We start from the raw sequence: 115,343 nt of genomic DNA on the forward strand, positions 1-115,343 counted from the left end.
CCAATTCAAGGCGCAGGATCCCAGGGTATCATTACAAAAAGAATGGCCGGTGATCGAGGTAGAAACCAGCTCTCTGGAAACGAGTAGATCCCCGCACAGTGGCGGGGATGACGGAAGTGGTTTGAAACTGCGCCTTTCGGAGGATCCTTGCCCTTCCCTGACCGATATCCGGTGACGGCTGAGCACAAACAAAAAACCGCCCCGAGTTTCCCCGGAGCGGTTTTTTGTTCTTTAGATTTCCAAGGCAAAAGCCTCGTAAAAATCACACCCGGCGTTCGACCAGCATTTTCTTGATCTCGGCGATTGCCTTGGCCGGGTTAAGGCCTTTCGGACAGGCTTGCGAGCAATTCATGATGGTGTGGCAGCGGTAGAGGCGGAACGGATCTTCCAGATCGTCCAGACGCTCGCCAGTTGCCTCGTCCCGGCTGTCGATCAGCCAGCGGTAAGCCTGAAGCAAGATGGCCGGGCCGAGGTAACGGTCGCCGTTCCACCAGTAGCTCGGGCAGGAAGTGGAGCAGCAGGCACACAGAATGCACTCGTAGAGGCCGTCTAGTTTCTGGCGGTCTTCATGGGACTGGCGCCATTCCTTTTCCGGGGCCGGTGACACGGTTTTAAGCCACGGCTCAATGGAGCGGTGCTGGGCATAAAAACGGGTCATGTCCGGCACGAGGTCTTTAACCACTGGCATATGCGGCAGCGGATAGATCTTGACCACATCACCAGCGACCTCATCCGTACCTTTTGTACAGGCGAGCGTGTTGGTGCCATCAATGTTCATGGCGCAGGAACCGCAGATGCCTTCGCGGCAGGAGCGGCGGAAGGTCAGTGTCGGGTCGATCTTGTTCTTGATGTAGATAAGACCGTCCAGCACCATCGGGCCGCAATCGTCCTTGTCGACAAAATACGTGTCGACACGCGGGTTGCGGCCGTCATCCGGATTCCAGCGGTAAATCCGGTATTCGGTGAGGTTGGTTGCGCCCTCCGGCTTGTCCCACACCTTGCCTTCCGTCACCTGAGAGTTCCGGGGAAGCGTCAGCTGAACCATTTCTCAATGCTCCGCGTTGGGCCCAAGTTCGCGTCCGGGCCAAAAAGTCTAAGCCTCACGCCGTGAGTTCAAAGACCATGTTATCATTCGTCTGGCCGGTGACCTTGTAGGCCCGGTTTGCCAATTCAGACAGGCAATCCTCGGTCCAATAGGGCCGGCAATTTGTTTCAAGCAGGATCACGCGGGGCCACAAGGAGCGCTCCGCGTGCCGGAGGAAGGGCAAAAGCACCCGGTCCTCGAACCCTTCGACATCCACTTTCAGAACATCGATCCGGGTCAGCATTTCGTCGTCGGTGATCGCCGTCAGCGGTTTGACATCGACAAAGGTCGGCGACCAATTGCCCGCCCATTCGCCGGTGGTCAGATCCTTGACGAGGGTAGCAAAGCCGTAGTTGGACGGCTCCAGCCACAGCGGCAGCGTGTCCTCTTTCGGGCCCACTGCCGTTTCGACCACCTTGACGTTTTCAAGACCATTCGCCCGGATGTTGAACTTCAACTTGGCCGCCGTGTGCGGATTGGCTTCAACGGCCAAAACCTCAGCACCTTTTTGGGCGGCAAAGATCGAATAGGAGCCGATGTTGGCCCCGATATCGACGAACACTTTGCCATTGCCCAGATATGGTTCGAGCAGCTTGTGTTCGTCCCGCTCCGGCAACCGTCCCTTGGCGAGGATCTTGCGATCATCGTAGTTCTCACCGGGGTAGATCCGGAACTTCAGGCCTTCGGCTTCCAGGTCATACGGCCCGGAGAACACCCAAGAGACCAGAGCCCGGATGCGCCGGCGCAGGCTTTTAGACAGATCGTGACGGTCGGCCAGACGCCAGGCAGCCCGGACCAGACGCTCGGCACGATAGGTGCCGAACGGGCTTCTGGTATCCAGGATGGCCGCCATCTGATCCAACCCCGCCTCCGCTTAGTAGACGCGCGCTTTCGGCGCGATCTTCTTCGGATCGATGCCGCCGTCTTCGTGTTTGGTCAGCGGATCGGTGACGACCGGGCGGTACTCCAGCTTGACGTCACCGGTTTCGTCATCAACCCAGGACAGGGTGTGCTTGCGCCAGTCGTCGTCGTTCCGGCCACCGAGCGGACCGTCCTTGTAGTCTTCACGGGCATGGGCGCCGCGGGACTCTTTGCGCGCTTCGGCGCCATAGACGGTGGTGATCGCGTTCGCCATCAAGTTTTCCAGCTCCAGTGTTTCCACCAGATCGGAGTTCCAGATCATCGAGCGGTCGGAGACCTTGATGTCCTTCATTTCGCCCCAGATTGCGCTCATGCCTTTGCAGCCCTGCTCAAGGCTTTCCTGGGTCCGGAAGACGGCTGCGTCTGCCTGCATGGTGCGTTGCATCTTGTCGCGGAGAACTGCCGTCGTCGTGGAGCCATTGGCGTTGCGCAAACGATCGAAGCGATCCATGATCTTTTCGCAGGACGCTTCGTTCGGGGTCGGCACAGCTTCTTTCGGATCAACAACCTCACCGGCCTTAATGGCAGCGGCACGGCCGAAGACCACCAGGTCGATCAGCGAGTTGGAGCCAAGACGGTTGGCGCCGTGAACGGACGCACAGCCGGCTTCACCGACAGCCATCAGACCCGGCTGAATGCGGTCCGGATTGTTGGCGTCCGCGTTCAGCACTTCGCCCCAGTAGTTGGTCGGAATGCCGCCCATGTTGTAGTGCACGGTCGGGATCACCGGGATCGGTTCCTTGGTGACATCGACGCCTGCAAAGATCTTGGCGCTCTCCGAAATGCCCGGTAGGCGCTCGGCCAGGATCGCCGGATCCAGGTGATCCAGATGCAGGAAGATGTGATCTTTATCCTTGCCGACACCGCGGCCTTCGCGGATCTCCATGGTCATGCAGCGTGAGACGACGTCACGAGAAGCCAGGTCTTTCGCCGACGGCGCATAGCGTTCCATGAAACGCTCGCCTTCCGAGTTGACCAGATAGCCACCTTCACCGCGGGCCCCTTCCGTGATCAGGCAGCCGGAGCCGTAGATCCCGGTCGGGTGGAACTGAACAAATTCCATGTCCTGCATCGGCAGACCCGCACGGGCCACCATGCCGCCACCGTCACCAGTACAGGTGTGGGCGGACGTTGCGGAGAAATAGGCACGTCCATAACCGCCGGTCGCCAGAACAACCATCTTTGCAGAAAAGCGGTGAATGGTGCCGTCATCAAGGTTCCACGCAATCACACCCTGACAGACGCCGTCGTCAGACATGATTAGGTCGAGCGCGAAATACTCAATGTAGAACTCCGCATTGTGGCGCAGTGACTGGCCGTAAAGCGTGTGCAGGATGGCATGGCCAGTCCGGTCAGCCGCTGCACAGGTGCGCTGCACGGGAGGACCTTCACCGTAGTTCTGCATGTGACCGCCGAACGGACGCTGATAGATGCGGCCATCTTCTGTCCGGGAGAACGGGACGCCGTAGTGCTCCAGTTCATACACGGCCTTAGGCGCTTCGCGGGCAAGGTATTCCATGGCATCGGTGTCGCCGAGCCAATCAGACCCCTTGACCGTATCGTACATGTGCCATTCCCAACAGTCCGGCGTCATGTTGGTCAAAGATGCCGCGATGCCGCCCTGAGCTGCCACGGTGTGGGAGCGCGTCGGAAACACCTTGGTGATGCAAGCTGTGCGCAGGCCCTGCTCGGCCATGCCGAGCGTTGCCCGCAAGCCCGCGCCACCGGCGCCAACGACAACCACATCATAGGTGTGGTCGACAAATTCATAGGTCTTGGCCATCCGGGTTAACCTCCAAAGCCAATCTTGAGCACTGCAAAGATGCAGCCGAAACCGATAAAGACGCAGAAGAACGTGTTGGCCATGACGGTCAGGACCTTCAGGCCTTCGCCATGCACGTAGTCTTCAATGATGACCTGCATGCCGAGCTTCATGTGATAGACGCCGGAGAGGATCACCAAGAGCAGGATGATGGAGACCAGAGGGTTCTTCAGGGTCTCAACAACATCTGCGTGGGAGGAGCCTTGCATCGAGATCACCAGAATCACGAAGAAGGAAATCAGGAATACATTGGCAACAGCCGTCAGACGCTGCTTCCAGAAATGATCGGTGCCATCCTTGGCGGAGCCCAGGCCAAGAACTTTGCCGAGCGGAGTGCGCATATCGCTCATGACAGTCTCCTTAGCGAACCGCGTAGCCGATGATCCAGAGGATCAAGGTGAGGGAAACGGAACCGACAATGGTCGCCTTGGCGAGCCATTCGCGCGCTTCTTTACCGAAACCAGCGCCCATGTCCCAAATGAAGTGGCGGATGCCGCCGAGCATGTGATGCACCAGGGCCCAGGTGAAACCGAACAGAATCAACCGGCCGAGGATCGACCCATAGAGATCGTTGACGAAATCGAAGTAGGCCGGGCCCGCGGCAGCAGCAATCAGCCACCAGGCCAATAGAATGGTGCCGAAATAGAGCGCCGCTCCGGTGATGCGGTGCAAGATCGACATAACCATCGTCAGGATCGGTTTATAGATCTGAAGATGGGGCGACAGCGGGCGGTTGCCCCGCAAATCGGCGTTCGACATGGATTTCCTCTCCCGTGCGACGCAAGCTTACGTTTACGCAAACGTAAACATTTCAAGACGTTGTCTAGAGGGTTCTAGCGCCAACGCCGCGATACGTCAAAATATCCTATAGGTCTAATTCGAGAAAAACGACTTGTGAATCGGTTTAAACGCATTTGGTTAGGCGTAAAAACAGATATTCTGCGCCGGAATGCCGCGACTTGGCGCCGCAATGTGAGCAGTCATCACAAAAATAGTCCGCGAGAGGAGACAAAACGAATCTATTCCGAACGAGATTTACGTTCACGTAATCCTGCATTCCCATCAGACTTGCACGCTGCTGAGCGACAAATTTGTTAGAAACCGAACACGCGCATTTAGAACTGCGGCGCACCAAAAACGGACCAACCGGTTTTCTGGGCAAACATCTCCATGGCTTCCGTACCGAGCTTGGAGTTGCCATACTGGTTGAGGCCCGGCGACCAGACCGCTATTGATGCCCGCCCCGGCACAATTGCAAGAATTCCGCCGCCCACACCACTTTTTCCCGGCAAACCGACACGGAAGGCAAAGTCGCCAGACCCATCATAATGGCCACATGTCATCATGAGCGCATTGATCCGGCGGCGGCGCTCTTTGGACACAAGGCCCGGCATATCGTCACGCTCGACCAGAAACCGTCCGGCGAGCGCCAATTGGCGGCACGACATCTCAACAGCACACTGATGGCAATAGGTGCCCAGGACCTTGTCGACACCGGCATTCATGTTTCCGCAAGACGCGAGATAATGTGCCAGCGAAAAGTTGCGATGACCGGTTGCAATTTCAGACCGTGCCACGGCTTCATTGATATGGATACTGTCATCGTCGGCAGCTGAGCGGACGAACCGGAGCAATTCTCCAAGAGCTTCTTTAGGGCTGTATCCAGACAGATACGTATCAGTGGTCACCAGAGCGCCGGCATTGATAAACGGATTTCGCGGCACCCCGTTTTCCCGCTCCAACAACAGGATCGAGTCGAAAGAAAGCCCAGACGGTTCCCGCCCCACCCGGCGCCACAACTGATCTCCGACTTTGCCCAAAGCCAATGCAAGCGCAAACACCTTGGAGACGGACTGGATCGAGAAAGGTGTCTCAGCATCCCCTGCGGAATAAACGTTGCCTTCGGAAGTTGCTACGCAAATTCCGAATTGCTCCGGATCAGTATTGGCAAGTTCGGGAATGTAAGTCGCGACCTGGCCTTTGTCCGGGCTGTTCTTGGCAACCTCTGCAATTCTTGTCAGCAAATCCTGCATTCACCCCTCCAATGCGGGCGCATACATGGTCAGATCTGAGCATTGGAGGCAAGACGTTTATAAACATGCATCATGAAAATGGTGGCAAAGATGGGTGTCACCAAGTTGAGGATCGGCACGGCAAGCAGTCCGGCGATGACCAGTCCGCCGAGAAAGACTGTCCCGCCCCGTGCCTTACGGAAGGCCCGCGCCTCGGCCGGCGGCATAAACCGCATTGCGGCGAACTCGAAAAACTCGCGGCCGAGCAGATAACCGTTGACCAAGAAGAAAGCCACCATATTCACGCCCGGCACCAAAAGCAGCAGCAGGGCGAAGAGATTGCCCAGGATGACCACTCCGGTGAATTTGATGGTCTGAATGATCGACTGCGAGATAGGCAAAGCTGTCCCCGGCCGGTCGCCCGGATAATCCCGCCCTTCCACAATATCGGCGATTTCGTCTTGAAACAGACCAGCAAACAGCGCCGAAATTGGCGCGATCAGAAACCCAAGCGCGAAAATGGCGCCAATACCGGTCAAAATGGAGAGCGCTGTTTCCAGCCAAGGATAAGGCAGCGCGACAAAACCGGCGATGAGGCCCTGTAGCGCGATCCAGATCACCACAAGCACGGCCAAGGTAAAGCCGAGCATTTTCCAGAAAACGGCCCTGAACGGGCGCTCAAACACCTGGGACATGGCGCGGCTGGCAGCTTGGAACATATGACCTTCAACGGTTTGTGATCGACGGCCTCGACATAAGTGCGGATAGGAGAAGGTGCAAGAGGCGGTGTGAGACTGGTCAAGCCCCCTCAAAAACCGCTCTCGGCAGGATCAAGTCGATTTGCTCTTCCGTTTTCCCGGTGGTGCGGTTGAAATCGCTGCTGGTTCCAACCGCTTCAAACCCCTTTTTGGCCAGAAGCTTTTCCGAGGCAATGTTGCCCAGATAATGGGACGCGCGAATGGCGTCAGCGTCCGTCAAGCGAAAGATCTCCTCAAACGCAGCATCCAAGGCTTCGTTCATGAAGCCCTTACCGTGGAATTTGGACGCCAGGAAAAAGCCGGTGATGGGCGGTTTTTCCGTGTCCATCCAGTTTGCAAGGATCAAGCCGATTGCCTTTTGTTTGCGGTCGGATTTCTTAGACAGGATGAAGCAGCGCTCATGGGGCGGGAAAGTCAAAAACCGCTGAAATCGCTCCAGCGCAAAGCCTGTCGGACAGGGATGGGGAACATTCACCCACCGGGCCACCTCAAAGTCGTTGTAGATCGGATCGATCGCAAAAGCGTCTTCCAAGACCGGGGCTCGCAGACACAATCGGCGGGTTATGATGCTGGCGGGCGCATTCGATTTTGTATTTGGAATCATAAAGGTATGGACCTAAGGACGGCAGCTTCTGGATCATTGGGCTTCCGCCCATCATTCTATGGAAAGCCAAAGGTAATCAAGGCCTCTGAGTGCAACAAAAAGGCTCAAGGCTGGCGGTGGTGCCCCAGCAATCCGATTGACCCGATAACTGATTGCGCTAGTCTATTATGCATCTTTTAATTGCTTTCGAGGCGATTATGACCGAAGTTTCCATTCAAGAAAACAGCTCGGCATCCGGCCAAACAGACCCCCATTCCATTTTTGAAACCGACTGGCGTATCTACAGAACTCTGGTCGACTACAATCTGTTTTGTCACCGCGAAATTGCAAGCATTCTGAGCAAAGAAATCACAGACCGTTTTCCTGATGGTTTCAAATTTTTAGATCTGGCGTGCGGAGATGCCGAGGTCATCTCTCGGGCTCTGCGGCCGCTAAACGTTCATCGCTACCACGGTGTTGATCTGTCGCCCCAAGCGCTGGACCTTGCCTGGAAAAACCTCGTTGCAGCCCCTTTTGACGCCCGGCTTGAAGAAAAGGACATCCGGCGTGTCCTTCTGGAAAATCCGCAGGAGTTTGACGTCGTCTGGTGCGGCCTCAGCCTGCATCATTTTGCCAGTTGGGACGAAAAGGCAGAGGTTTTGACTGCCATCTACAGGGCATTGAACCCCGGCGGTGTGCTTTTGACATTCGAGCCCGTGTTGCCCGATGGCGTGACGCTCGATGCGTTCAATCGCAACAACCGGCAATATTTCCGCCAGCAATGGAGCCCGCCGCTCTCCGGCGCGGACTTCATGCGGATGATGGACCACATCGAAACTTGCGATTTTCCGGAAACCAAAACCGGCTGGCAGCGCGCCGGACTTGAGGCCGGCTTCCAATCCGCCGAGATCCTGTTTGCCATGCCCGGCAAGGGCTATTGCCAGTTATTCCGGTTTGAAAAGTAGGTTTTTTCGGCAAGCTGACGTTGGGAGCCTAAAACCGCGTCCGCGCTTTCAGCGCCTGGGCGAGGGTTCCCTCGTCGAGATAGTCGAGTTCACCCCCGACAGGAACGCCATGCGCCAGTTTGGTGACGTGTACATCCAAGTGGCTGAGCTGATCCATGATGTAATGGGCCGTTGTTTGCCCCTCGACCGTCGCGCTGATTGCCAGGATGACTTCACTGATTTCGGGCGCACCGCAGCGATCGATCAGGGTTGCCAGGTTGAGATCGTCCGGACCAACCCCATCAAGGGGTGACAAGGTGCCGCCGAGCACATGATAGCGGGCATTGACCGCGCCCGCCCGCTCCAGCGCCCAAAGGTCGGAAACATCCTCGACGACAACGAGAACGCTGGGGTCCCGTTTTTCATCGGAACAGATGGTGCAAGGATCAGAAGTGTCGACCGTGCCGCAGGTCGAACAAATGCCGATGTCGCGCACGGCAATGCCCATGGCCTCTGACAGCGGCACCAGAAGCTGGTCTTTTTTCTTGATCAGATGCAGTGCGGCGCGGCGGGCGGAGCGTGGACCCAAACCCGGCAGCTTGGCCAGCAACTGGATCAACCGCTCAATTTCCGGTCCCGCAACCTGCTTCTGCGCCATGTTTTCTCACTGTGCACTTGTATGTTCGATGAACGCTCTGGGGGATAGTGTGCATCGACGCTATCAGTCATATCCAACTCTGACGTCATCCCCGCCTTGAGCGGGGATCCAATCATTTGCAGAGAGACTGATAGGAAACTCTACCTCTGCAACAAGTGGGAACGCGAGTGGATCCCGGCTCAGGGCCGGGATGACATCGAGCATAAGACACCCGTTGGTCTATCCCGACCTCGAACCAGAAAACTTAAAACGGCAGTTTCATGCCGGCCGGAAGGCCGAGACCGCCCATCATTTCTTGGGTTTTTTCCTGGATCGCCTGATCGATTTTTACCCGGCCATCGGTGTGCGCGGCAATGATCAGGTCTTCAAGGATCTCGCCTTCGCCCTCTTTCATCAGCGACGGATCAATGGTGAGACTTTTCAGCTCGCCCTTGCCATTGAGGCGGACGGTAACCAGACCGGCGCCGGAGGACCCTTCTGCCTCAATGTCTTCGATCTGGCCCTGCAGAGAGCCCATCTGCTCCTGCATTTCCTTGGCCTGCTTCATCATCTTGAGGAAGTCCATTGGATCTCTCCTTGAAAGTCTGCTTCGCCACCTGCGGCGCTTCTTATCTGGGACCTGCGTTTAGAAGAACAATAGCGGAATTGCCACCCCAAAACACCAATCTGGAGCGGCTTTGGCTTGAAGCCCTTTGGATTCGGGCCATAGGCTCATTGTTTTTTAAAACACAGGTAGAAAATCCGGCCTGCGAAATACAATCCAATGAAGAAAAATGCGCAAACCAGGGAGACGACCGTCACCAGTTTCACATATTCATCCATATCCGCCTTTGAGACGAACAACATGGACAGCAGGCAAACGGCGCCAGTCACGAAAAACATGATGATGTTATTTTTGATTTTTTTATCGCTCACGGCGTCCGGCCTTTGGTTGCGGCGGTCTTAGTCGTCATCGTCATCCGTGCCCAGCGCTTCGTTGAGCAAAGGATCGTTGACCAGCGGATCGGCCATCGCAGCTTCGTCCTCTTCGGAGGCCTGTACCTTGACATCGATCACTTTGGCGCCCGGGAACTGAGCCAGCAACGCGGCCACCGTCGGGTGGGATTTGGCGTCTGACAGAAGCTGCTGCTGGTTGGCTTCCTGCTCTTCATAAATTGTCGGGCGCCCTTGCGCGCGCGAGACGACAACGAACCAACGCTGCCCGGTCCATTCGGTCAGCTTGCGGCCGAATTCCCCGGCAATGTCGGCCGGTGCATCCTCGGTCGGTTGAATCTCGATCTTGCCGGGCTCGAACTTCACCAGCCGCATCTGCCGCTGGATGGCAACCTTCATCGGAATGTCGCGCTTTTCAGACGCCAGGGCGACACAGTCATGCAGGTTTTTTAGATTGTAGGCCGATTGCTGCGGTGCCTGTTCGGCCTGTGGTGCCGATTGCTGTTGGGGGGCTGCCTGCGGAGCGCCACCCTGGATCGCCGACAACTGCGGCCGGGCAGAGGCTTGCATAACAGGCCCTCCCCGAGGGCTGCCCTGCGGCATGGAGGGGGCACCAACGGCCATCGCCTGGCCGCCGCCTCCGGCAGGACCAGCGGGCGCTCCACTAGATCCGCCTGCTGGCGCACCACCAGAAACCGGCATTTGTCCGTTTTGGATCTGCGCCATCAACTCGCCCGGATCCGGCAGATCGGCAGCGTAGGCCAAGCGCACCAGAACCATATCGGCCGCAGACAGCGGCTTGGAAGCGGCTTGCACCTCCTGAACACCTTTCAAAAGGATCTGCCAGGCGCGGGAAAGAAGCCGCACGGAAATCATTTCGGCAAACTCCTGCCCCCGGGCGCGCTCTGCCTCCGTCACCGAAGCTTCGTCGGCGGATTTCGGAGCCACCTTCATGCGGGTGACAAGGTGGGTGAAGTCGGCAAGATCCGTCAGCACGATCGCAGGATCGGCACCAATTTCATACTGAGCTTGAAGTTCGCCCAGCGCGTCTTCGATCCGCCCGGCCATGATATGCCCGAAAAGGTCGATCACCCGGGCACGGTCTGCAAGACCGAGCATCTGGCGCAGGTCATTTGCTTCAATTGCGCCCGAGCGATGAGCCATTGCCTGATCGAGCAAGGACAGCGAGTCGCGAGCCGAACCCTCGCCCGCCCGTGCGATCAGCATCAGGGCTTCATCGGAGATTTGAATGCCTTCGGCGTCAGAAATCCGGCGCAGCAAGCCGATCAGTTTCGACTGCTCGATCCGGCGCAGGTCAAAGCGCTGACAGCGCGACAGCACGGTGATCGGGACTTTGCGGATTTCAGTGGTCGCAAAGATGAACTTCACATGCTCAGGCGGCTCTTCGAGCGTCTTCAGCAACCCGTTGAAGGCCGCGTTGGAGAGCATGTGGACCTCATCGATGATGTAGACCTTGTATCGCGCCGTCGCCGGTCGGTAGCGGGCCGCATCGATGATCTCCCGGATATCGTTGATGCCGGTGTGCGAGGCCGCATCCATCTCGATGACATCGACATGGCGGCCTTCCATGATGGCCTTGCAGTGCGAGCCTTCCTGGGTCAGCTTGACCGTCGGTTTGTCTGCCTCGCCGGGCACCTCATAATTCAGGCCGCGCGCCAAAATGCGGGCTGTTGTGGTTTTGCCGACCCCACGCACCCCGGTCAGCATCCAGGCCTGTGCGATCCGTCCGGTATCAAACGCGTTCTCCAGCGTTTGCACCATCGGCTCCTGGCCAACCAGATCCTCGAACGTCTTCGGGCGGTATTTGCGGGCCAGCACCCTGTAGGCACCGCCTTCGGCCGCGCCGGGTGCCGTTCCAGTGCCGCCTGTCAACTCCAGGCCGGTCTCATTATCGTCTTGTGGAAAGCCAGTCTCATCCATGAGCCGCACCATAACGATTTTTTCGAAAAGGTGGACAGGCTTTTATCTGTTTTCTGTGAAAGGTGGACTGTGGTGTTGATCGCATCGGCCAAAAATAAAAAAGCACCGCGGAAACCGGCGGTGCCTTGCTCATCAATCCAACGAATAGGGTGGGAGGCTGGCACGGCGACCCGTGCCGAGGCTCGTTAGGGCTGCTTCCTTCCGGACCTGACCCGGTTGGCGAGTGGCTCGTCCACCACCAACCTCCCGAGCACCTTATATCAGAACATACTGGGTGCTTGGCAAGAGGTAAAAGCCGGTTTTTCTTCGCCAACGAACTGCAGCCTGGAAAACCCTGGGTATCTTTGCCAACAGCGCCCCGTATTAGTGGGACCTGCCCCTAAGGACGCAAGGTCGCCAGTTTCAGCCCAAATCCCATGAAAACCACACCGGTGATACCTTTGAGCCACCGCTGGAACGTCGGCTTTTGTGCTGCTTCCGACACCCGGGACAACAGTAGGATCATGGCGCCAAACCACAGAGCATTGATAGCCGAGTGAATGACCACGAGCAGCGTTGCCCCGGCAAGCGCGCCCTCTGCAGCCGGAATGAACTGCGGAAACGCCGCCAGATAAAACATGGAGACTTTCGGATTGAGCGCATTGGTTAGAAAGCCTTCGCCAAAGGCCTTAACTAAGGTTCTTTTGCGCCGGGCCGGGGCCACCTTAGTAGCCAGGACATTTTTGGAGAATGCGGATCGCAGCGCTTTCAGTCCGATCCAGAAAAGATAGGCTGCGCCAAGCATCTTCACGACAAAAAACGCTTCTGCCGAATGCACCAGGATGATGGAAATTCCGAGAATAGAGAGCGTACCGTGCAGAAAGAAGGCTGCGATAAAACCGGAGACATTCGCAAACGCCGCCGTCCGACCGGACGTCGGAACAGTTTTGGCGATCAATACACCGTTTGGTCCAGGCGACATCACCAACAGGGCTGCGACAAACGCAAAACTCAAAATAAGTTCATAGGACATTGACAATTTCCCATGACAACATCAGCTATCATTTAAATAGCAAAGTTGCCGTTGCCGATGAAAAGGATTTCACTTCCGCACCAATCTAGACATATGGTGATGAAAAGCAATCTGAAGCCGTACGCACGCTCAGACACCTGCCGACCCAATGACCGGTTTGAACTTATGACTTTTTTCGATCTCAACCCGCGCCTTGAAGGCGATAGCCTCCCAGTGCTGGACCTTGCCTTGTCCTCGATCCGCCTGATGAAAGACGCCAATTATCCCTGGTTACTTGTAGTGCCTCGCAAACCGGATTTGGTGGAAATCATTGACCTGGACGAAAACGATCAGCTGCAGTTGATGCGGGAAATCGCCATGGTCAGCCGAGTTCTGCGCGAAGTGACAGAATGTGAAAAGCTCAATGTCGGCGCACTCGGAAACCAAGTTTCGCAGCTGCATGTCCATATTGTGGCGCGGTTCCGTGACGATGCGGCCTGGCCCGGCCCAATTTGGGGCGTTGTGCCACCGCGGTCTTATGAAAACGACGCGGATCAACATTTGATTGACCGGCTACGTTCTTCCTTTTCAGCCCTGGCCGAATTGGAAAACTAATCCCCGCCTCGTTCCGGTCATCGCCCAATCCAAGGAATTATCAATGCGCGCTGTTGATGCCGCCCTGCCCGCCATGGAAATGAGTTTTCTCGGCAATTCGCTCGACCGCCAATCAACCCGGCGTGGCGACACAACCTATCTCGCAAGCCTTTTGGACCGACCCGATACAGAGGTTGTGTTGTCCACACCCCGGACATTGGTGTTTCCAGCCGGCTCTCCGTTGAAGGTTGGCCACTCACTTGATGCCGCCCTGGATCTTGGAGCCATTCGCGAAGAGATGGTATTCCTAGGACTTCGACCGGAAAACGGTGTGGCAGTCTTTGCGACCACACTGAAACAGCACGACGAAGACCTTGCCGGAAACCCCGACCTGCAACTTCAGGACCTACGCACATTGGCCCTGCAAAATACCTTCTCACCGGAAGACTTGGGCGCGCTGGCGCAAGCCCGCGCGTTGATCCATTGGCACCGGACCCACCGGCATTGTTCGCGTTGCGGCGAAAAAACGAAGATGGCGGAAGCTGGCTACCGGCGCGACTGCCCTGCCTGCGAGAGCCAGCACTTTCCGCGGACCGATCCTTGCGTGATCATGCTGATCACAGACGGCGACCGCGCGTTGTTGGGACGGCCAGCCCGCTTGGCCGAAGGCATCTTCACCACATTGGCCGGTTTTATGGAACCGGGCGAAACAATAGAACAAGCGGTGCGCCGGGAAACCCTGGAAGAATCCGGCATCAAAGTTGGCGATGTCCAGCTGATTTCCAACCAGCCCTGGCCCTTCCCGGCGAACCTGATGCTCGGCTGCGTCGGCACGGCGCTTTCGAGTGAGATCGCCATCGAAGATGATGAACTGGAAGCCTGCAAATGGTGTGATAGAAATGAAGTCCGTCAAATGATTGCCGGCACCCACCCGGAAGGACACATGATCCCACCGTCCATTTCGATCGCGTATGAGCTGATTACCGGCTGGCTCGAAGGAACAACTCAATGACCTGGTGCGTCTATCTCACCCATCCGGAGGTTATTATCGACAAGGACATTCCCATTCCCGAATGGAGCCTGTCGGATCTTGGCCGAGAACGGGCTGCAAAGGCTGCAGTGTTGCCGTTTGCAAAAGACATTAAACGTGTGGTTTCCAGCGGTGAAGTGAAAGCGGTCGAGACGGCGGAAGTATTTTGCGAACCGTTTGGACTGAAACCCCTTGCCCTCAAGGCGCTGCATGAAAATGACCGGTCGGCGACCGGCTTTCTGCCGCCGGAAGAATTTGAGAAAACTGCAGACTTGTTTTTTGCCCACCTGGATACGTCGATCCGGGGCTGGGAGCGCGCCATTGACGCCCAAATGCGCATTGTCACCGGAATTCAGGCAGCTTTACGCACGATAGATGACGAGGTTCCCGTCCTTTTCACCGGCCATGGTGGTGTCGGCACTCTGTTGATGTGCCATTTGATGGGAGCGCCAATCTCGCGCATTCACGACCAAAAGCGCGGCGGCAGCTGGTACCGGTTCGATAAAACCTGGCTCGCGTCACAGTCGGCACCGGATTTGGCTTGGACAGAACTGTAACGGGTGTCCGCTCGCTTTCACATTCATGGTACGCTCTCCCTGATATCGATGTGGAGACTGCCTCGTGACATTGAAACTCCTGAAGCTTGCCTTGTGTGTTCTGGGCTTTTATAGCCTCAATGATGTCCCGGCCTTCGCCGGCCAATATGATCAGGCGTTCCGGCAATTTCTGGCATCGGATGTAGTACCTGCTGCCCGGAAAGCTGGTGTCTCCCAGGCAACCCTCGACCGGCAATTGAAGGGCCTCAAACCGGATACGTCCCTGCCCGGCCTCGTTGGGCCAGGCGGCAAAGGCACGCCACCGAAAGTCAATTTCCAGGCTGAATTCCGGTCACCCCAACGCTATTTCCGCGACAGCCAATTCAATGCATTGGTGCCCGGCGGACAGCGGTTGATGAAGAAACATGCCGGCACACTCAAGAAGATTGAAGCCCGCTACGGTGTGCCCAAGCGGATTATTTTGGCCATCTGGGCGCGCGAGTCCGGTTATGGCGGCGCTAAGATCCCGCATGATGCGGTTCGGGTCCTTGCGACCCGCGCCTTCATGGGCCAACGCCCAGACCTTTTTAAGGCTGAGCTGATCGCGGCCCTGAAAATTCTTCAACGGGGCGATGTGTCCCGAAAGGTTATGAAAAGCTCCTGGGGCGGCGCTATGGGGCAGCCGCAGTTCCTGCCCTCGTCCTTTTTGAAGTATGCGGTCGACTTCGATGGCGACGGCAAACGCAATATCTGGACGTCACAAGTGGACACCATGGCGTCCATTGCCAATTACTTGGCCAAGCACGGCTGGGTGTCCGGGCGCGATTGGGGCTACGAGGTCACCCTGCCCAACACCGTCTCCTGCACGCGGGAAGGCCCGGACAACCGCCAGCCGATCTCTGCTTTTGTTCAAGAAGGTGTCCAGCGCGTCAGTGGACGCCCGTTTCCGGCGCATGAAGTCAATCAGCCGGGCAACATCCTGATGCCTGCCGGCCGCTATGGCCCGGCGTTCATTGCGACGGAGAATTTCTACGTGATCAAGGAGTACAACGAGAGCGACACCTACGCGCTGTTTGTCGGGCATCTGGCCGACCGTTACGGCTCTAACAAGGCGTTTCGCGGCAGTTGGAAGCCGATGAAAGACACAACCCGAGGCGCGGTCCGCAATCTTCAGCTGCGTTTGGAAGATCTTGGCCATGATGTCGGCGGCGCCGACGGTCTGATTGGATTCAAGACCCGCCGGTCTATCGGCAAAGATCAAGAGAAAAACGGTTTTTTTGCCACATGTTGGGTGGGGTGACTTTTTTCCGATTTTCAGGAGTAATGCCAGAAATCTCTGGGGGAATGCCTGTGACCGTTTTTGATGATCATGCTCTGAGCAAATCGCCTTTCCGCAGGCTCATTCCGAGTCTCTACCGCCGCCTCGACGGCCTGGGATTGCGCCGGCATTCCATAAAAACGCGGTATGGTCTTCAGTTTCTTTTGGACAAGACCAATCTGGTCGACCGGTCGATGAAGTACCGCTTTGGCTGGGAAGGTGAAAAGTTTGAGAAGTTCATTGCCCGGACCCAAGACTGTTTTGGCGATCAGATCGTCTTCCTAGATGTCGGTGCCCATTGGGGCCTTTACGCCATACGCGTATCGCTGTTGCCGAGTTTCGATGAAATTCATGCATTTGAGCCTGACAAACGCAATCGTGCACAGCTCTATGGAAATCTCTTTTTGAATGCGCTTGAGGACAGGATCACGGTCCACCCGTATGCAGTTTCCGACACCGCAGGCGAACTGTCTTTTCTCATGGCGCGGCCAGGCAACAGAGGTGTGTCGAGGATCGTGGAAGACGCCGCAAGCGGCCAGCAGATTGTAACGGTACAATCAGAACCGCTCGACGACCATTTTGATTATAAAAACCGTGAAATTGCCATCAAAGTTGACGTCGAAGGTGCCGAAGCCAAGGCTCTATCAGGAATGAAAGAATTGATCTCGAACAACAAAGTCATCCTGATGGTCGAAATCCATCCGGAAAACTATGCGTTGACAGTTCCGGTGCTTGAGGGGCTGGGGCTTACATTGTCGGAAGAACTCAGCGACACCAAAGGCGAGACCGACTATTTGTTCAAAAACTTCTGAGATTTGCAAATTCGATAGAATACTTTCGGTGGCCTGCCGCTCCGATGTCCGCCGTCGATCGGTGTCTCACCTGTTCCGAGCAACTGGTTTACCTGACGCTCCAACCGCTTTCGTCTCAAACGACGATGCCGACAACTTCCATGGCTCCTGAGCAGTCTACTCCGGAACCGGAAACACTTTCGCAAACTTGCCCTTGCGTCACCATCAGTGATAGCATCTCCTCAAAGCGCTACCTAAGATATTTTCAGCCCTTACTGGGCTTTGGCCTGGCAACGGCACAGGCCACTAGATCAGCGGCTGTTCAGGTGGAACCGCTTGAACAGCCGAAAGCTGATCGATTTTAGGGTGGTAGAGCATCTTATCTGCGTTCACCTGAACGCAGGATGCTCTAGGCCTTGTCTCTCCGAGCGCTGCGAGGACATGTCATGCTCACCGAAAGCGAACTTACAAAGGCGCGGCGCCTTAACCGGATATATGCAGACACCCTGATTTGGAGCGAGGGCGGCGTTCAAAAATCGGGATGGGGCAGCCGGCTCGTCGGTATCAGCAAACTCTTGGATATGACTGGTTTGCCCAACGATGAATTCGGGTTTGCGCAAGCGGTCGCCAATTGGCAGGAGAAAAACGGAATCAAGCCCATCGATGGCATCATCGGCAAGACCACTTGGGCAAAGATGGAACCGCTGACGCGGACCATGGAGCTGAAAATCGACTGGGGGCAGTCCAAACCACTCGGGAACAAACTGTTCGACAACAAGGATCCCATCATTCTTAGGAGACCCGGATCTCCCTTTGATCAATTGGAAACCCGGAGCGAATTGGCACAAACACCAATCACCGTCGCCCAATCATCCATGTTCGTGCCGGCCCGCGGTTTTTTGTTTGTCGTGTTTGAACAGCTGCCCGATGTCGGCAGAACCCATTTGATCCGGAAAGTTGCTGTCATTCCAAACAACTTTGCCTTTTCGCCCCGCAATTGGAAGGGAACACTCACCCCGGGTCAGCATGCGCTTGGCAATACACCAAACCTCAGCCAATATTTATCGGCGAGCAACCGGGCTATCGGCGCACCGTCCATTTTTCCGCGCCAAGGCATGCCAGCGACACCCGTTCTCGTCGACATTGCCAAGATCGAAGCCGCTGGGGGGAAGATCCTTTCGCCTGATGATATTGTCCGTGATCTGCGGCAGATCGCAGCGAAAAATCCAAACATGCAAAAGCGGATCAACACGCTGATTGACGCCGTCAGCAACATCGAAGGGGAAGTGCTGATCGAAGGCGGCACGCCTCCCGGCAGCGGATCCAAACTGAAAATGGCGCATAAGCCCTATATCCGCGGGGCCGAATTCCAGTGGCAGGAGATGGTGGACGGCAACATCACCCGCGATGCCATGAAAAACAATCTGGATCAGCTAGACGACAGCTTCCGCAGGGCCAGAAACCTTGGACGCGCAGGCCGGTTTGTCAGCGGTGTTGGTTTGGTGTTCACCGCCTATGATGTGACCAAAGCAACGTCCCAATCCATTGAACAACAATCTTTCAAACCGATCGGCGCAGAAACCATCCGGCAGGTTGGCGGCTGGGGGAGCGGTGTCGCCGGAATGAAAATCGGGTTTGTCACAGGTGCTGCGCTGGGAATCGAGACCGGTCCCGGCGCAATCGTGACCGGTGCGATCGGTGCAATCATCATCGGCGGTTTGGGGTATTGGGGATCTGATTGGGTTGCCGATATGATCCATAAAAACTGATACCTACTGCTTTCCGGGAACCGTTGCGTGCCAAATCTTTCGTCAATTCAACCTGAACCGCCTTGGATCAAGGTCCCGGATGTTGATGCCTCCTGGGCCGGTTGGCGCCAGGGGGCTGGCGAAGACTGGCTTTGCGAGGTCTGGCTCCCGTTCTGGCACAGCCTGGATGACAAAGGCCGAAGGGATTACCTAGAAAAATACCCGGTCCCCGATGACGACTGGCAACTGCAGCTCGATTATTTCTGGAAACCGTGACTCTTGCGGACAGCGCCGGGGCCATTGCCATCAGCATGCTTTTGAAGGGGACAGTTCAATGCCCGCCAAACTGGCCCCTCTACTGATCAAAAAAACGGTTTCCATCGCCGATGCCTCAGAACAAAGGGTTATTCGCCACTGACTGGAAAGGAAGCCGTCGGCAAATTTCATTCTTGTTATTTTTTTGATTTTAATTCTTATTGTTTTACGATAATAATCAGCCCGTTTCGGGAGAATGAAATGACAAAACGCCTATTGCCTTCTTCACTCAGTAGCTCAACACGGGCCTTTCTTTTTCTGGTTCTTGGAGCCTTTTTATCTGCGTGTGGCCACGTTCCGCTGACAACAATCGCGAAGCTCAGCCAGTTTGATATGCTGGAAACAAACCCAGATGCGTTGCGCCTCGCCGTCAAATACCCGGAGGGCATCCAAATTCCTCAGGGCGGAGCAACAATGGCCCTCAAGCTTGAGCGTAAGGAAGACGGCGTTGTCTTGATGGAAGAAGAGCTTGCCTTTGAAGAGGTCGCCTCCAAAGCTGAAAAGGCCGGACTTTCCCAAGAGCTACAGGACGGTTGGCGCTTGGAGATTTACCGGTTACCAGAGGAAAACCTGCCGTTTTTCCGGAGCTTCCAAAAGCACATGGCGTCCATGTCCAAAAGCGAACGGGAGAAGGTTGAGGGAACCTTGAACATTGGCGTTAGTGGATGTCTTCTTACCGCCGAAAAACCTTCTGAAATTCGGGTCAGCACATTTCTAAAGGCAGCTGAACTTGGTGGCTACGTGACGCTCTTGCGCAATTTCGATTTGGAAGAACAGATGACAGAGCTGGGTGGAGAAAACGGCTTGGACCGGTGCCCCGATGCGGCGTAAGCACCTCGATCCTCAGTGTCGAAAGAAACCCTTTCATCTATACGCACAATCAGACGAAGTTTTCTTTGTCTGTGCCGGTGCGCTCGACGGTAATTCCTGAGTACCCCTTTTGCCCCGGCATAGGGGCAAGGATCTCTGTTTTTCGTTTGATATGCTGAAACTCTAGAACGGTATACGGCCGCTGATAGAGCCAGGACCGGTTGATGAGCGCATCCGGATCAGGATCGGGCGGCGTGTCCCCGGGTCGTCCCAGAAAATACAGGTCGAACCCAAGATCAGAGACTTGTTCCCGGACAAGTGACTTGAGACCGAGCGCTGCTTCGCAGCGGTCAATTTCCTTTTCAATGTTATCGGTGCGCAGGGTAACCAAACCAATTTCAGCACTGCCCCCCAAGGGAAGTACGGGGTCACCGGCTGTGATTTTGGTTTCGCCCTCAAACGTATGTTGAACCAGCTCGATGATGTGGCCTTCAGGATCAGCAAAATGGCTTAAATAGCCAATATCTCGGAACTGATGCGGTTCCGAAGCGCTGATACCATGGGCCTTGAGCTGAGCATGTGCACAGTCGATGTCAGGCAGCGTCAGCCCGATTTTCCAGTACCGGTCGGTGGTGCTGTGCTGATAGGGCGCCCGGTCGTCTACCGGCTTTAAAACCAGAACCGCACCATCGTTCCCGTAGCCAACGGCAATGTATCCATCCCTCTCAAATCGCCGCATGCCGAGGATCCGGCAATAAAACTCTGCGAGTGTATCCGGGTTCGTGACGTTCAGCGTCAAGGCGGCGAGGCGATTGGACATATCTCAGTTGAGCCCGTTGAGCGAGCGCGTCCCAATGTTCACCGGGCGGCGCGTAGCCAAAAACCGCCGGGCTTCGCTGGAAAAACCCTGTTTCAGCAGGGTCCCCAAATAGGCATATTCAATCAGATCACGCTGCGCCCGGCTTCCTCCAATCCTGGCATGATCCGCCATTGTCCGGCTCAAATGGTTTTGCGCTTCCGTCCAGTTTTCTGCTCCAATGGCCGCAAAACCATTCGCGAGATATTGCACCATGTCGGCAGCCGGCCCGCGTGCTTCAACCGCGATCCGCTGCAGGTCTTCCTGATTGCCAGCCATTGCGTGTGCCAAGGCGGCATGAACATCGGCAAATGCAAGCCCCGTCTTTGGAAAGAACTGCGTTGCATATGCGCTGACCGCCTGCCAACGGTCCGGAGAAACAGGCACCCCGGCCAGTTCGGCCCTGTAGAGGATCGCGGCCGTATCGGTCAGCACATTCAAGGCTGGTCCCCAGGCCCCTCCGGGCGCCACGTCAGTATCGACGACTTGCCACATCGTCTCCTCGTCTCCGGTTTCCAGCGCCCAAAGCGCGACATGCCAGGAGATGTGGCAATGCAATATTCCGGCTTTGCTGTAGTCCTTGCGCCAGTCGTTCATATAGGCAATGCCAGCGGCCGTTTCTCCGGTTTCGTAGTGAATGTGGGCCTTGATGTGAGCGCCGTTCGCATTGCGTGGATTGCTGTTGAGCGATCGTTCGATGGTTTCAGCCGCTGGACCGATTTGTCCTGCTTCGGCCTGTGAAAATGCATGCTGCCCGAGGAACCACCAGTCATCGCCGTAATGCGGCAACAGTGCCGACGTGAACGCCAGCTGCTCCGCTTCGCGGCCGGGCTGGCCGGAAAATCCGATCAATCCAAATACACCGGTACAAGTCTGAGCCACCATCGCATCGCGTGGATACTCGGCACAATGTGCCCTGATGGCCGCATAGGCAGCAGGTACTTTGCCCCGCACCAATAGGCCCAGAGCATTCAAATGGCTTTGCTCGCGGGTCGTCTCGGGCTGCCCACACGCTTCGGCGTGCTGCACAATGGTCCGCGCCTCCTGGACATTGCCCAAAATCTGATGGCACCGGGCAAGGCCGGCATATGCAAGAGCAAAGTCCGGATCCGCTTCGATCGCCTTCTGAAAACCCTCTAGCGCGCCCTCTTCGGCAGACAGAAACCGGTCGACCGCATCAATATAGGCATCACGAGCCAATGCAGACGACGTTGAAAGGCTGTTGTCGTACCGATCCTGAAACACCCGATCCTCCCTCAACACGAACGCCTCTCGTTCGCTATTTAGAGCAATCCCCGATGGCTTGGTTAAACACTCACCACACCTTCCGGAGCAGTCTCCAGACGGAAGGCAGCCGCCATTAGGGCTTTCGTATAATCGGTTTCCGGGGAATCGAATATCTTTTCGGCCGGGCCTGATTCCACCACCTTGCCCTGGCGCATGACGACCACTTCATTGGCCAGCGCCCGAACGACCTTCAGATCGTGGGAAATGAAGAGGTAGGCAAGGCCGTGGGCCTTCTGCAGATCCCGCAGGAGATCGACCACCTGGGCTTGGACACTCATGTCGAGCGCCGATGTCGGCTCATCGAGCATGACGAATTTCGGCTCCAGAACCATCGCCCGGGCGATGGAAATGCGCTGGCGCTGGCCGCCCGAGAATTCGTGCGGATAGCGGTGCCGGGTCGATGCATCAAGGCCAACCTCTTCCAGCGCACCGGCAACCTTGCGGTCCCGTTCCTCAGCCGAAATGCCTGGAAAATGCACCTGCAGGCCTTCTCCAACGATGTCGGCGACCGACATGCGCGGTGAAAGTGCGCCATAGGGATCCTGGAAGACAATTTGCATATCGCGGCGCAAGGGACGCATTTCCTTCCAGGAGTTTTCCTGAATATCCTGACCGTTGAACGCAATCCGGCCGGTGGAAGAAATCATCCGCAGGATGGCAAGGCCAAGTGTGGTCTTTCCAGATCCACTTTCGCCGACGATGCCAAGGGTCTGACCTTTCCGGACGGTGACATCTATCCCGTCGACCGCCTTCACATGATCCACCGTCCGGCGTAGGAAACCGCGTTTGATCGGAAACCAGACTTTTAAGTCGTCTGCCTGAACAACGATCGGCTTGTCCGTATCGGTTTCCGGCGGATTGCCTTTCGGCTCGGCGGCCAGCAAATGTTTGGTGTAGTCGTGCTGCGGGTTGTCGAAAATCTCGGCAACCGGCCCCTGTTCAACAATTTTGCCACCGGTCATGACACAGACACGGTCGGCAAATTTGCGCACGATGCCGAGATCATGGGTGATAAACAGCATGGCCATGCCCTGCTGTTTCTGCAGCTCCTTCAACAACTCGAGGATCTGCGCCTGGACGGTCACATCAAGGGCAGTCGTCGGCTCGTCGGCAATCAGAAGATCCGGTTCATTCGCGAGCGCCATGGCGATCATCACGCGCTGGCGCTGACCGCCGGACAACTGATGCGGATAAGACCCTAATCGGGTTTCCGGATCGCGGATCCCCACCTGGTTCATCAGCTCCAGAACCCGTTCGCGAGCCTTGGTGTCGCTCATCCCCCGGTGGATTTTGAGGATCTCGGAAATCTGCCGTTCCACAGTGTGCAGCGGATTGAGCGAGGTCATCGGCTCCTGAAAAATCATCGAGACTTCATTGCCGCGCACTTTCCGCATCTCGCTTGCCGAGGCGTGCAGCAGGTCGACACCGTCCTTAAGGATCTTGCCCGTTGGATGGGAGGCCGCCGGATAAGGCAGAAGTTTCAGGATCGACAAAGCCGAGACCGATTTTCCTGAACCACTTTCCCCAACAAGCGCGACGGTTTCACCCTTGTTGATGTCGAAGGAAATCTGATCAACAGCGAGCGTTTCTTTGCCACCTTGGGTAAAGGCCACCGAAAGGTCCTGAATGGAGACGAGAGTTTCTTTGGTCATTGGCCTCTCCTCACGCCAGGCTCTTGCGCGGATCAAAGGCGTCGCGCACCGCTTCACCAATGAAGATCAGTAGGCTGAGCATCAGCGAGATCACCATAAAGCCGGTTATGCCAAGCCAGGGTGCTTGAAGGTTGTTCTTGCCTTGTGCCAGCAATTCACCCAGCGACGCAGAGCCCGGAGGTAGGCCAAAGCCGAGGAAATCCAAAGCGGTCAGCGTGGAGATCGAACCATTCAGGATAAATGGCATGAACGTGAGCGTCGCGACCATCGCGTTCGGCAGCAGGTGCCGCCACATGATGACACGGTTGGATACGCCCAGCGCCCGAGCTGCCGAGATATATTCAAAGTTCCGCCCGCGTAGGAATTCGGCCCGAACGACGCCAACCAGCGCCACCCAGGAGAAGGCCAAGAGGATCGTAAACAGTGTCCAAAATCCGGGGATCAAAACCGAAGAGACAATCAAAATCAGATATAGCGTCGGAATGGCGGTCCAGATCTCGATAAACCGCTGGAAGATGAGATCGACCCAACCGCCGTAATATCCCTGAACGGCACCGGCCGCGATGCCGATCACCGAGGAGGCCAAAGTCAGAGCCAGGCCAAAAAGAACGGATATCCGGAAGCCATAAACAAGACGCGCCAGCACATCGCGGCCTTGGTCGTCGGTGCCCAGCCAGTTCCAGTTGCCCATGACGCAGTTCGGGTCGTCCGCACCTAGCGGGTAGCGTTGGCAGCGCTCTTGCTTATCCATCATCCAAGACGGTGGCGCGGGCGCAGGGACTGGAATCTCGTGGTTCACGGTCCGGTAGGAATAACGGACCAGAGGCCAGAGCATCCAGCCATTGTTTGCGATTTCTTCCTGAATGAAGGGGTCGCGGTAGTCTGTGATTGCCAGAAATCCGCCGAATTTTTCTTCCGGATAATCAACAAAGACGGGCATAAGCAGCTCGCCCTGATAGGACACCAGGACCGGCTTGTCATTGGTCAGGAACTCGGCTCCCATCGCCAAAACAAACAGAACCAGAAAAATCCACAAGGACCAGTAGCCGCGGCGGTTGGCCTTGAAGTTGGCCAGACGCCGCTGATTGATCGGCGACAGGCGCATTTTTCTGGGCGGCGGGGTGTTTTCTTCAGCGACGGGTGCTTGAGCGCTATAACCAGCGTTTTCCAGATCTTTGGTAAGGCGCGTGTCCATGACTACACCTCCCTACTTTCAAAATCGATCCTGGGATCGATCCAGGTGTAGGTGAGATCGGAAATCAGGTTCACCAGAAGGCCCATGAGCGAGAAGATATAGAGCGTCGCAAAGACCACGGCATAGTCGCGGTTGATGACCGATTCAAAGCCGAGCAGTCCCAAGCCATCCAGCGAGAAGATTGTCTCGATCAGCAGAGATCCTGCGAAGAAAGACGAGATGAAGGCCCCCGGAAAACCGGCCACCACGATCAGCATGGCATTTCGGAACACATGGCCATAAAGCACTTGGCCTTCGGTGAGCCCCTTGGCGCGCGCAGTGATCACATATTGCTTGCGGATTTCATCCAGGAAGGAATTCTTGGTCAAAAGCGTTGTTGTCGCAAAAGCTGACAGGACCATGGCGGTCAGCGGCAACGCCAGATGCCAAAAGTAATCAGCAATCCGCGCCGGCCAGGAAAGCTCTTCCCAATTGTCCGAAACCAGCCCACGAAGCGGGAAAATATCCCAGAATGACCCGCCGGCAAAAAGTACGATCAAAAGAACCGCAAACAGGAAGCCTGGAATGGCATAAGCCACCACGATCACACCTGACGTCCAGACATCAAAGCGCGAGCCATCACTGACCGCCTTGCGGATGCCAAGCGGGATCGAGACCGCGTAGGAAATCAGCGTCATCCAAAGCCCGAGCGAGATCGAGACGGGCAGTTTTTCGGCAATCAGATCCAAAATGCGGATGTCGCGGAAATAACTCTCGCCGAAATCAAAGCGGGCATAGTCCCATAACATCGTCAGGAAACGTTCGAGCGGTGGTTTGTCAAAGCCAAACTGCGCTTCCAGCTCCTTGATGAATTCCGGGTCCAGTCCCTGAGCGCCCCGGTATTTGGAGGTGACACTGTCGCCCCCACCGCCACTGGATCCGGACGATTCATTGCCGATATTCCCCATATCGCTGCCACCGCCGCTGATGCGCGACGTGGCATCAACATCGGTACCGGAAATCTGCGCGATCACCCGCTCAACCGGGCCGCCAGGCGCAAACTGGATTATGAAAAAATTGATCGCCATAATCCCAACCAGGGTCGGGATCATCAGCAATAAACGGCGGAGAATATAAGCGCCCATAGGGTTCGTATCGTCCCTTTAAGTTTCGGCCAAAAACTGCAAGCCACAGGTAACTTTAAAACTTTACCCTGCTTCTTCGATGATTTTGGCTTTTTCCGGATCTATCCACCACAGATCTTCCACAGGGAAGAAGTATCGTGGCGGCTCTGGCGGATAAGCGAACATGTCCCAAATAGCGACCGAATGGGTATTCTTGTGCCACTGCGGTATCCAATAGTAACCCGCCCTCAAGACCCGGTCGAGCGCCCGGGCGGCTGTGTTCATCTCGTCTTTCGACTGCGCCGCAAGAATTTTGTCCGTCAGGGCATCAATCACCGGGTCGGCGATCCCAGACAGATTGCTGCTGCCAGGCACATCAGCTGAACGCGATGTCCAATATTCCCGGATCGGATCGGATAGGGTCGCCGAAAAAGCAAAGCGGCGGTTGGCAATATCGAAATCAAACTCGTTGAGCCGGGCCTGGTATTGCGCACCGTCCACCACTCTAAAGTTTGCCTGAATACCTAGCCTCTTGAGATTTTTGATAAATGGATTTGCAATCCGCTCGAAAGAGGTTGTGTTGTTCAGGAACTCGATGCTGAGCTGTTTGCCGTCCGGTCCAATCAGATCAGCGCCCTGGCGCGTATATCCTGCTGCTTTTAGAAGTTCGTTTGCCTTGCGCAGCAGACTCCGGTCGGCGCCCGTGCCATTGCTCACCGGCGGGGTTACGGGGTCTCCGAACACTACCTCCGGCAGTTGCTCCCGGTACGGCTCCAAAAGCGCAAGTTCTGCACCTTGAGGCACGCCCTCAGCCTTCATATCGGAATTCTCGAAATAAGACTCGGTCCGTTTATAAAGGCTATAAAACAGGTTCTTGTTCGACCATTCAAAATCGAACGCATATCCGAGTGCTTGGCGCACTCTCGGATCTTTGAATTTGTCGCGGCGTGTGTTGAGGAACCACCCTTGAGCTCCGGACGGGCGGCCGTCTGGAAACACTTTCGTCACCACACGGCCATCGACAACGGCGGGGAAGTTGTATTCCGTCGCCCAATTTTTAGACGAAAACTCTTCGCGGTAGCGGACGGTGCCCTTCTTAAAAGCTTCGAAGGCTACCTGCCTTTCCCGGAAGAATTCGACCCGGACGATGTCAAAATTCTTCTGTCCGCGGACAACCGGTAGGTCTTTGCCCCAATAATCCTTGATCTTGTGGTATTCGACAAACCGCCCGACTGCGTGTTTCCCGACCTTGTAAGGGCCAGACGACAGGGGCGGGGTCAGCGTGCTTTGCTTAAAGTCATAAGCTGTGTAGTAGCGCTTTGAAAAAATCGGATACCCAGAAGCGACGCCAAGGGGATAGTTTCGGGATTGAGTGCCATCAAATTGCAACGCCACCCGGTGCTCATCCAAAACTTCCGCACCGCTCAAAACACGCATCGGCTGGCTGATGTTTGGGTGACCGTTTTCCTTCAAAAGAAGCATCGAGAACGCGACATCTTCCGCTGTCAGCTTCGATCCATCATGGAACCGTGCTTCCGGCCTTAAATTGAAGGTAAAGCGGTTGCCGTCGTCTGACACTTCAACACTTTCGGCGACCAGTCCATAGACCGCATCCGGTTCGTCATAGGCCCGTACCATCAGTGTATCGAAACACAGCTCCATGCGCGGAGGCGCGTCCCCCTTCAGAATAAAAGAATTGAAGGTGTTGTAGGTCAGAACGTTCTGATTGAAGGACCAGTACGGGGCTTGAAAATTGAAAGTTCCCCCCTTCGGCGCATCCGGATTGACGTAGTCGAAGTGAGAAAAATCCGGGCCGTACTTCAAATCTCCAAACACCGACAACCCATGGCGCGGATCACTTCCCGGGCCGGCGGCAGCGGCCATCTCCGACAACAAAGGCCCAGCGCCTGACGTCAATGCCGCAGCACCGGACAATTTCAAGATCTGGCGCCGGCTCGGCCCCGTCATCTTCGTCATTTCAATGCTCCGGTTTTTGCAGCTTTGGCCTCATCGTACCACCAGATAGTGGGGAAACCTGTGCTGTATTCCGGCATGTTTTCAGGATGGGAGAAACGATCCCAACGCGCCGTGCGAGTCTCATCGACATAAAACTGCGGCACCACATAGTGGTTCCACAAAAGCACCCGGTCGAGCGCGTGTGTGGCGGCCACCAGTGTCTCGCGATCTTCGGCATAAATCACCTTTTCGATGAGATGATCAATCGCAGGATTCTTGATCCCGCCGTAATTGGCGGAGCTGGCGTTGTCGGCTGCTTCCGAGCCCCAATACTCCCGCTGTTCATTGCCCGGCGACAAGGATTGCCCAATTGCAAGTGTAGTTGCATCGAAGTCACGGCTACGGACCCGGTTGATGAACTGCGATGTGTCGACCAGCCGCAAAATCGCCTTGATGCCGATACTCTCCAAGTTTTTCGCATAAGGCAGCAACGAGCGCTCGCTGGCTTTATCCCGATACAAAAACTCAATGCTCAGCTGTTCGCCGGTCGCAGGATCAATCATCTTGCGCCCTTCGAGCTTGAACCCGGCGCCCCGCAACAATTTGACCGCTTCGCGCAGATTTGCCCGCACGTTTTTCGGCGAACCGCCAACCGGGTTTTTGAATTCTTCGGTAAAGACTTGCGGCGGCACCTGGTCCCGCACCTCCTCCAGAATTTCAAGTTCCTTGCCTTGCGGCAGGCCGGAAGAGGCCAAATCAGTTCCCGAATAGTAGGAGTTGACCCGTTTTAGGAGATTGGCGGAGATGATCTCGTTGGTCGTCTCAAAGTCATAAGCGTAATTGAGGGCCCGGCGAACATCCGGGTTCTGGAACTTTTTGCGGCGCAGGTTCAGGAAATACCCCTGCATGACCCCTGTGGAGCGGTCGGGAAAGATTTCCTTGACGATCCGGCCATCCTTGATCGCCGGGAAATCATACCGTTTAGCCCACTGACTGGAGCTGCGTTCAGTGTGATAGTCGTATTGGTCGCCTTTAAATCCTTCGAATTGAACGGCGTCGTCCAAAAAAGAAATATATCGGATCTCCTCGAAGTTCCCAGTGCCAATCCGGATCGGAAGGTCCTTGCCCCAATAATCGTCGACACGCTCGTAGATCACCTGGCGGTTGGCTGAAAAATCCTTGATGCGATACTGACCGGACCCGAGCGGCGGTTCCAAGGTGCTTTTGGATATATCGCGCTTTTCGCCCTTTGCATTCGTGCCTTCCCACCAGTGTTTTGGCAGAACAAACAGTTGCCCCATGATCTTGGGAAGTTCGCGATTGTTCGCAGTGTCAAACGAAAAGCGGACAACATTTCCGTCGATAACCTCAGTCTCCGTGACGTTTTTGTAGTAAAACTTGCGCTGCGGATCGAGTTCGATCGCTTTTTCAAACGACCAGATGACGTCTTCAACTGTCACCGGTTTACCGTCATGCCATTTGGCGTTGGGGTTTAGCCGATACTCGACCCAAGAGTAGTCATCCGGAAAACGCACGGCATCTGCAAGCACACCATACTGCGCACTGATGTCGTCTTCATCGAGCGATGGCTCCATCAGGTTTTCATAAATATTGAATATACCGGGTGCGGCATGACCTTTTGGCGGCAAAAAATTAAAAGAATCGAAGCCACCCCGGGCAGCCATGCGAACAACACCGGTTTTCGGCGCATCCGGATTGACATAATCAAAATGCGTAACGTCTGGGCCGTATTTCGGCGTCCCGTTCAACGCAGCTGCATGGAGCCACTCCGGTTCCTGGGCCGCCAGTGGACTTGCCATGGCCGAAACCAAAACCGTAGCCCCTGTCAGGAGTGCAGATAGGTTTAGTGATTTGCATGCATCCCAAGCGGCTCGCATCGCCTGCTCCGTCTGAATTGATTTTCAGTTAGTGTAGGGAGCGGCTGGCAAAACGCCAGCTATTTGGCATGATATGACAGAAATTTAACCTGTCTGAGGCACTCCGCTGCCAGCGGCAACTTCAGTCTTTTGCCGGTTTTTGGCCTTTTGGGCATACATGCGACTGTCAGCGACCCGCAGCAGATCATCTATGGTTCCGGCATCACTTGGAAAACTTGCGCTTCCGATACTGGCTTTAACCTCAATTCGAACGCCCGAGAATTCGAACATTTGCGAGACCCGGTCGGCCAAACGCTCCAGAAATGCATCCTTTTCCGCCCGGCGCATGTTGCCCGGTGTTAAAATGATAAATTCATCCCCACCTACCCGGGCAACTGTATCGGTTTGCCGGATTTGCTGCTGCAAACGGTGGCCGACTTCTATCAACAACTGATCGCCGACCGCATGCCCATAATTGTCGTTGACAGGTTTGAATGCATCCAGATCTACATAAAAGATCTCAAAACCATTTCCTGTCCGCTCTGACATCACGGCAAATTGGAGCATGCGATCTTCAAGGAGGCGGCGGTTGGCCAACCCGGTTAACGGGTCATGCAAAGCCATTGACCGGACTTTATAGACTTCACTGATCAACAGGAACGCCATGGCGCCGAACACCAATGAGATCAGGCTGCCAACCAGCTGCGTGATCCAGATATTTCTTTCGTTGGCCACCCAGCCATTTCTCGGATAGCCGAGCACTTCCCAATTCAGCCCACCCGGCAAATTCAGAGGCAGCCCAACACCATCCTCGGCCAAAAGGCCAAATCCACCGTAGATATGCGAATTGTCCGGATTGGCCGCACCCTTGTCGATGATCTCAATCCTGAGATCGTTGGCTGCATCAGATACACCCGCAGCCTTCATCAAACCTGCTTCGTCTACAACAAGGGTCGCAACCCCCCAATAAGACCGTTCTGCAAGTGGCTGGCCCGGGCTGACGGGTGGAAAAACCGGGATCCGAATCAAAAGAGCCCGCCCGCCCTGAACCAGCTCCAGCGGGCCAGCAATGACCACATCACGCTCAAGCATTGCCTTTCGGATCGCGGGCCATTGGCTCGTATTCATCCGGTAGTTCAGGCCGATAGCCGCCTGATTTGGCTGGTGTGGATATACGGCCCGCAATATATTGTTTGGTGCCAGGCCAATCGACCGAATGACTGGATTCCCGTCGATCAGCTCCGCCGCAACGATTTCATAATGCTCAGCTTCAAAGGGTTGATCAGCAAAATGGATAACATTGGCGCGTAAGCCCAATCCATAGGCCACTGTCCGGCTGAGTTCGCCTTCCAAGCGGGCGCGCACTTCAGACAGTCTGGCGACTGCTTCACGTTTGTTTTGAGAAACAAGCTCACTGCGCACCGTGTTTCCGACATGTGCTGTTAAGGCGACGCCGGCAAGAAAACATACGACAGCGACAAGGGACGCAACCCAGGTTCCATTTGTATATGCAAAGTACTGACGTAACCCGCTCATGCCGGCTGGACCCGATCCAAACGTCGTTTGTGACAATATAACTCAATTGCTACGTAGCGTCATAAATATTAATTTTCTACATAAACAAAAGAAGAAAGCCGGACTTTCGCCCGGCTTTCTAATAAATTTACCTATACCTTCAGGCAAACGCCTTGCGTTTTACTCACCAGGCAGCGGTTTTGGCGCATCGGATTGCTCACGCATGTACGCAATCATGTTTGCCCGGTCTTCCGGTTTACGCAGACCGGCAAAACCCATCGATGTGCCAGAGACGTAGTTTTTCGGAGACTCCAAGAAGCTGTTAAGCCCCTCATAGGTCCACTCTGGATTTTCTTCTCCGTAGGCAACCATGGAGGTGGAGTATTTTGCGCCGTCCACGCCACCTGGCTTGCGGCCAATGATATCATAGAGGTTCGGGCCGACCTTGTTGGCGCCACCTTGATCGAAGGTATGGCAAGCTGCGCATTTCTTCGCAACTTTTTCACCTGCAGATGCCGAAGCTGCCGCCATAAGTTCGCCGATCGGAACAGCATCCGGCTCAGGTGTTACTTCAGAAGTTGAATCTTCTGCTGAGGCGACGACAATTTCATAGCCCGGCTTGCCCGGAATCGTCGGCTCAAAAATAATGTCGGAAACGATTCCAACACCCATAGTCAATATCAACACCATAAGAACCGCACCTGCGGCCTTGTTCAGCGTAAAGGAATCCATTCTCTCCGGCTCCAAGCTCATACGCGTCCGGGCCCGTAACTTTATGGTCACGAACCCTATCAGCTCTTCGAATTTCGCCGGAACCTACAAATTTTTTGACCTTGCTGTCCATAGCTTTAAAAGGACAACGTGTACGACATTCGGACGCGGACCTGGAAATTGGCCATTTTTGTGCCTCCAGCCGCCCCCAAGGAGACCGGTTTGAGTTCAGCCATTGTCATTATTCCCGCCCGGCTATCTGCCACACGGCTGCCAAACAAGCCATTGGCGGACATCTGCGGAAAACCTATGATTGTGAGGGTTCTAGAGCAGGCTTTGAATGCCGATATCGGACCTGTGGCAGTGGCAACTGACGATAGCAGCATCGCTGAAGCCGTTCACGACCATGGCGGCAAAGCCATTATGACCCGCACCGATCACGAATCTGGCTCAGACAGGATCCATGAAGCCGCCGATATCGCCGATCCTGACGGAAAATTCGACACGGTGCTGAATGTGCAAGGGGATGTTCCCTTGATTGAACCAGCCGCGATTCGTGCGGCATTTGCTCCGCTTTCTGTTCCAGGCGTCGATATTGGCACCATAATGACCGAGCTCACCAATCCGGATTTCCGGGACGATCCGAACTTTGTCAAAGCAGTGACAAGTCCCAACGGCCATGGCCATCATCGGGCGCTCTATTTCACTCGCGTCACCGCTCCGGGCGGCGAAGGCCCGCTCTATCACCACATCGGCATCTATGCCTATCGGCGGGCTGCTTTGAACCAATTTGTTGCTTTACCACCTTCTCCACTTGAAAAACGCGAGAAGCTGGAACAGCTTCGAGCGCTGGAAGCGGGGATGCGGATCGATGTGTCGATCATTGGCTCCGCCCCAATGGACGTCAATACACCCGATGATCTAGAACGGGCCCGCGCGGCCTACCGAACCCTATGACCCTGCCGCACAGAAGCTGGACACACCCATGAGTAATCCGAAAAAAATCGTCTTCCAGGGGGAGACCGGCGCCAACTCACATATGGCGTGCCGCGATGTTTATCCTGACTACGAGGCCATTCCCTGCGCCACCTTTGAAGACTGTTTTTCGGCAATGGCAGAGGGGAAGTCGGATCTTGCGATGATCCCGATCGAAAACTCTGTGGCGGGCCGTGTGGCGGATATTCACCACCTTTTGCCGGGCTCAAACCTGCATATCATCGGCGAATACTTCATGCCGATCCGGTTTCAACTCATGGCACCGAAAGGCACGCAGCTTGAGAGCCTGACAACGGTCCAAAGCCATGTGCATGCGCTTGGCCAATGCCGCAATATCATACGCGAACTTGGTTTGACCGCAGTGGTTGGCGCCGACACGGCCGGCTCCGCGCGGCAGATTTCCGAGCTTGGAGACCCCACACACGCGGCTCTCGCTCCGAAGATGGCTGCCGAGATTTACGGGCTGGACATCCTGCGCCACGATGTCGAGGACGAAGCGCACAACACGACACGTTTTGTCATCTTGTCCCGGGACAAGATGGAAGCAGCTCATAATGGCCAACCGGTGATCACCACCTTCATTTTCCGGGTCCGCAACGTGCCGGCGGCGCTTTACAAGGCGCTCGGCGGTTTTGCGACGAACAACGTCAATATGACCAAGCTGGAATCCTACCAGCTGGAAGGCCAGTTTTTCGCTTCAATGTTCTATGCCGACATTGAGGGTCATCCAAACGACCCGCATGTCGCCCTGGCTCTTGAGGAACTCGCGTTCTTCTGCGCAGAGCTAAAAATTGTCGGCGTTTACCGGGCAAGTCCGTTCCGCGACAAGATCCGTGAGCCGGAAGCTAACCGAGCCTTAAGACCCAATCCGCAATCTTAAGGGCAACGCCCTAATCCCAGAGGACCCAATGACCGAGATCCGTTTTGATGCCCTGTGCATCGGGAATGCCATTTGTGATGTGTTTGCCCATGTAGAAGAGGATTTTCTTGTAAAGGAAGATCTCGTTAAAGGCTCTATGCGGCTGATCGAAACCGACGAAGCGGTCGAGCTGTTCAACAAGATGGGACAGACTGTGCGGGTTTCGGGCGGTAGTGCTGGCAACACCGCTGCCGGCATCGCATCCCTTGGCGGCAAACCAGCCTACTTCGGCAAGGTGGCTGAGGATGAGCTCGGCGACAGTTATTATCACGACATGAACGGCACCGGTGTTTACTTCAACACGCCGCGACTGCGCGAGTGGAAACCCACCGCCCGGTCGATGATCCTGATCACGCCGGATGGCGAGCGGACCATGAACACCTATCTTGGGGCCTGCACAGAGTTTAGCCCATCTGATGTTGACGAGGACGTCGTTGCCGCCTCTGCGATCACCTATATGGAAGGTTATCTGTGGGACCCGGAAGAAGCCAAGAAAGCTTTTCTGGCTGCTGCAGAGATCGCGCACAAACACAGCCGGAAGGTTGCGATAACCCTGTCGGACTCCTTCTGTGTCGACCGGTACCGCGATGAGTTCAAGGGCCTGCTGTCCGACGGTGTTGTTGATCTGATGTTTGCCAATGAGCATGAACTAAAGGCGCTTTATCAAACTGGAGATCTCGATACCGCTATTGAAGCTGCGCGCAACAGCGGCGCCATGACTGCGCTCACTCTCGGCAAAGAAGGCGCAATGATTGTCACTCGCGACGAGACCGTTAAAGTCCCCGCGCAGCAAGTAGACAATGTCACTGATCTCACAGGCGCTGGTGATCTCTTTGCCTCCGGTTTCCTCTTCGGCCTGGCCAGAGACTACTCTTTGACGACTGCAGCTGAACTTGGCTGCATTTGCGCAGCTAGCGTCATCAAACACGTCGGCGCCCGCCCGGAACGCCCGCTAAAAAACCTCGCGGCGCAAAGCGGTTTTGAAGTCTGAGCAAAAAAGGGCGGCCAACCGGCCGCCCTTTGTAATTCGGCGTCACAACTGTCAAGCAGCCAGGTCCTGCACACTCAGAACTTTTCCATCCTCGTCCAGCCGGTAGATAACCGGCGTCCCGGTTCCTAATTCCCGCTTGAGGATCTCTTCCGGGCTGAGACCTTCCAGTTCCATGATCAAAGAACGCAAGGAATTGCCATGGGCCGCCACGATCGTGCGCTTGCCAGCAAGCACGCGGGGTAGAATTTCGGCCTTGTAATACGGCAAGACGCGTTCAGCGGTCAGTTTCAGGCTTTCGCCGCCAGGAGGCGGAATGTCGTAGGACCTACGCCAAATGTGAACCTGCTCTTCACCGAATTTCTCACGCGCTTCGTCCTTGTTCATACCGGTCAGATCGCCGTAATCGCGCTCGTTTAGTGCCTGGTCCTTGATGGTTTCCAGGCCGGCCTGATCCAATTCATGCAAAATGATGCCAAGCGTTTTTTGAGCACGGGACAAAACAGACGTGAAAGCCAAATCGAATGTCAGTTTCAGGTCACGCAGTTGCTCGCCCGCTTTATGGGCTTCCGCGACGCCTTGCTCCGTCAGACCCGGATCCTTCCAGCCGGTGAACAGGTTCTTCAAGTTCCATTCGCTCTGTCCGTGGCGGACAAGCACTAGCAGGCGTTCCATTCCGATCTCCTCAGGTGGATAATCTCTAAATATTTCAGGAATCTAGACCGAGAACATCGGCCATAGAGTAGAACCCGGGTTTTTGGTCAAATCCCCATAGCGCGGCCTTTACAGCCCCGCGGGCGAACAACTGGCGGTCTTCTGCCCGATGCGTTAGCTCAATGCGTTCGCCTTCACCGGCAAGGATAACCGAGTGCTCACCAATGACAGAACCGCCGCGCAGAGTGGCAAATCCTATATCGCCCGTCCTGCGCGGATCCATAATGCCGTCTCGGCTGCGCACAGAGTGGGCCTCAAGATCGATTCCGCGCCCCTCAGCAGCAGCTTCTCCCAATAGAAGGGCGGTGCCTGAGGGCGCATCAACCTTGTGCTTGTGATGCATCTCAAGAACTTCAATGTCGAAATCCGCGTCTAAAGCAGCTGCCGCTTTTCGAACCAGACTTGCGAGTAGATTGACACCCAGGCTCATATTTCCAGATTTGATGATCCGGGCATGGCGGGCTGCAGCTTTTAGCGGAGCGTCCTCATCGGCTCCCCACCCAGTTGTCCCAATGACATGAACGATCCTGGCTTGAGCCGCCAATTCGGCAAACCAGAGACTCGCTTTTGGGGCCGTGAAATCCAGAACACCATCTGCTTTTGCAAAGGCCGTCAAAGGGTCATCGGTAATTGGTACGTCCAGCGCACCAACACCCGAGAGCTCACCAGCATCCTGACCTAGAAAGCTAGACCCTTCCTGCTCAATAGCCGCAACAACATCTGCACCATTGGCTTCGGTCACGGCGCGGATCAAAGCCCGCCCCATCCGACCACCAGCACCAACGACTACCAAGCGCATCACACCCATACCCCGTCCTCGTGTAACTCCGGCAGCGGTATAGCAGCTTCGCGACGGCTAGCAAATCTCAGAATCTCGTGGAACCAGGCAATACGAGATAGAATTTATCAGCATTATTACCAAGAGCATTACTTTCAATATGAAGTCATATTTTGCCAAATCATAGTTTCTGCTTCAGAATTACAAATTCACTTCACGATTGCTAAACTCGGCGCGCAATAAAGTTTCTTAGTATTGCTCAAGCTATGAGGAACTGGCCTAGAATGAAAAACGTCATCCACTCAGTGCTCTTCCGGCTAGCTGACAATCAGGACTGCGTGCAAACGTTATCAGCCAGCGTTGATGAATCTGGGCAGAAACTGGCCCGTCCATTTGATAACCGCGCGATCAAAACAAAACACGAATAAACTGGTAAGGTGCCGCCACAGGAGCTGGATGTGCAATCCAATTTATCCATATCGTACAACCGCCTTATTGTGGCGCTGTTTGCATTTGGACTGATTGCCACTTGCTTTGCACTCTTTTGGATTACCTTGCTCGGCAGCAGATCGATCGCGGAGCATGAAATCACCCGCACCGCGAAGTCACAAGCTGCACTTACCCGCCTTGTTGTTGATCAGTATTTTGAGCGGCTTGAGATACAAATCAGAAGCATTGCCTCTGACCCTGACATAAGGGCAGCTATCGAGCAAAAGGATTTGCCCACTGCCTTGAGGATCGCCGAACAGGCCACTCTTGGCCTAAACAATGCAGTCCTTGACCTCTTGCTCATCGATCTTCCTAGTGAACCAGATTGGCTCGATGTTAGTTTAGGTCTCGTAGATATTCGCGAACACATTCCGGCAAAAATTAGAAACTCCTTTCCACCGGATCTCTGGGTCGCCTTCACCAATCACGACATTGAACCGGAATATATGATTGCTGCTTTGTCGGTTTCTATTCTGCATCCAGAATCCGGCGAGTTAATTGGCAAAATTGTTGGCGGGATCGCTATTACAGACTCCTATATTTTGCCTGGCCTTCTAGCTGACACCCTTAGTGTATTCAGTCTCGGCCTATTTCATGAAAATGAGATGGTTGCAGGCATGGGAGACATTACCACCGGTGACCTACCGAATATCTGGCCAGAAACGCTTGGCGAGACGACATCAGCGCTTCGCGGCGATACGCTTTATATAGCCACGCCACTGAAGCAGACATTTGATGGTCACCTTTTTTCTGCGGTTATTCAGCAGCCAGTGGATACACTTCAAAAGGTGGATGACACATACCTTCGCCTGTTTCCTCCGTTTTTGCTCTATACACTGTTGTTGACCATCGGCATTGCCCTTCTGATCAATAAGATCACTTCAGGCGGGCTCAGATCGCTTTTGACTTACACTAGCGACCTGAGCCGAAGTAATGTACCGGACCCACCGCCACCTGGACTGATCCGTGAATTCAATCAGCTCGCAAAGAACTTCCACCACGCATTTGAGGTCACACTTGAACGCGATGCACAGTTCCGTGAGTTGATCGACGATTCGATCCAAGGGATGGTCATTCATGCAAACGAAAAAATCCTTTATATAAACAATGCCTTGCTCCAAATTTTGGACTATGGCGCTGATCAGCTTGTTGGTCAGTCCATCTGGAAGATCTACGCTCCTGAAGAGCATGAGCGTATGCGCAAATATAGGAAGCTCCGCTTAGAAGGCGGGGTTGTCCCATCGGTCTACGACGTGAAGGCTTTAAAAAAATCTGGCGACCCAATCTGGGTCGAACAACATGTCCGAATGACATCGTGGAATGGGTCGCCCGCTATCCACGCTACCGTCACAGATATAGAAAAACGCAAAGCGCAGGAAAAATTGATCGAGCAGTATGCAGACTATGACGTTCTGACAGGACTGCCGAACCGCAATCTCTTTTTAGACCGACTGCGCCGGAACCTCGTACAGCAAGAAAAATCGAATTCATCCGGGGCCGTATTCCTCATCAGTCTCGACCAACTGAAATCGGCCGACAATCGCTTTGACCATGAAACCAGGGATCTAATCCTGCAAGAACTCGCCAAACGGATCGAAACGGTTGTTGGTAGCCGCGATACGGTTTCACGACATGGATACGATGAATTCACCGTTCTTCTAGCCGACATAAATGACGATTGGAAACCAAAGCAGGTTGCTCAAGAAATCCTGCAGACCCTTTCAAAAGAGATTGATGTTGGAAAAGACAAAGGCATCGAACTCACGGCCAATATAGGGATTTCGGTCTATCCACTTGATAGCGCGAACGAGACAACACTGCTGAAACAAGCAGAATCCGCTAAAGACCACGCTAAGTCAGAGAGGCACAACCAATTCCGCTTTTTCTCCAAACAGATGAATGAAAAAGCAACCCGCGCATTGGTGCTGGAAACAACCTTAGGCAAAGCAATCGATAAAGGAGAACTGAACCTCCGTTTTCAACCGGTAATCAATGTCGACACAGGCAAGTTGATTGTGTGCGATGCGGCGGTTTGCTGGCAGAATAAACAACTTGGATTGGTCACCGCAGCGGAGATCACCAGTGCAGCAGAGGACGCAGGTCTTACGCAAGCTCTTGGGAGATGGACCCTTCAACAAACCTGTGCCTTTTACCGGTCCGTAGTCGATGAGGGGTACAGACTGCCAGCCATCAGCATCAGTGTCTCAAGCCATCAATGCTGTGATCCAGAGTTTTCGCAGACTTTAAAATCTGCCTTGACATCAGCGGATATAGATCCTTCTGGTCTGCGGCTGGAGCTATCTGATGGATTCACAAGCGGGCAGATACCCGATTTACAGAACACCTTCTCAAGGCTGGCCGGCCTCGGTGTGAAAGTGACTTTGGGCAACTTCGGGATCAGCGCAACATCCCTGGAAGAGCTAACAAGTCTTCCCATCGATATGCTGAAGATCGATCGCGCTCTTACTGACGATGCCATCCAAGACCTCAACCGGCAAAAGCTCGTTAAAGCGATCACCACGATGGCAAACTCAATGAACATCCAGGTCATCTGTAATGGAGCCGATACTCGCGAAGTATGTTTGCTGCTACGCAGTCTCGGCTGCTCTTTTGTTCAAGGAGACTATGTTGCCCCACCGATGGATCCAAGCTCGTTCAAGAAATACATCAGAGAAAAAAATCCAAAGGATCAAAGCATTCCGGCGATGGGATGATCTTATACACAGAAGAAGCGACACCAACTCAACATCATTAAGTATTTTTTGTATCTGTTTGGAATATTTTTGAATTTGGGCCAATGTTGCGAAACATCGCAACAAAGCTTTTAGTTGCATTGCTTGTTCTTGTGCACAAAATACGTTGCGCTTTAGGGTCAACGACTGCCAGGGAGGGAAGCCAGAAATGAAACTAGTAAATACTTTGAACGGCTATGCCTTCAAAATTACTTTTATTGCTGGTCTTGCGTTTTTTTGGCTCTTGGCAACCGGCAACTTTACCGCACATGCTCAAGGCAGCAGTTTGGATGAGTTCTGGTCATTGGCGGAATTCACAGAACTGAACGAAAGACAAAAACAAACATCAGATAATTTTGCCAAACGCGTTTCAGCCGATGCCATCAAAATCGATAGGGCGCTAAAGCCAGTCAAGATCGCTGTTATCTACCCGGGAAAACAAGCGTCTGACTATTGGCGGCGGAGTTTGAGTTCATTTGAAGCCCGTTTGGCTGAAATTGGTCTGCCGTACGAGATTGGATCCTTTTTCTCTGGTTCATCGTCATATGTCGGCAACCAAGCTCAGCTCATTACCGAATCCTTAAAAAACGACCCGGATTATCTGGTTTTCACGCTCGACGCCTTGCGCCACAAACCGATTGTCCAACGTCTGATTGCCCGTGGGCGACCCAAAGTAATCTTGCAAAACATCACGACGCCCTTGAAAGCGTGGCGTGACCGGCAGCCATTCCTATATGTCGGCTTCGATCACGTGACCGGGACGGAGCTCTTGATCGACTACTACAAAAAACGCCTTGGTACGAAAAAGAACTTCGCAATTCTGTTCGGGCCACGCGGATACGTTAGCCGGGCCCGGGGCAATACATTTCTGCAGGCTTACTCCGATCCGGACAGCATGAATCTCAAAGCCTCTTATTATGTCGGCTACGACCGGCAGAAGTCGCGAGATGCAGCGGAGCGAATCCTTGATGAAAACCCAAACCTGGACTTCATTTACGCCTGCTCCACCGATATTGCGCTTGGTGCAATCGACGCGATTGAAAGCCGCAACCGCCAAGCAAACGTCATCACCAACGGCTGGGGCGGCGGCAGTGATGAACTCGTTGCAATTCTCAAAGGTGAGCTAGAAGTAACAGTCATGCGTATGAACGATGACAACGGTGTTGCCATGGCGGAAGCCATTGTTCTGGATCAATCTGGAAAGAGCGCTGAAATCCCGATCGTATTCTCAGGAGAATTCGCTGTTGTATCGAAAGAAAACTCAGAAGAAGATATCAATGAACTAAAAGCGCGGGCGTTCCGGTATTCGAAATGAAGACTAAAGGACTGAAGTTCAGCTGGTTGATTGGAAGCCTGTTTGTTATCGGCTTGATGGCGACCGGCATTGCAATTTTCGGAATTACCTTTCTTGGCAGCCTTTCCATCGCTGAACTGGAAGCCCAGCGTTATGCCGAACGTGATCAGTCGCTGGCCAGACTCGTATTTGAATCCCATCTTAAGAGCATCGAAAATCAACTCCGGACAACGGCCGTTGATCAGGATTTGATCGACTCGGTAAATGAATACGATTCCGGAAAAGCGACGCGCATCCTGGAGTTGGCCGGACAGAATTCATCAGGCGCATTGCCGGACGTTCTAATCCTGGATCATGAAAAGCAAATGGGCTGGTTGAATGCCAGTCTCGCCCTTGTCGATGTAGGCGCAGTCTTGCCGGGGCAGACGCTGCGAACGATGCCACCGGATGTATGGCGGTTTTACAGTGATCAATCGACAGACCAGTCAACAAACCTGGCTGTTATTGCAATTCCTGTCATTAACCCCGACGACGGCCGGGTGATTGCCAGACTGATCGGCGGCAGTTTGATCAATGACTCATTTACTCTTTTGGATAGTCTTTCCAATGTCCTGAGCGTTCAGGACATTGCCATTGTTCATCGCAATCAAACGCTTGCGTCTTATGGGGTGTTCACCGACCCTGCTCATGTTCAGGATGTACTTGCACTGCTTGGAGACAAATCGAATGTGCTCTGGGAAGCCAAACTTTTTACAAAGTCCGTCCTCGAAGCAGGAGATTCTGGCAGTCCGATTTATGTGATCGCCGAAGAGCCCAGCGACACACTTAACAACATTGAAGACACCTATCTGGACATCTTCTTTCCATTTCTCCTTTACATCGGCATAGCGTCGATCGCGGCAGCTTACCTCGTCAACCAGATCACAGCATCCAGCCTTGCCTCCCTGGTTAGCTATGCCAGTGCACGCGCTGACAACAACAAATCAGAGCAGTTCGAACAAGGACGAATTGCTGAATACAATTTGCTAGGTTCACTGTTTGATAAAGCGTTTGCGTCTGTTCAAAAAACCAATGCGCAATTCCGGGAACTGATCGACGGGTCACTGCAAGGGATCGTTATTCATTCAAACTCGAAGATCCTCTATGTGAACGATGCACTACTGCAAATACTGGGGTACGACGCTGACGAAATCGATCAACTCGTCGGCCAATCTATCTGGAAAATCTATGCCCCAGAAGAGCATGAACGCATGCGCAATTACCGTAGGATTCGTGAAGTGGGTGGTGTGGCACCTACTGTTTATGAGGTCATTGCGCACAGTAAATCCTGTGACCCGATTTGGATCGAGCAACACGTTCGCATGACAACTTGGAACGATGCTCCAGCTATTCACACCACCATTACCGACATCTCAGACCGGAAAGAGCAGGAAAAACTCATTGAGCAGCATGCAAATTATGATGCCTTGACCAGCTTGCCGAACCGAAATCTCTTCCTCGACCGTTTACGTCAAAGCCTGGCTCAGCAAGAAAAAACGGACGCCACCGGGGCTGTGCTCATTATCGATATCGACCGGTTTAAAGCTGTCAACGACCTTTACGGACATGAGATGGGTGACCCTATCCTGCAAACTATCGCAAAACGGATAGAAACCATTGTCGACAGCAGCGACACGGTTTCTAGGATCGGCGGTGATGAATTTGCAGTTCTGCTGACTGATACGGAAGACGATTGGGAAATAGAACGAATTGCTCAAGATATTCTGCATAACATCTCAAGAAAAATTAATGCCGAAGCAGGCAAAGAAATTGTGTTGACCGCTAGCGCTGGGATTTCGGTCTATCCATTTGATGGAACAACCGAGACAGCTTTGCTGAAACAAGCCGAGGCCGCTAGAAACCAGGCCAAATCGGACGGCGGCGACCGGTTCCGTTTTTTCTCCAAAAAGATGAATGAACGAGCGACCCGTGCCCTGCGGCTCGAAGCAGCGCTGCGCCGCGCCATTGAGAACGACCAGCTGGAAATCCACATCCAGCCGATCATCGAGTGCGTATCGGGGACCGTGGCCGGCTGTGAGGCTCTTGCCCGATGGACCGACCCAGAACTTGGCATCGTTTCGCCCGGTGAATTTATTCCGATTGCAGAAGACACCGGGCTGATTGTCCCCTTGGGAAAACAGGTCTTGAAAAAGGCTTGCGAGTTCTACCGGGAATGCACTGAGCGCGGCTATGACCTTGGCGGGATCGGGGTCAATATCTCGCCACGCCAATGCCGGGAAGACGGGTTTATCAATTTTGTAAAAGCCACCCTTGATGAAACGGACATCTCACCGCGCAGCCTCACATTAGAGATCACCGAGAGCATGATGTTCGATGACAGTCAGATCGACCCTGTCGCGCTGTTGACGGCCATTAAGAGCCTTGGTGTAAAGATATCCCTGGACGACTTCGGGACCGGCTATTCTTCCTTGAGCTATTTAAAGCGCTTGCCGATCGACACGCTCAAGATTGACCGGTCTTTCATCAAGGACATAGAAACCGATAAGGACGACCAGGCGCTGGTCAATGCCATTGTCACCATGGCACATGCACTCTCAATTGGTGTCATTTGCGAAGGGGTCGAAACCCGCAAGCAAAACACCATTTTGATGCACATGGGATGCCGTGAGATTCAAGGTTTTTACTTCGGCAAACCGATGCCCCAGGACGAATTCTTTGAGTTCCTGGTGGAAGAACCCTTCAAGGCCGAACTGCAGCTAAAAGTCAGCTAGGGTCGGGCCTACAAGGCTCAGAGTGGCCAACAAAAAACGCAGGTGCCGCAAAGCACCTGCGTTTACTTTTTGTCTATTTTGGAAAGGCTTAGCCTTCGTCTTTCGGGATTTCCTTGCCGGTTTCCTGATCAACGACTTTCATGGACAGGCGGACTTTGCCACGCTCATCAAAGCCCATGAGCTTGACCCAGACCTTGTCACCTTCCTTGACCACATCGGTAACCTTGCCGACTTTCTTCGGAGCCAGCTGGGAGATGTGAACCAGGCCGTCTTTCGCGCCGAAGAAGTTGACGAATGCGCCGAAGTCAACGCACTTCACAACAGTACCTTCGTAGATCACGCCAACTTCCGGCTCAGCCGCGATGGAGTTGATCCAGTTGACAGCGGCTTTGATGGCCTTGCCATCGGACGAAGCGATCTTGACGGTGCCGTCGTCTTCGATGTTGACCTTTGCGCCGGTCTTTTCAACGATTTCACGGATGACCTTGCCGCCCGAACCGATGACTTCACGGATCTTGTCGACCGGAATTTTCATCATTTCGATGCGCGGTGCGTGCTCGCCAAGCTCTGCACGGGCTTCGGTAATGGCATTGGCCATTTCGCCGAGAATGTGGATCCGGCCGCCTTTGGCCTGCTCCAGTGCGACCTTCATGATCTCTTCGGTGATACCGTCGATCTTGATGTCCATCTGCAGCGAGGTGATGCCGTTCTCAGAACCAGCCACCTTGAAGTCCATGTCACCAAGGTGATCTTCGTCACCCAGGATATCAGACAGAACTGCAAAGCGCTCGCCTTCCTTGATCAAGCCCATGGCGATACCGGCAACCGGCGACTTCAGCGGCACACCCGCATCCATCAGCGCCAGAGAGGTACCGCAAACGGTTGCCATGGAGGACGAACCGTTGGATTCGGTGATCTCGGAAACAACACGCAGTGTGTACGGGAACTCGTGGTGTGCCGGCAGCATCGGGTTGATCGCACGCCAAGCCAGCTTGCCGTGACCAATTTCGCGGCGCCCCGGGGAGCCCATGCGGCCAGTTTCACCAACAGAGTATGGCGGGAAATTGTAGTGCAGCATGAAGTGGGACTTCACGGTGCCTTCCAAAAGGTCGATGAACTGCTCGTCTTCGCCGGTGCCGAGGGTCGCAACAACGAGGCCCTGTGTTTCACCGCGGGTGAAGAGAGAAGACCCGTGTGCACGCGGCAGGATGCCGACTTCAGACGAAATCTGGCGGACGGTAGACAGGTCACGGCCGTCGATACGGGTGCCGGTGTCCAGGATGCCTCCGCGAACGATTTCAGCTTCCAGCTTCTTGAACTGTTCGCCGAGAACGTTGCCTTCAACAGCTTCGCCTTCGGCAGCGTTGGTGATCAGCGCCTCGACGACTTTTGCCTTGGCAGCGTCTACAGCGTTCTTGCGGTCGGTTTTTGTCGTGATCTTGTAGGCAGCGGCCAGATCGTCAGCTGCAATACCCTTCACTTTGCCGAACAGCTCGGAATGATCTGCTGCAACGAATTCACGCGGCTCTTTTGCACCGGCTTCCGCCAGCTTGATGATCGCGTCGATGACGGTCTGGAAGCCCTTGTGACCGAACATAACGGCGCCGAGCATGATGTCTTCGTCGAGTTCCTTGGCTTCGGACTCAACCATCAGAACCGCATCATTGGTACCGGCAACAACCAGATCCAGAGCGGATTCCGGCATGTCGTCAACCATCGGGTTGAGAACATATTCGCCGTCGATGTAACCAACGCGCGCGCCGCCGATCGGGCCCATGAACGGCACACCGGAAAGCGTCAGGGCAGCAGAGGCTGCAACCATCGCCAGGATGTCCGGCGCGTTTTCCATGTCGTGCGACAGAACCGTGATAACGACCTGAGTGTCGTTCTTGTAGCCATCGGCAAACAGCGGACGGATCGGACGGTCGATCAGACGGGACGTCAGGGTTTCGTGCTCAGACGGACGGCCTTCACGCTTGAAGTAGCCACCCGGGATCTTACCAGCGGCAAACGCCTTTTCCTGGTAGTTCACAGTGAGCGGGAAAAAGTCCTGGCCGGCACGCGGCTCTTTGGCGGAAACAACAGTCGCCAGAACCTTGGTTTCGCCGTAAGTCGCCATAACAGCGCCGTCGGCTTGACGGGCAACCTTGCCCGTTTCGAGTACGAGCGGACGTCCGCCCCAGTCGACTTCTACACGATGAATATCAAACATCATCTGTCCTTAACATAGACTGCCTGCCCCGCCGCTATTCCTCAGCGGTCCATCTGGGGCAAACACATTCCCGGTCGGCCCCGGATGGGCCGGTTACCGGCGGACAGGTCATGGGCAAGACGGCAAGTATCTTTTCAATGAAATTAAAAAGACGCTGGCAATCCTGCCCCATGACATGTCACGAGGTTTCTATAGAGTGTTTGCTTCCAAAAGGGAAACACTCAAAGGCCGCAGGAACGGAAGAATACAGCCCCGTTGCCATAAAGAAAAACGCGGCGGGCAAGCCCACCGCGTTGATCAAGTCTAAAACAAGCCTTAGCGGCGAATGCCAAGACGCTCGATCAGCGACTTGTAACGCTCTTCGCTTTTGCCACGCGTGTAGTCCAGAAGGGACCGGCGGGAGGCAACCATCTTCAGAAGACCGCGGCGGGAGTGGTTGTCCTTGCCATGCTCTTTGAAGTGTTCGGTCAGGTTGTTGATACGCTCGGTGAGGATCGCAACCTGGACTTCCGGAGAACCGGTGTCGCCTTCTTTGGTGGCGAATTCTTTCATGAGCTCAGCTTTGCGCTCTGCAGTGATCGACATCGCTCTTCCTTTCAAGAGATAGGCCCGTTAACCGGGCGCGTTGAACTGCCGGAAAACCGGCCTGATCCATCAGTCGCCAGAGCCGAGATGTCGGTCAGCAAAGGTTTCTGAAGGACGAATTGAGCCTTAGTGCCCAATGGCGGCGGAATATGGCGGAAAACCGCGAAAAAGGAAAGCGGAATCTTGGATTTTGTTTCTGGAATTTTTCGCACCGCAGCAGACACGTTTCAACAGAGTGTTGGTCCGCAAGAATTGACAACCGTAGATCTGCAGATCAATGTGCCTCGTACCAGGGGTGTCCCGGCAAGGGGCTGAGATTCTGATGTGCTCATAAGAGCGGCGCAGTGACCCGTTGAACCTGATCCAGTTCATACTGGCGTAGGGATGGTCTGAAAAATGCTGCTGTCTTGTCCGTATCTTGCGGAACATCATAATCTGTTTTGCGTGCCATCGCCTGTGAGCTGGATCTCTTTTTCTAAGAGAGGAGCTCATAAACGATGTCATTTGGTCCCAAACCGGTCCCAGCCGTCACCACAAGCCCGCTACCCGCGTCCCAGAAGACCCATCAAGCCGGTGAGATCTATCCCGGTATTCGCGTGCCCATGCGCGAGATTTCGGTCCACCCGACGGCGGGTGAGCCGCCGGTAATTGTTTATGATGCCTCCGGTCCTTACACTGATCCGAACGCAGATATCTCCATTGAATGTGGCTTGCCACGGGTGCGGGAGACCTGGGTTGCCAGCCGCGGCGACACGGAAGCTTATCAAGGCCGGACGGTCAAACCGGAAGACAACGGCTTTGCGGCCGGCGACCGGCTGACGCCCGAATACCCGAAGCTGTTCCCTCCCCGCCGCGCCATTGGGGGCAAGGCGATCACCCAGATGGCTTACGCCCGCGCAGGGATCATTACTCCGGAAATGGAGTTTGTTGCCATCCGGGAAAACCTTGGCCGCCAGGCTGCGGCAGAAAAACTGGAGCGGGACGGCGAGAGTTTTGGGGCAGACATTCCGGATTTCATCACGCCGGAGTTCGTACGGGACGAAATTGCCCGCGGGCGGGCGATCATTCCGGCAAACATCAACCATCCGGAAGCTGAACCGATGATCATCGGGCGGAATTTCCTGGTCAAAATCAATGCCAACATCGGCAACTCTGCTGTCACCTCCTCCATGGCCGAGGAAGTTGAAAAAATGGTCTGGGCAATCCGCTGGGGGGCCGATACAGTGATGGACCTTTCCACTGGCCGGAACATTCACAACATCCGCGATTGGATCATTCGCAATTCGCCTGTTCCGATCGGCACCGTTCCCCTTTATCAGGCGCTGGAAAAAGTGAACGGCATTGCCGAGGACCTTTCCTGGGAGGTTTACCGCGACGCTTTGATTGAACAGGCCGAACAGGGCGTGGACTATTTCACGGTCCACGCGGGCGTGCGCCTTCACTATGTGCCTCTGACGGCCAGCCGGGTGACCGGTATTGTCTCACGCGGCGGGTCGATCATGGCCAAGTGGTGCCTGCATCACCACAAGGAGAGTTTTCTCTACGAGCACTTTGAGGAAATCTGCGATATCGCGCGGGCCTATGATGTGTCCTTTTCGCTCGGCGATGGTTTGCGTCCGGGATCCATCGCCGATGCCAATGATGCGGCTCAATTTGCAGAACTGGAGACACTGGGAGAACTGACACAGATCGCCTGGGCCAAAGACTGCCAGGTGATGATCGAGGGTCCAGGCCATGTGCCGATGCACAAGATCAAGGCCAATATGGACAAGCAGCTCGAAACCTGCGGCGAAGCCCCATTCTACACGCTTGGGCCTCTGACCACCGATATCGCACCTGGTTATGACCACATCACATCAGCGATTGGAGCGGCGCAGATCGGCTGGTATGGCACGGCGATGCTGTGTTACGTGACGCCGAAAGAACATCTCGGTCTGCCGGACCGCGACGACGTGAAAACCGGTGTAATCACCTACAAGATTGCGGCTCATGCGGCCGATCTTGCTAAAGGGCATCCAGCGGCAAAAATCCGGGATGATGCGCTGTCCCGGGCTCGCTTCGAATTCCGCTGGGAAGATCAATTCAATCTGTCACTGGATCCTGACACCGCACGCTCGTTCCATGACCAGACCTTGCCTAAGGAAGCCCACAAGGTGGCGCATTTCTGCTCCATGTGCGGGCCGAAATTCTGTTCCATGCGCATCTCGCATGACATCCGGACAGAAGCCCAGAAAGAAGGTATGGAGGCGATGGCCGCCAAATACCGCGCCGGCGGCGATCTCTATATGCCGGCAGACCCGGTTGAATAGGCAGCCCCTCTCGCGAATGCCATGCCCGAAGTTTTGGGCATGGCTGCTTCAGTCATCGGCAAGTTCGTCCTCGATCAGGTTGGCTGCCGCCAGTCCGCTCAAATAGGCGCCATGAGTGGTGCCGTGAAACTCGAACGTCGTGTGCTCGCCGGCAAATAGAATCGTGTTCTCGACGGGCTTTGCAAAGCGGTCAAAATCTTCAGGTGTATTGCCAACAGCCGAATAGGAGTAAGCACCCAAAGTATTCTGATCTACTGACCAACGGGTCGCCAGATGGCCGGTAGGGGCCGGGATATCTGTGCCAAACATGGAGCGCAGGGCGCTCATACAATCGGCAACCATCTCCAGATCAGTCATTTTTTCGGCGACAAACGGATACTCACCAACGCTGACCGCCAGAAGGATGTTTTCCGGGCTGAATGTCCGGTAATTGAGAAAATAGTTCCAGCGGCCTTTCGGGTCACTCATATAGCCGAAATACTGAACATCCGTGGGCCAGAACGGCGCATCAAATTTCAAGGCCAGTTTGGTGACACTGCCGAAACCAATTTTCTCAATGCTATTTTGGTGCGATGCCGGGAGCGGCGGGACGAAAGTAAGTGCGCCCTTTTTCAGGACACCGAGCGGTACCGTGCAAACGACATAATCGGATTCATAGGTGCCGTTGGATGTATGAACCTCTGCACCATCGCCATTTTCATATTCGATGGCCTCAACCACTGTCTCAAATCGAATGTCGAGGTCAGCGGCCAAACTTTTGGGGATCTGGTCGTAACCGTGCGGCAAAATAACATCGGCGCCCTCGAACTCGTTGTCTTCATCGAAATAATAAGCCGACAATTTGTCGATCGGGCCGCCTGTCGAGAACTCCGTATAGGCGCTCATCATCCACCGCAGCACCGGATCCTGCAGGCTATCCTTGGAAACCCGGCGGATCGCCTCAGACAGTGGCTGATCATCATCAAACGTATCATCAATCTTTTTGTAGAGGCGTATGAGCTCCACATATTTGGCATCGATTTCAGCTTTCGAGATCGGCTTACCGCCGCCAGAAAACACCTGATAACTTTCGTCCAGCGTTTTTTCTGTCGGGGCCTTGATGGCAGCGGCCAGCTCTGAAATTGGATTACCGTCGGGCCGGTGGATCCAGCCCGCGCCAACTTCAAAAGGGGCCTTAAGTGACCAATCCGTCCGGATCCGCCCGCCCACATTTGACGTTGCCTCAAGTACTACGACGGAATAGCCGAGATCTTTGAGGCGCCGCGCCGCCGCAAGGCCTGAAATTCCAGCGCCTATGACAATGACGTCAAAATCATCGTTTTGCGCTTTACCGGGCCTTGCTGCCAGAAACGGGAATACCACCGCCGCAGAAGCCGTTTTCAGGATCCTGCGCCGGGTGACATTTCCTCTTGAAAGCCCTTTTCGGGTTGTTCGTAGCCGCGCCATGATAGCCTCTCAACCAATCATCTTATTGCGAGGCTATCAGGTTTTGCTGGCATAGACGCCAGGATAGAAAGCAGTTTTTTACTTCCGGCCAAAGATCCATTGGCTGGCCCGCGTGAACGCTAGCGGGAAGGTGGTTTCATGCAGCGCGTCCGGAATGATTTCGGTCTTCAGCTCAAGCCCTGGTAGGTCACGAGATTCCAAAATCGCCGCAAAGTCCTTCAATTGGGACACCATTGGATAGTTAGAACTATCCGCCTTTGTTTCCCTGCTGCCAATCGCAAAATACACTTTTGCTTTCAGATCACGCCGCTTGGCAGCGGTTTCGCGTTCAAGGTCAAAGATAAACTTGTCTTTGAACCAAAGAGATGGACTTGTGAGAATGTAATTTGCAAACAGCTCCGGACGTTTCAGCAGCACCCAGGCACCAAATGATCCGCCGAGCGAGTGCCCGACGAGTGTCCGTTTTGCCGGATCTACCCGGTATGTACTCTCAACCAACGGAATGACTTCTTCTTCCAAAAACCGGAGATAGGCTTCACCGCCACCTGTCTGATATTTCCGCCAGCGTTTGTCTTCAACGGGCGTGAGATCCCTGACGCGGCTCGCCATGCCGTTTTCGCCTTGAGCATAGGAAATGCCCACCAGGATCGCGCGGTCAAACTTATGCGAACGGCCCATTGGCAAATGGGTCACCCCGGAGGCGACCTGAAACGTATATGGTCCATCATTCAGGTAAATGACCGGGTAGACCTTGCCTGCATTGGCCTTGTCATCATAGCCAACCGGGGTTTTCACATAAATATCGTAACTTCGCTGAAGCTGCTCAGAAGTAATCTTGTGCGTTGCTGTCGCGGGTATGGAAAACGGGTCCAGTGTCTCGGTCGCTGCGACGGGTTTCATGAGAACAACTAACATCATGCCCGCCAATAATAGCGTGCCCTTCATCCATCCAAATTTCACCTTAAATTCCTTTTGCCTTGGCCCGATATGCATGACTCCGCGGCGCAGCGCCGATCTCATCTCATTCGATTTATGATCGCGCAGCTCCCGGAATCAGTGCAATTCACCCCGGCACACCTGCAGATAAAATTGAGGCGAAAGTGTGTAAGGTTATGGTTTTACAAATGAAAAACTCGGCTTGGCTGAAAACGGCCCTTCTCGATGGAGCCGATGGCGACCGGGATGCTGGCGTGGCTTGCAAAGGCGGTTTCGCAGTTCAATGGCGCATCGCGGCCACGGAGCAGCACCGCCATGCCCTTTTTGATTTTTGCTGCATCGTCTTCCGAAATAATGACTTCGACCAACTCGTCCATGGCTTCGCGCACGGGCAGGACAAATTCTTCGACCAGGCCTTCAACACCCTCGCCTTCCTCCCGTGCCTCGGCCATCTGAAGAATTTCATCGAGTTCAATCAGATCCTCCTCGCCGAACGGGCCCACCAACAGGCGGCGCAGTTCGGTGACATGACCGCGCGTGCCCAGCCGGCGGCCGATATCACGGGCAAGCGCCCGGACATAAGTGCCTTTGCCGCACTCGGCTTCAAAGATAGCGCGGTTTACATCCGGGCATTCCACGAGGTCCAGCCGGTGCATGTCGATTGGCCGGGCTTCGAGTTCAACCTCTTCGCCGTCACGGGCGAGATCATAGGCACGTTCCCCGGCCACCTTGATAGCCGAGAACTTCGGTGGAACCTGCATGATCTCACCAACAAACTCGGGCAGAACCAAGCGAATGGCATCCGTATCCGGACGCACATCCGAAGTCGCGATGACTTCGCCTTCAGTATCGTCGGTGTTGGTTTCTGCGCCCCAGGTCACCTCGAACCGGTAAACCTTTCGGCCGTCCATCACAAAGGGCACCGTTTTCGTGGCCTCACCAAAGGCGACCGGCAGTAGACCGGAGGCCCGTGGATCAAGCGTGCCTGCATGGCCGACCTTTTGCGGCGAAAAAATCCGCTTGATCTTGCCGAGAGCTTCGTTGGAGGTGATGCCATAGGGCTTATCCAGCACCAGCCAGCCGTTGATCGTGTTCTTTTTTCTTTTGAATTGCTGTTTGCGGGCCATCTGGATTTTCTGTCAGGCAAAATTCGGACGCGGTCGTCATGCCCGGGCAGACCCCGGACAGCTAATGTCTTTGTCGTTCAAAGCCAGTCACGGCAAATGAGATTATCAGTTCTCGGTATCGGTCTCTTCATCACTCGCCAGATCCCTGGAGACTTCTGGCGAATGCAGCAGCGTTTCGATCCGGTCATCATCATCAAACCGGGTGTCGAGCACAAAACGCAAGTCCGGCATGTATTTCATTGTCAACCGACGCGACACCTGACCACGAAGGTATTTGGCGCTGCGATTGAGTGCCTTTTCGACTTTTTCCGCGTTCTCACCGCCTAGAGGCATGACAAGGCACGTCGCTAGCCGTAGATCCGGCGTCATCCGCACTTCGGGAATGGTGATGATGACACCATCCAGATCCGGGTCTGACATCCGGCCGCGGGTTAGAATGTCGGACAATTCCTTGCGCACCGTTTCTCCAACTTTGAGCTGGCGCTGCGATGGTCCGCGGCTGTCCTGTCCAGAATGTTTCGCCATTTGAATGGTCCTAACCAGAGCCGATAGGGGGCTCCAAATGCAAGGGCGCCGGCGTGACCTCTAAAGTCCCGCCGGCGCGAATGTCTTCCGATTGGTTCCGGCGTTTAGAGCGAGCGTTTGATGTGCTCGACGCGGAAACACTCGATCACGTCGCCCGGACGCATGTCCTGGTACTTGGTGAAGTTCATGCCGCATTCCTGACCGGATTCGACAGACTTGACCTCGTCCTTGAAGCGCTTGAGCGTGCCCAATTCGCCTTCGTGGATAACCACGTCGTCGCGGATGAGGCGAACCTGCGCGCCGCGCTCCACGACACCTTCGGTGACCAAACAACCAGCAACCTTGCCAACCTTGGAGATGTGGAAGATTTCCTTGATCTCCGCGTTGCCGAGGAAAGTCTCGCGGCGTTCCGGCGACAGTAGGCCAGACATGGCTGCCTTGATGTCATCGACGAGATCATAGATCACGTTGTAATAACGAACTTCGATGCCATCACGTTGAGCCGCTTCACGCGCCTGTTTGTTGGCACGAACGTTGAAGCCCAGGATCGGCGCCTTGGAGGCTGAGGCGAGAGTGATGTCGCTCTCTGTGATGCCACCAACACCTGACAATAGGATGCGCGCACCCACTTCGTCGGTGCCAAGCTCGTTCAACGCGTGAACGATCGCTTCGGCAGACCCTTGAACGTCTGCTTTGAGCACCAGCGGGAATTCCTTGCGGCCAGTTTCCTGCAGACGGTTCATCATCTGCTCAAGAGAGCCACGGGCACCAGAGGCAACCACAGAGGCTTTCTCACGGATCTGACGCTGGCGGTAATCGGTGATTTCACGAGCGCGTGCTTCGTTTTCAACCACGGCGACCATGTCGCCAGCAGCCGGTGTTCCCTGGAAGCCGAGGACTTCGACCGGTTTGGCCGGGCCTGCTTCTTTCACCTGCTTGCCGTTTTCATCCAGCATTGCGCGAACGCGGCCCCACTCAGCGCCAGCGACGAGAATGTCACCCGGCTTGAGTGTCCCTTTCTGGACGAGGACAGTTGCAACCGGACCACGGCCACGGTCGAGCTGTGCTTCAATGACGATACCTTCTGCGGTCCGGTCCGGGTTGGCCTGAAGTTCGAGAACTTCGGACTGCAACAGGATCATTTCCAGAAGCTTGTCGAGGTTCTGGCCAGACTTGGCAGACACTTCAACGTCAATGACGTCACCGCCCATGGATTCGGTCACAAGCTCTTCGCTCAGAAGCTCCGTGCGAACCCGGTTTGGATCGGCATCCGGCTTGTCCATCTTGTTGATGGCAACAATGATCGGCACATCGGCCGCTTTGGCGTGCGCAATCGCTTCTTTGGTCTGCGGCATGACACCATCGTCAGCAGCCACAACCAGGATCACGATATCAGTCGACTTGGCGCCGCGGGCACGCATCTGGCTGAACGCCGCGTGGCCCGGAGTATCGATGAAGGTGATCTTGTTGCCGTCCTGCTCGACCTGATAAGCGCCGATGTGCTGGGTGATGCCACCCGCTTCGCCGGTTGCCACCTTCGCTTTGCGGACAGCGTCGAGCAGAGATGTCTTACCATGATCAACGTGGCCCATGATGGTCACGACCGGCGGACGTGCCTGCAGGGTACCCTCGTCATCATCAGAAGAGAAGAGACCCTCTTCAACATCCGCTTCAGAGACACGCTTGACCGTATGGCCCATTTCTTCAGCGATGAGTTCAGCCGTGTCGGCATCGATCACATCGTTGATCTTGAGCATCTGGCCCTGCTTCATCAGTAGCTTGATCACGTCAACGGCCCGCTCCGACATACGGTTGGCGAGTTCCTGAATGGTGATCGCTTCTGGAAGCGTGACTTCGCGCATGACTTTTTCGCGAACGACTTGCTGCTGACCGCGTTTCGCCTTTTCCTGGCGGCGGCGCATGGACGCGAGTGACCGTGTGCGCTGACCGTCGTGGCCGCCGGTCGCAGCCGAAATCGTTAGCTTCGAACGACGCCGATCATCACCGCCCTTCGGACGGGCAGGAGCCGGAGCCGGAGCCGCTTTGGGTCGTTTAACCGCACGGAGGTTCTTGTTGCGGTCGTCAGCACCTGCTGCCGGGCGTTCTTCCGGTTTCGGGCTGGCCGGAGCCGGCGATGCTTTGCGCTTACCCATATCATTGAGGTTGCGCGGCTTGCCTTCGTCACGCCCCGGAGCCTTCCGGACTTCGCGCCGCTGAGCTGGCCGATCCTGTTGGGCCGTTTTGGGAGCAGGCTTCTCAGCCGGCTTTTCTGCAGCCTCTTGGGCTTTTGCAGCCTCATCAAGTTTGGCCTGTTCGGCAGCCGTTTTTGCTTCTTCAGCTTCGCGCTTGGCACGCTCTTCTGCTTCGGCTTTCGCGCGAACTTCTTCTTCCTGTTTGCGCTGAGCTTCTTCTGCAGCACGGCGCTTGGCGTCTTCTTCGCGGCGCGCGGCTTCTACAACCTCGCGCTCCTTGGCCATCTCGAGAGCTGCAGCGCGTGCTTTCGCTTCGCTCGGCGTCAGCGTCCTCAGAACGTTGCCGTTTCCTTTTTGGCGCTGCCCGCCTGCAGGTTTGCGGCCCTGACGGCCAGCCGGAGCTTCCGGCTTGCGTGGCGCTTCGGCTGGCTTTTCAAGACGCTGCGTGACCGGTGCCGGAGCTTCAGGTTTCGGCTCCTGGCCCGGCAACACGACACGGCGTCTCTTTTTGTTCTCCACAACGACGTTTTTCGACCGGCCATGCGAGAAGGACTGGCGAACCGTTCCTGAATCGCCACCACCACGCTTGAGGCCAAGCGTTTTGCCACGCTCAACGCTGATTGTCTTGTCGTCTGGATTCTTCGTATCGCTCATATTGCCTTCAGTCCTGCGCAACCGCCCTGCTATGCGTTGCTCTTTTCGTCGTCTGCGACGGAATAGCCGCGAAATTGCTCCAAGTCACGTACCCGTGCCAAGAAATTTTCGCTGGCCTGCCCCGCAAGCAGTGCAGCATGTATCACATTTGACCGGCCCAATGCCAAATCCAATTGGTCCGAATCGAACAAACGGACGATTTGGCACCCGTTTGCTGGTTCTGTTCTGCCTGCGGACACCGCCGCCAGCTTCCGCACCCCGTCTTCTGCAGCATCCGAGGCGTGGATCAGACCCGCGACAGTGTCCTGCCGCAAGGCTGCGTCAACTTTCGAATAGCCCGTGATCAGCTCACCGGCCTTGCGCGTCATGGAGAGCGCTTGAAGCGCTGCACGTTCCATAAGCGAATCGACTCGGTCTGCCAATCCTGGTTCAACGTGGGCTTCAGTTTTGAAGCCTCTGCCGAACACTTTCTTCCGGTCTTTTTCGGCAACAGCTACGACGTCTTTCGATGCTGTTACCCAAACGCCGCGGCCTGGAAGAACCCTTTTGAGATCCGGAACCACTTGACTGTCTGGGTCAAGTACAAACCGGATCAGCGAGCTGATGGGCTGAACCTCCCTGGTAACGGCACATTGCCGTTCGGTTGGCTCATTCTTCCTGGGCACGCCGCCACTCCTCTAGATCAACCTGCAACAAAGCCGCTTACTTTAGAATGCAGATAAGTTGATCACTTCCATATTGCGGGAGGCTATTTGCCCCTCTCCATTAGCCGTTCAGGATCACGCCTGTCGGTGTGTCCTCAACAACCTCTTCTTCGGCCTCGGCCTCTTCCAGAACTTCTTCCTCTTCTGCCATCTGGGCAGCGAGTTCTTCTTCGGTGATCCAGCCGGCCGCCAAACGGGCCGCCATCACCATGTTTTCCGCATCAGCACGGGAAACATCATAGCCGGACAGCGCACCGTCGTAGCGCTTGGTTTCGCCGTCCTTGCGCTCGGCCCAGCCAACAAGGTCGTCGGCTGCACATCCTGCAAGGTCTTCCATCGTTTTGACGTCATCCTTGCCGAGGGCCACCATCATAGCGGTTGTCAGGCCATCAATCGAGCGCAGTTCGTCGGAAACACCAAGTTCGATCCGCTCTTCGTCCAATTTGGTTTCCAACTCGGACAGGTAATCGCGGGCACGCGCTTGAATTTCGACGGCAGTGTCGTCGTCGAAGCCCTCAATCATGGAAATCTCTTCGATCTCCACATAGGCAACTTCTTCAACCGACGTGAAGCCTTCGGTTGCCAGAAGCTGACCAACCATCTCGTCCACGTTGAGGGCTTCCATAAAGAGCTGCGAACGCTCTTGGAATTCCTTGGTGCGTCGGTCGGATTCTTCCTGCTCGGTCATAATGTCGATGGCCCAGCCGGTCAGCTGGGATGCCAGGCGGACATTCTGGCCACGGCGGCCAATAGCAAGAGACAATTGGTCGTCCGGAACGACAACTTCAATACGTTCTGCATCTTCATCGAGAACGACTTTGGCAACTTCAGCCGGCTGAAGCGCATTGACGATGAAAGTCGCAGCTTCGTCGTTCCACGGAATGATATCGATCTTCTCGCCCTGAAGTTCGCCAACGACAGCCTGGACACGGCTACCGCGCATACCGACACAGGCGCCGACCGGGTCGATCGAACTGTCCTTGGAGATCACAGCAATTTTTGCGCGGGACCCCGGGTCACGGGCAACAGATTTAATCTCAATGACGCCGTCGTAAATTTCCGGAACTTCCTGCGCGAACAGCTTGGCCATGAACTGCGGATGGGTCCGGGACAGGAAGATTTGCGGCCCACGCTGCTCGCGTCGTACATCGTAGATAAAGGCGCGAATGCGGTCACCGGTGCGGAAGATCTCACGCGGGATCAGCTCATCCCGGCGGACAATGCCTTCGCCGCGTCCCAGGTCCACAATAACGTTGCCGTATTCGGCCCGTTTGACCACGCCATTGATGACCTCGCCAACACGGTCTTTGAATTCTTCATACTGACGGTCACGCTCGGCTTCGCGCACCTTCTGGACAATCACCTGCTTGGCAGACTGAGCGGCAATCCGTCCGAAATCCAGCGGCGGCAGCGGCTCGGCAATGAAATCACCAAGATTGGCCTCAGGGTTGCGCGCCTGCGCATCCTCCAGGGCAATTTCTGTTGAGACATTTTCAACGGCTTCCACGACTTGAAGCAGGCGCTGCAGACGGATATCTCCGGTTTTCGGATTGATCTCTGCGCGAACTTCGGTCTCCGAACCGTAACGGGAGCGGGCCGCCTTCTGGATCGCATCTTCCATAGCGTTGATGACGATCATCCGGTCGATCGACTTTTCCCGCGCAACTGCATCTGCAATTTGCAACAGTTCCAGCCGGTTAGCGCTGATTGCCATAGTCCACTCCTCTTGCGCCAAGGGTCGGGTCGGGCGCGTTTATCCAATTGCCAGCGAGCGCTACGCTCAGTTGGGCGAGTTATCCTGTGACAGCTCGTCTTCAGTTTCGCCGCGTGCGGCCAGTGCCGCCTTTTCGGCCTGAAGAGCTGCGGTAATCAAATCGTCGGTCAACACCAGCTTTGCTTCGCCAATGTCCTCAAGCGGCAGCAGAACCGTGTCCGGCTCATTCTCGCGCGCATCAGGTAAACGCAGCTTGGCCGCGGCGCCTTCCACGCCGAGCAAAGCTCCGCGGAAGCGCTTGCGGCCATCCTGCATGACATCCATCTCGACTTTCATCTCGTGCCCGGCCCAGCGCTCAAAGTCACCAGCGCGCACCAGCGGCCGGTCGATGCCTGGTGAGGACACTTCCAGATGATACGCCCGGTTTATCGGATCTTCCACATCCAGAGCAGGAGACACAGCACGGCTGATGGTTTCACAGTCTTCAACTGTCATGGTGCCATCCGGACGCTCTGCCATGATTTGCAGCGTGCAACCGTTTGCCGCGGTAATACGTGTGCGCACAAGACGATAGCCGAGGTCTTCAATAACCGGCTCAACAATTGCCGCAACCCGAGCATCAAGGCCCTGTTCAGTGACAATTCTCGGTTCGTATGCGCTCAACGCCTGGCTCCATATTACCGTTTATAGCGGCGATTGTTTTCAGCAGAACATTTGGTGTCTCGAGTTGTTTCGGGCAGCAGCCTGCTGATATATTCGTTGTTTCCGGTTATGTAAGCCAAAAAGAGCGGGTCCCCGGCGGGCCCACTCTCAAGAGCTCATATAAGCCGTTTGAGATGAAACTGGGGCTGTATAACTCCAAACCAGCCCAAAAGGCAAGGGTCTTGGCTACTTTGCTCCAAAAGAAGTTGAGCAGCCGCATTGCGAGAAATTTATCCGCCGTTTCCGCAGCCACTTCTGCCTATCTAATTTTCAGACGCGCAGGAACGTCAGATACCGGCCAACCCGGCCTTCGCGGATTGCTTTGGCCTCATAGCGGGTTCCTGGCCAGCCATCCCAGGGCGCTTTCCAATCAGCCGCTGTTTCAGCGGTCCATTCGAATGCAGGGTGAGCGCGGCAATGGCGCAGCGTCCAATCGATGTAGGTGTCGATGTCACTGGCAAACCGGAACTGACTGCCCGGCTTTAGCGCGCGAGCATAGCGGCCCAGGTTCTGCTCATTGATAAACCGGCGTTTCCAATGGCGCTTTTTTGGCCAGGGATCGGGATAGAGCTGATAGGCCAGATCAAGAGAGGCTTCCGGCAGCCAATCCAGAACATTGACTGCATCATCCTCATAGAGCCGGACATTCTGAAGCCCCTCATCGGTCACAGCTGCAACGGCCTTTGCCATGCTACCAACAAATGGCTCAATACCGATAAATCCGGTTTTTGGATTGGTACGGGCCCTGTGTAATAAATGCTCGCCGCCGCCAAATCCTACTTCCAGACAGACTGTTTCGACATCTGCTTTAAAGAGGTTCTTCAAGTCTGCGGGCGGTGGCGCCGTCAGGTCAAGCGACAGCTCCGGCAGCACATCTGCCATGAGCGCCTCACGGCGCGGACTGAGCGGCTTGCCTTTGCGGCGGCCAAAAAAAGAACCTTCGTAACGATCTGTCATTGCCTTGAACCAAATCGCCGGCCAAGACGGCCGGCGATTTTCATCTTGTTGGTGTCGCGTCTTTGGCGCTGCTTATCCTGCAAGCGGACGCAGTTCGTCAACCAGATCAGTTTTTTCCCAGGAGAACCCACCGTCGGCTTCCGGCTGCCGGCCGAAATGACCATAAGCAGCAGTCCGTTCGTAGATCGGATTGTTGAGTTTCAGATGCTCACGAATACCACGCGGGCTGAGACCCATGACTTCGCGCAATGTCACTTCCAGCCGGGCCTCATCGCACCGGCCGGTACCATGCAGATCAACATAGACCGACAGTGGATCGGAAACGCCAATCGCGTAGGACAGCTGGATCGTGCAGCGGTCTGCAAGATCTGCCGCAACAACGTTCTTGGCAAGATAGCGGGCCGCATAGGCCGCGGACCGGTCCACTTTAGTCGGGTCTTTTCCGGAGAAAGCTCCACCGCCGTGGGGTGCAGCGCCGCCATAGGTATCGACAATGATCTTGCGGCCAGTGAGACCGGCATCGCCATCAGGACCACCGATAACAAAGGCTCCGGTCGGGTTCACATGCCAAACGGTCTCACCTGAGATCCAGCCGTCCGGCAATGCTGTGCGGATGTAAGGTTCGACAATCGCCTGAACATCACGGGAGGTCAGCGCCGGGTCGAGATGCTGGGTCGACAAGACAATCGAGGTTACGCCAACTGGCTTGCCGTCTTCGTACCGAACGGTCACCTGGCTCTTCGCATCGGGACCCAGAACAGGTTCCTTGCCAGATTTGCGGGCATCGGCCAGCAGTTGCAGGATTTTGTGCGAATACAAGATCGGCGCCGGCATCAGCTCTTCGGTTTCGCGGCACGCATACCCGAACATGATCCCTTGGTCGCCCGCACCTTCATCTTTGTTGCCGCCAGCATCAACGCCTTGTGCGATGTGGGCAGACTGGGCATGCAGATGAACTGCGATGTCACAATTTTCCCAATGAAACCCATCCTGCTCATAGCCGATGTCTTTCACCGCCATGCGCGCTAAATGAGCGATATATTCATTGGTGATGGTTGCCGGTCCGCGGGTTTCTCCCGCAATTACAATCCGATTGGTTGTCGCCAGCGTTTCGGCAGCAACACGGGCTTCCGGCATTTCTCTAAGGTAGGCGTCCACAACCACATCGGAGATGCGGTCACAAACCTTGTCCGGATGTCCTTCAGACACGGATTCGGAGGTAAAAAGGTAATTCTGACGTGCCATTGGCGATCGTCCTTCTGGGAATGAATACAAAGAAGCGGCGATAACTACCGCCGCTTCAGTTGCCATCAATCTAAGAAGTTTGGGGCCACGTCAAGAAGATGGTTATTTTTTATTATTCATCGCCGGCAAGCGATCTAACCAGATCCACGATCCGGCGCCGGACCTTCGGGTCTTCTATGCGCACGAATGCCTTGTTTAGGGACAGACCTTCCGACGAGGAGAGGAAGTCGACGACGTAGGACGTTGGCTGAGTTTCACCAAAACCTTCCGCCTCTTCCGGAGTTCCCGGTGCATCTTCAAAGAAGAAGGAAACCGGAACTTTCAAAATGGTCGCAATGTGCTGCAACCGGCTGGCACCAATCCGGTTGGTACCTTTTTCATATTTTTGGATTTGCTGGAACGTAATGCCAAGAGCTTCGCCAAGCTTTTCCTGACTCATACCAAGCATCATACGGCGCAAGCGGACCCGGCTGCCAACATGAATGTCGATCGGATTCGGAGATTTCTTACTGGGCATCGGCGTTGTTCTTTCTAATATCCAATGGGCCGCTAACAGCCTCGTTTTATTTTTTACGTAAGCCTTCCCAGGTTCCCACAAACCCAAAAAGAAGAAAGTCCGCCCGCAACTTCTCGCTTACGCCTACGTTAGCTTTCAATCAGCTATATCACGGTTGTATCACACTTCTTTCACTCAACTCAAACAAAAAATATCAATTTAAGCGCGAAAATCGGTTGTACCTGCGAATACTGGAGAAAATTACAATAATAATCGAAATAATCAGCACCGGAGCATCCTGAAATCTCCGATAAAACGTTTCATCAATTCGTTTTGGAAGCTTGGCGTCGATCAACCCTTTGTCGAAAATCGCAAGTTTAGATAATATACGTCCATGACCATCGATCATGCCGGAGATGCCCGTGTTGGCTGCGCGAACCGTGGGCACACCCGTTTCGATCGATCGCAACCGGGCTTGCGCAAAGTGCTGGTAGGGACCCGGGGTGTGGCCAAACCAAGCATCATTGGTCACATTCAGAAAAAAGGCTGGTCTTGGTGACGCGCTTGCTGTGATTGCCGGAAATATTGCTTCGTAACAAATGAGCGGAAGAAAACTGAAATCTTTAAGGGCTGTGAGTGGCCGGCGCTGAAATCCGGCCTGAAAACCCACACCTGGGCCGGCCAAATTGCTGATCCCAACTTGGTCCAGCACCTGTTTGAAAGGAACGTATTCGCCAAACGGCACCAAGCGCACCTTGTCATAGAGCCCGCTCACGGCGCCGTCGCCAGTGATTGTATAGATACTATTGAAATAGAGCGGCCCATTTTCACCTGGCTCCACCCGAACCGCCCCAACGGCAAGTTCATTGTGTGTCCCAAGTGCCGCTGAAATCCGCCTCAAGGCCCCAGGCTCGCGGGTTAAGAGAAATGGGATTGAAGACTCGGGCCATACAACCAAACGCGGAACACCAACCCGTGCACCGCCTCCAAGCGGCGCCTCTGTCATGTCCAAATACGTTTGGAAAATCTGATCACGCAGCTCCGGCTGCCACTTGTCCTTCTGACTGACTGCAGGCTGCACGATCCTGATATCCAGATCCTCGTACTCGGTCACTGAGGCCATCAACCGATAGCCGCCATAACCCGCCATTGAGATCAAAACGGCCGTAGCGGCAGCAACCGGCAGCAACCGTTGACTCAATGGCCGGGAATCAGCCAGCATAGCTGGCATCGCGAAAACACCCCACGCCAAGAAGCTCAATCCATACAACCCAACAAGGCTGGCCGTTTGGGCAAGAACCAGGCTTTCGGAAAAAGCGTAGCCAAAGGCATTCCAGGGAAATCCAGTTAAAACCGTTCCTTTCAGCCAATCAGCAAGTGTCATGGCTGCGGCAAGCAGCAAGATCCGCCACCGCGTATCTCCCCAGAAAACACCTGCCAACGCAGCTCCAAGACCAGTAAACAAGGCAAGCCCTGCCGGCATGGCCACGATGGCAAAGGGCATCAGCCAAGCAAACCGTTCCGCCTCCACCAGGAACGCCGATCCGATCCACCAGAGGCCAGATAAGTAATAGCCAAAACCAAACAACCAGCCGAGAACAAATCCGGTGCGAACTTGTTTGAAAGCACCGCTTTTTCCGGTTTCCAATGCGCCATCGAGCAGCCAGACGAATGCTGGCAAAGTCAGAAACAGGATTGGGAACAGTCCAAAAGGGGGCAGCGCTAAGGCGGAAGCAGCTCCTAACAGCAGACACAATCCCCGGCGGGGCCACCCCCAGGCCAATAGAAATGCATTGGGTAAGAGAGAGAGCTTCTCAATAAGCAGGTGCATGCGTATCCGATTCGCTGAAAAATTGAGGGCAGGTTTGTCTGCTTGCAAGGGCGGGGTCAACCCTTACAGCCATCAACTGTTCCAGCTATTCGAGATTTAAAGCAGCCGTTAGGAGGCTATTGGTGGCTGTTCGGGCGCATCCGAGGAGACTTGTTCAGCATCCGGTGTCTCTGCGTCTGCCCTTTTCGCCCGCCGGCGCAGATCCTGCGGGCGGATTTCCCCCCGTCCTTTACGGATCTTCAGGCGTTTGATGCGGCGTGGGTCAGCATCCATGATCTCAAATTCATAGCCCGGAACATCCCGCACGACCAACAGTTCGCCGCGCACCGGAACCCGCCCGACCGCAATGTAGAGAAGTCCTCCAAGCGTATCGACATCTTCGGAAATCTCGCCACCATTCAATCGTGTGCCCAGCGCTTCATCAAGCTCTTCCAAAGGCAGACGCGGATCAGCAATCCAGATGCCCTCGCCGGCTTCTGTCAGCATGGCTTCTTCATCTTCGTCGTGTTCGTCTTCAATGTCGCCGACGACTTCTTCGACCAGATCTTCCAAGGACACCAGGCCATCGGTGCCACCATATTCGTCGATCACCAGCGCCATCTGAATTCGGCCTGCTTGCATTTTGGCCATGAGGTCCGTTGCCGGCATAGACGGCGGCACAAACAGAAGGTTGCGCAAAAGATTGGTTTCTTTGAGCGTTGCCGACAAATCGACCGATGACAAATCCAGGTTGGAAAGATTGTGACCTGGAAGCGGCGTGACATTATCTGCCTCGTTACCGTCAGAATCCTTGTCCGCGCCTTCCACATCTTCTGCGCTCAAACCAGAGCCACGCTCGGCAATATAAGCCATCAAATCCTTGATATGGACCATACCGCGTGGATCATCGAGCGTATCCTCATAAACCGGCATGCGCGAGTGGCCGCTGCTTCGGAACAACTCCATCACCCGGCTGAGGCTGGTATCCAGATCAACCGCATCAATGTCGGCGCGCGGGATCATGACATCATCGACGCGCTTTTCCCGCAGCCGCAAGATATTGCCAAGCAGCATCCGCTCTTCGGGAGAAAATGCAGTATCGCCAGAAACTTCGCGTGCGAGTTCGTCTTCAAGATTTTCACGCAGGCTCGAAGAGGCACGGCCCAATCGCAAAAAGCGTTTGAGCGTATCAAGGATCGCCGCAGGTTTCTGCGGCTTCGTCTGTTGCGGGTCTTCCCCGTCTTGTGCGGACCCTGAATTGGCGGAATGTGTTTCGCCCTCAGGACTTCGCGGTTCAGCTGCGTTCATCATCGATCAGTTTTCGATCCAAGTGCTCTAGTGTCCCCTTAATCGCCATCGGCTTCAAGGGGCCGGTCAGCATAAGGATCATCAATACCAAGTTTAGCCAAAATGGCTGTTTCAAGGCTTTCCATCAATTCGGCTTCATCATTCTCCTGATGGTCATAATCAAAAAGATGAAGCAATCCATGAACCGTGAGATGGGTAAGGTGGTTGTTAAATTCAATTCCCAGGTCTTTCGCCTCACGGGCGACTGTCTCATAAGCATAGACAATGTCCCCTAAGAGGGGCCCATAAATATCTTCCTGCGGATCGCTGCCGGGAAACGACAACACGTTGGTCGGCTTGTCTTTTTCCCGCCATTGATGATTCAGCTTTTGGATGCTGGCATCATTGGTGAAGAGCAACGAGACTTCCGTTCCGTCCAAAACTTCAAGCTCGGCTTCACGAAAAGCCGCGGCGGCAGCAGTTTGGACCAGCTTAAGAAGCTGCGCTTCCGCGGGCCAGTCTCCCGCCTCCACCGCAATATCAATCTGAAAGCCGTCTGGCAAAGCTGATGCCATCGTTCCTGCTATGCCCTCAAGATGCCGCGGCACTGCTGCGCGAACGGCGTCCGGACCGATCCGGTTCATCTCCGTCCTGGCGTGCTGCAAAGCGCCGTTCACGGGCTTCAGATTCCTCGCGTGAAGCATTGTCATAAGCTGTCACGATCCGGCCGACCAGCTCATGCCGGACAACATCGGTTTCATTGAACCGGATGTGCGCGACCGCCGGGATATCTGTTAGCAGCCCCAACGCTTCACGCAGGCCGGACTTCTGGCCGGCGGGCAAGTCGATCTGGCTTGGATCTCCCGTGACAATCATTTTTGATCCTTCACCGAGACGGGTCAAAAACATCTTCATCTGCATCGACGTAGTGTTCTGCGCTTCATCGAGCAGAACAACTGCATTTGACAGGGTCCGGCCGCGCATAAACGCCAGCGGTGCGACTTCAATCATGCCGGATTGCAGGCCGCGATCGACTTTTTCCGCCGGCATCATCTCATACAGAGCATCGTAAATCGGCCGCAGATACGGATCGACTTTGTCTTTCATCTCGCCAGGCAGAAAGCCGAGCCGCTCGCCTGCTTCCACAGCCGGACGTGACAAAATCAGCCTTGCCACATCCCCCCGCTCTAAAAGCGCGGCTGCATAGGCAACCGCTAGAAACGTCTTACCCGTTCCCGCAGGGCCTGTGCCAAAAATCAAATCGGCCCGGTCCATAGACCGGATATAGGCGTCCTGGGTGGGTGTGCGGGCCACAATCGTTTTGCGGCGGGTCGCAATCTGGGCAAAGGCCAAGCGGGATTTCGGTTCAAGGGTCGGGAGCGGAAGCTGGGCTTCACTCGCTGCCGCCATCCGCAAGGCCCCATCGACATCGCCAGGATGGATCTCCTGCCCTTGAAGCAGCCGTTGATAAAGCGCCTCCAGCGCCGTGCGCGCTTGCGCGCAGCCTGCTTCTGACCCCTTCAACGTCACCTGATTGCCTCGAGCGATGGCGTCTACGCCAAGACGCTGTTCTATCAAGGCGAGGTTCTGATCGAATTGCCCAAAGAGATCCCCGATCAAGCGGTTATCTTCAAAGGCAAGGACGATGTGGGTCATGTCAGAGGCCGAAGCCGCGGATTCGGGCAGTTTTTGGGACGAAGATTGGCTGTCGCGCGTCAAATGACGTCTCCTTAGGCCGCCGGGGCCGGTATGGCACCGGTTCCATCACCAGCATCTTGCCCCGCAATTAGCTGTCCGAACAGCGAATTGCTTCCGATGTCAACGATTTCCACCGCTTGTATGCTGCCAATCAACGTCTCTGGGGCATCCAGTGCAACCGGCTGCAGCCACGGAGATTTTCCAACCAGCTGACCTGGATTGCGGCCTTTCTTTTCCAAAAGGACATCGCAGATCATGCCCTTACGCGAAGCATTGAAGGCCTTTTGCTGCGCGCTCAACAAAGCCTGAAGCTCCTGAAGGCGGGCAGACTTAACATCTTCCGGCACCTGATCATCCATGGTCGCGCCCGGAGTGCCCGGACGCTGGCTGTATTTGAACGAGAAAGCCGAGCCATATTCGACACGGCGGATCAGGTCCATCGTGTCTTCAAAATCCTGATCCGTTTCACCCGGAAATCCGACAATGAAGTCGCCCGACAGCGCAATATCCGGTGCTGCCTGGCGAATCCGGTCGATCAGCCGGAAATACTCATCTCGTGTATGCTTCCGGTTCATGGATTTCAGGATCTTGTCCGATCCGGATTGAACCGGAAGGTGTAAATACGGCATCAGGCTCTTCAGATCCCGGTGCGCCTCAATCAGCTCATCATCCATGTCGCGTGGATGACTGGTGGTGTATCGCAGACGGTCCAGTCCGTCGATTTCAGCGAGCCGGCGCAGCAACCGTCCCAGGCTCCAAGTCGTGCCGTCAGTGGCTTCACCGTGATACGCATTCACGTTCTGGCCGAGCAGGGTCACTTCGCGGACACCGGATGCAGCCATATTTTGCGCTTCAGTAACAATCTGCTCGACAGAACGGGAAACTTCTGCGCCGCGCGTATAAGGCACCACACAGAAGGTGCAGAACTTGTCGCAGCCTTCCTGAACCGTCAGGAAAGCCGATGGCGGGCGTTTCATGACCGGCTTTTCGGCCCGTTCCGACAGGTGATCGAACTTGGCGTCGATATCGAATTCGGTCTCAACGACCTTCTTGCCCTGGCGGGCCTTATCCAACAAAGACGGCAGCTGATGGTAGCTCTGCGGACCCACGACCATGTCGACAATTGGTGCACGCCGGGAGATTTCTTCGCCTTCCGCCTGAGCGACGCAACCGGCAACACCCACCATCATGTCCTTGCCGGATTTGGCGCGCGCTTCTTTGACCTTCCGGATCCGGCCAAGTTCGGAATAAACTTTTTCTGCAGCCTTTTCGCGGATGTGACAGGTGTTGAGGATCACCAGATCGGCATCGTCCATGTCTTCGGTGGTCTGATAACCCTCAGGTGCCAGCACATCGGTCATACGCTCGCTGTCATAGACATTCATCTGGCAGCCATACGTGCGCACAAACACCTTGCGCGTATTTGCGCCATCACCGGTCTTTGCGTCCGCTTTGGCGGGGATATCCTGTTCTGCTTCCGGGCGGCTTGTCATTCGCTCCTCATGGCCCTCACCGGGCGGGCGGCATGTCATTGGGTGGTGGTGCCTAGGGGCCGGATCCTCATGATCCACACCCGTCTTCTCTCCGCTGGTCACTCTGACAGCGGGCGGCACCGAGATTCAAACGCCTGCTTTAGCGGTTTTTTCTGCGTTTGAGAAGAACTCAGACGCCTCGATTTCATCGGAATCGAACCGTTCGACCGGTTTTTGACGCAGAGCAGCCATGGTGAGCGCCCGGACTTCGCGTTCCAAGTGGCGCGTGAGGGTCTTCCGATCCGTTGCGGCTTCGACGCGAACCGGCTCGCCCCAATAAACAGCCACATCGAGCGCCCCGTGTTTAAAGATGCCCCATAGATGCCCGGCAAGCTCCATGTCGCCATACCAGGCAACATGCGGCCGGTGCACCCGGCCCATCGGCATACCGAAGAGACCCTGATAGGCGATTGACAGCGGCTGCACCCAAACCCCCGCCTCCTGGTCGCCACCGGCTGCCCGGGTTGCAGCACCCAGCAGCGCGGAGCGGAACGGCAAGACACAATTTCCATCGTTCGATGTGCCTTCGGCAAACAGCACCATCGCATCGCCTTCGGCCATCCGCACAGCGATGGTGTCGGCGACCGCAGCAGTTTCTGTTCTCCGTGTGCGGTTGACAAACACGGTCCGCTGCAGCTTGGCAAAGAGGCCAAACACCGGCCAGCCGGAAACCTCGGACTTGGCAATGAAGGACAACGGCATTAGGGAGCCGACGACCGTAATGTCCACCCAGGATGCATGATTGGCGGCGATCAGAAGCGGGCGGTCCGGAGCAGGCGCGCCCTGCTGATGGATCCGGATTCCAACCAGGCTGGTCGCGATTTTGTGCCAAATATGGGGAAGGTTTTTCTGAATAGGAAGGTTGAGCTTCACTGCAATCCACTGCAGCGGAATCAAGACAAGAGAGACGAGCGTTAAAAGCAAGATCGTCAGAATTGCCTTGATTTCAGCCATCGCTGTCCGTGTCCTTCTTGGGATCAATCGGAACCCCATAAAGTTCCAGCCGGTGATCGACCAACTTGTAGCCCAGCTTTTTTGCAATGAATTCCTGCAAGGCCTCGATCTCCTCGTTCCGGAATTCGATCACCTGCCCACTGCGCAAATCGATAAGATGATCATGATGCTCGTCTGGCACAGTTTCATAACGGGAACGGCCATCCCTGAAATCGTGACGTTCGATCATGCCGGCATCTTCGAACAGCTTGACGGTCCGGTAGACAGTGGAAATTGAGATTTTCGGGTCGATGGCAACGGACCGGCGGTAGAGTTCCTCTACGTCCGGATGCTCTTCAGAGGCTTCTTCAATCACGGAGGCGATCACGCGGCGCTGTTCTGTCATGCGCATGCCCTTTGCCACGCAAAGTTCCGCCAGCGATGTCGTCCGCTCGTCCGTCATGAAAAATAAGTGCCTTCAAGTCTCATCGATGGATACAGCGATTAGCCAAGATCAACGCGCATGACAAGCGCTGTCCCGTCTCCTCCACTGTCGCTGTAATAACCTTTGCGCTTGCCAACTTCCTTAAAGCCTAAGGACCTGTACAGCAAAATCGCAGAGTCATTTGCCGAATCCACTTCCAAAAACAAGCTCTTGCACCTGTCGCTATAGAGCCGGAACAAACCATCTTCCATCAGCTTTTTGCCAATTCCACGGCCGCGCTGACGTGGATGAACTGCGATGGTAATCACCTCGGCTTCGTCTGCAGCTGTTCTCAGGATCAGGAAACCAAGAGGGCTTCGTGTGCCATAGGGACTGGACCGCCGGGCGACCAAGATGGTGGTGCTGTCTTGCGCCTTCATACGGGCAAGTTCGTCCTCATCCCATGCGTGTTTGAAGGATACTGCGTGGATTTCGGCGATCTTCGGCAGATCCTCGTCCAGCGCCTCTTCGATAACCGGCGGCTGGGCCCAGAACCACCAAAAACTCATTGCCGTTCAATCCTTCCCTTTTTCTGCGGTGTCGCATCGGGCGGCCGCAGATAAAGCGGAGATGGTGAAGCCAACAGCGGTTCCGTAACCAACCCGAGTTCAGCCACTGCCCGGATCCCCGGATAGGCGCATCTGGAAATTACCCGGCTGGCGTCTGCCCCTGTTGCCTGCGCTACGTTGTCTGCCGCTGACCCGGCAAACCTTATGTCCTCAGGCAGGGTTCTTGCAAGTTCTGACAGGGTTTGCACCCCTGCGTCGCTCAAATGCGCGCCATCATCAGAGAATTGCTGGCAATAGACCTCTTCGCCTTTCCCTGTCAGAGCGACCAAAAGGGGCGGGCCATTGTCAAATGGCGCACAAGAGCGGGCGATTGCCGCAAGGGTCGTTATCCCAACAACCGGCTTTTCGAGCACAAGGCCAAAACCGCGGGCGACAGACAGACCAACCCGAAGGCCGGTAAAGCTCCCAGGCCCTACCGTGACAGCAACCCGGTCCAAATCGGAAAAGGCAGTGGAGCTTTCAGCCATCACTGTTCCGATCATATCCATGAGTTTTTCAGCATGGCCGCGGCCGATTTCCTCGCCGCAGGTTTCGAAGCACGCCGAAGCGGCGCCGTTGTCCAGTACCGCGGCGGCACAATTGGCCAGTGCTGTATCGATTGCCAGTACGCGCATAATACATTCGCTCTATCGCGGAGACCGCGCTGAGTCGAGCCGGGCTTTGGACCTAGATCCAATGGGGGGCTTGAAACCCACAGAGAAATTCAAAAGAAAAAATGGAAAACCCGGCACGCATGCCGGGTTCCAAAAAATTCATGTCGTTAGCTCACCTCAAATTGGGCGAACTTCCTCAACTTCCGGCACAAAATGGCGCAGAAGGTTCTGAATGCCGTGCTGCAATGTAGCCGTGGACGATGGGCAACCGGCACAGGCACCGCGCATGGAGAGATAGACAATTCCCTCCTTGAAGCCCTTAAATGTGATGTCACCGCCGTCTTGTGCGACAGCAGGCCGCACACGTGTTTCCAGCAATTCTTTGATGGTGTCGACCGTTTGTTGGTCACTTTCTTCAAAGAACTCGCCTTCTTCGATGTTTTCACTTTCGCCAGCTGCCATGACCGGCTGACCGGACATGAACTGTTCCATGATGACACCGAGGATCGCCGGTTTCATGTGCTGCCAGTCGGTGTCGTCCTTGGTGACGGTTACAAAGTCATGGCCAAAGAAAACCGCAGAGACGCCCGGAACTTCGAACAACTTTTCGGCTAGTGGCGACGCGCCCGCATCCGCCTTGGTGCGAAAATCATATGTGCCTTCCGGCAGGACAACCCGGCCCGGAAGAAACTTCAGGGTGGCCGGATTCGGCGTTGCTTCGGTTTGAATGAACATATCTTCCGTCCTTGCGCCTAGCGCGCTCTTTCAACTGTGCGCCCTAATGGGTGGTGTCATGCGCCCTCGCTATCATCGCAAAACACCGATGGGACCTTGTAACTGATCCCGATCCAGTTTGGAACCATTAAAAACTAGATAGGCGATTATCTACCAAAATCAAGAAAACACAATTGTGCCAAAGGGCCGCAAGCCCGGCCGGCTTAACTTCCGCCTGCAAACAAAGCTCTAGGCAAGCGCCGCAATCGAATCATCATCCAGATTGCCTGGTACGATCGTGACCGGAATCGGGAAAGTTCCGGCAGATTTACCTGCAATCGATGAAACAAGCGGACCAGGCCCCTCGGAATTCGTGCTGGCCGCCAGGACAAGGATCGCGATGTCTGCATCGGCTTCAATCAGCTCAATGATTTCTTCACTCATGCTGCCTTCGCGGATCACCGTTTCCGGCTCCGTCCTGGCAACTGAGCGGACCCTCTGAGCCGCCTTGGCCAATGTGGCTTCGGCTTCTTCATGTGCCTCGGCACGCATGATGTCCTCTACTCCGAGCCAATGTTGAAAATCGCCGCGTGCGATGATGAACAACAATGTCACGACACCACTGGTCCGCGCCGCGCGCTTGGCCGCATATACAATGGCACGGTCACACTCTGGCGTATCGTCGACCACCACCAGAAACTTCCGGCGATGCCCTTCTTCGTTGCTTTTTCGAATTGCTACCATTTGTGCATGCTGCCATCGGACCCGGCCGGCTGCAAGCGGCGAATTTGCCGCGTGCAGCTCTAAACCCGGCTAGAGAATAAACTTCGACAAATCGACGTTTTTCGCCAAATCGCCAATATTCTCTTTGACGAATTCCGCTGTAATTTCAACCGTATCACCAGCCCGATCCGGGGCGGTGAAAGAGATCTCGTCCAGAATCCGTTCCATGACGGTTTGCAGGCGGCGGGCCCCGATGTTTTCGACAGAACCGTTGAGATCCACCGCAACGGACGCGATTTCGTCAATGGCATCTTCCGAGAAAGACAGAGTCACCTCTTCAGTCTGCATCAAGGCAATGTACTGCTTGATGAGGCTTGCTTCCGGTTCTGTCAGGATCGCGCGGAAGTCTTCTTGCGTCAGCGCGCGGAGTTCCACCCGGATCGGCAGACGGCCTTGTAATTCCGGCAAAAGGTCCGACGGCTTGGCGACATGGAAGGCGCCGGAGGCTATGAAGAGAATATGGTCCGTGCGCACAGGCCCGTGTTTGGTGGCAACGACAGTGCCCTCGATCAAAGGCAGAAGATCGCGTTGCACACCTTCGCGGGAAACATCCCCGCCAGCACGGCCTTCACGGGCGCATATCTTGTCGATTTCGTCCAGGAATACGATGCCGGAGTTTTCAACCAGGGAAATCGCCTCTTCGACGATCTTGTCTTCATCGAGCAGCTTGTCGGATTCTTCATTGACCAGCAACTGATGGGAATCGCGCACGGTGGTGCGCTTGGTTTTTGTCTGTCCGCCAAAGGCTTTGCCGAGTATATCGGAGACATTCATCACACCAACGCTCGCTCCCGGCATGCCTGGCAGATCGAAGCTCGGCATTTGTGCCTGGGCACGGATCTCGATTTCGATTTCCTTGTCGTCCATCTCGCCGTCGCGCAATTTAGCCCGGAAACTATCACGCGTTGCCGGGCTTGCGTTGGCCCCGACCAAGGCATCAAGCACGCGCTCTTCGGCTAGAACATGCGCCTTGGCTTTCACCGCTTCGCGTTTTTCCTCACGAACGAGCGAAATCCCGGCCTCGACAAGATCCCGGACAATCTGCTCAACGTCCCGGCCGACATACCCGACTTCGGTAAATTTGGTGGCTTCCACCTTGGTGAAGGGGGCACGGGCCAGTTTTGCCAGGCGGCGGGAGATTTCCGTTTTGCCGACACCCGTCGGGCCAATCATGAGAATGTTCTTTGGCAGAACCTCCTCGCGCATCTCGCCTTCCAGCTGCTGACGGCGCCAACGGTTGCGCAGGGCGATGGCGACCGCACGTTTGGCGTCTTTCTGGCCAACAATATAGCGGTCGAGTTCGGAGACAATTTCACGTGGAGAAAAGTCGGTCATTCGCAGGTATCACTCGCACAGAAGAAGATTGTTGTTTCGGTCTATGTGGTCGCCGGTAGGTAACGCAGCAAGGGTTGGCCTGACAATGGTGCAAGCAACACCCGGCGCAGGAAGCTCCAGGCAGACCCGATCAGCAGGATGAAACTGCCGAGTACCAGAAGGGTTACGGCAAAGGCCGCTTCCTCGGAGACATTTGCTTGGGTGATCAGGTATCCGATTGCAAAACCAAGATAGCTCATCGCAGACACCAATAGCGCCCGGCGGTCGACGACCAACGCCACGGTTGCCAGCACCAGAAACAGTCCAATAACGGCCACCGAATACCCAACAGACCCTTGCCCCATATCTGCTGATACCAGAGCCAGGATGGAATGAACGATAAACGGTGCGGCCAGCAGGTGCAGCCAGAAGGCCTTGTCGGAATTGAGCGTAACCCGGGCCGGGTCCTTGATGTCAAAGCTCATTGCCAGCGAAAAGGTCACCAATCCGAGGATCAAGAAGAACAAGACATGGTGTGTTTCAATCAAGCCCGGCACGGCCAATTCGATCAGCACGGCTGCTATATACAGGCAGCCCCCAGTAATTCCGGCGATCCCGACGGGAACCTTGAACCGCCAATAAAACAGAATTGCACCGGTCAGCGCCACCAATGACGTCGGTATGACCAACGCAGATTCATGCGTTTGACGCCATCCGCCCATGCTCAAACTCGTCAGATCCTGATCTACGACAAGCCCAAAACAGGCAATGAAGAAAAACGGGGTGAAAGCCAAGCTGAGCAGGAAAGACGGCAACGCGAGACGCATCTGGCGGGAAAAGACTTCTGCCAGCCCCCAGATCGCCAAAGCCCCAGCTGCAGAAATCGCCCAGGCCGGCAAAATGTCATTCAGACCATAGATCAGGCCGACCATCAAAATGACGATCCCAAGGCTGATAAAAATATCGTGGAAGCCGCGGACAAACCGGACTTCTTCGATATCGGCATGCGGCAAAGTTTCGGCTAAAGGGCTGCTGGTTCCCCGGCTAGTCCAGAAATCTGTAAGGCGTTCTGCCTGATCCTCGGTGAGGATCCCTTCCGACACAGCGGCGGCTAAGCGCACCGAATCCAGTGGGCTTCCATCATGGCCATCCATTTTTTGGGCCGACTCGCTCAATGGTTTCTCCATTTCTCGTCAAAGACATTCCAATTGAAGGGTGTGTGCCGCTCAGGAGGCCACGAGAGTATCCAATCATACCCGCTTCGCACGGAACTGTGTCTTTTGATAAGCCCTCTTTTGCCGGATTTGCATTGACTTGGATCGTCCCACGCAGTGAGTTGGACACACACGCTCACGGGTGTTTCAAAAAACTCCGCAGAAGGAGCCGAGGCAACAAGTCGGCTCACATCGGCAACAGCCAGCTCTCACACGGCAAATCGAGTGTCCAAGCTTACTCGGATGCTTCCAGAACTTCGACCGTTACGCTTTCATTGGTGTAGACGCAGATTTCGGCAGCCACTGCCATTGCTTTGCGTGCGATTGTTTCGGCATCATAATCGGTATCAGCAAGCGCACGGCCCGCGGCCAACGCATAGTTTCCGCCGGATCCGATGCCCATCACCCCGCCTTCCGGCTCTAGAACATCCCCGGTGCCGGTCAAAACAAGCGAAGTTGTCTTATCGGCAACCAGCATCATGGCTTCCAGCCGGCGCAGATACCGGTCGGTCCGCCAGTCTTTCGCAAGCTCTACACAGGCCCGCATCAACTGGCCCGGATATTGTTCCAGCTTGGTTTCGAGCCGCTCGAATAAAGTGAAGGCATCGGCTGTTGCCCCAGCAAATCCGGCAATCACATCCCCTTTGGCCAGGGGACGGACCTTGCGTGCGGTGTGTTTGATTACGGTTTGGCCAAGCGACACCTGGCCATCACCTGCGATGACCACTTTTCCGCCCTTACGCACCATCATGATGGTCGTGCCATGCCAGACTGCCGGCTCGCGCGTATCGCTCATCTAATCCTCATGTTTTTGCTGCAACGCCGCCCTATGTAGGGATCAAATCATGGCTTGAAAAGCAATCCCTGATATTTCCTGGCGCAAGAAGACATCTTTGTCAGTGAGACAGCTCAATCCGAGTGGCACGTAGGAGTGCGTCGATCAGCTTGTCCATGTTTGCAGACGCCCGTTCGTCCGCCAGATCTCCGCGCTCGTCAAATGCTGAACCGGCTTTGGCCACCGACACCATTTGCGGCAGCACCATCGCGCCTAGGCCGACCTCAAGGATGGTCCGCATGCCCATTAGGCCACGCATGCCTCCAAAACCTCCGGGAGATGCAGCGCCAATCGCAAAGATCTTCGATCGATAGGCTTCACCGGGATCTTTGACCCGGCTGATCCAGTCAAGCGTGTTCTTAAGCAGCGGGGTAATACCGGCATTGTATTCGGGACAGGCGATAAAAACGCCATCATGTTCGACAAAAAGCTTCTTTAGCTTCTTGGCATTTTCCGGAACCCCGTCGGCGCTTTCAAGATCACCGTCGTAGATTGGAAGGGGATAGTCCTTCAGCGATATTTGCGTGACTTGGGCGTCCAGGATCGCCAGTTTTTTTGCAGCTAGAGCCGTCAATTTGCTGTTGTGAGACCCAGCACGGGCGGAACCGGATAGAACAAGGATTTTCGGATTGCGCATGAAGGCCCTTTCAAGAGACTACGCAGCCAGCAAGACTGTCTCTTGCGGCAATCAATTCGCCTTGCGATAGACCCAGACGCGGGCCGGCGGCAAGTTTTTCCAGATCCATTCGGAACTGAATATGGAGACAGCCCGGGTCTTGGGTTTCACCGGGGCAGCAAGCCCATACGAAAACTGGATCAGCGGGGCACCAGGCTTCAATAGATCAAGTGCTTCGGACAAAAACGCCTTACGGTCTTTTTCGGGACGCGTCAGCAAAGGCAAGGATGACACGATTCCGTCAAGCGAATGTTGCGGCTCGTGAGTTTCATCCAAAAACCCTCCGCAATTGGAAAGCGTCCCGCGCAGGTCATAGGCATCGCCCTGCAAGACAGGAAGACCTGGGTATCTTGCTTCCAAATGTTCGCAAAAATCTGCGCTGTATTCGATCAGGTTCAAATGGTGATTTGAAAATCCAGCCTCAAACAGAGCTTTCGTGACAACACCAGTCCCCGGACCGAGTTCAACGACCCTAGCGTGTGGCCGCGGTGTTAAGAAGGACACCATGCGCGCAGCCAGCTCTGGTCCTGAGGGTGCCACAGCGCCGGTTCTAAGTGGATTTTGCGCCCAGGAGCGGATGAATTTAACATCATCCAAGACCTTCATACGGACAGCGTCCGCCTTTTCCAGTTTCTCCCGGATAGTTTCCCGCTTGATCCCGATACGCTTCAAAACCCAACCTCGCGCCTGTCCTTTTAGAACATATAGGCGTGTTCGGCCGCGGTTTCTACCGGTGAGGCACGTCTATTATGTACTTAAATTGTCGATAAAATCCTTCACCTTGGAGAAAAAGCCCGCAGATTCGGGATGATTTTCACCTGAGGATTCCTTTTCGAACTCAGCCAAAAGTTCGCGCTGGCGTTTGGTCAGATTGGTCGGTGTTTCGACAGTCACCTGAATATACATGTCGCCATGCTGGCTGGAGCGCATCACCGGCATGCCCTTACCGCGCAACCGGAACTGTTTTCCGGTCTGTGTACCTTCCGGCACCTTCACCCGGCTGGTTGCCCCATCTACCGTGGGCACATCGAACTGACCACCAAGGGTTGCTGTCGACATGGAGATCGGCACACGGCAATAAAGATCTGCCCCATCCCTCTGGAATAGATCATGCGGCTTGATAGAGAGGAATATATAGAGATCCCCGGCCGGTCCACCGCGCAGGCCTGCTTCGCCTTCGCCAGCAAGCCGGATCCTTGTGCCATCCTCGATGCCTGCCGGAATGTTGACCGACAAGTTCCGTTCCTGGGTTTTCCGGCCTGACCCGCCGCAATCGCCACAAGGATCAGTAATTACCTGCCCTTTGCCCTGACAGGCCGGGCATGTCCGTTCCAAGGTGAAAAAACCTTGCGCTGCCCGGACCCGGCCAGCACCACCACAGGTCCGGCACGCCGTCGGGCTTGTGCCAGGTTTTGCACCTGACCCAGAGCAGGTGTCACAGGTAATGCTGGTCGGGACTTCGATCTCGACAGTCTTGCCGGCAAAGGCATCTTCCAGCGAAATATCCAGATTGTATCTGAGGTCCGCGCCACGTTCGCGGCCACTAGACCGGCGGCCACCGCCGCCGCCCATGCCGAAGAATTCTTCAAAAATATCAGACATGGTGGACGAGAAGTCATGGGCGCCAGCACCGCCGCCACCGCCGCCAAACCCACCATTTTCAAAGGCCGCGTGACCAAACCGGTCATAGGCGGCCCGTTTTTGACCGTCCTTCAGCGTGTCATACGCCTCATTGACTTCCTTGAACTTCGCTTCCGCTTCCGCATCACCTGGATTGCGGTCGGGATGAAATTGCATCGCCATCTTGCGGTAGGCACTTTTTAGGGCCTTTTCATCCGCATCGCGCGCAACTCCCAGAACCTCATAGAAATCACGTTTGGACATCAAGATCTCTCGGTCTTGTTACACCGCTGGCTGCCGAAAAGTGTTTGGCGCCAAGTACGGCGAAGCGCCGTTCGCGGCTCCTTTGTTTTTGGACAACCAGGCAAACGGCGCTGTGCAAATAGTTTATCAGCCAGCCGGTTTTCCGGCTGGCTGATGGTTTTTGGTTTAAGCAGATTTTTTGTCGTCGTCGTCTTTGACTTCTTCGAAGTCCGCATCGACGACATCGTCCTCGGCCTGCTCGCTGCCGGCTTCACCGCCTTCAGCGTCAGCTTCGGCATCTGCTTGCGCTTGCTGATACATGGCTTCACCAAGTTTCATAGACGCTTCGGCCAGAGCCTGTGTCTTAGCCTGGATGTCTTCCAGATCTTCACCTTCGAGCGAAGACTTCAGAGCCTCCAGAGCGCTTTCGATCGCGGACTTGTCGTCCTCAGATACCTTGTCGCCATAGTCGGCAAGGGACTTTTCGGTCGAATGAACAAGGGACTCACCCTGGTTCTTGGCTTCAACCAGTTCCTTACGCTTCTTGTCTTCGTCAGCGTGGGCTTCCGCGTCTTTGACCATCTGATCAATGTCGGCGTCGGAAAGACCACCAGATGCCTGGATGCGGATCTGCTGCTCTTTGCCTGTGCCCTTGTCTTTTGCGGACACGTTGACGATGCCGTTGGCATCGATGTCGAAAGTGACTTCAATCTGCGGAACACCACGCGGTGCTGGCGGCAAGCCAACCAGATCGAACTGGCCGAGGATCTTGTTGTCCGCAGCCATTTCACGCTCGCCCTGGAAGACGCGGATGGTCACAGCCGTCTGATTGTCTTCAGCGGTCGAGAACACCTGGCTCTTCTTGGTCGGGATCGTCGTGTTACGGTCGATCAGGCGGGTAAAGACACCACCAAGGGTCTCAATGCCGAGCGACAGCGGGGTCACGTCGAGCAAGAGAACATCTTTAACATCGCCCTGCAGAACACCAGCCTGGATCGCAGCGCCCATGGCCACGACTTCGTCCGGGTTCACGCCTTTGTGCGGTTCTTTACCGAAGAAGTTCTGTACGGTTTCCTGAACTTTCGGCATGCGAGTCATGCCGCCAACCAGAACGACTTCGTCGATGTCACCAGCAGTCAAACCAGCGTCTTTCAACGCCGCTTTCATCGGATCAACTGTGCGCTTGACCAGTTTGTCGACGAGCGATTCAAACTTCGCACGGGTAAGCTTCAAGGTCAGGTGCTTCGGACCAGATGCATCTGCGGTGATGAACGGCAGGTTGATCTCAGTCTGAGATGCGGAAGACAGTTCGATCTTCGCTTTTTCAGCAGCTTCTTTCAGACGCTGCAGAGCCAGCTTATCGTTCTTGAGATCAATGCCTTGTTCTTTCTTAAACTCAGCAGCCAGATAGTCGACCAGAACCATGTCGAAGTCTTCACCACCGAGGAACGTGTCACCGTTGGTGGACTTCACTTCAAAGACGCCATCGCCGATTTCCAAGATGGAAACGTCGAAGGTACCACCACCAAGGTCGTAAACCGCGATGGTTTTGCCGTCGTTCTTATCAAGGCCGTAGGCGAGAGCTGCTGCGGTCGGCTCGTTGATGATGCGCAGGACTTCAAGGCCAGCAATTTTACCGGCATCCTTGGTTGCCTGACGCTGTGCATCGTTGAAGTAGGCCGGAACAGTAATAACCGCCTGTTCGACTTTTTCGCCCAGGTAGCTTTCTGCGGTTTCCTTCATTTTCTGAAGGATGAAAGCGGAGACCTGCGACGGGGAATATTTTTCGTCGTTGGATTTGACCCAAGCATCGCCATTGTCGGCTTTGACGATTTCGAAGGGAACCAACTTCTGGTCTTTTGCAACGGTCGGATCATCGAACCGGCGGCCGATCAGGCGCTTGACTGCAAAAAGAGTGTTTGTCGGGTTTGTGACCGCCTGGCGTTTTGCCGGCTGGCCAACGAGACGCTCGCCGTCGTCAGAAAATGCCACCATGGATGGGGTGGTGCGGGCGCCTTCTGCGTTTTCAATTACTTTGGAATCTTTGCCGTCCATAACGGCCACGCACGAGTTCGTCGTGCCGAGGTCGATACCAATGACCTTTGCCATATCTGCCTCTCTTTCTAGCAAACCGGCTGGACCCTTAAAGGCGTCGTACCGGCTCCTCTCAATTTAAGTCCCGGACACCTGTCCGGATGCCGCCCCCGAAGTCATATACAATTCGGTGCGCGACGCTTGACCGCTATATAGGTGGATGAAACTTTGCCTGCAAGAGACCTTTTCACAGGCTTTTGCTGACTTCTGGATATGTCGGCCAAAAAACTTCCCATAAGGTTACCAGCGAGACCGCAAACGATAGGAGGCAAACCATCGGCTACGCGTGCAACCGTTCCAGGTACCGGTCAGCGGAAGTGTGTTTAAGCTCCTCTTCAAGAGCTGTCTTTATTCGAGGCACAATATCCGCAGCCGGATTGGCAGCATCCATCTGCAAAAAATTGACATGGGGAAACCAAGGCGGCCGCTTTTGGCCCAGTTGAAGCTTGGGTGTGGGACCACCAAATCGCAGCGTTGGGACTCCCAACACACCAGCCATGTCTGCAACGCTTGAATTTGGCGAAACGACAATGTCGCAAGCCGCGGTCAACGCAGCAGCGCCTGAGATGTCATTGAAAAGATCTAAGTCCTTCAGGAAGTGAAATCGGTTTGGTGCCGCTTCACCTAGCAGGTCTAGTTCCGATTGCGTCGCCCCATATTGGAGATTAACAAACACCACTTCTTTCGTTTCCAACACGGGCAATACCTGCTCGGCCGTGAGATAGAAACGCGCGCGGCGGGCTCCCAAAAGACGGGAGCGCCAACTTAATCCTACCACGGATTTTCGATCTGCTTCTGGGATCCGGGAGCGATACGAACGGACAAGCTCACGATCAATCTGATAGACCCTGCGACGCTCTGTTGAAAAGCTTCCGATATTTGGGCGCAACAATCCTGGTATATCCGACAGGCAATAGACGCAATCATAGTCCGTATTGCTTGTGGTTTTCGGCTTGTCTCCGGCCTTTACACTGTACGGCCGGCAGTGAATATCCGGCAGTGCGGCTTGAAAATAAGGAACGAACCGCTCTTCAACTTCAAGAATGATCCGCCCAACGCAATCGGATAATTCCGGCAGGATCGCAGCACATTGCAAAATATCACCCAGCCCTTGATCGGCCCACACCAGCAACCGGTCGACAGCGGATCCATCCCATTCAGGAGCATTATAAATACGACGTTCGACCAAACTGCCTTCTGCGTCAAACCGCGCCTTGTAACAGCTCCAAGCGTTTTCCAGATCTCCGAGTGCAAACTTCGCTGTCGCAAGATTTAACTGCACACTTGCAGACTGGCCCCGGCATTGACGGTCCAGCCGCACAAGAATGTCATGGGCCTCCGTGACACGCCCAAGCTTTAAGAGCACGCTGGATATTGTGAGCTGGCGGGTCACATCCGACGGCTTGTCAGATAACGCAACTTCAGCATAGGGAAGCGCATCCTTGTACCGCGACAAATGCAGTAGGATCCGCGCGTATTCATGAAGAACGTCCCCATTTTCTGGATGTTTTTGCATAATTGGACGAAAAAAGTCTTCGGCGTGCTCGGTTTCATCATTCAGCACACGGCATTGAGCATACCGAATAGCGTTGTCGAGATTTTCCGGATCCAGGTGAACTGCTTTTTCAAGAAACTGTAACGCGTCCGGATAACGGCGCTGGAAAAACACTGCTGCGCCAAGATTTCGCAAAAAATTGACCTCTTCAGGCACCTCTTTCACCAGCCGCACAAGGATTTCTTCAGCTTCTGAGTAGCGCCCGGCCCTAATCAGCGCGAGGCTTTTCACGCTCCGTGCGGCCGGATTTCCGGGTTCCAATTGAAGGGCTTTGTCAGCTGAACTGATGACGGATGCCAATGGCATGCCTGCGTCCAGCATGTAATGCGAAAGATTAGCCCGGATTTGTGCCGTTTTGGGCGCGATTTTTACGGCCTTTTTTAAGTAGTCAACGGCCTTTTGAGACTTCCCAATTTGATTGTAAGTCATCCCAAGAAGATGGAGCGCATTTGCGTCTTTTGGTGCGGTTTTTAAGATCGATTTGTATAATTTTTGGGCGCTGGCGATGTCGCCCGACCGATGCAGAACGACAGCCTTCTGCAACGTCTGCTGGGTTAGTTGCTGTGAATTCCCAACCATCTTAGGTCCCTGAGAACGAGGTGTTCCTGGGCACTGGACCAACAAAACCACCTCAAATAACTGCTGTGAGCTCAGCTATGAGGGTAGATTGCAAAACTTGTGCGGACCTGTTGCATCTTGTCCAGCCGCCACGCGAATGGCGACACATTGAGTTTTCTTCAGGCCTTCGCGAATTGTTCAGTCGCGAACCTTATGATTTTGGCCATCTCACGCCCCGGTCTTCGGAGAGGATTTACTCCTTGCCGCCCTTCTGCAAAAGTCCACAAAAGGTTCTGGCTGCGGCACCAGTGGCTGCAGCGCCGATAGCGGAGGCGGCGACGGCGGCAGCTCCGGATGCAGTGGCTGCGGCGATTAATGATTTCGGGTATGTCTTTTTGCATGCAAGATGTCGATATTCATGGCCTCAAAGGCCTCAAATATGCGCCGGATCACTTTGACCGCACCGCGCAGGAGAACCTCCTTGCCGAGATCCGCAAGATCGTGGAGGCGGCACCACTGTTTCAACCGGTCATGCCCAAAACGGGCAAACCGTTTTCGGTCAAGATGAGCAATTGCGGGCCGCTTGGCTGGGTGTCTGATATCAATGGCTACCGCTATCAACCGAAGCACCCGATCACCGACGAACCCTGGCCAGAAATTCCAGCAACGCTTTTGGGTCTTTGGAAAGAAGTCGCTCCGGCTGCGCCAGAGCCAGAAGCTTGTTTAATCAATTATTATGAAACCGGTGCGCGCATGGGGCTGCATCAGGATCGGGATGAACAAACTTTTGACGCGCCCGTCGTCTCTGTCTCCCTCGGCGATACCGCCACCTTCCGCGTCGGTGGCATCAGCCGCAAAGACCCAACCAGGTCGTTCCGTCTAAACTCAGGTGATGTCGTGGTGCTTGGCGGTGAGGCCCGGCTCGCTTTTCACGGCATTGACCGGATCTTAAAAGGCACCTCAACTCTTTTGAAAAATGGCGGCCGGATCAATCTGACTCTCCGGCGGGTGTCTCCTATGCCCTAACGCTCTTTGTTTCTGAAATTCAAGACTTTACCGGCCACATACCTCATGTAAGAGTGACGCCAAATTCAATTCTTTCATCGGCAGCCGATGGCCTATTTTTTCTTGAAATATGTTCACGTGATCGGTGCGGTCATTCTTCTGGGCACTGGAACCGGCATCGCGTTTTTCATGTTCATGGCGCACAGGAGCAGAGATCCCGCTTTCATTGCCAAGACATCAGCAGTTGTGGTCTCCGCAGACACATTGTTCACCGCTACAGCCGTGATTGCCCAACCGATCAGTGGATATCTCCTGATCCGCGAAGTTGGGTATCCGATGTCGAGCAGTTGGATCCTTGCATCGTTGGCGCTTTATGGGGTCGCCGGTGCATTCTGGCTCCCCGTAGTTTGGTTCCAAATCAGGATGCGGGATTTGGCTAAAGAAGCTGCTGCGAACGATACCCCCTTGCCTGTCGCCTATTACAAATTCTTCCGCTGGTGGTTCGCGTTTGGCTTTCCAGGTTTCGGATCTGTCATGGCCATTTTTTGGCTGATGATTGCCAAACCCGATTTATGGTAGGGATTATGCAGAAAATAGCCGTTTTAGGTGCCTCCGGCCTTATTGGTGAAGCCATCACGCATGCACTTCGGATCCAGGGACATGATGTCACACCGATTGCCCGGCGATTTACGACCGGTCAGACCCTTTCTTTAGAGACAGCCGTCGAAACTGATTTCACATCATTGGATGACAGCGACCTTTTTACCTTGATCGATAGCTTCGATGTCATCATCAATTGCGTCGGCATTCTCCAGGACACGCCCTCCGGCAACACAAAGGATGTTCACACTGGCTTCGTGAGCAGACTTGTTTCGGCAATGACGCAGGATGAAAAGCAACGTTTACTGATCCATCTCTCCATCCCCGGACAAAAGGAAAACGATACAACGCCCTTCGCGACGACCAAGCGGGAGGCTGAAGGCGTTATCTCGTCCAGTTCCCTGGACCATATAATTTTAAGGCCTGGATTTGTTTATGCTCCCGGGGCTTTCGGCGGGAGTGCGCTCCTTCGGTCGGTTGCTGCGCTGCCGATCGATCTGCCTGATGAATACCGCGCAAAACCGTTTCGTTTTACGGCCGTCCAGGATATCGCAGATACAGTTTTGACTGTCATCGAAGCCCGCAAATCCGAGAAGAAGAGCTATCGCGAAATCTGGGACGTTATGTCCCCTGAACCTCAGACGGTCGGAACGACGGTGGATGCGCTGCGCCGCTGGTTAGGTGGGCCCGGCTTCCGGGTGTCGTCTCCAAAGTGGCTGATTGCACCTCTTGCAAAAACTGGAGATTTTGCAGCTAAACTCGGGTGGCGTCCGCCGCTCCGTACCACAGCTATTAAAGAGCTCGAACGTGGTGTCGAAGGCGATCCCAGTCGATGGCTGGAGGCAACTGGCTTAAAACCGACACACCTACTCGATGCCCTTCAAATAAGGCCTGCAACCATTCAAGAGCGTTGGTTTTCCCGCCTGTATCTTCTCAAGGCCCTCATCCTTCCGACGCTGTTTGTCTTTTGGACTTTGTCAGGATTGATCGCCCTGACCGTGGCCTTTGATGCTGCATCTAACATTCTCACATCCCACGGCTTCCCGCTTTGGGCCGCCTATGCGATAACCGTTGTTAGCAGCTTGATCGATATCCTTGTTGGCCTGGCAATTGTTTGGCGCAGAACCTGCGCAATTGGTTTGTTGGCAGGTATTGGCGTTTCAATCTTTTACATGATTGGCGCCGCCATTTTGACACCGGATATGTGGATTGAACCGCTCGGAGCTTTGGTAAAGACCGGACCGGCGATAGTCCTCATGTTGGTTGGCCTGGCGATTTTGGATGACCGCTGATCAAAGGGATTGGCCGGTTTAAGCTGCGTCACACTTCTACATATGTGGCTTCGAAATTCACTGGAAAGTTTACAGACCGGGCGATGTAACAAACCTTGTGGATCTCATGATGAATGGCATCGGCCGCACCAAGATCGGTTCCGGACGGCACGGTGATTTTGGGCCGGAGGGTTGCACTTAAAAACCGGCCGGCACCGCTTGCTTCCGTTTCACCAACGGCAACTGGCACATCTTCGTAACCGCTGACAGCAATGCCCGCGTTGTTGGCGAGATGCAGGTACCAGAGCATGTGGCAGCTAGACAATGCTGACACCAACAGGTCTTCCGGATTGTGCAAGGCCGGATCACCGCCCAGCAATGGGTCATTTGAGCAAGGCACTGGCGGTTTGCCGGGCGTCCGGATTTCCCACGTCCGGTCGTAGCCTTTGTAGGTCCGTGTCCCCTCGCCGCGGTTGCCAGTCCAAATTATTTTGGACTGATATTCGTGTTTCTTGGTCATTCAATACTCCAAATGTATACATTTATACATTTCATATTGTGTGCCACTGTCAAGTGCCTTATCCAAGGTTTAAAAAAGCCATCAGAAGCCAGGGAGGAAGAATGTCCGCAGAGCGCATTGCCGATCGACTTCAGGCTGACATCGTTGCGGGGAGCTACCGTCCTGGTACCGAGCTGAAACAGGGCGAGATCGCGGAGCGGTTTGATGTCAGCCGTATCCCGGTTCGCGATGCCTTACAGCTGCTTGCCGCCCGGGGTTTGATCGACCTTGTTCCCAACCGGCGTGCCCGCGTTATCTCTTTATCGGTCGACGAAATTTGCGAGATTTACGACTTGCGGATCTTGCTGGAGTGCGACTGTCTCCAGCAAGCTATCGCTATGATGGATCAGGACGATTTGAATACTGTATCCACCGCCCTAGAACACTCCTCAATCGATGCCAAAACGGCCCGTTGGGCAGACGGCGATTGGGAGTTCCACAAAACCCTTTACCGGCCCGCCAAAAAGCCGCGGCAACTCAGGATGATCGAAGACCTGCGGCGCACTTGCCGGATTCACATCGCCGGATACGGCCTCTTGCCGGACAGGACATCCGACTGGCTCCAAGATCACGCAGACTTGGTCGACGCCTGTGCGAACCGGGCTTCAGAAAAGGCGGTTACGATCCTGAAACACCACATAGAAGCAGCCGGCCAGACACTTACCGGCGCCCTGTCCGATGGTATCCTTCCCTGACACTGCCAGTGGATCGTGCGGACCTATGCCTCTTCCACCACAAGACCTATTTTTCCGGCATACCGCTTTGACAAAAAGGCCTCTTGCGCCTGCCGCATGTCCCTCAAAGCATACGTTTTGGCCACCACTGGCGAGATTTCGCCCCGTTCAATGTAACCCACCAGATCCTCAAACACCTTCGGGTCTTGCTTGGTGCAGCCGAAGAACGACAAATCTTTGAGGTAGAGGGTTCTCAGGTCCAGTTCGACAATTGGGCCAGCAATGGCTCCGGCCACTGCGTAGCGGCCGCCGCCCTTCAGCGCATCAATCAGCTGCGGAAACTTTGGCCCGCCCACAAGATCCAGGACCACATCAAAAGACTGCTCCGGCAGCGCATCATTCCGGCCCAATGTTTCATCGGCGCCGATACCTTTGAGTTCCTCGGCCTTTTCCGGTGACGTAATTGCTGTGACATGAGCGCCCCAGCGCTTTGCCAGCTGGATCGCGGCAGACCCAACCCCGCCGGAAGCACCAGTAATCAGCACCCGCTCGGCCTTTAGGGAACATCGTTGGATCATGCCTTCAGCGGTCGAATAAGCGCAGGGAAACGACGCCAGCTCAACATCGCTCATACGCGAAGAGACTGCGAGAGCGTCTTCTGAATACGTGACAGCATACTCGGCAAATCCACCGTCATATTCAGAACCGAATGTGACAAGCGGCAAACCAGCATGCGCGCTCTTTGGCACCTGCATCGGCCTGACGAGCACCCGTTCACCTATCCGCGTATCCGCTACGCCGCCGCCGACAGCAACGATCACACCGCAACAATCCGCACCCTGAATGCGTGGAAACTGCAGCGCTCCGGACCAGGCACCATCAGAATCCGTCTGCCCGCCGTAGCCCTCTGACGCTGCAGCGGCGGTATCACCGCGCACGCTTTTGGAATACCAGCCAGTCCGTGTGTTGATGTCTGTGTTGTTGATGGCTGCTGCGCCGACCTTAATCAACACTTGGCCCGGTTCCGGCAGCGGCACGGGTAAATCTTCGCGCCATTCCAGGCAATCAAGTCCGCCATGGCCGGTTAGAACCATACCGCTCATTTGGTCGGGAATATGTGGCATCGAGTTCTCCAGCCAAAATTCATCTCACCCACACAGGTAGAATGATCTTTTTACCTGGTCAACATCGCAATAATCCCGACCCGGGCTGAATGGCCCGGCAACATTCCCTTAGATCCAGAAATTCACCGCCATCGCGCTGAGTGCCGCCGCAATCACCCAAAGCGCCGCACGGCCAGAGCGGGTGTGGCGGGCTTCGGCCTTGCCAATTGCCTCGGCGGTCTCATCGCTGAAGCGCAGGCCTTGCGTGGTCATTTTTTCGATCTCTTCAGACATACGGCCAATGCGGTCGGCAAAGAGCGGCATGTCATTGGCAATCCGCGCCAGAGATGAGATGACATCTCCGACATCCCGCATTTTGCCAACCGGCCCCAGATGTTCGGCGATCCAACTGCCGACGACAGGCTCGGCTGTCTTCCACATATCCAGGCGCGGATTGAGGGAGCGGGCAACCCCTTCGACCACGACCATGGTCTTTTGCAGCATGATCAATTGAGTCTGAGTACGCATCTCAAAGAGCTCGGTGACCTCGAACAGCTGCGTGAGCAGCCGCGCCATGGAGATTTCACTGGCATCATGGCCATGGATCGGTTCGCCGATCGCACGGATGGCCTGCGCGAACATATCAACATCTTGGTTGGCAGGAACGTAACCCGCTTCAAAATGCACTTCCGCAACACGTTTGTAGTTGCGGGTAATGAAGCCGAACAAAATCTCTGCCAGGAACCGGCGCTCACGTTTGTTCAGCCGGCCGACAATGCCAAAATCGACCGCAACCAAGGTGCCATCAGCTTCCACGAACAAATTGCCCTGGTGCATGTCGGCATGAAAGAATCCATCGCGCAGTGTATGACGTAGGAAGCTTTGGATGACGGCATCGCCCAGCGCCACCAAATCCTGACCATCTTCAGCCAATCCCTCGACATCCGACATTTTTCGGCCGTCGATCCATTCCATGGTGAGGACGCTCTTAGATGTGCGCACCCAATCGACTTCCGGCACCCGGAAGCCCGGATCATCAGCCGTGTTTTCCGCCATTTCCGACAGGCCGGCAGCCTCAAGGCGGAAGTCCATCTCCATAGCGACAGATTGAGCCAGTGTATCGACGACAGCGACCGGCCGCAGCCGGCGCGACGGTTCATGAAACCGTTCCGCCAATCGCGCCACCAAATAATAGCTCTCAAGATCGCGCTTGAAGCGCCGCCTGACACCCGGGCGCAAGACTTTCACGGCAACCTTGCGTTCAGTGCCGCCCTTGTCGCGAACGGTGGCAGGATGCACCTGTGCGATCGACGCGGCAGCGACTGCCTCGCCAAAATCCACAAACAGGTCCTCAATCGGCTGACCAAGTTGCTCGGAAATCACCTTGCGGGCTTCGTCATGATCAAAGGGAGCCAACTGATCCTGAAGCGCGGACAGATCCCGTGCAGCTTCCTTGCCAACCACATCCTCGCGAGTTGCCAAAAACTGACCGAGCTTCACGTAAGATGGTCCGAGCCTGTTGAGCGCATCAGACAGGCGAAGCTCCGCACTTTTGCTTTTGACTGACCGGCGTTCGATAAGGCGCGCAACGGCAATTGCGACGCGCGGACCGGCCGGCAGGTCCGGAAGATGCGCCAAGCCGAACACGCCCTCGCGGGCCATCACAAAACCAGCCCGCACCAGACGGAAAAAAGGCATCACAGCAAAGGCCATGGATCAGAGTTTCCACCCAGAGTGCAGCGCGGCGATCCCGCCGGAATAATTGCGATAGCTAACCTTTTCAAAGCCAGCGTCTCGGATCATCTCGGCGAAGCGCTCCTGACTCGGGAATTTGCGGATTGATTCCACCAGATACTGATACGGATCAGCGTCACCTGTCACCCATTTGCCAAGTGGCGGGATCACGTTGAACGACAGCATGTCGTACACTTTGTCGAGACCAGGAACATCCACTTCGGAAAACTCCAGGCACATGAACCGGCCACCGCGCTTCAAAACCCGGCGCGCTTCCCTGAGAGCCTTGGGAATATCGGGCACATTACGGATACCGAAGGCGATCGTATAAGCGTCGAAACTCTTATCTGGAAACGGCAAGTCTTCAGCATTTCCTTGCGAAAAAGTGATGAGGTCCGACAGGCCTGCCTTCTCCGCCCGGTCGCGCCCGACGTTCAGCATGGAATTGTTAATGTCGCAGACAACCGCTTTTGCGCTCCTATTGGACCGCTCAACCACCCGGGTGGAAATATCGCCAGTCCCGCCAGCAACGTCTAAAAGCCGCCAATTGGAAGCAGGTGATTTGGGCGGTGCCAGATAGGACACCATCGCATCCTTCCAAACCCGGTGCAGGCCGCCAGACATCAGGTCATTCATCAGGTCATAGCGGTCAGCAACCTTATGAAAGACATCATCCACGAGGGCTTGCTTCTGCCCTTCGCCAACCTTTGTGAAGCCGAAGCTGGTCGGCATATCTTCTGGCGTGCGGTTCTGGTTCTGTGCCTGTTGCGTCATCTGCGCGGCTCCTGGCGGGTCGAAGCGTCATTCTTTTGTAAAAAGTGCGCCGGACCATAGTACAAGCCTCTGCCGAGCGCTATCGTTGCCGGTCACGGAAACACCATATGCCGCAGGCCTATATCGCGCCGGACGAATGGAGACCAGAGAATAAATGCCTGAATTGCCAGAAGTGGAAACGGTGAAACGTGGATTGGCACCAACGTTTGAGGGTGGCCAGCTTATCCGTGTAGACCAAAATCGCCCGGACCTGCGCTTTCCATTCCCCAGTGATTTTGTTGACCGGCTGACTGGGCGTGTTGTGACATCCCTATCCCGGCGGTCAAAATATCTTCTGGCCGACATTGATTGCGGTGATGTTTTGATAATGCATCTGGGCATGTCCGGATCGTTCCGGATCGAAAACGATGCAGACAACACAACGCCCGGCAGCTTTGCTCTCGAACGCAGCAAGGATCCGAAACACGATCACGTGGTATTTCATCTGAAATCGAAGGACGGCGCCGCCGCCCGGGTCATCTATAATGACCCGCGTCGGTTTGGTTTTATGGATCTCGTTGCAAGGCCGGAATTAGAAGCCCATCCATATTTTAAGGACCTCGGGCTTGAGCCCCTTGGCAACGCTTTGAACGGAGACGTGCTGGCGGGCCTGTTTGCCGGCCGGAAATCTCCCTTAAAAGCCGCCCTACTCAATCAAAAACTGATAGCAGGCCTCGGCAACATATATGTGTGTGAGGCGCTCTGGCGATCCGGCCTGAGTCCCAAACGGCTTGCAGGTACGCTCGTCACAAAATCCGGCCGGCCCACCGCAAAAGCCAATTTGCTTGCAGAAAACATCCGCCAAACCCTGGAAGATGCCATCAAGGTGGGAGGTTCATCTCTGAAAGACCACACCCAGGCAGATGGCTCCCTCGGGTATTTTCAGCACTCTTTCGCGGTCTACGACCGGGAGGGCGAATCCTGCCGCACACCAACGTGCAAGGGGACCATTGCCCGGATAGTCCAATCCAACAGATCGACCTTTTATTGTCCTCTTTGCCAAGGGTAGAACCTGGCGTAAGGACTACTGCGACGCTTGCCAGACCCTGCCCCCTCGGGTACCCATGGCCCAGACTTTATAGATATCCTGCTATGGGGAGCAGACACGATGGGATACGAGAACATCCGGGTTGAGAAACGCGGCAAGGTCGGGCTGATCACCTTGGACCGCCCCAAGGCGCTCAATGCTTTGAATTCAGCCCTGGTTGGTGAGCTTGGCGCGGCCCTGGACGCATATGATGCAGACGAAAAAATCGGCTGTGTGGTAATCACCGGCTCTGAGAAAGCCTTTGCCGCTGGTGCTGACATTAAGGAAATGCAGCCGCATACCTTTTCCTCTGCCTACCAAACCGATCTGATCACACCGTTTGACCGGGTGTCACAAAACCGCAAACCGATCATCGCAGCGGTTGCCGGTTATGCGCTCGGCGGCGGCTGCGAACTCGCTATGCTCTGCGATTTCATCATTGCGGCCGACACAGCCAAGTTTGGACAGCCAGAAATCACGCTTGGGGTGATCCCGGGCGCCGGCGGCACCCAGCGCCTGACCCGCTTTGTCGGCAAGTCGAAAGCCATGGACATGGTTCTCACCGGCCGGATGATGGATGCCGAAGAGGCAGAACGCAGCGGGCTTGTCAGCCGTGTGGTTCCAGCGGATGATCTTCTGGAAGAAGCCCTGAAAGCTGCCGAGAAAATCGCGGACTTCTCCCTTCCTGTTGTCATGATGGCCAAGGAGAGCGTCGACCGGTCTTACGAGACGACATTGTCGGAAGGTGTGCGTTTCGAACGCCGTGTTTTCCATGCAATGTTTGCTCTTGAAGACCAAAAAGAAGGTATGTCGGCCTTTTCTGAGAAGCGGTCGCCCCAGTTTAATAACAAATAAACTTGAGGTGTCAGCGACAAAGCCGTTGACGCAAGGCTTTCGCGCGATTATAAGCAGCGCCCAATCGGTGGCGGTTTTCTGCCGCCGTTGTTTTTTGATCGGGTCTCACCGCCACGGCGCCCAAGCCCCGATCGCCACCGGACACAAGTCCCATTATACCGATCAGGATTGAGCCCATGGCCAACACACCATCGGCCAAGAAGGCGGCCCGCAAGATTGCCCGCCGGACGGCCACGAACAAAGCTCGCCGGAGCCGCGTACGCACATACTTGCGCCAGGTTGAAGAAGCCATCGCTTCTGGAGATCAGGCTGCTGCAAACGACGCCTTTAAAGTGGCACAGCCGGAAATCATGCGCGCTGCCACCAAGGGCGTCATGCATGCCAACACGGCATCGCGGAAAGTTTCCCGCCTTAATGCCCGGATCAAGGCACTCGGCGCTTAATTTAGTCCTTAAATGGACCAACTGAAAGAACCCGGCCTTTGTGCCGGGTTTTTTTAGCCGCGTAATTTTGTGGATTGCTTTCAAACTCCCCCGCACGCGGAAAGATTGTAAATTTTTACAGGTACGCCAATATCATAAGTTTTTTAATTTTTTCAATATCTTACATACATGTAGGCTCTCAGAAACCCGATCAAACCGGATTCGATACGAGTCAAGGTATCTGATCCGAAATTTTTTTTAAAAAAAGTCGAAACACCCCTACTGCGCACCCTGAAATGGCAAAAAGTTATTGCTGGGAAAAGCGTTTGCTGCATCACCCACAGTGAGCCACAGATGTGTCATTTTGGGCGCATTTGGCGTCAGAATCGATAATCGGCGAAAGCGCCTGTTGAACCAGAAGCCCTGTCTGTATATTGTCTCATTGCTGGCAGACAAAAGACCGGCGAAAAACGAAAATCAGTGCTTGGATCCAAAAATGAATAAGTTAAAACCTAACATATCTGAGCACTCACCCAGTAGAGCTGCGGGTGAATACATTATTGTATTCAATATACCTCACTCTTAGGGACTATCCAGACAAAATTCCATTTAACATTCCATAAAAAGACTTTAGATCAACAGCCCAAAAGCTGTTGAAAGGGGGCGTTGTGTTTAGTGACTTAGGGTATGCTGGCGATGTAGATGCACAAGCCGCGTTTCAGGCGCTTTCGGAAGTGCCGGGTGCGGTGCTTATCGACGTGCGGACACACGCAGAGTGGACCTTTGTCGGGGTGCCAGATTTGCGCCCACTCAGCAAAGAAACGCTTTTTGCCGAATGGCAGAGCTTCCCCCCCAGTGGGCCGAATTCCGGATTTGTTCAGGAGGTTTCTGACCTCTTGGCAAAAAAAGAACTTGACCCAGACACGCCGATCTATTTTCTGTGCCGCTCCGGCGCGCGCAGTCAATCAGCCGCTCAGGCGATGACGCAGGCCGGCTACACGAAATGCTTCAACATATCTGATGGTTTCGAAGGCGCTCTCAACCCCGAGGGCCATCGCGGGACCCAGTCTGGATGGAAGGCCGCCGGACTGCCCTGGGTACAAAGTTGAGAAATACCCCTGGAAACAGGGGCACATGAAAGGGCTTTGCCCGATCACTAATATAACCGTCCCAAAACCGGGACAATAAGCTGCAAAAGCGGCAAGGCGTTAAATGAACGAGGAACGGCTGTGGCGGACTGTTCTTCATATACAGGAGGCAGATAACATGCAGGTTCAGGAGGCAGGCGGCTCCGAACATTGGTCGCGGGTCAAGAAACAGCTCCGCGCTGAACTGGGGGACGACGTGTTCACCAGCTGGTTCGCGCGGGTGGATCTTGAGGAACATCAGGACGGCACAGTCCGTCTGTCCGTTCCGACCCGTTTTTTGAAACAATGGATCCAGAATAACTACAATGACCGGCTGATGGGGCTTTGGCAGCGCGAATGCGACAACGTCCACCGCATCGAACTGACAGTTCGCGGCGCCATTCGTCCGCGCCAGGTCACAGCGGTTCAACCGAGCCTTCCTGCCGGACCGGCAAGCGCTCAACCGGCTTCGATTGAAACCCGTTCTGAGGGACTTGGGGATGCATCTTTGGTCACCCGTGCCCAGGCTGCAACAGCAGCTGTCGGCCGCGGCGACACCGTGCCGGACAACGCCCGCGATGTTTTGCAGGGCGCGGCGCTCGATCCGAAATACACATTTGAGACATTTGTTGAGGGCGACTCCAACAATCTCGCCCTTGCTGCTGCCCGGCAGGTGGCCGCAGGCGGCGCGGTAACGTTTAACCCGCTTTATCTGCATGCATCTGTGGGCCTCGGTAAAACCCATCTGATGCAAGCCGTTGCAGCAAAAGTACGCAACAGCGGCCGTAAGGTTCTCTATCTGACGGCTGAACATTTTATGTACAAGTTCGTTGCCGCATTAAAATCTCAATCCGCCCTAGCGTTTAAGGATAACCTGCGCACCATCGACCTCCTCCTGATCGATGACATGCAGTTCCTTCATGGCAAGCAGGTTCAGCAGGAATTCTGCCACACCCTGAACGCCCTGATTGATGGCGCACGCCAGGTGATTGTTGCAGCTGACCGCGCACCGTCTGATCTCGACACCCTAGATGACCGCGTTCGTTCGCGATTGTCTGGCGGTCTTGTCGTCGGCATCCAGGAACCGGATTTCGTCTTGCGCCGGAATATCCTGGTCTCCCGGGTTGAAGCCGCGCACAAGTCCTACCCTGCCTTCGATGTTCCAGATTCCGTTCTGGATTACATCGCCCGCCACGTCGCGTCTTCTGGCCGTGATCTGGAAGGTGCGCTGAACCGCCTGATTGCGCACAATCAGCTGACCAATCAGCCGATTACGCAGGAAATGGCGGAAATGACACTGCGCGATCTGGTCCGCTCCAGCGAACCGCGCCGGGTGAAAATCGAAGACATCCAACGGGTTGTCTCCAAGCACTATAATGTGACCAAGGCAGATCTTCTGTCCGCCCGCCGTACGCGCACGATCGTCCGCCCACGGCAGATCGCAATGTATTTGGCAAAGGTTATGACACCGCGGTCGCTGCCGGAAATCGGCCGCCGCTTTGGGAACCGTGACCACACAACAGTGTTGCATGCGGTTCGCAAAATCGAAGAAATGGCCCGTGCAGACTACGCGCTGGCGCAAGAAATCGAGCTTCTGAAGCGCATGCTGGACGCCTAAGACAAATAGACTGCCTTTTCAGCAAAAATTGGGGGCGTTCCAAGCGGACGCCCCCTTGCTTTTACAGCCCGTTGAGGGCAGTGTCTTTCCCCCGCTCCCTTGCCGGAGCCTGAGAAAATCCTTGTTTGCCGGGTGTTCTATCCGGCGTTTCACGAGTACGGATGTAACGTATGAAAGCGACCCTCGAGCGGACCGACCTCCTCAAGTCCTTGACCCATGTTCACCGGGTGGTCGAGCGCCGGAATACAATTCCGATCCTCTCCAACGTGTTGCTGCGCGCAGATGGCGGCGCCTTGAACCTAAAAGCAACCGATCTGGATCTAGAGATCGTTGAAACCGTTCCGGCCATGATCGAAATGCCGGGTGCCACCACCGTTCCAGCCCACATGTTTTATGACATCGTGCGCAAACTGCCGGAAGGCTCACAGGTTGTTCTGGAAACCACCGGCGACGACACCACTTTGGAAATCCGTGCTGGGCGCTCAAAGTTCACGCTTCAGATGTTGCCGGAAACGGACTTCCCCGACCTGACTGCGGGCGAGTTCAGCCACGGCTTTACCTTGAGTGCTGCCGACATTCGCAAGCTGATCGATACGACCCAGTTTGCGATCTCGACCGAAGAAACCCGTTATTACCTGAATGGTATTTACCTGCACACGGTCGACGCGACCAATGGTCAGCAATTCCGGGCAGTCGCGACTGACGGTCACCGGCTCGCCCAGGCCGAAGTTACTGCGCCATCCGGTTCATCCGGCATGCCAGGTATCATTGTACCGCGTAAAACGGTTGGCGAAATCCAGAAACTTCTGGAAGATCCGGAAGCCGATGTTCAAGTCGAGCTGTCTGATACCAAGATCCGGATTACCACCGACACCATTGTTCTGACATCCAAACTGATCGATGGCACTTTCCCGGACTATGGCCGTGTGATCCCGCAAGGCAACGACAAGGAAATGCGCGTTGACCGGGACGAGTTCAAAGAAGCCGTCGACCGTGTCTCAACAATCTCTTCTGAACGCGGCCGCGCCGTCAAAATTTCACTCGGCGATGGCCGTATGGTGCTGACTGTCAACAATCCTGATTCCGGCAGCGCGACCGAAGAGCTGGCGGTTGAATACGATTCTGACCCGCTCGAGATTGGCTTCAACTCCCGCTATCTGCTCGATATCGCCAACCAGCTCAGCAGCGACACCGCCCTGTTCCGGCTGGCCGATTCCGGCTCCCCAACCCTCATTCAGGACAACACGGTTGACGACTGCCTGTTCGTTCTGATGCCGATGCGGGTTTAAGCTGCGGCGTTAACATCAACGGAAGCTGGATATGACTGAGTACCGGTCGGCACGCCTGACCCGCCTGACATTGACCGGCTTCCGCAACTATGCCGCCCTGTCGATCGATCTGTCGGCAAAGATGGCGGCCTTTGTCGGCGCGAATGGTGCGGGCAAAACAAATATTCTCGAAGCTATTTCGTTTTTGACCGCCGGCCGCGGATTACGGCGGGCGGCGCTCGCAGACATAGCCCGTAAAGGCGGCAACGGCAGCTGGAGCGTTGCAGCCAAAATCCTGCTTGATGACATTGAAACCAGTCTCGGCACCGGCGCCACCACGGGTGTACCTGGCCGAAAAGTTCGGATTGACGGCGAGGATATGCGTTCATCCGAAGGTCTTTTGGATTACATGCGGGTTTTGTGGCTGGTTCCGGCAATGGACGGCCTGTTCACCGGCCCAGGCTCCGACCGCCGCCGTTTTCTTGACCGCCTGACACTTGCTATCGACCCAGCGCACGGACGGCGGGTCAGTGATTTTGAAAGCGCGCTCCGGCAAAGAAACAAGCTTTTGGATCAAGGCGGCTCGGACGCTTATTTGAGTGCACTGGAATTACAAGTCGCAAGTTTGGGAACGGCCGTTTCCCTCGCGCGCCAGGAAACCGTTGGCTTGTTGCGGCAAATGATTTCTGACCAGCCGTTGGAAGGCTCAACGTTTCCACAAGCCAGCCTCTCGCTAGAAGGTGCCTTTGAAGCGGAAATGCTCGAAATGAGCGCGTCGGACCAAGAGGACCACTACTGCCGCCTTTTGGAGCAGGGCCGGCCCCGCGACAGGGCCGCTGGACGCACTCTCTCTGGCCCCCATTTAAGCGACCTGAAAGTCCGCCACGCCGCCAAGGACATGCCTGCCGCACAATCCTCCACCGGAGAACAAAAGGCACTTCTGATCGGCCTTGTTTTGGCGCATGCCGAACTCACAGCAAAGGTCTCTGGATTGACCCCGGTGCTGTTGCTCGACGAGGTCGCGGCACATCTCGATCCGGCCCGGCGCGCGGCCCTTTTTGCAAAGCTAGAGTCGCTTGGAGGCCAGGTCTTTATGACCGGGACAGACAGAGCTTTGTTCGATGCACTTCCCGCTCAGTCTGAGGTCTTTGAAGTTGGCAATGACAAGGCGCACCTGAGCGGCGTGTGACAGCCCCATAAATCCGCCTGAATCATATGGTTTTCCACTATATTCCCACTGTGGAACTGCTTGCAGCCCGTGGGTGGTTTGAACGCCCGTTGGAACACCGTATAACGTGGGCGAGAAACAAAAACCGATTGGTGAATGATTCGCATGAGCGATATGTCAACGCCCGAGCCTGGCGCCACTCCCGAAGCTGAAAACGGAGCCGAATATGGCGCCGACTCCATCAAGGTCCTGAAAGGCCTGGATGCCGTTCGCAAACGCCCCGGCATGTATATCGGCGACACCGATGATGGTTCCGGCCTGCACCACATGGTCTATGAGGTTGTCGACAACGCCATCGATGAGGCACTGGCTGGTCATGCGGACCATGTGACCGTAACCTTGAACCCTGACGGTTCAGTGACGGTGTCTGACAACGGTCGCGGCATTCCGACGGATCTGCACCCGGAGGAAGGTGTTTCGGCAGCCGAAGTCATCATGACCCAGCTGCACGCAGGCGGGAAATTCGACCAGAATTCCTATAAAGTCTCCGGTGGTCTTCACGGCGTTGGTGTTTCTGTGGTGAATGCGCTTTCCACAAAACTGGAACTGCGCATCTGGCGGAATGACCAAGAACACTTCATGGTCTTTGCTCATGGCGAAGCCCAAGGTCCTTTGGAAGTGGTTGGCCAGGCAAATGGCCAAAAGGGGACGGAAGTAACCTTTTTGCCGTCTCCGGAAACCTTCACCAAAACCGAATTTGATTTCGGCACGCTAGAACACCGCCTACGCGAGCTGGCGTTCCTGAATTCCGGCGTCCGCATCATTCTGACCGACAAACGTGGTGTCGAAGATGTAGTCGAGGAACTCTTCTATGAGGGGGGACTTGAAGCCTTCGTTCAATATCTGGACCGAGCCAAGCACCCACTGATCGAAACACCAATCTCCGTTCGCGCGGAAAAAGACGGCATCACGGTGGAAGCCGCGATGTGGTGGAACGACAGTTATCACGAGCAGGTGCTGTGCTTCACCAACAACATTCCGCAGCGCGATGGCGGCACCCATTTGGCCGGTTTCCGTGGCGCGCTCACCCGCCAGGTCACCGGCTACGCCGAAGCGACCGGCTTGATGAAAAAAGAAAAGGTCTCCCTGTCAGGGGATGACTGCCGCGAGGGCCTGACCTGCGTCTTGTCAGTCAAGGTGCCCGATCCAAAGTTCTCGTCCCAAACCAAAGACAAGCTCGTCTCGTCAGAAGTCCGGCCAGTGGTGGAGAACCTCATTTCCCAGACCCTGGGCGAATGGCTGGAAGAAAATCCGGCACCGGCCAAGACAATCGTTTCCAAGGTGGTTGAAGCAGCCTCTGCCCGTGAAGCAGCCCGCAAGGCGCGTGAACTCACCCGGCGCAAAGGCGCATTGGATGTGGCCTCCCTGCCCGGCAAACTGGCGGATTGTCAGGAACGCGATGCCTCCAAGGCCGAACTCTTCCTGGTGGAGGGTGATTCCGCGGGCGGCTCGGCCAAACAGGGCCGGCACCGGGAAAATCAGGCTGTTTTGCCGCTGCGCGGTAAGATCCTCAATGTGGAACGGGCCCGCTTCGACAAGATGTTGTCGTCGAACGAAATCGGCACCTTGATCACTGCGCTCGGCACGGGGATCGGCAAGGAAGAATTCAACATCGAGAAGCTGCGCTATCACAAGATCATCATCATGACCGATGCTGACGTCGATGGCGCTCACATCCGGACACTGCTTTTGACCTTCTTCTTCCGGCAGATGCCGGAGTTGATTGAGAATGGCTACGTCTACATCGCACAGCCACCACTCTATAAGGTCAAGCGCGGCCAATCCGAACAATACCTGAAAGACCAGGACGCGCTAGAAAACTACCTCATCGCACAAGGGTCTGACGATACGTCCTTGAATCTTGCCAGTGGCGAAGTGCGCACCGGCCAGGATCTGCGCCAGGTGGTGGAAACCGCCCGCGTTATCGCAGACATTTTCGATGGTCTGCATTCCCGCTACAACCGCGATGTGGTCGAACAAGCTGCCATTGCTGGCGCACTCAACACTGAGATCCTGGAAGATCAGGGCAAAGCCGAAGAAGCGGCCGCCTATATCGCCCGCCGGATGGACATCCTGGCCGACGAATTTGAGCGCGGCTGGACAGGCGAAGCGCAAGACGATGGCAGCCTGGTGTTCAAACGCACCGTGCGCGGTGTTCAGGAAGTTGCCACCATTGACGCTGCCCTGCTTGGCTCCGCCGACGCCCGCCGCTTGGCCGCCCATGCCGAACATCTGCACGATGTCTATGGCAAGGCCGCCGTCCTACAGCGTAAGGACATTCCGACGGAAATCCGTGGACCGCGCGCCCTCCTGCAGCACATCTTCTCCTACGGCCAAAAAGGCATTTCCTTGCAGCGCTATAAGGGTCTTGGCGAAATGAATCCGGACCAGCTTTGGGAAACGACGCTCGATCCGAACGTGCGCTCGCTCCTTCAGGTGAAAGTGCGCGAGGCGGATGATGCCGATGACATATTCACCAAGCTGATGGGCGATGAAGTCGACCCGCGCCGCGAGTTCATCCAGGACAACGCGCTCGCCGTGGCCAACCTGGACATCTGATCAGCTCCACCGTGCACAAAGAAAAAGCGGCCTCATGGCCGCTTTTTTTCGTTGAAGTTGATTGGCTTCCAGTTAGCTGGCTTCCGGCCAAGGTTCTGGGCGGCCGAAATAAAACCCTTGCGCGGCTTCGATATCGAGAGAACTTAGGAATTCAGCCTCGTCTCTGGCCTCGACATGTTTGGCGATGGTTTTCAGGCCAAGCTCCCGCGCTGCCGAAACGAGCGCCTTGAGCAGGCTTGCCTTGGCCGGATCGTTCATGGCCTCTTGCGGGACACCGGCAGCCAACTTCAGCCAATCAACCCGCAGGCCGGTTAGCCGGGACAGAACCGGCCAGTGTCCAGCAAAATCATCGATCGCAGTTTGACACCCCAGGTCCGAAACAAACTTGATAAAATAACTGATGTCGGCTGGCTCCCGCAGAAAATCCTTTTCCGAAATCTCCAAACACAGACGAGACGCCAGCAGGGGATTGATCGATAAGCGCTGATAAAGACTGTCCCGGAAGTTCGAATCTCTGGCCGATTCCGCAGACACATTCATTGTCAGTGTGGTGCGTGTTGGAGACCGTTCGGCGGCGTCCAACACCTTGTCGAGGGTCCAGGAGTCGACCTGCGCGATAAAGCCAGACCGTTCTGCCGCAGAAATCCACGCCTTCGACGAGAGCCCCTGTGACAAGTCGCCTTGAAGGCGCAATAAAATTTCTGCGCCGCAGTTTTTTTGTTTCTTCAAGCAAACAATCGGCATGGAATAGAGCGTCAATTCATTCGCTTGAAAGTTTCCGAACTCCGGCAAGGTCCCGACACAGCCGCCAATAGATGGGCAATCCCGCGCCTGGACCGAATGAACCTGAACGGATTGCCCGCCGAACCGTTTTCCGCGCAGACAGGCTCTGTCTGCCAAAGCCAACAACCCTGCCCCGTCGCAGTTTTCAGCCGAGGCCCAGTCGGCTGCATAGGCAACGCCGATGGATCCGCCAATGGTGAACACCCTATCAGCCACTTCCAGCCGGATTCGCGCAAAGGCTTCAAGAATGTTCTCAGCCACCGCCATTGCAGCTTCTTGATTAACCGCCGGAAGCATACCGGCAAATTCATCACCACCGATCCGGGCAGCAGTGCCAAATTCGCCTAGCGTCAAGGCTAAGCTGGACGCCACCCGCTGAAGCATACTGTCCCCAGCATCATGCCCGCCCAGATCATTGACCTTCTTGAATTCATCCAGATCGATGTAAAATACCGCCAGCCCGCTGGTCTCGTCTTTGGCAAGACGCAGCAATTCCGTATCCAACGATTTGGTAAAGGCGCGGCGGTTGGCAAGGCTCGTCAAGGGATCCTGATAAGCAAGGCGCCGGTTTTCGGCAACCTCATGCGGACAATCGACATTCCTGCGGATAATCGCCATTGTGCCAGATTCGATTTCCTCCCCGGTGCCCGGAAGAGGTACAAGACGGATCTCGCACATCCGCCGGTCGGTTTCGGTCCCTTGCAGCAAGCCTGTTTCGGGAATGTAAAGCGTCTGCGTCACCCCGACTGGATGCTCACCCAATTGCGTTGCCAAATCGGCAGCATCATAGGCGCTGTCGATGGCCTGAAGGATCCGTCCAGCCTTTTCCTTTGAAGAAGCTGCTGGATCAAAGACCAGAACGTCATCTGGAAAATGTTTCAACAAAGCGCCTTCGTCATCCAGGCTGTTGCCGCCCATCCCCGACAAAGGCGAACTTGTCCGCTGCCTGGCCGCTGCGGTATTGGTCTGTCCAATTGTTCTTTGTTCGAATTGCACCAGAACCGCAGGCTGGTCTTTCGCCAAGGATACAAAGGACGTACAGACCAAATGATTGCAGAGGACAGCGCCACAGTTGAATTCAATTGTACCGCTCGACAAAGCCGGCAGACCATTCAACGACATGGTTAGGGCGGCCTGGCAATGGCTCCAGCCAGCCTCCGAAAGCATGTCCCGTAAATTTTGCGACGCATCTTCAAAACCGGATGATTTGCAGATTTCCGCAAATTTGGTGTTGTGCAACAGTATCCGGCCATCCAGGCGAATGTAGGCAGCCGGCGCCGGCAGAACTTCCAGAAGGTCCGCGTAAAATTTCGCTGCTTCAAAATCATCTGGGGAATTGGACCGCGATTGCGGGACCCGCACCAATCCATGTCTGATCTGCACCAGAACATTCCTCTTCAAAAGGCTGCTTTAAAAGACGCTGAAACTAAAACACCTACGCGTCATCTTTGTTGCAGCATCTCTAACATAATATGGTGCAGATTTTTGCGTTCGAATAACTACCCACAGATGTTCGCATTAATATAGTTAATCAGTTTTTACTATACCGTTCTAATATTTTACTAAAATTTTATTCAAATAGACGTCGATCCATAATTTGCCACAGTTTTATCACGGCCAACGATTAAGACAGACATCGAGCTGTGGTGCTTGTACCGGCTCTTCACCGCGTTCTGGAGACTACTACCATGAACCAAATATCTAGGACTTTGCTCCAAAAATGGGCCATTGGTGCAGCCGTGGTATGCGCTGTCTTGTTATCCGCCCAAGAACTATCTGCCAGTGAATTTATCCAATGCGGCAAAGCCTCTTGGTATAAATTACGTGGCAAAACAGCCAGCGGTGAGACCGCTGATCCCAAGGGGCTAACCGCTGCCCACCGAAAACTGCCTTTCGGAACCATGGCAACAGTGACAAATTTGGCGAATGGCCGGTCTGTCACGGTCCGTATTAATGACAGAGGCCCCTTCACAAAAGGCCGGATAATTGATGTTACTCAGGCTGCCGCCGTGGAACTCGGGTTTGTTCAACAAGGAATTGCCCGCGTGAGAGTTGTCGTTGACACCCTCAATAGTAGCGAAACATCTCAGCAGAATTGCCAATAAATCGCCCGTTTTTGGCGAAAGCCAAAAAATTAATGACAATTGGTTCACATTCTTTAATCAATTTAAGTGTTTGAAATACATTATTATTTTCCTTTCTATTTTTTCATCCATCACAATCAAGAATGAATAACGATCAGTCGCATCTCGGTAAATCAAAAAATAAAATATTTTACGGTAATGACATTCTCATTATATGCAGCTAGAGTTGCGGCCGTGGTCGATGGGGCCACGTGCACAGTAACTTGTTTCGCGCAGTCTTTAATGGCTGCGCGTTTTTTTTATCCCGGTCACCGAAACGCACAGATACCGCTGCGTCATCGATTGCATTTACAGTGTTTTAACCTTGTAATTTCTGCCAATTCTTGATCCGCTTGCTCGCAGAATCCCGGGATATAAGGCCCGCTATCCGGCCACTATCTTTGGCGCTTTTTCAAAGCAGAATAGGACACACAGACCTACCCGCGGCTCATATTTGACGCGGAGGTTTTGCGGAAATTGCGCAAATGATACGCGTATCCAGACAGAAACGGACACCTCTAACTAAGAAGCTCGGGCTGTTCATCAGAGATCACCTTGTCGGGCCGATAGCAGATGGGAATAGTCGCCGACCTGTGTCGAAAGACGGACTGTCATTCGAAAATCGGCTTCCACGCACCTCGCTTTTTAATACCGGCGAAAGTAGGGTTTTGCGGGAAGCTGTTGCTTTTTTGAAAAAGCCGTTGCCTCACGCGGCAGTCTCTAGTATCAGAGCCCTCTATCCGACGCGTTGATTTTCATGCGTTGCGCCAGCACCCGTAGCTCAGCTGGATAGAGCGCTGCCCTCCGAAGGCAGAGGCCAGAGGTTCGAATCCTCTCGGGTGCGCCATAACTTTCCAAGAATTGTCATAGATTTGGAAAAAGACGCCAAGTTCTCATTTTCCTCAGAGATCAACCTGTCACAGTACAAGCGACTTTTGTGGTGTCCATTCGCAAGCGCGGATAAAACGGGCAAGCGCAGATCCGCCGTCAGGGGCCCCATCCATTGTTAAGACGTTCATCTAAAGGGCCGATGCCGGGTATTGGCCTGACCGTCAAAAGTCGTTCTTGAACGAGAATACTTCGCAATTGCTCCAAGCTTTTGGCAATCAGCGTAGTTGTCAGTCTTGCTGACACGTGACTCAAAGGAGATCACACTGAAGCAGTTGCTGAACAATACCAGATCAAGACGTGAATAAGCGCCTACCCTCAACACTCAATGAAGCACGTCAACTCGTTGAACAATCGAGGCTAAGTCACAGTCAACAGAGGCTATGTTCTACCCTGCACCATACGAAATCGGATAAAATTTCAGATCTGATAGGCAGTGAAACGGAAAGGCTTCATAAAGGGCCTGGCATACCGCGAACAATTTGAAACCTGATCGGCCAGGCGAAAGACGCCAATTATTCAACTGCGCAATAACCACCGTGATGAAGTAATTTGGCTTTGACCATGCAAACAAACTGAAATAGCTTATTAACCTATTGTTTACCTTCGCTGCGTGAAAGTGACTAGGTATGTGGATAGCAATTTTTTTAGCAACGCTATTATACAATTTTGTTTTCCTTCAATTTCTTGCAAATAGCCTCTCAGAACTATCGCAAGAAAATGAAGCTAATATTGCGAGTATTTCAATAATCACACTTCATTCGATAGCTTGGCCGGTCACCTTATCTGTTTGCCTATGCGCAACACTTGCACCGGACCGCTTGAAATCGTACTGAATCTCAGAATGACTTACGGTTTTTTTCGGTTTTGGCGCTATCTAAACGACCTAGCGGCTTCGTTATTGTATACTTAATGTCTTTGTTTCAAAAGCGGCCAATAGGCCGTAGAGCACCGTCCGGGGTCCATATTCAAAGCGTATTGGGCCACTTTGGTGATGCAGATTTCTATAAAATTATGAGAACTCTATGCGCATTGATCCAAGTCGATCAAATGCAAAGACAGAATACCTACACTTCCGATACTCGGGTTACGAGACACGGCTCTTTGTGCAGATACGCTGTACCCTTTCTTTTAGATTGAATCCCAGCCCAGGCATTTTCCACCTGCTCCGCCGTCAATCCGGCCTCTTCGGCAACTTGGTCGGACGGAACGCCGTTGTTCAGTCCAAATAGGCAGATATCCATCTCTCTATAGGGAAGGGAGAAATAGAACTCTTCCTGACTTTGTTGCAGGGAGAAAGTGTCGGTTGTCGGAGGACGAGAGCAGATCTCTTCCGGCACACCGAGATAGCGGGCCAGCTGGTAAACTTGCGTCTTATAAAGATGCGCAATTGGTTTGATATCAGCCGCACCATCGCCGTTTTTTACGAAAAATCCCTGATCGTACTCCAGCCGGTTTGGCGTCCCCAACACAGCGAAATTCAGACGGTCAGCGTGGTAATACTCAAGCTGCTTGCGTGTGCGCTGTTTCATGTTTGTCGCCGCGACAATTCCCAGATAAACGTCCGTCGGCATGCGGAGCCGTTTCTGATTGCCATCCGGATCCTCGACCACAAGGTAGAATATGTTGTAGCCTTTGCCTTCCACCGAGTTCGAAATCACGATTTTGGATTTCCAATCCGTACCATATTCGGGCACGAGGTTCTGGATGCAGACATCCCGCCGCTCATAGCACTTCATCGCTCTTAGCGTGCTGCTTATGTCTTCAATTTCCGAGTTGATCCCAAACGTCTTGGCGACCAAGTCTCCCAGAGACAAACTTTCCGGATCGGAATCCGCTTCCGGCATGAAGAGGGCATGAACATTTTTCGCACCGACAGCCCTTACCGCCAATGCTGCGCATACACTTGAATCCACGCCCCCAGAGAGACCGAGAACCAGCCCGCGTTTCTTCAGGTCGACACGCAATTGCTTGCGGATCGCAGCGACAATTTTTTCTGTTTCCGCTGCCGGATCTAACTGCAGACCGGTGATGGAAGGATCAATTGTGTCAACAGGATTTGTGTTTGTCATGAGGCCGCGTCCATGCTTTGTGAAATCAGGCGCCGACTAAGCTTTCCGTTGTCTGTCTTCGGAAGATCTGTCCTGATTTCAATCTTCTGAGGAACCATGAAATCTTCCAGTCGGTCCCGGCAATATTTGGCGATCTGCTTGGTATTGAGGCCTTCAAGGCCGCTCTGCCTCAGCACCACAAAGGCGTGAAGTGCTTGACCGAGAATGTCATCCGGGACACCCACAATAAGAGCTTCCGCAATATCCGGATGCGCATGAAGGACTTCTTCAATTTCTTTGGGCGCAACCTTTTCACCGCGGGTTTTGATGATGTCATCTTTCCGGCCGACGAAATAAAGATACCCGTCCGCGTCTTTACGAAATAGATCTCCAGTATAGAGCCACTTTTCCCAAGGGTTGCGACCCGTCTTGAGCATTTGGTCCGTCTCTTTAGGCTTTTTCCAATAGCCTTGCATGACGTGGGGGCCGCGAATGACCAGCTCACCAACTTCGCCGGGAGCGCAATCTTGCCCTTCATCATCTAAAACAAATGCTTCGGTATTGGGGATAGCTACGCCGACTGAATCTGCCCGTGAGTCGAGCTGGTCAGGTGGCAAATAAGTGCATCGCTTACATTCGGTCAAACCGTACATGGAATAGACGGTTGTTCCGGGAAATAGCTGACGCAAATCCTTGATATGACTGGCCGGCAACGCGGCCGCTGTGCTGGATATGTAGCGTAGGCTCGGATAATCGCCAGGTTTTATGGATTTCATCTGCAGCAGCATGGCAGCAACTGTTGGCACAATCGGAAAGCCGGTCACGCGCTCTTCCACGATCCTGTTCAAAATGGCCTGGGGAAACGCAAAGGACTTTTCTAGCACCAGCGTAGATCCGACCAAAACTGACATAATCAGTTGATAGAGCCCGTAGTCAAAAGCCATTGGCAACGCGTTGAGGATTATGTCTTCCGATGTTTTTTCTAGATAAGTGCTGATCGATCTGGCTGCCGCCTCAACATTCTGGTGGGTCATCATGACCCCCTTGGGGCGCCCCGTCGTTCCAGAAGTGTATATCAATAGCGCCAGGTCGGTGCTGATGCCGCCTTGCGCTGCTGGAGGAGCCGATATCGGGTGATCCAGACAGGCCGAAAAACTCTCGGTCTCTTCCGGACGCTCACCCTTCGCATCTTCCGTAGACACCACCAGCAAGGGACTTTGGAAGTTTTCCCTGGCCCTGGCCACAACCTTGGCCTGTTTCGGTTGGCAAATAACACAGCGTGTTTCGCAGTCCTCAAACATATATGCGAGTTTGTCAGCTTTGACCGATGGATTAAGCAGGCTCGCTGTGGCACCGGCCTTCCAAATAGCAAACAAACTGACAGCTGCTTCCCAGCAATTGTCCATAAAGACAAAAACACGGTCGTTTCTTGCCACACCTTTGGCAATAAAAGCCAAAGCCAATCGGTCCGAGAGGTCATCTAGCTCAGCATAGGTCAACCGCCGTCCGGTCGTGACAATGGCTTCTTTGTCAGCGAAACGGTTCGTGCTTTCCCTCAGGAAGTTCTCTACCCGCATTGGGCCCTCAGCATAATTTATTTGATTGGCATTGCGCCAACTCATGCCGCAGATTGCGCGTCCACCTGTTTGCGTTTGATGAATGCTTCGATCGCAGCAACGGAATCCAGATTGTCCGGAACAATGTCGCTATCATCGACACTGATCTCGAAATCCTCTTCGATGAATGCCACCAGCTCCAGCACACCAGTTGAATCAATGACGTCATTTTCGATCAACGACGATTCTGGTGTCAGATCGTGTTCAGTGTCCCCGAAGAGAAAATTTTCGACGATAAAATCGAAAATCCGCTTACGGATATCTACAGACATACTTCAGTTCCTTTTGACGCTTGATATGGGCGGTCGGGCGTTGAGGTCGCAGCTAACCGCGTGAATTCATCGATCCAGATTTGCGTAGAAAGCACACCAACGAAGGCCGCATTGTCACGAAACCCGTGCGCAGTGCCGTCCATACACTTCCGGACAAGCTTCGAAACAGATTTCGGGTTGAAAAGGTTGGATTGTTCAAGGGCAGTGTCACTCATCAACCGGTCAACATATTCAGGGCGGTGTTTGCCGGCGAAAGATTGACTTTCAGGAGCGCGGTAAGGCTGTTTCGGCCGATCAAGAATGGTATCCGGCACTTTGCCGCGTGCCACTTCCCGCAAGATGTTCTTTTCCGTCAGGCTTTTGAGTTTCAGTTCCGGATGCAATTTCGCAGCAAAATCGATCAGCCGATGATCCAAAAACGGAAATCGTCCTTCTACCGAATTGGCCATCGCCATTCTGTCTCCCTGGCTCGACAGGATGTATCCTGGAAGCAGAAAACTGGTTTCTAGATATTGTGCCTGATTGAGAGGGTGCCAGCGATGAAAGCGCTCAGGTAACTTGTCGCGAAGTTCCTCAAGCGCGTCGTAGTCACGGACTTCGGATTTCAGATCGCTGGAATAAAACAACTTGGTGGCTGAAGTGCTTTTGAACCTTGGGTGGTGAGAATAGAGCGGATCAGCAAGGGTCTCGGGATTTACACCGAAATACGCCGCCATATATTCAGGTGTCTGGCGGGACAGGTTCGTCAGGTAGGGATAAAGTTTCCGGAACAGGTGCGGGCGGATCTTTGAGTTCGGTTGCCGTGCGCAAAACCGGCGTACGCGTGCTTCCTTGAATATGTCATAGCCGGCAAAGACCTCATCGGCTCCTTCACCAGTTAGCACTACCTTCATTCCATTCTCGCGGACAAGTTTTGAGAGGCGGAACAATGGTGCAGGTGCTGTGCGGAGGATCGGGCGTTCCGTTGCGCGGATGACGTCTTGAAACACGCTGGCAATCTCGTCCTGATCACAATTCACTGTGTGATGGCGTGTCCCCAAATCTCGGGCCATGATTTTTTGAAACGCACTTTCATCATGTTCTGCGCTTTCAAAAGTCACTGAATAGGTTTCAAGCCCTTCGCCGGACATGGTGACTGCCGAAGCCGCAACCATCGAAGAATCCAGTCCGCCTGAAAGGTAAGACCCAACAGGGACATCGGCTCTCATCCGCAACCGGGTTGCGTCAGTGAAAAGCTCTTCCAGCTCCTCTGTCACGGTCTGCGGGTTGTCCTGGCTCTCTTCCCCTGCGTCCGGAAAATCGAGCGTCCAGTATGCGCGGGTCTCAGCACCTGAGCCGGAAACGGTCATGACCCGAGCCGGTTCCAGTTCCTGAATACCGACAAAGGGGGTTCGGGGCGCTATCGGACTCCAAAGCGTGAAAATCTGGTCCAGTGCAATAGGATCGATCCTGACCTCGATGCCCGGAATTTTCAGCAGCGCTTTGATTTCCGAAGCAAAGTAGAAAACTTCATCCCGCCACATGTAAAACAACGGCCGGACACCTGCTCTGTCCCGGGCCAATGTCAGACAGCGATCACGCTTGTCCCAGATTGCAAAAGCAAAGTCTCCGTTCAATCGGTCAAGTGCCGCCTCCCCCTCATAGGCAAACAGCTCCAGAAGGACTTCGGTGTCGCTGCCGGTTCGAAAACGGACGCCTTTTCCGCGCAGAAACTCCCGAAGCTCAACGTAATTGAATATCTCACCATTGAACGTGATGACAAAACGCCCGCCGGCGTCTTCCATGGGTTGTTGTCCGTCTTCCAGACCAACAATCGACAATCGCGTATGTCCCAGACCGCAACTCTCGAATACCTTGATGTCAGAACCGTCAGGCCCTCTATGGTGCAGCGCGTTCGTCATTTCCCCCATCAAGACAGCTGGGTCGGAAACGTGTCTGCCGCCACAAAAATATCCAACAATTCCACACATAAGGTGTCGCTTACACAGGTTGCATTAAGATTGCTCTAATTGCTTGTTATTTATCAGATCAAGCTTTTGAAAATAATGACAAATTATTAACTTAGATATTCATTCATCCAATCAAGACGTTGGCCACTACGCACCTTCACAATTCGCGCTCGATCAGGAAATAGGTTGTCGGACGCGCAAGATGATGGTTTCGCAGTCTGATGCTGAGTTCTCCAGCACCGGCCAAGACTTCTTCTCCGACCTCTCCATTCAAATAGACTGGTGAAATCCGCCAGCTCTTCATGTTGCCCTTGAGCGAAAATTGGATTTCACCCTCCTTGATCTGGACGGGAAGCGTTCCGAAATCCTCGATGATTTTTTGATCCCTGTCGCGAAATCGCATGTTCGTGTTGTGCGCGTCGGTCGCAAATATCATCAGCAAGCGCTCACTTTCTTCGACCGTCTCTGCGTCATCGATTGCAGAAATGGAAACCAGGGCACCAGTTGTAGCCGCACTGACTGTGAGATCACCGGCAGACAGGCTTCCCGGCAACGCAGAGAATGCGACAGCATCTGTACGGTCGGTATCGACAACAAAAGTCCCCTGCCTATGATTAAGCACAATCTGGCCGGTGCTGCTTTGAAATATACCTTTGTCCGGGTTCGTCAGATTGCCAACCGGCATGACACCGGAAGCTTTAACATCTCGCCAGAATTGACCCGCATTTGAGAGATCCCGGAGTGGGCCCATGACAACATCTGCTCGCGAGGTTTCCGGTTTCTCCGTCAAGCCGAATTGTGAAAACAGTGAAACCAGGGTCAAAAACTCCGGCACATGCGCCTGCATGTCTTCGGTGAGGTCGTCTTCACCTTCAATTCTGAGCGCAACAGAAAAATCTGAAGGCGATACGTCTCGTCTTCTAAATAAAAGGGCGGCCAGTTTCTCGCCAGCTCTGGCAATCGGATCGAGCGCTATGGCATAGGGCAGCATCGCCCTTTTGTGAGGAACATCCTCGCCATACCGAAGCACAATCGGGCCGTGGCCGTGCCTGCATATTCCACTCCAGTCCTGCAGGGAGGCATAAGACCCCATAACCAATCCGGCTTCGTATCGGTACCGGTTCCAGAACAGGTGATCCCATTCTGTCGCCAAAAATGGTTTGTCTAAAAAACGGCTTGACGCCATCATCCTGTAGTAAGTTGCTAAATCTTCAATGGAACTGGTTTGTTTCAGGTTCGAACCGGGATGATAACCACTCACCCAGTCATGATAGGTGTTCATGGTAACAACATCCAAATTGACACGCGATTGCGCCGTTTGGATTGTGGGCCAATTGTTATAGGTGCTTATAAGCCCATCATATCCCAAAGACCGGAGATAACCGGACATTTGCAAATAGGATTTACGTTCCGCATCGATCAAGAACGCCTGAAAATCACGCATCTTCTTGGAATCAGCATATCGATCGCGTGGCAAAGAGATGGTGTTGGCGCTCAAGCTTTCAAAAAGACCGAGTCCTCCCCACGCATTTTGTAAATGATAGTCCTGTCCATAACGTTCTTCGAGCCACTGGTTGAATGGCTCTTGCAGCACTTTGTCGTAATGCCCACCCAAAAAACGCTCTTGGACAACACTTTCGAATTCGATACCGTTTTCATTGTTTAAAACAACCAGAGCCAGCGCTGGATCATCGACTGGCTTCAAGCCGGTGTAGGGGTTTTCGCGCGCAAGAACTTCGCGGATCAATCTCTTCCAATGGCTTAGGGCTTCGGTGTCGAAGTATAGGCTCAGCTTAAGGTTTCCATTTGGATCCCAGCGATCATCATATCCTCCATATGCGCCGCGCCATGAAGTCATTCCATCGATGACCCAATAAATGCCTTCCTTCTTCAAGGCCGCTAGGAGATATTGGATCCGATCCATCACAGCAGGATCAAAATCGAAATCGCGCTGCCGCCCAATCATGAGGCTGGCGTCAACAAAGTGAAGCCGCGCTGCGTTATAGCCGTGCATCGCCAGTTGGCGTGCGTAGACATCTGCCGTTTTGTGATCGGGAAAGCCGCCAGATGCCGGACTCCAGGCAAGCGATGCGCAAAACAATCTCTCGCCCTGGAAAGATCCGTCTGCAGAAGTGCCCCTATTCGCCGGCGCGATTTTACCTCCCGGAGAAATGACGAGCCGATCCGCCTCGTTGATCGGTGTGTTGGGCAGGAGTGCTGAGAAGTCGAGTGGGCTTCCAGAAGGGACGATCATGTCGGCTTCCAGAACCGGCAGCCAGACCGCTTGTTCTGCATACACCGGTGAAGCGATCAACAACCCAAAAGTAGCACTGGCAAGGACCTGTTGGCCCCAGCGCAAGAGTTTACCCATATTCCCCCGGCTCCCATTTCTTGCTCTCGATCCAACTCTTTGGGTCGAGACGCGGTTTGGCAAACCCCGCGGCCAGCCCGGCGGCATTAAACAGCCAAGCGACAACGGTGTAGACTCCCATTCGCAGACTGGATTTTCGCAAACTCATCACGGAAATCAAAAGAGCAATGGTCAACAGGTTGACCAACAACGGGTAAATCAGACCTGGAAGGATGAAGAACAACATGGCTGCGGTAAACCACCAGGCGTAAACTACGAACCAAAGGCGCAGTTCCGGCAATTCTTGAAGAAAGATAGAAAAATGACCTTCAGCGAGAGAGGCGCGCAGAGCCTGGCCGATCCCAAAGAGATACCGGCTTCTCCAACGCCGGATCAGCAACTTATATGCGTTTTCAGTATGACCATAATGTTGAACAAAAGGTCGATCGAGGCGATTTAATTTCCATCCCCTTTTTCTGAGACGCACACCCAAATCGAATTCTTCATAGCCATTTAGATTTCTATCGGACAGGTAACCCAACTCTTCTACTGCTTGCCGGCGATAGAGTCCCCCGCCATTCATCCGATCGATGTCACCGATCCGGTTTTCCGGAGAACTTCTTTGAACGCGGCGTTGAAATTCGAGATTTTCCAGATTGCATTCAACTACATGCCCGGTCACCCCTGCACAGGCCGGGTGATCGTTCAAATAAGCGACAGCCGCGACAAGAAACTCCGGGTCAAGTTCCATGTCGCCATCCATGAGGCACAAAAATTCATACTTTGAATACTGAAATCCCAATTGAGGACCAACGCCGCAGCTCCCAGTGGCTGGCGGTTTGACCTGTGCGATACGTGCTCCATGTTCGGCTGCAATCTCTAAGGTTCGGTCGGTCGATCCACTATCAGCAACGATGATTTCGCCAAGAGGGTTTTCTTGGGACTTATCCTTCAGCCGGGCCAGCCCTTGAACAGCGGTCACTAACGTCTGACCAATACGAGCTTGTTCGTTCAGGGTTTTGATGATGATCGAAACGCTCAAAAACTACTCCGATCCAAGACACTTTTCATGCAAGATACCCCGGTATAGCCGGAAGGTTTCTTCAGCTACTGTGTCCCATCCGTACATTTGATGGAACCGCTCGATTTGTTCCCGTTTGGTTTCGGCGTTCATTGGATCTGCCAACTTCCGTTCCAGAGCCTTGGTCAATTCGTTGATGTCGCCGACCGGAAAATAGTCCCGCTGACAAAGCCCAATTTCTTTGTTCGGTACAATGTCGCTCGCGAGTACCGGTAAGCCGTACCCCAAGGCCTCCAGCAATGCGATCGGCATGCCCTCGTGGCTTGATGGCAAGACAAACAGCCGAGCATTCGCAAACAGTTCTGACAGCGCTTCGCCGGACTGAAATCCGGTCATGACCACGCCCGGAGTCTTGTCCGCTTCGATCCTGACCTTCTTTTCATATTCATCCGGATGATCTGATCCACCAACGACCGCAAGCTGAATACCGCCTGGATTTGACATGCGGGCATACGCCTTAATGAGATCGAGTTGGCGTTTCTCAGGAACGAGGCGTGCTGCGACCATTATGTAGTTTGCTGGCTTGAGGCCGAAAGCCTCAATTCGTTCAGCGCCCTTTGATGCACCTGAACCTGGCATGCCATTGGGCACAAAATGAACGTCAACACCATATCGCGTTTTCATTGTGGTGGAGATGTCCTTGGAAATCGCAATGCGCAGGTTGGCGAACTTCATCCCAAGATACTCACCGGCCTTGAGGATGGCTTTTGCGACCGGTCCCCATTTGTCCCGATTGTAGTCGTAGCCGTGATGCGTAACAGCCACCTTGAGCCCGGCAAGGCGTGCGACCGGAGTCATCAGTGCAGGTCCGACCGCATGTAAATGCAATACATCTGGACGTGTCCATGCCGCTCGACATACCCCAAAGAACGTATGAAAAATTGTTTCGAAAAACTTGTTTTTCGGACACGGCAACCAAGTCAAGGCAACGCCCTGCCATTTCTTGCCAACCTGCTCAGGCAGATATGCGCTGCGCCCGACAACCTCAACGGAAAGGCCGCGGTCCACGATCAGTGGCGCCAAGTGCTCAACGTGTTTTTCGATACCTCCCTGCACCTTCGGAATCCCGCGCAATCCCAGAAACATAATATTAACTTTTGACTTTGATTTGTCAGCCGGCATTGTTCATTAGCTCCCCGTAGAGATCCAATACCTTCCGACGGTACTCTTGGCGCGAAAACTGTGATTTAGCGAGCGCAAGCCCAGCCTTTCCCATTTCTTTCAGATCATTGTCCGGAGCCAACTTCACGCGGGACAGAGCTTCGCTCCACGCGCTGACATCACCAGCAGGAACAACCGTTCCGGAGCTACCGTCCAATATCATCTCAGGAATGCCGCCGATATCTGCCCCAATAACCGGGGTTCCACACTGATAAGCTTCAAGCACGGAAATTGGTGCATTCTCGTACCAAACTGATGGCAACACCAACGCTCGCGCCGATCCAATAAGGTCGAATAAGGCTGCGCCTCCTATAAAACCTAAAAATTCCACCGGTGCCGACAGTTTGACCGCGAGACTTTTCAATTCCGCCTCTTCCGGCCCTGAACCAGCAATGAGTGTTTTTACACCCGACGCCGCCGAAGCCCGGATCAGCGTATCAAGTCCTTTTTCAGGCGCCAGACGACCGGCAAACAGGACATAATCCTGTTTGGAACATTCACGTGTACCGCCTTCCAATTCCACGAAATTGGGAATGTGGACAAGCTTTTGCCGAGGCCATCCCCATTCAACAAGCTTTTCCAGATAGAACTTGCTTGGGACAATAAATCGGTCGACGTGTTGGCTATATAGGCCAAGAGTGCGGTGAATGAGGGTTTCGGCATAAACTAGTGAACTCAGAAGCTTTGAATCCTTAATACAAGAGTGCCGAACAACATTGTGTATTGCTCCACCCCTGCACTCTTCGCACACTTTGCCGCCGCGCAACATTTTGTAAGACGGACAGGCGAGTTTAAGGTCATGAACGGTCATAACAACCGGAATGCCCCGCTTCTTCAAAATCGGGAAAATCGCAGGTGAAATGTGATGATAAACATTATGCGCATGCGCGATTTGCGGCTTCACGGCATCGAGCAAAGAAGACAGTTTTTGCCGCGCTTCAAAGGAATAGATGATTTTTCCAGCCTGCTGAACCTTTTCCAACGGGCTCAAGTTCCGTCCATATTCGATTTCATCAACGAAGTATTCTGACCAGTCAGACGGAAGATTTTCCGGATGCTGCATAGAAAAAGGCACAACGCCCCAACCCTCTTCCTGCATGAGGGTATTGTGATCGAAAAACACAACTTCGGCGCCCCCGCGCCGATAAAAATAGTTGTTAATCGACAAAAGGTTTTTTGAAACCATTCTCGGAAATCGCCTTATTCGGAAATCAGCTTGAGCGCATCACGCACCGGGAGAATGTGGCACCCCTTACCAATTGCGCTAG

At 54.6% G+C, this 115,343-nt stretch carries 99 protein-coding genes, 1 tRNA gene, 1 other RNA gene, 1 pseudogene and 1 riboswitch (1 of these 103 cut by a window edge); of the genes and pseudogenes, 30 read left to right on the top strand and 72 right to left on the bottom strand.

All coding sequences use genetic code 11. The annotated features are described in order from the left end of the window. Positions 1-262: 262 nt before the first annotated feature. From ACOOFE_RS24705 to ACOOFE_RS24740, 8 genes are all read right to left on the bottom strand, one after another. Positions 263-1,045 (bottom strand): succinate dehydrogenase iron-sulfur subunit, encoded by a 783-nt coding sequence (locus tag ACOOFE_RS24705; protein WP_141183859.1) that lies wholly within the window; start codon positions 1,043-1,045, stop codon positions 263-265. 55 nt (positions 1,046-1,100) lie between these two features. Next, the gene (locus tag ACOOFE_RS24710; RefSeq protein WP_420415634.1) at positions 1,101-1,937 is read right to left on the bottom strand and encodes an FkbM family methyltransferase; all 837 of its coding nucleotides are present in this window, start codon (positions 1,935-1,937) and stop codon (positions 1,101-1,103) included. 21 nt (positions 1,938-1,958) lie between these two features. Then, positions 1,959-3,788, bottom strand: coding sequence for a succinate dehydrogenase flavoprotein subunit (gene sdhA, locus ACOOFE_RS24715; protein ID WP_420412491.1), 1,830 nt, complete (start codon positions 3,786-3,788; stop codon positions 1,959-1,961). Positions 3,789-3,793: 5 nt separating this feature from the next. Further along, complete coding sequence (gene sdhD, locus ACOOFE_RS24720; RefSeq protein ID WP_420412492.1) at positions 3,794-4,177, bottom strand: succinate dehydrogenase, hydrophobic membrane anchor protein; 384 nt, start codon at positions 4,175-4,177, stop codon at positions 3,794-3,796. A 10-nt stretch (positions 4,178-4,187) separates the two neighbouring features. Further along, a complete protein-coding gene (gene sdhC / locus ACOOFE_RS24725) occupies positions 4,188-4,586 on the bottom strand; it encodes a succinate dehydrogenase, cytochrome b556 subunit (RefSeq protein ID WP_420412493.1) in 399 nt (132 codons plus the stop codon). Between the two features lie 356 nt (positions 4,587-4,942). Further along, positions 4,943-5,860 (bottom strand): glutaminase, encoded by a 918-nt coding sequence (locus ACOOFE_RS24730; protein WP_420412494.1) that lies wholly within the window; start codon positions 5,858-5,860, stop codon positions 4,943-4,945. Between the two features lie 29 nt (positions 5,861-5,889). Beyond that, positions 5,890-6,558 carry a sulfate transporter family protein gene (locus ACOOFE_RS24735; RefSeq protein WP_420412495.1) on the bottom strand — a complete coding sequence of 223 codons (669 nt, stop codon included), beginning with the start codon at positions 6,556-6,558 and terminating at the stop codon, positions 5,890-5,892. A 79-nt stretch (positions 6,559-6,637) separates the two neighbouring features. Next, entirely contained in the window at positions 6,638-7,129 is a 492-nt protein-coding gene (locus ACOOFE_RS24740) for a GNAT family N-acetyltransferase (RefSeq protein WP_420412496.1), read from the bottom strand. Positions 7,130-7,398: 269 nt separating this feature from the next. Between ACOOFE_RS24740 and ACOOFE_RS24745 the strand changes: the two genes are divergently transcribed. After that, on the top strand, positions 7,399-8,145 hold the full coding sequence (locus ACOOFE_RS24745; protein WP_420412497.1) for a class I SAM-dependent methyltransferase: 747 nt from the start codon (positions 7,399-7,401) through the stop codon (positions 8,143-8,145). A 28-nt stretch (positions 8,146-8,173) separates the two neighbouring features. On the opposite strand, the gene recR is transcribed toward ACOOFE_RS24745, so the two are convergent. The 6 genes from recR to ACOOFE_RS24775 all read right to left on the bottom strand — a co-directional run bounded on the left by recR (position 8,174) and on the right by ACOOFE_RS24775 (position 12,668). Beyond that, positions 8,174-8,782 carry a recombination mediator RecR gene (recR, locus tag ACOOFE_RS24750; RefSeq protein ID WP_420412498.1) on the bottom strand — a complete coding sequence of 203 codons (609 nt, stop codon included), beginning with the start codon at positions 8,780-8,782 and terminating at the stop codon, positions 8,174-8,176. A 244-nt stretch (positions 8,783-9,026) separates the two neighbouring features. Beyond that, the gene (locus tag ACOOFE_RS24755) at positions 9,027-9,347 is read right to left on the bottom strand and encodes a YbaB/EbfC family nucleoid-associated protein (RefSeq protein WP_133949239.1); all 321 of its coding nucleotides are present in this window, start codon (positions 9,345-9,347) and stop codon (positions 9,027-9,029) included. Positions 9,348-9,493: 146 nt separating this feature from the next. Then, positions 9,494-9,697, bottom strand: a complete 204-nt coding sequence (locus tag ACOOFE_RS24760; protein WP_420412499.1) for a hypothetical protein — start codon at positions 9,695-9,697, stop codon at positions 9,494-9,496. A gap of 27 nt (positions 9,698-9,724) precedes the next feature. Then, entirely contained in the window at positions 9,725-11,656 is a 1,932-nt protein-coding gene (locus ACOOFE_RS24765) for a DNA polymerase III subunit gamma/tau (RefSeq protein ID WP_420412500.1), read from the bottom strand. 149 nt (positions 11,657-11,805) lie between these two features. Further along, an RNA gene (gene ffs / locus ACOOFE_RS24770) (signal recognition particle sRNA small type) lies at positions 11,806-11,903 on the bottom strand. Positions 11,904-12,035: 132 nt separating this feature from the next. Then, positions 12,036-12,668 carry a LysE family translocator gene (locus tag ACOOFE_RS24775; protein ID WP_420412501.1) on the bottom strand — a complete coding sequence of 211 codons (633 nt, stop codon included), beginning with the start codon at positions 12,666-12,668 and terminating at the stop codon, positions 12,036-12,038. Positions 12,669-12,767: 99 nt separating this feature from the next. Here ACOOFE_RS24775 and ACOOFE_RS24780 point away from each other — a divergent pair, with 99 nt between their 5' ends. The 8 genes from ACOOFE_RS24780 to ACOOFE_RS24815 all read left to right on the top strand — a co-directional run bounded on the left by ACOOFE_RS24780 (position 12,768) and on the right by ACOOFE_RS24815 (position 19,810). After that, a complete protein-coding gene (locus tag ACOOFE_RS24780; protein WP_420412502.1) occupies positions 12,768-13,262 on the top strand; it encodes an HIT family protein in 495 nt (164 codons plus the stop codon). A gap of 43 nt (positions 13,263-13,305) precedes the next feature. Next, complete coding sequence (gene nudC / locus ACOOFE_RS24785) at positions 13,306-14,253, top strand: NAD(+) diphosphatase (RefSeq protein WP_209010884.1); 948 nt, start codon at positions 13,306-13,308, stop codon at positions 14,251-14,253. Continuing rightward, a complete protein-coding gene (locus ACOOFE_RS24790; protein WP_420412503.1) occupies positions 14,250-14,828 on the top strand; it encodes a histidine phosphatase family protein in 579 nt (192 codons plus the stop codon). The genes nudC and ACOOFE_RS24790 overlap by 4 nt, the downstream gene beginning before the upstream one ends. A 70-nt stretch (positions 14,829-14,898) precedes the next feature. Then, the gene (locus tag ACOOFE_RS24795; protein WP_371708987.1) at positions 14,899-16,107 is read left to right on the top strand and encodes a lytic murein transglycosylase; all 1,209 of its coding nucleotides are present in this window, start codon (positions 14,899-14,901) and stop codon (positions 16,105-16,107) included. 50 nt (positions 16,108-16,157) lie between these two features. Continuing rightward, on the top strand, positions 16,158-16,937 hold the full coding sequence (locus tag ACOOFE_RS24800; protein WP_168206234.1) for an FkbM family methyltransferase: 780 nt from the start codon (positions 16,158-16,160) through the stop codon (positions 16,935-16,937). 425 nt (positions 16,938-17,362) lie between these two features. Continuing rightward, positions 17,363-18,685, top strand: coding sequence for a peptidoglycan-binding domain-containing protein (locus tag ACOOFE_RS24805; RefSeq protein WP_420412504.1), 1,323 nt, complete (start codon positions 17,363-17,365; stop codon positions 18,683-18,685). Positions 18,686-18,712: 27 nt separating this feature from the next. Then, the gene (locus ACOOFE_RS24810) at positions 18,713-18,940 is read left to right on the top strand and encodes a hypothetical protein (RefSeq protein WP_420412505.1); all 228 of its coding nucleotides are present in this window, start codon (positions 18,713-18,715) and stop codon (positions 18,938-18,940) included. 240 nt (positions 18,941-19,180) lie between these two features. Further along, positions 19,181-19,810, top strand: a complete 630-nt coding sequence (locus ACOOFE_RS24815; protein ID WP_420412506.1) for a hypothetical protein — start codon at positions 19,181-19,183, stop codon at positions 19,808-19,810. A gap of 49 nt (positions 19,811-19,859) precedes the next feature. Here ACOOFE_RS24815 and ACOOFE_RS24820 read toward each other — a convergent pair whose 3' ends face one another. The 9 genes from ACOOFE_RS24820 to ACOOFE_RS24860 form a co-directional block, all read right to left on the bottom strand. Further along, complete coding sequence (locus ACOOFE_RS24820; RefSeq protein WP_420412507.1) at positions 19,860-20,609, bottom strand: VOC family protein; 750 nt, start codon at positions 20,607-20,609, stop codon at positions 19,860-19,862. A 3-nt stretch (positions 20,610-20,612) separates the two neighbouring features. Beyond that, positions 20,613-21,890: a tetratricopeptide repeat protein gene (locus tag ACOOFE_RS24825; RefSeq protein WP_420412508.1), complete on the bottom strand. Its 1,278-nt coding sequence runs from the start codon at positions 21,888-21,890 to the stop codon at positions 20,613-20,615. Between the two features lie 62 nt (positions 21,891-21,952). After that, complete coding sequence (locus ACOOFE_RS24830) at positions 21,953-23,584, bottom strand: ABC transporter ATP-binding protein (RefSeq protein WP_420412509.1); 1,632 nt, start codon at positions 23,582-23,584, stop codon at positions 21,953-21,955. 10 nt (positions 23,585-23,594) lie between these two features. Further along, positions 23,595-24,689, bottom strand: a complete 1,095-nt coding sequence (locus ACOOFE_RS24835; RefSeq protein WP_420415635.1) for an ABC transporter permease — start codon at positions 24,687-24,689, stop codon at positions 23,595-23,597. A gap of 92 nt (positions 24,690-24,781) precedes the next feature. Next, positions 24,782-25,903 carry a microcin C ABC transporter permease YejB gene (locus tag ACOOFE_RS24840; RefSeq protein ID WP_141183885.1) on the bottom strand — a complete coding sequence of 374 codons (1,122 nt, stop codon included), beginning with the start codon at positions 25,901-25,903 and terminating at the stop codon, positions 24,782-24,784. Between the two features lie 63 nt (positions 25,904-25,966). After that, entirely contained in the window at positions 25,967-27,859 is a 1,893-nt protein-coding gene (locus ACOOFE_RS24845) for an extracellular solute-binding protein (protein WP_420412510.1), read from the bottom strand. Beyond that, positions 27,856-29,658 (bottom strand): extracellular solute-binding protein, encoded by a 1,803-nt coding sequence (locus ACOOFE_RS24850; protein WP_420412511.1) that lies wholly within the window; start codon positions 29,656-29,658, stop codon positions 27,856-27,858. The genes ACOOFE_RS24845 and ACOOFE_RS24850 overlap by 4 nt, the downstream gene beginning before the upstream one ends. A 162-nt stretch (positions 29,659-29,820) precedes the next feature. Continuing rightward, complete coding sequence (locus ACOOFE_RS24855) at positions 29,821-31,251, bottom strand: diguanylate cyclase (protein WP_420412512.1); 1,431 nt, start codon at positions 31,249-31,251, stop codon at positions 29,821-29,823. 159 nt (positions 31,252-31,410) lie between these two features. Next, positions 31,411-31,962: a c-type cytochrome gene (locus ACOOFE_RS24860; RefSeq protein WP_420412513.1), complete on the bottom strand. Its 552-nt coding sequence runs from the start codon at positions 31,960-31,962 to the stop codon at positions 31,411-31,413. Positions 31,963-32,163: 201 nt separating this feature from the next. Between ACOOFE_RS24860 and ACOOFE_RS24865 the strand changes: the two genes are divergently transcribed. The 3 genes from ACOOFE_RS24865 to ACOOFE_RS24875 are packed head-to-tail and all read left to right on the top strand — an operon-like array spanning position 32,164 to position 34,847. Next, on the top strand, positions 32,164-32,898 hold the full coding sequence (locus tag ACOOFE_RS24865; protein WP_420412514.1) for a 3-deoxy-manno-octulosonate cytidylyltransferase: 735 nt from the start codon (positions 32,164-32,166) through the stop codon (positions 32,896-32,898). 28 nt (positions 32,899-32,926) lie between these two features. After that, positions 32,927-33,817, top strand: coding sequence for a prephenate dehydratase (locus ACOOFE_RS24870; RefSeq protein WP_420412515.1), 891 nt, complete (start codon positions 32,927-32,929; stop codon positions 33,815-33,817). A 28-nt stretch (positions 33,818-33,845) separates the two neighbouring features. Continuing rightward, positions 33,846-34,847 carry an adenosine kinase gene (locus ACOOFE_RS24875; protein WP_420412516.1) on the top strand — a complete coding sequence of 334 codons (1,002 nt, stop codon included), beginning with the start codon at positions 33,846-33,848 and terminating at the stop codon, positions 34,845-34,847. A gap of 51 nt (positions 34,848-34,898) precedes the next feature. Here the strand turns inward: ACOOFE_RS24875 and ACOOFE_RS24880 are convergent, their stop codons facing one another. Both ACOOFE_RS24880 and dapB read right to left on the bottom strand, forming a co-directional pair. After that, positions 34,899-35,519, bottom strand: a complete 621-nt coding sequence (locus ACOOFE_RS24880; protein WP_420412517.1) for a 2,3-bisphosphoglycerate-dependent phosphoglycerate mutase — start codon at positions 35,517-35,519, stop codon at positions 34,899-34,901. Between the two features lie 34 nt (positions 35,520-35,553). Then, complete coding sequence (gene dapB, locus ACOOFE_RS24885) at positions 35,554-36,366, bottom strand: 4-hydroxy-tetrahydrodipicolinate reductase (RefSeq protein WP_420412518.1); 813 nt, start codon at positions 36,364-36,366, stop codon at positions 35,554-35,556. Positions 36,367-36,794: 428 nt separating this feature from the next. On the opposite strand from dapB, the gene ACOOFE_RS24890 reads away from it, so the two are divergent. The 3 genes from ACOOFE_RS24890 to ACOOFE_RS24900 all read left to right on the top strand — a co-directional run bounded on the left by ACOOFE_RS24890 (position 36,795) and on the right by ACOOFE_RS24900 (position 43,622). After that, a complete protein-coding gene (locus ACOOFE_RS24890) occupies positions 36,795-39,539 on the top strand; it encodes a putative bifunctional diguanylate cyclase/phosphodiesterase (protein ID WP_420412519.1) in 2,745 nt (914 codons plus the stop codon). Between the two features lie 187 nt (positions 39,540-39,726). Continuing rightward, complete coding sequence (locus ACOOFE_RS24895; RefSeq protein WP_420412520.1) at positions 39,727-40,872, top strand: substrate-binding domain-containing protein; 1,146 nt, start codon at positions 39,727-39,729, stop codon at positions 40,870-40,872. Continuing rightward, complete coding sequence (locus tag ACOOFE_RS24900; RefSeq protein WP_420412521.1) at positions 40,869-43,622, top strand: EAL domain-containing protein; 2,754 nt, start codon at positions 40,869-40,871, stop codon at positions 43,620-43,622. The genes ACOOFE_RS24895 and ACOOFE_RS24900 overlap by 4 nt, the downstream gene beginning before the upstream one ends. 88 nt (positions 43,623-43,710) lie before the next feature. Here the strand turns inward: ACOOFE_RS24900 and pnp are convergent, their stop codons facing one another. Next, on the bottom strand, positions 43,711-45,834 hold the full coding sequence (gene pnp, locus ACOOFE_RS24905) for a polyribonucleotide nucleotidyltransferase (RefSeq protein ID WP_420412522.1): 2,124 nt from the start codon (positions 45,832-45,834) through the stop codon (positions 43,711-43,713). A 315-nt stretch (positions 45,835-46,149) separates the two neighbouring features. Then, entirely contained in the window at positions 46,150-46,419 is a 270-nt protein-coding gene (gene rpsO, locus ACOOFE_RS24910) for a 30S ribosomal protein S15 (protein ID WP_420412523.1), read from the bottom strand. A gap of 282 nt (positions 46,420-46,701) precedes the next feature. Then, positions 46,702-46,821, top strand: a riboswitch (TPP riboswitch). Positions 46,822-46,916: 95 nt separating this feature from the next. Here rpsO and thiC point away from each other — a divergent pair. Further along, entirely contained in the window at positions 46,917-48,728 is a 1,812-nt protein-coding gene (gene thiC / locus ACOOFE_RS24915) for a phosphomethylpyrimidine synthase ThiC (RefSeq protein ID WP_420412524.1), read from the top strand. 48 nt (positions 48,729-48,776) lie between these two features. On the opposite strand, the gene ACOOFE_RS24920 is transcribed toward thiC, so the two are convergent. From ACOOFE_RS24920 to ACOOFE_RS25070, 31 genes and pseudogenes are all read right to left on the bottom strand, one after another. Continuing rightward, on the bottom strand, positions 48,777-50,174 hold the full coding sequence (locus tag ACOOFE_RS24920) for a flavin monoamine oxidase family protein (protein ID WP_420412525.1): 1,398 nt from the start codon (positions 50,172-50,174) through the stop codon (positions 48,777-48,779). Between the two features lie 78 nt (positions 50,175-50,252). Next, a complete protein-coding gene (locus ACOOFE_RS24925) occupies positions 50,253-51,134 on the bottom strand; it encodes an alpha/beta hydrolase (protein WP_420412526.1) in 882 nt (293 codons plus the stop codon). A 158-nt stretch (positions 51,135-51,292) separates the two neighbouring features. Next, positions 51,293-52,237, bottom strand: a complete 945-nt coding sequence (gene truB / locus ACOOFE_RS24930) for a tRNA pseudouridine(55) synthase TruB (RefSeq protein WP_420412527.1) — start codon at positions 52,235-52,237, stop codon at positions 51,293-51,295. A gap of 105 nt (positions 52,238-52,342) precedes the next feature. Then, the gene (gene rbfA / locus ACOOFE_RS24935; RefSeq protein WP_420412528.1) at positions 52,343-52,762 is read right to left on the bottom strand and encodes a 30S ribosome-binding factor RbfA; all 420 of its coding nucleotides are present in this window, start codon (positions 52,760-52,762) and stop codon (positions 52,343-52,345) included. A 104-nt stretch (positions 52,763-52,866) separates the two neighbouring features. Next, the gene (infB, locus tag ACOOFE_RS24940) at positions 52,867-55,608 is read right to left on the bottom strand and encodes a translation initiation factor IF-2 (RefSeq protein ID WP_420412529.1); all 2,742 of its coding nucleotides are present in this window, start codon (positions 55,606-55,608) and stop codon (positions 52,867-52,869) included. A gap of 29 nt (positions 55,609-55,637) precedes the next feature. Next, positions 55,638-56,273, bottom strand: coding sequence for an RNA-binding protein (locus ACOOFE_RS24945; protein ID WP_420412530.1), 636 nt, complete (start codon positions 56,271-56,273; stop codon positions 55,638-55,640). Positions 56,274-56,373: 100 nt separating this feature from the next. Next, on the bottom strand, positions 56,374-58,026 hold the full coding sequence (nusA, locus tag ACOOFE_RS24950; RefSeq protein WP_420412531.1) for a transcription termination factor NusA: 1,653 nt from the start codon (positions 58,024-58,026) through the stop codon (positions 56,374-56,376). Between the two features lie 66 nt (positions 58,027-58,092). Beyond that, positions 58,093-58,689, bottom strand: coding sequence for a ribosome maturation factor RimP (gene rimP / locus ACOOFE_RS24955; protein WP_420412532.1), 597 nt, complete (start codon positions 58,687-58,689; stop codon positions 58,093-58,095). Between the two features lie 309 nt (positions 58,690-58,998). Then, complete coding sequence (gene trmB / locus ACOOFE_RS24960; protein ID WP_420412533.1) at positions 58,999-59,685, bottom strand: tRNA (guanine(46)-N(7))-methyltransferase TrmB; 687 nt, start codon at positions 59,683-59,685, stop codon at positions 58,999-59,001. 72 nt (positions 59,686-59,757) lie between these two features. Next, a complete protein-coding gene (metK, locus tag ACOOFE_RS24965) occupies positions 59,758-60,930 on the bottom strand; it encodes a methionine adenosyltransferase (protein ID WP_420412534.1) in 1,173 nt (390 codons plus the stop codon). A 112-nt stretch (positions 60,931-61,042) separates the two neighbouring features. After that, the gene (locus ACOOFE_RS24970; protein ID WP_094073420.1) at positions 61,043-61,447 is read right to left on the bottom strand and encodes a helix-turn-helix domain-containing protein; all 405 of its coding nucleotides are present in this window, start codon (positions 61,445-61,447) and stop codon (positions 61,043-61,045) included. Positions 61,448-61,640: 193 nt separating this feature from the next. Beyond that, positions 61,641-63,257 carry an apolipoprotein N-acyltransferase gene (gene lnt / locus ACOOFE_RS24975; protein ID WP_420412535.1) on the bottom strand — a complete coding sequence of 539 codons (1,617 nt, stop codon included), beginning with the start codon at positions 63,255-63,257 and terminating at the stop codon, positions 61,641-61,643. A gap of 108 nt (positions 63,258-63,365) precedes the next feature. After that, a complete protein-coding gene (locus ACOOFE_RS24980) occupies positions 63,366-64,547 on the bottom strand; it encodes a hemolysin family protein (RefSeq protein ID WP_420412536.1) in 1,182 nt (393 codons plus the stop codon). 35 nt (positions 64,548-64,582) lie between these two features. Then, positions 64,583-65,098 (bottom strand): rRNA maturation RNase YbeY, encoded by a 516-nt coding sequence (ybeY, locus tag ACOOFE_RS24985; RefSeq protein ID WP_420412537.1) that lies wholly within the window; start codon positions 65,096-65,098, stop codon positions 64,583-64,585. Positions 65,099-65,114: 16 nt separating this feature from the next. Further along, positions 65,115-66,179, bottom strand: coding sequence for a PhoH family protein (locus ACOOFE_RS24990; RefSeq protein ID WP_141188535.1), 1,065 nt, complete (start codon positions 66,177-66,179; stop codon positions 65,115-65,117). A gap of 74 nt (positions 66,180-66,253) precedes the next feature. Beyond that, positions 66,254-67,714: a tRNA (N6-isopentenyl adenosine(37)-C2)-methylthiotransferase MiaB gene (miaB, locus tag ACOOFE_RS24995; RefSeq protein WP_420412538.1), complete on the bottom strand. Its 1,461-nt coding sequence runs from the start codon at positions 67,712-67,714 to the stop codon at positions 66,254-66,256. Between the two features lie 126 nt (positions 67,715-67,840). Beyond that, positions 67,841-68,707 (bottom strand): lysophospholipid acyltransferase family protein, encoded by an 867-nt coding sequence (locus ACOOFE_RS25000; RefSeq protein ID WP_420412539.1) that lies wholly within the window; start codon positions 68,705-68,707, stop codon positions 67,841-67,843. After that, entirely contained in the window at positions 68,700-69,149 is a 450-nt protein-coding gene (locus ACOOFE_RS25005) for a Fur family transcriptional regulator (protein WP_141183911.1), read from the bottom strand. Before ACOOFE_RS25005 ends, ACOOFE_RS25000 begins: the two co-directional genes overlap by 8 nt. A 41-nt stretch (positions 69,150-69,190) precedes the next feature. After that, positions 69,191-69,679 (bottom strand): ribosomal protein S18-alanine N-acetyltransferase, encoded by a 489-nt coding sequence (gene rimI, locus ACOOFE_RS25010; protein ID WP_420412540.1) that lies wholly within the window; start codon positions 69,677-69,679, stop codon positions 69,191-69,193. After that, positions 69,676-70,353 carry a tRNA (adenosine(37)-N6)-threonylcarbamoyltransferase complex dimerization subunit type 1 TsaB gene (gene tsaB, locus ACOOFE_RS25015; RefSeq protein WP_420412541.1) on the bottom strand — a complete coding sequence of 226 codons (678 nt, stop codon included), beginning with the start codon at positions 70,351-70,353 and terminating at the stop codon, positions 69,676-69,678. Before tsaB ends, rimI begins: the two co-directional genes overlap by 4 nt. A gap of 156 nt (positions 70,354-70,509) precedes the next feature. Then, on the bottom strand, positions 70,510-71,067 hold the full coding sequence (locus ACOOFE_RS25020; RefSeq protein WP_420412542.1) for a NifU family protein: 558 nt from the start codon (positions 71,065-71,067) through the stop codon (positions 70,510-70,512). A 228-nt stretch (positions 71,068-71,295) separates the two neighbouring features. Then, the gene (locus ACOOFE_RS25025; RefSeq protein ID WP_141183915.1) at positions 71,296-71,790 is read right to left on the bottom strand and encodes a universal stress protein; all 495 of its coding nucleotides are present in this window, start codon (positions 71,788-71,790) and stop codon (positions 71,296-71,298) included. 69 nt (positions 71,791-71,859) lie between these two features. Then, complete coding sequence (gene hslU, locus ACOOFE_RS25030; RefSeq protein WP_141183916.1) at positions 71,860-73,164, bottom strand: ATP-dependent protease ATPase subunit HslU; 1,305 nt, start codon at positions 73,162-73,164, stop codon at positions 71,860-71,862. A gap of 41 nt (positions 73,165-73,205) precedes the next feature. Beyond that, positions 73,206-74,318: a hypothetical protein gene (locus ACOOFE_RS25035; RefSeq protein ID WP_420412543.1), complete on the bottom strand. Its 1,113-nt coding sequence runs from the start codon at positions 74,316-74,318 to the stop codon at positions 73,206-73,208. Positions 74,319-74,592: 274 nt separating this feature from the next. Further along, entirely contained in the window at positions 74,593-75,153 is a 561-nt protein-coding gene (gene hslV / locus ACOOFE_RS25040; RefSeq protein WP_420412544.1) for an ATP-dependent protease subunit HslV, read from the bottom strand. Between the two features lie 100 nt (positions 75,154-75,253). Beyond that, the gene (locus ACOOFE_RS25045; RefSeq protein ID WP_420412545.1) at positions 75,254-75,829 is read right to left on the bottom strand and encodes an NADPH-dependent FMN reductase; all 576 of its coding nucleotides are present in this window, start codon (positions 75,827-75,829) and stop codon (positions 75,254-75,256) included. Positions 75,830-75,880: 51 nt separating this feature from the next. Beyond that, positions 75,881-76,540, bottom strand: a complete 660-nt coding sequence (locus ACOOFE_RS25050; protein ID WP_420412546.1) for a class I SAM-dependent methyltransferase — start codon at positions 76,538-76,540, stop codon at positions 75,881-75,883. Between the two features lie 75 nt (positions 76,541-76,615). After that, positions 76,616-77,752 carry a molecular chaperone DnaJ gene (gene dnaJ, locus ACOOFE_RS25055; RefSeq protein ID WP_141183921.1) on the bottom strand — a complete coding sequence of 379 codons (1,137 nt, stop codon included), beginning with the start codon at positions 77,750-77,752 and terminating at the stop codon, positions 76,616-76,618. Positions 77,753-77,917: 165 nt separating this feature from the next. Further along, positions 77,918-79,840, bottom strand: a complete 1,923-nt coding sequence (dnaK, locus tag ACOOFE_RS25060; protein WP_141183922.1) for a molecular chaperone DnaK — start codon at positions 79,838-79,840, stop codon at positions 77,918-77,920. A 265-nt stretch (positions 79,841-80,105) separates the two neighbouring features. Continuing rightward, positions 80,106-81,686, bottom strand: a complete 1,581-nt coding sequence (locus tag ACOOFE_RS25065) for a tetratricopeptide repeat protein (RefSeq protein WP_420415636.1) — start codon at positions 81,684-81,686, stop codon at positions 80,106-80,108. 90 nt (positions 81,687-81,776) lie between these two features. Continuing rightward, positions 81,777-81,959 (bottom strand): annotated as a pseudogene (locus tag ACOOFE_RS25070) (tetratricopeptide repeat protein); the annotation flags it as partial. A gap of 366 nt (positions 81,960-82,325) precedes the next feature. Here ACOOFE_RS25070 and ACOOFE_RS25075 point away from each other — a divergent pair. The 3 genes from ACOOFE_RS25075 to ACOOFE_RS25085 all read left to right on the top strand — a co-directional run bounded on the left by ACOOFE_RS25075 (position 82,326) and on the right by ACOOFE_RS25085 (position 84,835). After that, positions 82,326-82,964, top strand: a complete 639-nt coding sequence (locus ACOOFE_RS25075) for an alpha-ketoglutarate-dependent dioxygenase AlkB family protein (protein WP_420412547.1) — start codon at positions 82,326-82,328, stop codon at positions 82,962-82,964. 87 nt (positions 82,965-83,051) lie between these two features. Further along, positions 83,052-83,522 carry a DUF2269 family protein gene (locus ACOOFE_RS25080; RefSeq protein WP_420412548.1) on the top strand — a complete coding sequence of 157 codons (471 nt, stop codon included), beginning with the start codon at positions 83,052-83,054 and terminating at the stop codon, positions 83,520-83,522. Positions 83,523-83,527: 5 nt separating this feature from the next. Next, a complete protein-coding gene (locus ACOOFE_RS25085) occupies positions 83,528-84,835 on the top strand; it encodes an SDR family oxidoreductase (protein ID WP_420412549.1) in 1,308 nt (435 codons plus the stop codon). Positions 84,836-84,863: 28 nt separating this feature from the next. Here ACOOFE_RS25085 and ACOOFE_RS25090 read toward each other — a convergent pair whose 3' ends face one another. Next, the gene (locus tag ACOOFE_RS25090; RefSeq protein WP_420412550.1) at positions 84,864-85,334 is read right to left on the bottom strand and encodes an OsmC family protein; all 471 of its coding nucleotides are present in this window, start codon (positions 85,332-85,334) and stop codon (positions 84,864-84,866) included. 101 nt (positions 85,335-85,435) lie between these two features. On the opposite strand from ACOOFE_RS25090, the gene ACOOFE_RS25095 reads away from it, so the two are divergent. Continuing rightward, positions 85,436-86,068 (top strand): GntR family transcriptional regulator, encoded by a 633-nt coding sequence (locus tag ACOOFE_RS25095; protein WP_420412551.1) that lies wholly within the window; start codon positions 85,436-85,438, stop codon positions 86,066-86,068. A gap of 23 nt (positions 86,069-86,091) precedes the next feature. Here the strand turns inward: ACOOFE_RS25095 and ACOOFE_RS25100 are convergent, their stop codons facing one another. From ACOOFE_RS25100 to ubiE, 3 genes are all read right to left on the bottom strand, one after another. Then, a complete protein-coding gene (locus ACOOFE_RS25100; RefSeq protein WP_420412552.1) occupies positions 86,092-87,171 on the bottom strand; it encodes an alcohol dehydrogenase family protein in 1,080 nt (359 codons plus the stop codon). Between the two features lie 108 nt (positions 87,172-87,279). Next, positions 87,280-88,863, bottom strand: a complete 1,584-nt coding sequence (gene ubiB / locus ACOOFE_RS25105; protein WP_420412553.1) for a 2-polyprenylphenol 6-hydroxylase — start codon at positions 88,861-88,863, stop codon at positions 87,280-87,282. Positions 88,864-88,866: 3 nt separating this feature from the next. After that, positions 88,867-89,658, bottom strand: coding sequence for a bifunctional demethylmenaquinone methyltransferase/2-methoxy-6-polyprenyl-1,4-benzoquinol methylase UbiE (ubiE, locus tag ACOOFE_RS25110; RefSeq protein ID WP_420412554.1), 792 nt, complete (start codon positions 89,656-89,658; stop codon positions 88,867-88,869). 154 nt (positions 89,659-89,812) lie between these two features. Here ubiE and mutM point away from each other — a divergent pair, with 154 nt between their 5' ends. The 8 genes from mutM (at position 89,813) to gyrB (ending at position 99,801) form a co-directional block, all read left to right on the top strand. Then, a complete protein-coding gene (mutM, locus tag ACOOFE_RS25115) occupies positions 89,813-90,706 on the top strand; it encodes a bifunctional DNA-formamidopyrimidine glycosylase/DNA-(apurinic or apyrimidinic site) lyase (RefSeq protein WP_420412555.1) in 894 nt (297 codons plus the stop codon). Positions 90,707-90,805: 99 nt separating this feature from the next. Beyond that, on the top strand, positions 90,806-91,579 hold the full coding sequence (locus ACOOFE_RS25120) for an enoyl-CoA hydratase (RefSeq protein ID WP_141183933.1): 774 nt from the start codon (positions 90,806-90,808) through the stop codon (positions 91,577-91,579). Positions 91,580-91,755: 176 nt separating this feature from the next. Beyond that, positions 91,756-92,022, top strand: a complete 267-nt coding sequence (rpsT, locus tag ACOOFE_RS25125; RefSeq protein WP_141183934.1) for a 30S ribosomal protein S20 — start codon at positions 91,756-91,758, stop codon at positions 92,020-92,022. Between the two features lie 647 nt (positions 92,023-92,669). Further along, on the top strand, positions 92,670-93,110 hold the full coding sequence (locus ACOOFE_RS25130) for a rhodanese-like domain-containing protein (RefSeq protein WP_420412556.1): 441 nt from the start codon (positions 92,670-92,672) through the stop codon (positions 93,108-93,110). 157 nt (positions 93,111-93,267) lie between these two features. Further along, positions 93,268-94,746: a chromosomal replication initiator protein DnaA gene (gene dnaA / locus ACOOFE_RS25135; RefSeq protein WP_420412557.1), complete on the top strand. Its 1,479-nt coding sequence runs from the start codon at positions 93,268-93,270 to the stop codon at positions 94,744-94,746. A 170-nt stretch (positions 94,747-94,916) separates the two neighbouring features. Then, positions 94,917-96,035 carry a DNA polymerase III subunit beta gene (gene dnaN, locus ACOOFE_RS25140; protein ID WP_420412558.1) on the top strand — a complete coding sequence of 373 codons (1,119 nt, stop codon included), beginning with the start codon at positions 94,917-94,919 and terminating at the stop codon, positions 96,033-96,035. A 31-nt stretch (positions 96,036-96,066) separates the two neighbouring features. Further along, positions 96,067-97,203, top strand: a complete 1,137-nt coding sequence (gene recF / locus ACOOFE_RS25145) for a DNA replication/repair protein RecF (RefSeq protein ID WP_420412559.1) — start codon at positions 96,067-96,069, stop codon at positions 97,201-97,203. 144 nt (positions 97,204-97,347) lie between these two features. Further along, a complete protein-coding gene (gene gyrB / locus ACOOFE_RS25150) occupies positions 97,348-99,801 on the top strand; it encodes a DNA topoisomerase (ATP-hydrolyzing) subunit B (RefSeq protein ID WP_420412560.1) in 2,454 nt (817 codons plus the stop codon). A gap of 72 nt (positions 99,802-99,873) precedes the next feature. Here the strand turns inward: gyrB and ACOOFE_RS25155 are convergent, their stop codons facing one another. Next, the gene (locus ACOOFE_RS25155) at positions 99,874-101,967 is read right to left on the bottom strand and encodes an EAL domain-containing protein (protein WP_420412561.1); all 2,094 of its coding nucleotides are present in this window, start codon (positions 101,965-101,967) and stop codon (positions 99,874-99,876) included. 305 nt (positions 101,968-102,272) lie between these two features. Between ACOOFE_RS25155 and ACOOFE_RS25160 the strand changes: the two genes are divergently transcribed. Together ACOOFE_RS25160 and ACOOFE_RS25165 are read left to right on the top strand one after the other, a co-directional pair. Further along, entirely contained in the window at positions 102,273-102,689 is a 417-nt protein-coding gene (locus ACOOFE_RS25160; RefSeq protein ID WP_420412562.1) for a septal ring lytic transglycosylase RlpA family protein, read from the top strand. Positions 102,690-103,477: 788 nt separating this feature from the next. After that, a tRNA-Arg gene (locus ACOOFE_RS25165) sits at positions 103,478-103,554 on the top strand. Between the two features lie 1,108 nt (positions 103,555-104,662). On the opposite strand, the gene nadE is transcribed toward ACOOFE_RS25165, so the two are convergent. The 9 genes from nadE to ACOOFE_RS25210 form a co-directional block, all read right to left on the bottom strand. After that, the gene (nadE, locus tag ACOOFE_RS25170) at positions 104,663-105,667 is read right to left on the bottom strand and encodes an NAD(+) synthase (protein WP_420412563.1); all 1,005 of its coding nucleotides are present in this window, start codon (positions 105,665-105,667) and stop codon (positions 104,663-104,665) included. Then, on the bottom strand, positions 105,664-107,223 hold the full coding sequence (locus tag ACOOFE_RS25175) for a class I adenylate-forming enzyme family protein (RefSeq protein ID WP_420412564.1): 1,560 nt from the start codon (positions 107,221-107,223) through the stop codon (positions 105,664-105,666). The genes nadE and ACOOFE_RS25175 overlap by 4 nt, the downstream gene beginning before the upstream one ends. Positions 107,224-107,264: 41 nt before the next feature. After that, positions 107,265-107,534 (bottom strand): acyl carrier protein, encoded by a 270-nt coding sequence (locus ACOOFE_RS25180; protein ID WP_420412565.1) that lies wholly within the window; start codon positions 107,532-107,534, stop codon positions 107,265-107,267. Beyond that, complete coding sequence (asnB, locus tag ACOOFE_RS25185; RefSeq protein WP_420412566.1) at positions 107,525-109,504, bottom strand: asparagine synthase (glutamine-hydrolyzing); 1,980 nt, start codon at positions 109,502-109,504, stop codon at positions 107,525-107,527. Before asnB ends, ACOOFE_RS25180 begins: the two co-directional genes overlap by 10 nt. Before the next feature lie 136 nt (positions 109,505-109,640). After that, the gene (locus tag ACOOFE_RS25190; RefSeq protein WP_420412567.1) at positions 109,641-111,854 is read right to left on the bottom strand and encodes a glycoside hydrolase; all 2,214 of its coding nucleotides are present in this window, start codon (positions 111,852-111,854) and stop codon (positions 109,641-109,643) included. After that, positions 111,847-112,875 carry a glycosyltransferase gene (locus ACOOFE_RS25195; protein ID WP_420412568.1) on the bottom strand — a complete coding sequence of 343 codons (1,029 nt, stop codon included), beginning with the start codon at positions 112,873-112,875 and terminating at the stop codon, positions 111,847-111,849. Before ACOOFE_RS25195 ends, ACOOFE_RS25190 begins: the two co-directional genes overlap by 8 nt. A 3-nt stretch (positions 112,876-112,878) precedes the next feature. Further along, positions 112,879-114,036, bottom strand: a complete 1,158-nt coding sequence (locus tag ACOOFE_RS25200) for a glycosyltransferase family 4 protein (RefSeq protein ID WP_420412569.1) — start codon at positions 114,034-114,036, stop codon at positions 112,879-112,881. Further along, on the bottom strand, positions 114,026-115,261 hold the full coding sequence (locus tag ACOOFE_RS25205) for a glycosyltransferase family 4 protein (protein ID WP_420412570.1): 1,236 nt from the start codon (positions 115,259-115,261) through the stop codon (positions 114,026-114,028). Before ACOOFE_RS25205 ends, ACOOFE_RS25200 begins: the two co-directional genes overlap by 11 nt. 14 nt (positions 115,262-115,275) lie before the next feature. After that, positions 115,276-115,343: the final stretch of a polysaccharide deacetylase family protein gene (locus ACOOFE_RS25210; RefSeq protein ID WP_420412571.1), read on the bottom strand. It continues 721 nt past the right edge of the window; only the last 68 of its 789 coding nucleotides appear in the window; the start codon falls outside the window, past its right edge — the gene reads right to left on this strand; its stop codon occupies positions 115,276-115,278.

The sequence above is a fragment of the Roseibium sp. genome, assembly GCF_965216085.1.
In the GTDB taxonomy this organism is placed as follows: Bacteria; Pseudomonadota; Alphaproteobacteria; order Rhizobiales; family Stappiaceae; genus Roseibium.

Coding starts and splice junctions, on each gene's coding strand:
- ACOOFE_RS24705 (WP_141183859.1), bottom strand. CDS start 1,045: ATGGTTCAGCTGACGCTTCCCCGGAACTCTCAGGTGACGGAAGGCAAG.
- ACOOFE_RS24710 (WP_420415634.1), bottom strand. CDS start 1,937: ATGGCGGCCATCCTGGATACCAGAAGCCCGTTCGGCACCTATCGTGCC.
- sdhA (WP_420412491.1), bottom strand. CDS start 3,788: ATGGCCAAGACCTATGAATTTGTCGACCACACCTATGATGTGGTTGTC.
- sdhD (WP_420412492.1), bottom strand. CDS start 4,177: ATGAGCGATATGCGCACTCCGCTCGGCAAAGTTCTTGGCCTGGGCTCC.
- sdhC (WP_420412493.1), bottom strand. CDS start 4,586: ATGTCGAACGCCGATTTGCGGGGCAACCGCCCGCTGTCGCCCCATCTT.
- ACOOFE_RS24730 (WP_420412494.1), bottom strand. CDS start 5,860: ATGCAGGATTTGCTGACAAGAATTGCAGAGGTTGCCAAGAACAGCCCG.
- ACOOFE_RS24735 (WP_420412495.1), bottom strand. CDS start 6,558: ATGTTCCAAGCTGCCAGCCGCGCCATGTCCCAGGTGTTTGAGCGCCCG.
- ACOOFE_RS24745 (WP_420412497.1), top strand. CDS start 7,399: ATGACCGAAGTTTCCATTCAAGAAAACAGCTCGGCATCCGGCCAAACA.
- recR (WP_420412498.1), bottom strand. CDS start 8,782: ATGGCGCAGAAGCAGGTTGCGGGACCGGAAATTGAGCGGTTGATCCAG.
- ACOOFE_RS24755 (WP_133949239.1), bottom strand. CDS start 9,347: ATGGACTTCCTCAAGATGATGAAGCAGGCCAAGGAAATGCAGGAGCAG.
- ACOOFE_RS24765 (WP_420412500.1), bottom strand. CDS start 11,656: ATGGATGAGACTGGCTTTCCACAAGACGATAATGAGACCGGCCTGGAG.
- ACOOFE_RS24775 (WP_420412501.1), bottom strand. CDS start 12,668: ATGTCCTATGAACTTATTTTGAGTTTTGCGTTTGTCGCAGCCCTGTTG.
- ACOOFE_RS24780 (WP_420412502.1), top strand. CDS start 12,768: ATGAAAAGCAATCTGAAGCCGTACGCACGCTCAGACACCTGCCGACCC.
- nudC (WP_209010884.1), top strand. CDS start 13,306: ATGCGCGCTGTTGATGCCGCCCTGCCCGCCATGGAAATGAGTTTTCTC.
- ACOOFE_RS24790 (WP_420412503.1), top strand. CDS start 14,250: ATGACCTGGTGCGTCTATCTCACCCATCCGGAGGTTATTATCGACAAG.
- ACOOFE_RS24805 (WP_420412504.1), top strand. CDS start 17,363: ATGCTCACCGAAAGCGAACTTACAAAGGCGCGGCGCCTTAACCGGATA.
- ACOOFE_RS24815 (WP_420412506.1), top strand. CDS start 19,181: ATGACAAAACGCCTATTGCCTTCTTCACTCAGTAGCTCAACACGGGCC.
- ACOOFE_RS24820 (WP_420412507.1), bottom strand. CDS start 20,609: ATGTCCAATCGCCTCGCCGCCTTGACGCTGAACGTCACGAACCCGGAT.
- ACOOFE_RS24830 (WP_420412509.1), bottom strand. CDS start 23,584: ATGACCAAAGAAACTCTCGTCTCCATTCAGGACCTTTCGGTGGCCTTT.
- ACOOFE_RS24835 (WP_420415635.1), bottom strand. CDS start 24,689: ATGCGCCTGTCGCCGATCAATCAGCGGCGTCTGGCCAACTTCAAGGCC.
- ACOOFE_RS24840 (WP_141183885.1), bottom strand. CDS start 25,903: ATGGGCGCTTATATTCTCCGCCGTTTATTGCTGATGATCCCGACCCTG.
- ACOOFE_RS24845 (WP_420412510.1), bottom strand. CDS start 27,859: ATGACGAAGATGACGGGGCCGAGCCGGCGCCAGATCTTGAAATTGTCC.
- ACOOFE_RS24850 (WP_420412511.1), bottom strand. CDS start 29,658: ATGGCAAGTCCACTGGCGGCCCAGGAACCGGAGTGGCTCCATGCAGCT.
- ACOOFE_RS24855 (WP_420412512.1), bottom strand. CDS start 31,251: ATGAGCGGGTTACGTCAGTACTTTGCATATACAAATGGAACCTGGGTT.
- ACOOFE_RS24860 (WP_420412513.1), bottom strand. CDS start 31,962: ATGGATTCCTTTACGCTGAACAAGGCCGCAGGTGCGGTTCTTATGGTG.
- ACOOFE_RS24870 (WP_420412515.1), top strand. CDS start 32,927: ATGAGTAATCCGAAAAAAATCGTCTTCCAGGGGGAGACCGGCGCCAAC.
- ACOOFE_RS24875 (WP_420412516.1), top strand. CDS start 33,846: ATGACCGAGATCCGTTTTGATGCCCTGTGCATCGGGAATGCCATTTGT.
- ACOOFE_RS24880 (WP_420412517.1), bottom strand. CDS start 35,519: ATGGAACGCCTGCTAGTGCTTGTCCGCCACGGACAGAGCGAATGGAAC.
- dapB (WP_420412518.1), bottom strand. CDS start 36,366: ATGGGTGTGATGCGCTTGGTAGTCGTTGGTGCTGGTGGTCGGATGGGG.
- ACOOFE_RS24895 (WP_420412520.1), top strand. CDS start 39,727: ATGAAACTAGTAAATACTTTGAACGGCTATGCCTTCAAAATTACTTTT.
- ACOOFE_RS24900 (WP_420412521.1), top strand. CDS start 40,869: ATGAAGACTAAAGGACTGAAGTTCAGCTGGTTGATTGGAAGCCTGTTT.
- pnp (WP_420412522.1), bottom strand. CDS start 45,834: ATGTTTGATATTCATCGTGTAGAAGTCGACTGGGGCGGACGTCCGCTC.
- rpsO (WP_420412523.1), bottom strand. CDS start 46,419: ATGTCGATCACTGCAGAGCGCAAAGCTGAGCTCATGAAAGAATTCGCC.
- thiC (WP_420412524.1), top strand. CDS start 46,917: ATGTCATTTGGTCCCAAACCGGTCCCAGCCGTCACCACAAGCCCGCTA.
- ACOOFE_RS24920 (WP_420412525.1), bottom strand. CDS start 50,174: ATGGCGCGGCTACGAACAACCCGAAAAGGGCTTTCAAGAGGAAATGTC.
- truB (WP_420412527.1), bottom strand. CDS start 52,237: ATGGCCCGCAAACAGCAATTCAAAAGAAAAAAGAACACGATCAACGGC.
- rbfA (WP_420412528.1), bottom strand. CDS start 52,762: ATGGCGAAACATTCTGGACAGGACAGCCGCGGACCATCGCAGCGCCAG.
- infB (WP_420412529.1), bottom strand. CDS start 55,608: ATGAGCGATACGAAGAATCCAGACGACAAGACAATCAGCGTTGAGCGT.
- nusA (WP_420412531.1), bottom strand. CDS start 58,026: ATGGCAATCAGCGCTAACCGGCTGGAACTGTTGCAAATTGCAGATGCA.
- trmB (WP_420412533.1), bottom strand. CDS start 59,685: ATGACAGATCGTTACGAAGGTTCTTTTTTTGGCCGCCGCAAAGGCAAG.
- metK (WP_420412534.1), bottom strand. CDS start 60,930: ATGGCACGTCAGAATTACCTTTTTACCTCCGAATCCGTGTCTGAAGGA.
- ACOOFE_RS24970 (WP_094073420.1), bottom strand. CDS start 61,447: ATGCCCAGTAAGAAATCTCCGAATCCGATCGACATTCATGTTGGCAGC.
- lnt (WP_420412535.1), bottom strand. CDS start 63,257: ATGCACCTGCTTATTGAGAAGCTCTCTCTCTTACCCAATGCATTTCTA.
- ACOOFE_RS24980 (WP_420412536.1), bottom strand. CDS start 64,547: ATGATGAACGCAGCTGAACCGCGAAGTCCTGAGGGCGAAACACATTCC.
- ybeY (WP_420412537.1), bottom strand. CDS start 65,098: ATGGCATCAGCTTTGCCAGACGGCTTTCAGATTGATATTGCGGTGGAG.
- ACOOFE_RS24990 (WP_141188535.1), bottom strand. CDS start 66,179: ATGACCCACATCGTCCTTGCCTTTGAAGATAACCGCTTGATCGGGGAT.
- miaB (WP_420412538.1), bottom strand. CDS start 67,714: ATGACAAGCCGCCCGGAAGCAGAACAGGATATCCCCGCCAAAGCGGAC.
- ACOOFE_RS25000 (WP_420412539.1), bottom strand. CDS start 68,707: ATGGCTGAAATCAAGGCAATTCTGACGATCTTGCTTTTAACGCTCGTC.
- ACOOFE_RS25005 (WP_141183911.1), bottom strand. CDS start 69,149: ATGACGGACGAGCGGACGACATCGCTGGCGGAACTTTGCGTGGCAAAG.
- rimI (WP_420412540.1), bottom strand. CDS start 69,679: ATGAGTTTTTGGTGGTTCTGGGCCCAGCCGCCGGTTATCGAAGAGGCG.
- tsaB (WP_420412541.1), bottom strand. CDS start 70,353: ATGCGCGTACTGGCAATCGATACAGCACTGGCCAATTGTGCCGCCGCG.
- ACOOFE_RS25020 (WP_420412542.1), bottom strand. CDS start 71,067: ATGTTCATTCAAACCGAAGCAACGCCGAATCCGGCCACCCTGAAGTTT.
- ACOOFE_RS25025 (WP_141183915.1), bottom strand. CDS start 71,790: ATGGTAGCAATTCGAAAAAGCAACGAAGAAGGGCATCGCCGGAAGTTT.
- hslU (WP_141183916.1), bottom strand. CDS start 73,164: ATGACCGACTTTTCTCCACGTGAAATTGTCTCCGAACTCGACCGCTAT.
- hslV (WP_420412544.1), bottom strand. CDS start 75,153: ATGAGCGATACGCGCGAGCCGGCAGTCTGGCATGGCACGACCATCATG.
- ACOOFE_RS25045 (WP_420412545.1), bottom strand. CDS start 75,829: ATGCGCAATCCGAAAATCCTTGTTCTATCCGGTTCCGCCCGTGCTGGG.
- dnaJ (WP_141183921.1), bottom strand. CDS start 77,752: ATGTCCAAACGTGATTTCTATGAGGTTCTGGGAGTTGCGCGCGATGCG.
- dnaK (WP_141183922.1), bottom strand. CDS start 79,840: ATGGCAAAGGTCATTGGTATCGACCTCGGCACGACGAACTCGTGCGTG.
- ACOOFE_RS25065 (WP_420415636.1), bottom strand. CDS start 81,686: ATGCCATTGGCATCCGTCATCAGTTCAGCTGACAAAGCCCTTCAATTG.
- ACOOFE_RS25075 (WP_420412547.1), top strand. CDS start 82,326: ATGTCTTTTTGCATGCAAGATGTCGATATTCATGGCCTCAAAGGCCTC.
- ACOOFE_RS25080 (WP_420412548.1), top strand. CDS start 83,052: ATGGCCTATTTTTTCTTGAAATATGTTCACGTGATCGGTGCGGTCATT.
- ACOOFE_RS25085 (WP_420412549.1), top strand. CDS start 83,528: ATGCAGAAAATAGCCGTTTTAGGTGCCTCCGGCCTTATTGGTGAAGCC.
- ACOOFE_RS25090 (WP_420412550.1), bottom strand. CDS start 85,334: ATGACCAAGAAACACGAATATCAGTCCAAAATAATTTGGACTGGCAAC.
- ACOOFE_RS25095 (WP_420412551.1), top strand. CDS start 85,436: ATGTCCGCAGAGCGCATTGCCGATCGACTTCAGGCTGACATCGTTGCG.
- ACOOFE_RS25100 (WP_420412552.1), bottom strand. CDS start 87,171: ATGCCACATATTCCCGACCAAATGAGCGGTATGGTTCTAACCGGCCAT.
- ubiB (WP_420412553.1), bottom strand. CDS start 88,863: ATGGCCTTTGCTGTGATGCCTTTTTTCCGTCTGGTGCGGGCTGGTTTT.
- ubiE (WP_420412554.1), bottom strand. CDS start 89,658: ATGACGCAACAGGCACAGAACCAGAACCGCACGCCAGAAGATATGCCG.
- mutM (WP_420412555.1), top strand. CDS start 89,813: ATGCCTGAATTGCCAGAAGTGGAAACGGTGAAACGTGGATTGGCACCA.
- ACOOFE_RS25120 (WP_141183933.1), top strand. CDS start 90,806: ATGGGATACGAGAACATCCGGGTTGAGAAACGCGGCAAGGTCGGGCTG.
- rpsT (WP_141183934.1), top strand. CDS start 91,756: ATGGCCAACACACCATCGGCCAAGAAGGCGGCCCGCAAGATTGCCCGC.
- dnaA (WP_420412557.1), top strand. CDS start 93,268: ATGCAGGTTCAGGAGGCAGGCGGCTCCGAACATTGGTCGCGGGTCAAG.
- dnaN (WP_420412558.1), top strand. CDS start 94,917: ATGAAAGCGACCCTCGAGCGGACCGACCTCCTCAAGTCCTTGACCCAT.
- recF (WP_420412559.1), top strand. CDS start 96,067: ATGACTGAGTACCGGTCGGCACGCCTGACCCGCCTGACATTGACCGGC.
- gyrB (WP_420412560.1), top strand. CDS start 97,348: ATGAGCGATATGTCAACGCCCGAGCCTGGCGCCACTCCCGAAGCTGAA.
- ACOOFE_RS25160 (WP_420412562.1), top strand. CDS start 102,273: ATGAACCAAATATCTAGGACTTTGCTCCAAAAATGGGCCATTGGTGCA.
- nadE (WP_420412563.1), bottom strand. CDS start 105,667: ATGACAAACACAAATCCTGTTGACACAATTGATCCTTCCATCACCGGT.
- ACOOFE_RS25175 (WP_420412564.1), bottom strand. CDS start 107,223: ATGCGGGTAGAGAACTTCCTGAGGGAAAGCACGAACCGTTTCGCTGAC.
- ACOOFE_RS25180 (WP_420412565.1), bottom strand. CDS start 107,534: ATGTCTGTAGATATCCGTAAGCGGATTTTCGATTTTATCGTCGAAAAT.
- asnB (WP_420412566.1), bottom strand. CDS start 109,504: ATGTGTGGAATTGTTGGATATTTTTGTGGCGGCAGACACGTTTCCGAC.
- ACOOFE_RS25190 (WP_420412567.1), bottom strand. CDS start 111,854: ATGGGTAAACTCTTGCGCTGGGGCCAACAGGTCCTTGCCAGTGCTACT.
- ACOOFE_RS25200 (WP_420412569.1), bottom strand. CDS start 114,036: ATGCCGGCTGACAAATCAAAGTCAAAAGTTAATATTATGTTTCTGGGA.
- ACOOFE_RS25205 (WP_420412570.1), bottom strand. CDS start 115,261: ATGGTTTCAAAAAACCTTTTGTCGATTAACAACTATTTTTATCGGCGC.